This window comes from Mesorhizobium sp. WSM4807 (assembly GCF_055811615.1).
This window is the reverse complement of sequence record NZ_JBVVQY010000025.1, coordinates 1-92,269: the sequence shown is the minus strand read 5'-3', so window position 1 is coordinate 92,269 and position 92,269 is coordinate 1. Positions and strand designations below refer to the sequence as shown.

Annotated in this window: 87 protein-coding genes and 5 pseudogenes; 45 read left to right on the top strand and 47 right to left on the bottom strand. The window is 62.3% G+C overall.

What is annotated here, in order from left to right; genetic code table 11:
• Positions 1 to 237, bottom strand: a pseudogene (locus AC0L3N_RS26185) (DUF4105 domain-containing protein); the annotation flags it as partial.
• Between the two features lie 473 nt (positions 238 to 710).
• Here AC0L3N_RS26185 and AC0L3N_RS26180 point away from each other — a divergent pair.
• Positions 711 to 1,853, top strand: a complete 1,143-nt coding sequence (locus AC0L3N_RS26180) for an MFS transporter (RefSeq protein ID WP_473550346.1) — start codon at positions 711 to 713, stop codon at positions 1,851 to 1,853.
• 145 nt (positions 1,854 to 1,998) lie between these two features.
• Positions 1,999 to 2,205 (top strand): hypothetical protein, encoded by a 207-nt coding sequence (locus tag AC0L3N_RS26175; protein WP_473550336.1) that lies wholly within the window; start codon positions 1,999 to 2,001, stop codon positions 2,203 to 2,205.
• Between the two features lie 24 nt (positions 2,206 to 2,229).
• Here the strand turns inward: AC0L3N_RS26175 and AC0L3N_RS26170 are convergent, their stop codons facing one another.
• The 3 genes from AC0L3N_RS26170 to AC0L3N_RS26160 all read right to left on the bottom strand — a co-directional run bounded on the left by AC0L3N_RS26170 (position 2,230) and on the right by AC0L3N_RS26160 (position 3,343).
• Positions 2,230 to 2,358: a hypothetical protein gene (locus tag AC0L3N_RS26170; protein WP_023799128.1), complete on the bottom strand. Its 129-nt coding sequence runs from the start codon at positions 2,356 to 2,358 to the stop codon at positions 2,230 to 2,232.
• A gap of 49 nt (positions 2,359 to 2,407) precedes the next feature.
• Positions 2,408 to 2,800, bottom strand: a complete 393-nt coding sequence (locus tag AC0L3N_RS26165) for a VOC family protein (RefSeq protein WP_473550335.1) — start codon at positions 2,798 to 2,800, stop codon at positions 2,408 to 2,410.
• A gap of 87 nt (positions 2,801 to 2,887) precedes the next feature.
• Complete coding sequence (locus tag AC0L3N_RS26160; protein WP_473550333.1) at positions 2,888 to 3,343, bottom strand: histidine phosphatase family protein; 456 nt, start codon at positions 3,341 to 3,343, stop codon at positions 2,888 to 2,890.
• Positions 3,344 to 3,764: 421 nt separating this feature from the next.
• On the opposite strand from AC0L3N_RS26160, the gene AC0L3N_RS26155 reads away from it, so the two are divergent.
• The 4 genes from AC0L3N_RS26155 (at position 3,765) to AC0L3N_RS26140 (ending at position 6,193) form a co-directional block, all read left to right on the top strand.
• Positions 3,765 to 4,400, top strand: a complete 636-nt coding sequence (locus tag AC0L3N_RS26155; RefSeq protein ID WP_473550332.1) for an ankyrin repeat domain-containing protein — start codon at positions 3,765 to 3,767, stop codon at positions 4,398 to 4,400.
• Positions 4,401 to 4,547: 147 nt separating this feature from the next.
• Complete coding sequence (locus AC0L3N_RS26150; protein ID WP_473550330.1) at positions 4,548 to 4,955, top strand: ArsR/SmtB family transcription factor; 408 nt, start codon at positions 4,548 to 4,550, stop codon at positions 4,953 to 4,955.
• Complete coding sequence (locus AC0L3N_RS26145) at positions 4,955 to 5,488, top strand: SRPBCC family protein (RefSeq protein WP_123148156.1); 534 nt, start codon at positions 4,955 to 4,957, stop codon at positions 5,486 to 5,488. The genes AC0L3N_RS26150 and AC0L3N_RS26145 overlap by 1 nt, the downstream gene beginning before the upstream one ends.
• A gap of 129 nt (positions 5,489 to 5,617) precedes the next feature.
• Complete coding sequence (locus AC0L3N_RS26140; protein WP_123148173.1) at positions 5,618 to 6,193, top strand: dihydrofolate reductase family protein; 576 nt, start codon at positions 5,618 to 5,620, stop codon at positions 6,191 to 6,193.
• Positions 6,194 to 6,366: 173 nt separating this feature from the next.
• Here the strand turns inward: AC0L3N_RS26140 and AC0L3N_RS26135 are convergent, their stop codons facing one another.
• Positions 6,367 to 7,116, bottom strand: coding sequence for a glucose 1-dehydrogenase (locus AC0L3N_RS26135; protein WP_123150935.1), 750 nt, complete (start codon positions 7,114 to 7,116; stop codon positions 6,367 to 6,369).
• 586 nt (positions 7,117 to 7,702) lie between these two features.
• Here AC0L3N_RS26135 and AC0L3N_RS26130 point away from each other — a divergent pair.
• The 8 genes from AC0L3N_RS26130 to AC0L3N_RS26095 all read left to right on the top strand — a co-directional run bounded on the left by AC0L3N_RS26130 (position 7,703) and on the right by AC0L3N_RS26095 (position 15,220).
• The gene (locus AC0L3N_RS26130) at positions 7,703 to 9,169 is read left to right on the top strand and encodes an FAD-binding oxidoreductase (protein ID WP_473550328.1); all 1,467 of its coding nucleotides are present in this window, start codon (positions 7,703 to 7,705) and stop codon (positions 9,167 to 9,169) included.
• Between the two features lie 11 nt (positions 9,170 to 9,180).
• Positions 9,181 to 9,912, top strand: a complete 732-nt coding sequence (locus AC0L3N_RS26125) for a FadR/GntR family transcriptional regulator (RefSeq protein WP_292192908.1) — start codon at positions 9,181 to 9,183, stop codon at positions 9,910 to 9,912.
• 2 nt (positions 9,913 to 9,914) lie between these two features.
• Positions 9,915 to 10,352 (top strand): VOC family protein, encoded by a 438-nt coding sequence (locus AC0L3N_RS26120; RefSeq protein WP_287097901.1) that lies wholly within the window; start codon positions 9,915 to 9,917, stop codon positions 10,350 to 10,352.
• Between the two features lie 67 nt (positions 10,353 to 10,419).
• Positions 10,420 to 11,466 (top strand): ABC transporter substrate-binding protein, encoded by a 1,047-nt coding sequence (locus AC0L3N_RS26115; protein ID WP_473550327.1) that lies wholly within the window; start codon positions 10,420 to 10,422, stop codon positions 11,464 to 11,466.
• Positions 11,466 to 12,242: an ABC transporter ATP-binding protein gene (locus AC0L3N_RS26110; protein ID WP_473550325.1), complete on the top strand. Its 777-nt coding sequence runs from the start codon at positions 11,466 to 11,468 to the stop codon at positions 12,240 to 12,242. The genes AC0L3N_RS26115 and AC0L3N_RS26110 overlap by 1 nt, the downstream gene beginning before the upstream one ends.
• Positions 12,239 to 12,997 carry an ABC transporter permease gene (locus tag AC0L3N_RS26105; protein ID WP_473550324.1) on the top strand — a complete coding sequence of 253 codons (759 nt, stop codon included), beginning with the start codon at positions 12,239 to 12,241 and terminating at the stop codon, positions 12,995 to 12,997. Before AC0L3N_RS26110 ends, AC0L3N_RS26105 begins: the two co-directional genes overlap by 4 nt.
• 131 nt (positions 12,998 to 13,128) lie before the next feature.
• Entirely contained in the window at positions 13,129 to 14,685 is a 1,557-nt protein-coding gene (locus AC0L3N_RS26100) for a serine hydrolase (protein WP_473550323.1), read from the top strand.
• Positions 14,686 to 14,800: 115 nt separating this feature from the next.
• On the top strand, positions 14,801 to 15,220 hold the full coding sequence (locus tag AC0L3N_RS26095) for a DOPA 4,5-dioxygenase family protein (RefSeq protein ID WP_123150955.1): 420 nt from the start codon (positions 14,801 to 14,803) through the stop codon (positions 15,218 to 15,220).
• Between the two features lie 254 nt (positions 15,221 to 15,474).
• Here the strand turns inward: AC0L3N_RS26095 and AC0L3N_RS26090 are convergent, their stop codons facing one another.
• From AC0L3N_RS26090 to AC0L3N_RS26075, 4 genes are read right to left on the bottom strand one after another with little or no spacing between them, the layout of a single operon-like run.
• On the bottom strand, positions 15,475 to 16,725 hold the full coding sequence (locus AC0L3N_RS26090; protein WP_473550321.1) for an adenylate/guanylate cyclase domain-containing protein: 1,251 nt from the start codon (positions 16,723 to 16,725) through the stop codon (positions 15,475 to 15,477).
• Positions 16,722 to 17,114 carry a response regulator gene (locus tag AC0L3N_RS26085; RefSeq protein WP_473550320.1) on the bottom strand — a complete coding sequence of 131 codons (393 nt, stop codon included), beginning with the start codon at positions 17,112 to 17,114 and terminating at the stop codon, positions 16,722 to 16,724. The genes AC0L3N_RS26090 and AC0L3N_RS26085 overlap by 4 nt, the downstream gene beginning before the upstream one ends.
• Positions 17,111 to 20,989 carry a GAF domain-containing protein gene (locus AC0L3N_RS26080; protein WP_473550318.1) on the bottom strand — a complete coding sequence of 1,293 codons (3,879 nt, stop codon included), beginning with the start codon at positions 20,987 to 20,989 and terminating at the stop codon, positions 17,111 to 17,113. The genes AC0L3N_RS26085 and AC0L3N_RS26080 overlap by 4 nt, the downstream gene beginning before the upstream one ends.
• Positions 20,886 to 21,959: a DUF2817 domain-containing protein gene (locus AC0L3N_RS26075; protein WP_473550317.1), complete on the bottom strand. Its 1,074-nt coding sequence runs from the start codon at positions 21,957 to 21,959 to the stop codon at positions 20,886 to 20,888. The genes AC0L3N_RS26080 and AC0L3N_RS26075 overlap by 104 nt, the downstream gene beginning before the upstream one ends.
• A gap of 279 nt (positions 21,960 to 22,238) precedes the next feature.
• On the opposite strand from AC0L3N_RS26075, the gene AC0L3N_RS26070 reads away from it, so the two are divergent.
• Positions 22,239 to 23,054 carry a class I SAM-dependent methyltransferase gene (locus AC0L3N_RS26070; protein WP_123150947.1) on the top strand — a complete coding sequence of 272 codons (816 nt, stop codon included), beginning with the start codon at positions 22,239 to 22,241 and terminating at the stop codon, positions 23,052 to 23,054.
• 147 nt (positions 23,055 to 23,201) lie between these two features.
• Here the strand turns inward: AC0L3N_RS26070 and AC0L3N_RS26065 are convergent, their stop codons facing one another.
• From AC0L3N_RS26065 to AC0L3N_RS26045, 5 genes are all read right to left on the bottom strand, one after another.
• A complete protein-coding gene (locus tag AC0L3N_RS26065) occupies positions 23,202 to 23,447 on the bottom strand; it encodes a MoaD/ThiS family protein (RefSeq protein WP_473550315.1) in 246 nt (81 codons plus the stop codon).
• Positions 23,447 to 25,711 (bottom strand): xanthine dehydrogenase family protein molybdopterin-binding subunit, encoded by a 2,265-nt coding sequence (locus AC0L3N_RS26060; protein WP_473550314.1) that lies wholly within the window; start codon positions 25,709 to 25,711, stop codon positions 23,447 to 23,449. The genes AC0L3N_RS26065 and AC0L3N_RS26060 overlap by 1 nt, the downstream gene beginning before the upstream one ends.
• A gap of 2 nt (positions 25,712 to 25,713) precedes the next feature.
• Positions 25,714 to 26,190, bottom strand: a complete 477-nt coding sequence (locus AC0L3N_RS26055; protein ID WP_473487593.1) for a (2Fe-2S)-binding protein — start codon at positions 26,188 to 26,190, stop codon at positions 25,714 to 25,716.
• A complete protein-coding gene (locus AC0L3N_RS26050) occupies positions 26,190 to 27,050 on the bottom strand; it encodes an FAD binding domain-containing protein (RefSeq protein ID WP_473550312.1) in 861 nt (286 codons plus the stop codon). Before AC0L3N_RS26050 ends, AC0L3N_RS26055 begins: the two co-directional genes overlap by 1 nt.
• A gap of 306 nt (positions 27,051 to 27,356) precedes the next feature.
• Positions 27,357 to 28,298: a hypothetical protein gene (locus AC0L3N_RS26045; protein ID WP_473550311.1), complete on the bottom strand. Its 942-nt coding sequence runs from the start codon at positions 28,296 to 28,298 to the stop codon at positions 27,357 to 27,359.
• Between the two features lie 518 nt (positions 28,299 to 28,816).
• Here AC0L3N_RS26045 and AC0L3N_RS26040 point away from each other — a divergent pair.
• Positions 28,817 to 30,538, top strand: coding sequence for an adenylate/guanylate cyclase domain-containing protein (locus tag AC0L3N_RS26040; protein WP_258124176.1), 1,722 nt, complete (start codon positions 28,817 to 28,819; stop codon positions 30,536 to 30,538).
• A gap of 126 nt (positions 30,539 to 30,664) precedes the next feature.
• Here the strand turns inward: AC0L3N_RS26040 and AC0L3N_RS26035 are convergent.
• Together AC0L3N_RS26035 and AC0L3N_RS26030 are read right to left on the bottom strand one after the other, a co-directional pair.
• A pseudogene (locus tag AC0L3N_RS26035) lies at positions 30,665 to 30,874 on the bottom strand (SbtR family transcriptional regulator); the annotation flags it as partial.
• Between the two features lie 59 nt (positions 30,875 to 30,933).
• On the bottom strand, positions 30,934 to 31,365 hold the full coding sequence (locus AC0L3N_RS26030; RefSeq protein ID WP_473550309.1) for a dihydrofolate reductase: 432 nt from the start codon (positions 31,363 to 31,365) through the stop codon (positions 30,934 to 30,936).
• 270 nt (positions 31,366 to 31,635) lie between these two features.
• Between AC0L3N_RS26030 and AC0L3N_RS26025 the strand changes: the two genes are divergently transcribed.
• Together AC0L3N_RS26025 and AC0L3N_RS26020 are read left to right on the top strand one after the other, a co-directional pair.
• Positions 31,636 to 32,079 (top strand): hypothetical protein, encoded by a 444-nt coding sequence (locus AC0L3N_RS26025; protein ID WP_473550308.1) that lies wholly within the window; start codon positions 31,636 to 31,638, stop codon positions 32,077 to 32,079.
• Positions 32,080 to 32,312: 233 nt separating this feature from the next.
• Positions 32,313 to 33,218 carry an alpha/beta hydrolase gene (locus AC0L3N_RS26020; protein ID WP_123147974.1) on the top strand — a complete coding sequence of 302 codons (906 nt, stop codon included), beginning with the start codon at positions 32,313 to 32,315 and terminating at the stop codon, positions 33,216 to 33,218.
• A 70-nt stretch (positions 33,219 to 33,288) separates the two neighbouring features.
• Here AC0L3N_RS26020 and AC0L3N_RS26015 read toward each other — a convergent pair whose 3' ends face one another.
• A complete protein-coding gene (locus AC0L3N_RS26015) occupies positions 33,289 to 33,918 on the bottom strand; it encodes a TetR/AcrR family transcriptional regulator (protein ID WP_473550306.1) in 630 nt (209 codons plus the stop codon).
• Positions 33,919 to 34,301: 383 nt separating this feature from the next.
• Between AC0L3N_RS26015 and AC0L3N_RS26010 the strand changes: the two genes are divergently transcribed.
• From AC0L3N_RS26010 to AC0L3N_RS26000, 3 genes are read left to right on the top strand one after another with little or no spacing between them, the layout of a single operon-like run.
• Positions 34,302 to 34,805, top strand: coding sequence for a (2Fe-2S)-binding protein (locus AC0L3N_RS26010; protein ID WP_123147975.1), 504 nt, complete (start codon positions 34,302 to 34,304; stop codon positions 34,803 to 34,805).
• Positions 34,802 to 35,785 (top strand): FAD binding domain-containing protein, encoded by a 984-nt coding sequence (locus AC0L3N_RS26005; RefSeq protein WP_473550305.1) that lies wholly within the window; start codon positions 34,802 to 34,804, stop codon positions 35,783 to 35,785. Before AC0L3N_RS26010 ends, AC0L3N_RS26005 begins: the two co-directional genes overlap by 4 nt.
• Positions 35,782 to 38,103: a xanthine dehydrogenase family protein molybdopterin-binding subunit gene (locus tag AC0L3N_RS26000; RefSeq protein WP_473550303.1), complete on the top strand. Its 2,322-nt coding sequence runs from the start codon at positions 35,782 to 35,784 to the stop codon at positions 38,101 to 38,103. Before AC0L3N_RS26005 ends, AC0L3N_RS26000 begins: the two co-directional genes overlap by 4 nt.
• 201 nt (positions 38,104 to 38,304) lie before the next feature.
• Here AC0L3N_RS26000 and AC0L3N_RS25995 read toward each other — a convergent pair whose 3' ends face one another.
• Positions 38,305 to 39,066 carry a slipin family protein gene (locus tag AC0L3N_RS25995; RefSeq protein WP_473550302.1) on the bottom strand — a complete coding sequence of 254 codons (762 nt, stop codon included), beginning with the start codon at positions 39,064 to 39,066 and terminating at the stop codon, positions 38,305 to 38,307.
• On the bottom strand, positions 39,063 to 40,457 hold the full coding sequence (locus AC0L3N_RS25990; RefSeq protein ID WP_473550300.1) for an NfeD family protein: 1,395 nt from the start codon (positions 40,455 to 40,457) through the stop codon (positions 39,063 to 39,065). The genes AC0L3N_RS25995 and AC0L3N_RS25990 overlap by 4 nt, the downstream gene beginning before the upstream one ends.
• A gap of 187 nt (positions 40,458 to 40,644) precedes the next feature.
• Here AC0L3N_RS25990 and AC0L3N_RS25985 point away from each other — a divergent pair, with 187 nt between their 5' ends.
• Positions 40,645 to 41,385, top strand: a complete 741-nt coding sequence (locus tag AC0L3N_RS25985) for a 2OG-Fe(II) oxygenase (RefSeq protein WP_473550299.1) — start codon at positions 40,645 to 40,647, stop codon at positions 41,383 to 41,385.
• 16 nt (positions 41,386 to 41,401) lie between these two features.
• Here the strand turns inward: AC0L3N_RS25985 and AC0L3N_RS25980 are convergent, their stop codons facing one another.
• Both AC0L3N_RS25980 and AC0L3N_RS25975 read right to left on the bottom strand, forming a co-directional pair.
• A complete protein-coding gene (locus AC0L3N_RS25980) occupies positions 41,402 to 42,172 on the bottom strand; it encodes a pseudouridine synthase (RefSeq protein WP_473550344.1) in 771 nt (256 codons plus the stop codon).
• A 26-nt stretch (positions 42,173 to 42,198) separates the two neighbouring features.
• A complete protein-coding gene (locus tag AC0L3N_RS25975; protein ID WP_473550297.1) occupies positions 42,199 to 42,873 on the bottom strand; it encodes a GntR family transcriptional regulator in 675 nt (224 codons plus the stop codon).
• 190 nt (positions 42,874 to 43,063) lie between these two features.
• On the opposite strand from AC0L3N_RS25975, the gene AC0L3N_RS25970 reads away from it, so the two are divergent.
• Positions 43,064 to 43,690, top strand: a complete 627-nt coding sequence (locus AC0L3N_RS25970) for an NAD(P)H-dependent oxidoreductase (protein WP_473550296.1) — start codon at positions 43,064 to 43,066, stop codon at positions 43,688 to 43,690.
• A 21-nt stretch (positions 43,691 to 43,711) separates the two neighbouring features.
• Here the strand turns inward: AC0L3N_RS25970 and AC0L3N_RS25965 are convergent, their stop codons facing one another.
• The gene (locus tag AC0L3N_RS25965) at positions 43,712 to 43,927 is read right to left on the bottom strand and encodes a hypothetical protein (RefSeq protein ID WP_473550294.1); all 216 of its coding nucleotides are present in this window, start codon (positions 43,925 to 43,927) and stop codon (positions 43,712 to 43,714) included.
• Between the two features lie 304 nt (positions 43,928 to 44,231).
• Between AC0L3N_RS25965 and AC0L3N_RS25960 the strand changes: the two genes are divergently transcribed.
• The 3 genes from AC0L3N_RS25960 to AC0L3N_RS25950 are packed head-to-tail and all read left to right on the top strand — an operon-like array spanning position 44,232 to position 46,294.
• Positions 44,232 to 44,495 (top strand): metal-sensing transcriptional repressor, encoded by a 264-nt coding sequence (locus AC0L3N_RS25960; protein ID WP_095491135.1) that lies wholly within the window; start codon positions 44,232 to 44,234, stop codon positions 44,493 to 44,495.
• A gap of 8 nt (positions 44,496 to 44,503) precedes the next feature.
• A complete protein-coding gene (locus AC0L3N_RS25955) occupies positions 44,504 to 45,544 on the top strand; it encodes a cation diffusion facilitator family transporter (protein ID WP_473550292.1) in 1,041 nt (346 codons plus the stop codon).
• Between the two features lie 39 nt (positions 45,545 to 45,583).
• Positions 45,584 to 46,294 carry a HoxN/HupN/NixA family nickel/cobalt transporter gene (locus AC0L3N_RS25950; RefSeq protein ID WP_473550290.1) on the top strand — a complete coding sequence of 237 codons (711 nt, stop codon included), beginning with the start codon at positions 45,584 to 45,586 and terminating at the stop codon, positions 46,292 to 46,294.
• Between the two features lie 268 nt (positions 46,295 to 46,562).
• Here AC0L3N_RS25950 and AC0L3N_RS25945 read toward each other — a convergent pair whose 3' ends face one another.
• Positions 46,563 to 47,000, bottom strand: coding sequence for a YybH family protein (locus AC0L3N_RS25945; RefSeq protein ID WP_473550289.1), 438 nt, complete (start codon positions 46,998 to 47,000; stop codon positions 46,563 to 46,565).
• A gap of 419 nt (positions 47,001 to 47,419) precedes the next feature.
• On the opposite strand from AC0L3N_RS25945, the gene bfr reads away from it, so the two are divergent.
• Positions 47,420 to 47,905, top strand: coding sequence for a bacterioferritin (gene bfr, locus AC0L3N_RS25940; protein WP_473550287.1), 486 nt, complete (start codon positions 47,420 to 47,422; stop codon positions 47,903 to 47,905).
• A gap of 546 nt (positions 47,906 to 48,451) precedes the next feature.
• Here the strand turns inward: bfr and AC0L3N_RS25935 are convergent.
• Together AC0L3N_RS25935 and AC0L3N_RS25930 are read right to left on the bottom strand one after the other, a co-directional pair.
• A complete protein-coding gene (locus AC0L3N_RS25935) occupies positions 48,452 to 49,723 on the bottom strand; it encodes a flavin-containing monooxygenase (protein ID WP_473550285.1) in 1,272 nt (423 codons plus the stop codon).
• 218 nt (positions 49,724 to 49,941) lie between these two features.
• Positions 49,942 to 50,055: pseudogene (locus AC0L3N_RS25930) on the bottom strand (sulfite exporter TauE/SafE family protein); the annotation flags it as partial.
• Positions 50,056 to 50,245: 190 nt separating this feature from the next.
• On the opposite strand from AC0L3N_RS25930, the gene AC0L3N_RS25925 reads away from it, so the two are divergent.
• The gene (locus AC0L3N_RS25925; protein WP_473550284.1) at positions 50,246 to 53,083 is read left to right on the top strand and encodes an AMP-binding protein; all 2,838 of its coding nucleotides are present in this window, start codon (positions 50,246 to 50,248) and stop codon (positions 53,081 to 53,083) included.
• A gap of 441 nt (positions 53,084 to 53,524) precedes the next feature.
• Here the strand turns inward: AC0L3N_RS25925 and AC0L3N_RS25920 are convergent.
• Positions 53,525 to 53,783 (bottom strand): annotated as a pseudogene (locus tag AC0L3N_RS25920) (N-methylproline demethylase); the annotation flags it as partial.
• 179 nt (positions 53,784 to 53,962) lie between these two features.
• On the opposite strand from AC0L3N_RS25920, the gene AC0L3N_RS25915 reads away from it, so the two are divergent.
• Complete coding sequence (locus tag AC0L3N_RS25915; RefSeq protein ID WP_473550283.1) at positions 53,963 to 54,199, top strand: pyrroline-5-carboxylate reductase dimerization domain-containing protein; 237 nt, start codon at positions 53,963 to 53,965, stop codon at positions 54,197 to 54,199.
• Positions 54,200 to 54,285: 86 nt separating this feature from the next.
• Here the strand turns inward: AC0L3N_RS25915 and AC0L3N_RS25910 are convergent, their stop codons facing one another.
• The 4 genes from AC0L3N_RS25910 to AC0L3N_RS25895 all read right to left on the bottom strand — a co-directional run bounded on the left by AC0L3N_RS25910 (position 54,286) and on the right by AC0L3N_RS25895 (position 58,347).
• Positions 54,286 to 55,230, bottom strand: a complete 945-nt coding sequence (locus AC0L3N_RS25910) for a GlxA family transcriptional regulator (RefSeq protein ID WP_473550281.1) — start codon at positions 55,228 to 55,230, stop codon at positions 54,286 to 54,288.
• A gap of 62 nt (positions 55,231 to 55,292) precedes the next feature.
• Positions 55,293 to 56,279 carry a glycine betaine/L-proline ABC transporter substrate-binding protein ProX gene (gene proX, locus AC0L3N_RS25905; protein WP_473550279.1) on the bottom strand — a complete coding sequence of 329 codons (987 nt, stop codon included), beginning with the start codon at positions 56,277 to 56,279 and terminating at the stop codon, positions 55,293 to 55,295.
• Positions 56,276 to 57,259, bottom strand: coding sequence for an ABC transporter permease (locus AC0L3N_RS25900; protein WP_473550277.1), 984 nt, complete (start codon positions 57,257 to 57,259; stop codon positions 56,276 to 56,278). The genes proX and AC0L3N_RS25900 overlap by 4 nt, the downstream gene beginning before the upstream one ends.
• A complete protein-coding gene (locus tag AC0L3N_RS25895; RefSeq protein ID WP_473550276.1) occupies positions 57,259 to 58,347 on the bottom strand; it encodes a quaternary amine ABC transporter ATP-binding protein in 1,089 nt (362 codons plus the stop codon). Before AC0L3N_RS25895 ends, AC0L3N_RS25900 begins: the two co-directional genes overlap by 1 nt.
• A 187-nt stretch (positions 58,348 to 58,534) precedes the next feature.
• Here AC0L3N_RS25895 and AC0L3N_RS25890 point away from each other — a divergent pair, with 187 nt between their 5' ends.
• The 4 genes from AC0L3N_RS25890 to AC0L3N_RS25875 are packed head-to-tail and all read left to right on the top strand — an operon-like array spanning position 58,535 to position 63,022.
• Positions 58,535 to 59,257 carry a GntR family transcriptional regulator gene (locus tag AC0L3N_RS25890; RefSeq protein WP_473550275.1) on the top strand — a complete coding sequence of 241 codons (723 nt, stop codon included), beginning with the start codon at positions 58,535 to 58,537 and terminating at the stop codon, positions 59,255 to 59,257.
• Complete coding sequence (locus tag AC0L3N_RS25885) at positions 59,254 to 60,183, top strand: dihydrodipicolinate synthase family protein (protein WP_473550274.1); 930 nt, start codon at positions 59,254 to 59,256, stop codon at positions 60,181 to 60,183. The genes AC0L3N_RS25890 and AC0L3N_RS25885 overlap by 4 nt, the downstream gene beginning before the upstream one ends.
• Positions 60,180 to 61,679, top strand: coding sequence for an aldehyde dehydrogenase (locus AC0L3N_RS25880; RefSeq protein ID WP_473550272.1), 1,500 nt, complete (start codon positions 60,180 to 60,182; stop codon positions 61,677 to 61,679). The genes AC0L3N_RS25885 and AC0L3N_RS25880 overlap by 4 nt, the downstream gene beginning before the upstream one ends.
• Positions 61,676 to 63,022 carry an NAD(P)/FAD-dependent oxidoreductase gene (locus AC0L3N_RS25875; RefSeq protein WP_473550271.1) on the top strand — a complete coding sequence of 449 codons (1,347 nt, stop codon included), beginning with the start codon at positions 61,676 to 61,678 and terminating at the stop codon, positions 63,020 to 63,022. Before AC0L3N_RS25880 ends, AC0L3N_RS25875 begins: the two co-directional genes overlap by 4 nt.
• A gap of 9 nt (positions 63,023 to 63,031) precedes the next feature.
• Here AC0L3N_RS25875 and AC0L3N_RS25870 read toward each other — a convergent pair whose 3' ends face one another.
• The 8 genes from AC0L3N_RS25870 to AC0L3N_RS25835 form a co-directional block, all read right to left on the bottom strand.
• On the bottom strand, positions 63,032 to 63,766 hold the full coding sequence (locus AC0L3N_RS25870) for an SDR family NAD(P)-dependent oxidoreductase (protein WP_473550270.1): 735 nt from the start codon (positions 63,764 to 63,766) through the stop codon (positions 63,032 to 63,034).
• A complete protein-coding gene (locus AC0L3N_RS25865) occupies positions 63,763 to 64,497 on the bottom strand; it encodes an SDR family NAD(P)-dependent oxidoreductase (RefSeq protein ID WP_473550268.1) in 735 nt (244 codons plus the stop codon). The genes AC0L3N_RS25870 and AC0L3N_RS25865 overlap by 4 nt, the downstream gene beginning before the upstream one ends.
• An 11-nt stretch (positions 64,498 to 64,508) precedes the next feature.
• A complete protein-coding gene (locus tag AC0L3N_RS25860; RefSeq protein ID WP_473550267.1) occupies positions 64,509 to 65,612 on the bottom strand; it encodes a mandelate racemase/muconate lactonizing enzyme family protein in 1,104 nt (367 codons plus the stop codon).
• Positions 65,613 to 66,737 (bottom strand): mandelate racemase/muconate lactonizing enzyme family protein, encoded by a 1,125-nt coding sequence (locus tag AC0L3N_RS25855; RefSeq protein ID WP_473550265.1) that lies wholly within the window; start codon positions 66,735 to 66,737, stop codon positions 65,613 to 65,615. It lies immediately after the preceding gene.
• Entirely contained in the window at positions 66,734 to 67,816 is a 1,083-nt protein-coding gene (locus tag AC0L3N_RS25850) for an alcohol dehydrogenase family protein (protein ID WP_473550343.1), read from the bottom strand. The genes AC0L3N_RS25855 and AC0L3N_RS25850 overlap by 4 nt, the downstream gene beginning before the upstream one ends.
• Positions 67,817 to 67,940: 124 nt before the next feature.
• Positions 67,941 to 69,497, bottom strand: a complete 1,557-nt coding sequence (locus AC0L3N_RS25845) for a trimethylamine methyltransferase family protein (RefSeq protein ID WP_473550264.1) — start codon at positions 69,495 to 69,497, stop codon at positions 67,941 to 67,943.
• 132 nt (positions 69,498 to 69,629) lie between these two features.
• Positions 69,630 to 70,697: an FAD-binding oxidoreductase gene (locus tag AC0L3N_RS25840; RefSeq protein ID WP_473550262.1), complete on the bottom strand. Its 1,068-nt coding sequence runs from the start codon at positions 70,695 to 70,697 to the stop codon at positions 69,630 to 69,632.
• 4 nt (positions 70,698 to 70,701) lie between these two features.
• A complete protein-coding gene (locus AC0L3N_RS25835; RefSeq protein WP_473550342.1) occupies positions 70,702 to 71,928 on the bottom strand; it encodes an aromatic ring-hydroxylating oxygenase subunit alpha in 1,227 nt (408 codons plus the stop codon).
• A gap of 155 nt (positions 71,929 to 72,083) precedes the next feature.
• Between AC0L3N_RS25835 and AC0L3N_RS25830 the strand changes: the two genes are divergently transcribed.
• From AC0L3N_RS25830 to AC0L3N_RS25800, 7 genes and pseudogenes are all read left to right on the top strand, one after another.
• A complete protein-coding gene (locus AC0L3N_RS25830) occupies positions 72,084 to 72,962 on the top strand; it encodes a LysR substrate-binding domain-containing protein (protein ID WP_473550261.1) in 879 nt (292 codons plus the stop codon).
• Positions 72,963 to 73,837: 875 nt separating this feature from the next.
• Entirely contained in the window at positions 73,838 to 74,248 is a 411-nt protein-coding gene (locus tag AC0L3N_RS25825) for a DoxX family protein (RefSeq protein WP_123148058.1), read from the top strand.
• 398 nt (positions 74,249 to 74,646) lie between these two features.
• Positions 74,647 to 75,009 (top strand): annotated as a pseudogene (locus AC0L3N_RS25820) (tyrosine-type recombinase/integrase); the annotation flags it as partial.
• 492 nt (positions 75,010 to 75,501) lie between these two features.
• A complete protein-coding gene (locus AC0L3N_RS25815; protein ID WP_473550260.1) occupies positions 75,502 to 75,942 on the top strand; it encodes a thiosulfate oxidation carrier protein SoxY in 441 nt (146 codons plus the stop codon).
• Positions 75,943 to 75,957: 15 nt separating this feature from the next.
• A complete protein-coding gene (soxZ, locus tag AC0L3N_RS25810) occupies positions 75,958 to 76,284 on the top strand; it encodes a thiosulfate oxidation carrier complex protein SoxZ (protein ID WP_208867669.1) in 327 nt (108 codons plus the stop codon).
• Between the two features lie 54 nt (positions 76,285 to 76,338).
• On the top strand, positions 76,339 to 76,689 hold the full coding sequence (locus AC0L3N_RS25805) for a c-type cytochrome (RefSeq protein WP_244602777.1): 351 nt from the start codon (positions 76,339 to 76,341) through the stop codon (positions 76,687 to 76,689).
• A complete protein-coding gene (locus AC0L3N_RS25800) occupies positions 76,686 to 77,954 on the top strand; it encodes an FCSD flavin-binding domain-containing protein (RefSeq protein ID WP_473550258.1) in 1,269 nt (422 codons plus the stop codon). The genes AC0L3N_RS25805 and AC0L3N_RS25800 overlap by 4 nt, the downstream gene beginning before the upstream one ends.
• 8 nt (positions 77,955 to 77,962) lie before the next feature.
• On the opposite strand, the gene AC0L3N_RS25795 is transcribed toward AC0L3N_RS25800, so the two are convergent.
• The 9 genes from AC0L3N_RS25795 to AC0L3N_RS25755 all read right to left on the bottom strand — a co-directional run bounded on the left by AC0L3N_RS25795 (position 77,963) and on the right by AC0L3N_RS25755 (position 87,200).
• Positions 77,963 to 80,149 (bottom strand): heavy metal translocating P-type ATPase, encoded by a 2,187-nt coding sequence (locus AC0L3N_RS25795; RefSeq protein WP_473550257.1) that lies wholly within the window; start codon positions 80,147 to 80,149, stop codon positions 77,963 to 77,965.
• On the bottom strand, positions 80,146 to 80,874 hold the full coding sequence (locus AC0L3N_RS25790) for a sulfite exporter TauE/SafE family protein (RefSeq protein WP_473550255.1): 729 nt from the start codon (positions 80,872 to 80,874) through the stop codon (positions 80,146 to 80,148). Before AC0L3N_RS25790 ends, AC0L3N_RS25795 begins: the two co-directional genes overlap by 4 nt.
• 30 nt (positions 80,875 to 80,904) lie before the next feature.
• Positions 80,905 to 81,027, bottom strand: a complete 123-nt coding sequence (locus tag AC0L3N_RS25785) for a hypothetical protein (RefSeq protein WP_023798301.1) — start codon at positions 81,025 to 81,027, stop codon at positions 80,905 to 80,907.
• Between the two features lie 153 nt (positions 81,028 to 81,180).
• Positions 81,181 to 81,405 (bottom strand): hypothetical protein, encoded by a 225-nt coding sequence (locus AC0L3N_RS25780; protein WP_023718671.1) that lies wholly within the window; start codon positions 81,403 to 81,405, stop codon positions 81,181 to 81,183.
• 151 nt (positions 81,406 to 81,556) lie between these two features.
• On the bottom strand, positions 81,557 to 83,221 hold the full coding sequence (locus AC0L3N_RS25775; RefSeq protein ID WP_473550254.1) for a cbb3-type cytochrome c oxidase subunit II: 1,665 nt from the start codon (positions 83,219 to 83,221) through the stop codon (positions 81,557 to 81,559).
• Positions 83,218 to 84,660 carry a cbb3-type cytochrome c oxidase subunit I gene (locus AC0L3N_RS25770; RefSeq protein WP_473550340.1) on the bottom strand — a complete coding sequence of 481 codons (1,443 nt, stop codon included), beginning with the start codon at positions 84,658 to 84,660 and terminating at the stop codon, positions 83,218 to 83,220. The genes AC0L3N_RS25775 and AC0L3N_RS25770 overlap by 4 nt, the downstream gene beginning before the upstream one ends.
• Before the next feature lie 133 nt (positions 84,661 to 84,793).
• On the bottom strand, positions 84,794 to 85,255 hold the full coding sequence (locus AC0L3N_RS25765) for a c-type cytochrome (protein ID WP_236370590.1): 462 nt from the start codon (positions 85,253 to 85,255) through the stop codon (positions 84,794 to 84,796).
• Positions 85,256 to 85,267: 12 nt separating this feature from the next.
• Positions 85,268 to 86,413 carry a metallophosphoesterase family protein gene (locus AC0L3N_RS25760; RefSeq protein WP_473550253.1) on the bottom strand — a complete coding sequence of 382 codons (1,146 nt, stop codon included), beginning with the start codon at positions 86,411 to 86,413 and terminating at the stop codon, positions 85,268 to 85,270.
• Between the two features lie 88 nt (positions 86,414 to 86,501).
• Entirely contained in the window at positions 86,502 to 87,200 is a 699-nt protein-coding gene (locus AC0L3N_RS25755) for a carboxypeptidase regulatory-like domain-containing protein (RefSeq protein ID WP_473550339.1), read from the bottom strand.
• Between the two features lie 193 nt (positions 87,201 to 87,393).
• On the opposite strand from AC0L3N_RS25755, the gene AC0L3N_RS25750 reads away from it, so the two are divergent.
• The 5 genes from AC0L3N_RS25750 to AC0L3N_RS25730 all read left to right on the top strand — a co-directional run bounded on the left by AC0L3N_RS25750 (position 87,394) and on the right by AC0L3N_RS25730 (position 92,114).
• Entirely contained in the window at positions 87,394 to 87,996 is a 603-nt protein-coding gene (locus AC0L3N_RS25750; RefSeq protein ID WP_473550251.1) for an SCO family protein, read from the top strand.
• An 80-nt stretch (positions 87,997 to 88,076) separates the two neighbouring features.
• Positions 88,077 to 88,319, top strand: a complete 243-nt coding sequence (locus tag AC0L3N_RS25745) for a hypothetical protein (protein ID WP_192363790.1) — start codon at positions 88,077 to 88,079, stop codon at positions 88,317 to 88,319.
• Between the two features lie 173 nt (positions 88,320 to 88,492).
• Positions 88,493 to 89,749: a 5-aminolevulinate synthase gene (hemA, locus tag AC0L3N_RS25740; protein WP_473550338.1), complete on the top strand. Its 1,257-nt coding sequence runs from the start codon at positions 88,493 to 88,495 to the stop codon at positions 89,747 to 89,749.
• A 55-nt stretch (positions 89,750 to 89,804) separates the two neighbouring features.
• Entirely contained in the window at positions 89,805 to 91,448 is a 1,644-nt protein-coding gene (gene groL, locus AC0L3N_RS25735; RefSeq protein WP_123148008.1) for a chaperonin GroEL, read from the top strand.
• A gap of 273 nt (positions 91,449 to 91,721) precedes the next feature.
• Entirely contained in the window at positions 91,722 to 92,114 is a 393-nt protein-coding gene (locus AC0L3N_RS25730; RefSeq protein ID WP_473550249.1) for a GFA family protein, read from the top strand.
• Positions 92,115 to 92,269 lie beyond the last annotated feature (155 nt).

Here is a 92,269-nt window from a genome sequence, read left to right as displayed (position 1 = left end):
CCAAACCAGAATCACGGCAAACGCAGCTGCAAACAGGACAAGCGCCCTGATGCGAAACCGGCTGAAGAGCGCGATGACGGTGGCGAGGCCGAGCAAGATGAAAAGGACGCAGGCCACAGCCCGTCCAAGCTCAGCCACGGGCAGGCGATACCACATCGCAAGTCCGGCCCAGGCAGTCAAGATTGCGACGGCTAGCGAAAGGATGATGGCAAGCGAGGTCCGAGCGATGCGACGCATTTATTCCCCCTCTGGCGGTCTGTCATTGCCTGGATGCCATTTCTCACGGAACGCTCAAAGACAACAACTCTACATGTCCATATTGGAGCACCAATCGGTCCGATACCATTTTCGCCGCAGATTTCGCAGGCGTGGAGCGAGCGAGAAGGTGCCCACGCGAAACGGACGCGCTCGGCATCGGCCGTTCGATGAAGTGACCGCGCGAGCTCACGGGCCCTAACAAGTTCCTTCATCCATCCATCCGTACCTCAAACACCCGTCCATCTACCCGGAACAGGTTCTCTCTGTTCCAGTCCAACAAAACCGATACTCGCCTCGCTGGAATATCTAACGCGACTCCGTCATGATCTTTCCGCCTTGCCGAGCGTCGCTGCCGAGCGCGGTGACGCCGACGCAGGTCATGAGAGTAGGCTAGGCCAGTGCAGCGGATCCACCCGACGACCTTTCTTTTTGCGGCCCGAGCCCTGCGCGATATGGGCGATGGCTTCGTGGCCGTTCTGTTGCCGGTCTACCTGCTCGCATTGGGCTTCACGCCTCTGCAGGTCGGCATCATCGCGACCGCATCGCTGCTCGGTTCAGCGCTCTTGACCATCGCCGTCGGAGTCCTTGGTGCCCGGCACGATCACCGCCGTCTCCTGCTTGCCGCCACCAGTCTGATGGTCGCCACGGGTGTGGCCTTTGCCCTGGTTCATGACTACGCGCTGCTTTTGGTGATCGCGTTCGCAGGCACCATCAACCCGTCGGCCGGCAGCGTCAGCGTGTTCGTGCCATTAGAGCATGCCGTGCTCACACGCGAAGTCACTGATGCCGCCCGGACCAAGATGTTCGCGCGTTACAGCTTGGTGGGCGCGCTTGCAGGCGCCGTTGGCGCACTCGCTTCGGCGACCCCTGATCTTGTTGCTCCATCCGGCCTCGACCAACTCACCGGCATCAAGGCCATGTTCGTGCTCTACGCGTTGCTCGGCCTGCTCGGCGGCCTCTTCTACGCGCGGATCCCGCAGCGCCGTCCCGCGTCGGACACAGGTACCGCGTCCGCGCTCGGCCCCTCGCGCAATATCGTTCTCAAGCTTGCGGCCCTTTTTAGCCTTGATGCTTTCGCCGGCGGCTTTGTCGTCCAGTCGCTGCTTGCCCTATGGCTTTTCGAAAAATTCGACCTGTCGCTTTCGGAAGCGGGATTTTTCTTCTTCTGGTCCGGCGTGCTTTCGGCGTTCTCATTCCCCGTTGCAGCTTGGCTGTCCCGGCACATCGGACTCATCAACACGATGGTGTTCACACACATTCCGTCCAGCATCGCCCTGATGCTGGCGGCGCTTGCGCCGACGCTACCTCTGACACTGGCCCTGCTGCTGGTCCGCGCTGCGCTTTCGCAGATGGACGTCCCGACGCGCTCATCTTACGTCATGGCCGTTGTCACGGAAGCGGAGCGGGCGGCGGCCGCGAGCTTCACATCTGTCCCGCGCAGTCTGGCCGCGGCAGCCAGTCCGGCGCTGGCGGGCGCTCTGCTTGCTGCCTCTTTCCGAGCTTGGCCCCTCCTCATCTGCGGTGCATTGAAGATCATTTATGACCTGCTGCTGCTGCTGCAGTTCCGGCACTTGAAGCCCCCAGAGGAGCGGTGATGCCGCCTTGTCGGTTCGTGGCGTTTAGCCAGGAGGGATCGATCGCGGCGGCAAAGCGGCGGACGATACCATGTCGAAGGGGGCCATCATCGGGGTAACAAAAGCCAGGTTGGACGATAAGGCGGTGTAGACATGCACCGTCGCCGTGACCGATGTCGATCACGAGACTTTCCTGAAGAGCTTTTTCACCCGGTCCGATGCTGAGAAGATCGACGAAAAACGAGATGGGTTGGAGATATCCAGGCTCTACATACTGATCGCCGGGGGGCGCGAGCAATTCGTCAATTTGAAGTTCCCGGCTTCGCCGACAGCGGGCGGATTGATGGTGGCTAGTTCCATCGCTGACGACTGAGCAAGCCAGGACGACACCGTTACTTCACAGGATTTCGTGGAGCGCAACGGCGACAAGGACCGCGCCGGCGACCGCTTCGACCGAGCGGGTCACGACCGCGACGAGTTTCGGACGCGATTTCAGCAGACTGATCAGCTGGCTGCGGAAGAACACCGTGACAAGGCTCGCAGCGCGTCCGCCACCTGGCTACGTCACCGAGCGATCACGGGTTCCATCCGCCGCTGCCGTATTGACGGGTGATGATCTCGAGAAGATGACCGTTCGGGTCCTTGAAATAAACGCCGCGGCCGCCGTCGTGGTGGTTGATCTCGCCCAACTGCGTCCGGCTGGGGTCAGCCCAGTACGGGAGGTTCCGTTCACGAATCCTACCGAAGATCTCGTCGAACTCGGCTTCGCTGACCAGGAAGGCGTAATGCTGCGGCGTGATTTCGCCGTCGGTATCCATATAGTCGAGATTGGCACCGTTTTCGGTCGTAACCATCTGGAAAGGTCCCCAGCGCCTCGGGGCTGGAAGGCCAAGCATTTCCGCCAGGAATTTTGCCGACGCCTCGCTGTTGCGGGCCGGCAGGATTGTGTGGTTGAAATCGATAGCCATGCGATCACTCCCTTTGATCTCTCCTCGCACGTCGTTGTTCCACGACTGAAGCGCTGCTGCACGAAATGGGGTCGAAGGCCTAGTTGCTCAAGCCGGCGTGGCAACACGCCCGATGACCTGCACGGGGTCAGCCTCATGAATACGGGCGATGGTCATTTCGCCGCTATCCGGCACCTCGCCGGTCAAGCCGGTGATGTTGACCTGATGCGTGACAAGGATGGCAGGTCCGCCGAAACGCTGCCCGCGGAGCCAGGCCAGAAGGGCAGCGGTGCGCTCCTCGCCCGCCGAACTGTCGCCAAAGAACGAATTGAGCAGCTCAAGAGGCACAACTTCGCCGATCCCGAGCAGGCGAGCGGTATCGATGCAACGACACCACTGGCTCGAATAGACGGCTGCCGACGAGATGCCATTCGCACGGAACAGGTCGCCGATCGCGCGGGACTGTGCACGACCTTCTTCCAACAGATTCCGCTGGGTGCTGCACTCACCGAGCCTGAAGCCAGGCGGATCGCCGGAGCCTGGGGCTGCGGCATGGCGCAGCAAGGCAATGGCTTCTCCGGATCGCAGGGCTGCCCAGAATGGCTCTGAGGCGTGTGCCTTGCCGAGGGCAGCCGCTCCGAGCGACAGGACCAGAAATTGCCGACGTCCAATTCGCATCTCGCTTCTCACCTTTCCGATAGCGGCCTTGGCGAGTACCGGCAAGCTACCGCAGGTCGTGAGCCTCGTCGAGCAAAGCCGACCCCGTGCCCGACGGCTTTGCCGTCCACGATCCGCCAACGAGCCGGTCCGACTTAGGCCTCCTCGCAGTCGGGCGCCGTTGAGCTCCTAGGTCCAATCACTCACAGGCATCATGCCGGACACCGTCGAATGAGTAAGGCTTTTCGATGGAAGCCGGTCATCCGGTGGATGTCGGCCGAACCGGAACAATGGTATCCTGTAGGGAGTATTCGGGGAGGCGACTGCATTGACCGAGAGCTTGGAAGCCGAAGAGGCGAGAGGTTGGTCGAATCTGCTGCTCGCGGCAGAAAGCGGCGATGCGGAGGCCGTTCAAGCGGAATTGGCGGCCGGCGCCAATATCAACGAGGCGGACGGCGGCGGCTGGTCAGCCCTTCATCTCGCAGCCCTCAATGCCCGCACCGCGGTGGTCGAGGCGTTGATCGAACACCCAGCAATCGATGTGAATTCCAGAAACAAATGGAAGAGCACGCCTTTGAGCCTTGCTTCGGCCAAGGGCCACTACGCCTCTATTTTAGCCCTGGTGAAACATCCGGAAATAGAGATCGATACAAGAGCCGACTACTACGGCAGAACGGCCCTTATTGAAGCAGCAAAGAACGGGCATCTGGATGTCGTTAAGTTGCTTGTCGAGAATGGCGCCGACGTGAATCTTACTGACAAGACCGGAAGAAACAACGCGCTTATCGAGGCTATCAAGGGACGGCACTACGAGGTCGCGGGATACCTGCTTGATTCTCGGAAAATGAACTTTCTCAACAAGGATATGAGGCTGAACGCCCTGATCTGGGCTGGAAGCTGCCATAACCCTCAACTCATCGAAAAGCTGGAAGTCTCGATTCATACTTTCTTCGAAGGCAAGTGAAGGTCCCGCTTCCGCCGCGGTGACCATGTCCGAGGTCTTGCCCTGGCCGAATGTCCTCGATCGCCGCGGGCCGCCTGTGGAGTTCCCTTCCAAGATCATTCAACCAATCGGTTGACAATTCGAAAGCGTGTCTCTATATTCAACTACATGGTTGAATTAGAGACACTCCAGATCGACGCGGTTTTTCACGCGCTTGGCGACGCCACCCGCCGGCGGATGCTTCGCGACCTCGCCGGCGGCGAGCGAACGGTAAGCCAGCTGGCGGAACCCTTCGCCATGTCGCTGGCGGCGGCCTCCAAGCACATCAAGGCGCTGGAGAATGCCGGGCTTATTCGTCGAGAGGTGAGGGGCCGCACGCATCTTTGCCGCCTCGAACCCGGACCGCTGGCCAGCGCCCACCAATGGCTGAGCTTCTACGAGCGCTTCTGGACCAACCGTCTCGACGTTCTCGAACGTCTCCTTCGCGAGGAGGACGCACGAAAAGCCCAGGATGATGCGCGAAAAGCCCAGGATGATTCCAGGAAATCGTCCAACTCAAAAGAAGGAGACGACTAATGAACCAGATGAAATCCATCGAAGCCTATGGCGAGCTGACCGAGCCCGCCACGTTCACCATCCAGCGGCTTTTGCCCGGCCCCATCGAGCGGGTCTGGGCCTATCTCACCGAGAGCGACCTGCGCCGGCAGTGGATGGCCGCGGGCCAGATGGAAATGAAGGCCGGCACCTCGTTCGAGTTGGTCTGGCGTAACGACGAGCTGACCGATCCGCCCGGCCAGCGCCCCGCGGGCTTTCCCGAAGAGCATCGGATGGAGGGCCGCATCACCGAGCTCGATCCGCCTTACAATCTCGCCATCACCTGGGGAAACACCGGCGGCGTTTCCTTCTTGCTGGAGCCGAAGGGCAACGATGTGCTGCTCACCGTCGTCCATCGCCGGCTGCCGGAACGCGCAATCCAGCTCAACGTCACCGCCGGCTGGCACATGCACCTCGACATGCTGGCTGCCCGCCTAGCGGGCAAGACGCCGACCTCCTTCTGGGATGGCTGGAGCCGCCTGCGGGAAGAGTACGACCGCCGCCTGCCGGCCTGACACGATCGCTTCGGCCACCCCTGAAGTCACCGCCCAGCCTCCACCGGCATCGGCCCTTGGAGGCTCGCACACCAGCAACGAACCGACGATGAAACGTGCTTGCATTTCGCAAGCCCGATGGAGGAAGTCATGCGCAAATTGATCACCGGAATGAAGGTTTCCGTCGATGGCAAGATGGAGGGACCCGAGGGTTACGCCGATTGGGTTGACGCGTGGTCGGAGGAGTATGGGCTGACGCCGCAGATCGATGCCTGTCTGCTCGGGAGCGTCATGTACGCCGGCTACGAGCGCTATTGGAGCGCGATCCAGAACGAGCCGGACAAGCCGCTGCCGATGACCGGCAAATTGCCGACGCCGGCGGAGCTCGAATGGGCCCGCTTTGCCGAACAGACCCCGCATTATGTGCTGTCGAACACAATGATTTCGGCGGCCTGGCCAAAGACGCGCTTCATGCGGAGCCTAGAAGACGTCGCTGCCCTCAAGCAGCAGCCGGGCAAGGATATCTATCTCATGGGCGGTGCGCGAATGACCGCGAGCCTTATCGATGTCGGGCTGGTGGAAGAACTGCGGCTGATCGTCTATCCGCTGCTCGTCGGCGAAGGGAAGGCGCTGTTTGGAGCAACGCAAAATCGTCGCGGGCTCGAACTGCGGAAGGTTCAGCAGCTCACGGATGGGCGCGTGAGCCTGGTCTATGGAATTGGCTAAAGCGCGTCGCGTCTGAGAGGATTCATGCGACGCGCTTTAGGTTTTTGTTTTTATGCATGTCGTTATCCCAAAACCGCTGCGCACTTTTGGGCGACATGCATTAACTCAGCCGGTCTTCGGAGATTTCGCAGCGCTGCCGGCTGAAATTTATTCCTGAAAGGCCACGTCGCCGGTCAGAGGGAAACCGATAGCCCACCGTCAACGGCCAGTACATGTCCGTTGACGTAGGCGGCAGCGTCGGAGGCGAGAAACACCACGGCTCCGCCGAGCTCCTCAGGCTGGGCCCAGCGGCCCGCCGGGGTTCGTGTCTCGACCCATTTGGTGAAGGCCTCGTCGCTCATAAGTGCGGTGTTGAGCTCGGTGGCGAAGTAGCCGGGGGCAATCGCGTTAACGGTGATGCCGTGACGGCCCAGCTCAGCGGCAGTGGAGCGTGTCAGCCCGTGCAGGCCCGCCTTTGCAGCCACATAGGCGTGAATGGTGGGACGGCCAAGTATCGCTGCAACCGATCCGGTGTTTATTATGCGCCCGAACTTGTTTGGCAGCATCAGGCGCACCGCGTCGCGCATCATGCGGAAGCAAGCCGACAGATTGACAGCAATCACTTGGTTGAAATCCTCGTCCTGCCATTCGACCAACGGACTTCGATGCTGGATGCCGGCGTTGTTGACCAGAATATCGAGGCGGCCGTGGCGTTCGACGATTCCTTCGAGCGACGCCCTTGAGATCGCCGCGTCGGTGACATCGAACGGCAGGGCTTCGGCCCCGATCCTTTCGGCCGCCGCAGCGAGGGCGGCCGGATCGCGGGCATTGACGATCACTGTCGCGCCGTTTTCCGCAAGTGCCTTGGCCATGGCGAAGCCGAGACCACGCGAAGCACCCGTGACCAACGCGACACGGCCGTTGAGCGAGAACAATTCCGACATTGATATCCCCTACAAAAGGGCGGGAGTTTTCTCCCGTCCAATAGCGCTATTTGGCGATGCAGGTATCCGCTGTCTCCGGAGTGCAAATGTCAAGGCCGGTGTGGATCGGGTCGCCCGGCGGAGCCTTGCCGTCCTTCATGTCCTTCAGCATCGTCTCTAGCCCATTTCGAACGGCCGCTGGCCGGCCTGGCCAAGCAAGAAACCTTCCTTCACAATCTTTTATTCGAAGGAGACCGGCATCCATTGTTGGAGGGGGGCAGGTGACCCCTGAGCAGATCGTCACTGCGCCGGCTTCGATTGGAACGAGCTTCGGTTCCGACTATCCAGGGCCAAAGCAGAGATGTCCCGCGGGTGTTGACCGACCGGCCTTTGAGGCGGCGAAGGATCTGAAACATGTTCAGGCCTATATAGAACAGTTCCAGGCAACCACGTTAAGCATTGGCCCCGGCCGGCTGTAAAAAATAGCATTTTTCGAGGGCGAACAGTTCAGGCGCGGGCGTGGATTGCGGGGTGGGCCGCGGAGTTCGGCGCCGAAGTGATGACGGCAACCGAAAGAATGGGACTTGCCATGTTGTAGGATGACCGTATGATCGGACCCATGACTACGGTTCATCCATCTCTTCAACGCGAAGCTTCCGGCGCAATTGTTGAGCTGCCCGCGCAGTTGGCGGGTGATGCGCGGATAGACGGACGGTCGCCACTGGCAGAGCGCTACCTCCTCGATTGGGGTCGCGACAGGCGCGGAAGTGCCCGCTTCATCGTGCGTCCAGGATCCGTGGCAGACGTCCAGGCGTTTGTGAGATGGTGCTCGCAGAGCGGTGTGGCTATTGTCGTGCAGGGTGGCAATACCGGACTTGCAGGTGGCGCCATTTCCGACAGTTCGGACTACGCAGTGCTGTCGCTTGAGCGTCTCAATCGGATACGCTGCGTCGATCCGCTCGACTTCACGCTGCAAGCGGATGCCGGTGCCGTGCTGCAGGACGTCAAGGACGCCGCTGAAGCATCCGACATGATCTTCCCTCTCGCGCTTGGCGCGCAGGGATCGTGCACGATCGGCGGCAATGTCGCGACCAATGCGGGCGGCATCAACGTGCTGCGCTACGGCATGACGCGTGATCTGGTGCTCGGGCTTGAGACGGTCCTGCCGGACGGGACACTGTGGAGCGGCATGAACGGGCTCCGCAAGGACAATCGCGGCTACAGCCTGAAGCAATTGATGATCGGTTCGGAAGGAACGCTCGGGGTCGTCACGGGCGTCGAGGTAAGGCTGTCACCCCGGCCGACGCAGGTCGAGACCGCCTATGTCGGATTGGGCAGCTTCCGCCAGGCATGCGAACTGTTCCGGATGGCGAGGCATCTCTGCTCCGACCTTCTCAGCGCGTTTGAGGTCATCGGCGAGGAGTGCCTGCCGCTGGCCCATCTCATCGATCCGAAGCTGCGCTCGCCGTTGACGCAAGAATGTCCGGTTCATGCGATCGTCGAACTCGCCTGCGGGCCAGGGATAGATGCCGGCGGACTTCTTGAAACGATGCTGGCGCGCGCCCTTGAGACCGACCTGATCAAGGACGGCGTCGTCGCGCAAAGCCGCTCCCAGGCCGCCGCATTCTGGGCAATCCGGGAGGGCCTAGTCGAAGGGCAGGCGCGGCGCGGCTTTCACGTGCGCACCGACCTTTCGGTTCGCCTCAGCCAGGTGCCGAAGCTGATCGAGCAAGCACGCGCGTGCATCGTGCGCGAGTGGCCAGGCTGGACATCCCTGACCTATGGCCACGCGGGTGACGGGAACATCCATTTCAACGTGCTGCCTCCCATAGATTGCGAGCCCGGCGAAGCGAGGACCGTAGGGCAGGCGGTTTTGACCCGACTCTATGAACTGGTCGGCGCGCTCGGCGGCTCGTTCAGCGCCGAGCATGGCGTCGGTCGCAGCCGCAGTCACGTGTTCTGGGCCGGCCTGTCGCAACGCGAACGGCAGCTTCATACCGCGATCAAGGCAGCCTTCGATCCGGCAGGCCTGTTCAATCCCGCGTGTCTCATGCCTGGTCCGGGCGATTTGTAGGGGAAAGCCGCATGAAGCAGCGTTCGTCCATCATCGGCAGCGTGGAGGCGCTTCCGCATCGCGTCGCCTCGCATCTGAGCCGCGAGATCGAGGGCGGCGACATCATCCCAGGAGCCCGGCTTCCCACCGAAAGCCAGCTCGCCGACAAGTTCGGCGTCAGCCGCAATGTTGTCAGGGAAGCGATTGCGCAGCTTCGCGCCGATGGCATGATCGAGGCGCGTCAGGGGGTGGGCGCATTCGTCATGGCGCCGGAACAGCGGACAGCCATCCGGATCGACCGTGAAGCACTGAAAGACCAGCGCAACATGGAGCAGCTCTTCGAGCTGCGCAGCATCCTGGAGACCGAATCCGCCACGCTGGCCGCGGCGCGCTGTACATCCGATGATCTTGACGCGATCAAGGCTGCGCTGGACCGCATGGGCGGCGAGGAGCGCTGGGAGGATGGCAGCATAGAGGCCGATCTGCTTTTCCATCGGGCGATCGCCCGGGCCACCGGCAATAGCTACATCTACACCTTCATTTCGTTCGTCTGCGAGCAGATCCGCCAGTCGATCCACTATGCCCGCCTCACCAACCCGCTGCACGACCTGGTCGAGGTCAACGTCGCCGAGCACGTGCGGATCTACGACGCGCTCGCCGCGCATGATCCGCAGGCTGCCGGCGAGGCGATGCGCCGGCACATCGATGGCGCGGCATCGCGGGTAGGCGTCGAACTCACCGCGAAGATCAATCGAGGCAAGTGACCATGTCGCTCGGGCAGACCAAGGCAATCACCGATATCTGCCTGCTTGTCGAGGATATCGACCGCACCATCGACTTCTACACCCAAAAACTCGGCTACCGGATCAGACGGCGCGCCGAGGGCTTTGTCGATTTTCATTCCGAGCGTGTGACGCTCGCCGCATGGGAACTGGATCACATCAATCGCCACTGCGGCGTCTCGAATGTCCGTTCTCCGAAGCAGGCGCACAAGGCGTGCGTTGCCATGGAACTCGAAAGCGCCGGCGAGGTCGACCGGCTCTATACCGAGCTGTCGGACAAGGGAGTGCCGTTCGTCGGGCCGCCCGGCGACTATGTCTGGAACGCGCGCTGCGCCTACTTTCACGACCCGGACGGGACGCTGTGGGAGCTCTACGCCTGGACCGGCGCCGGACCGGGCGACTATCACGACACGCAAGAATGATTGGATCGCGACGGCCTCGCGAGAAGGGCCGCGCCGCATGCAAACAGTCCAACAAAGGAGCAAGAAGATGAGTGGGAACACATCGCAGTGGAATCGCAGATCGATCCTGAAGGCCGGCGCCGCCGGCCTGGCGGCTTTCGGGCCGGGACTTCAGCTGTTTGGCGCCAGCGCCTCGGCTGCCGCCAAGCTCGTCGTCCAGTATGACTGGCTGATGTCGAACGGTCAGATCGGAGACGTCGCAGCCGTCGCCAATGGCTATTTTAGCCAAGCCGGGCTCGAAGTCGAGTTCAGCCCCGGCGGACCGAACGCCGCCACCGTGCCGCCGGTGGTGTCCGGTGCCGCCCAGCTCGGCCAATTCTCCGAATCGCCTCAGCTCTATGCCGCGCGGGCAAGCGGCGTCCCGGTGAAGATCATCGCCTGTGGCTATCGCACCGGGCCCTATGCGCTGACCTCGAAACCGGCGAAGCCGATCCGGTCGGCGGCGGATCTGAAGGGCATGCGGATCGGCACGCAGCCGACCGCGCGCTTCGCCATCGACGCGATGCTCGCGAAGAACAAGATCGACCCTTCCGAAGTCACCATCGTCAATGTCGGGTTCGACAAGGCGCCGCTGGTTCGTGGCGACGTGGATGCGATCGGCGGCTGGATCACCAACACGCAGGCGCTCAGCGTCGTCGGCGATGATCGCATCGATCTTCTGTTGTCGGAGCTGGGCTTGGCGTCCTATGCCGACGTTTACTTCGCGACCGACAGCGCCATCGAATCCGATTCCGAGACCCTGGCAAAATTCATCGGTGCGGTCGCCAGGGGGTGGGGGTGGGTCCACGCCAATCCCGAGCAGGCGGTCGACAAGCTCGTCGCGGCCTATCCCGAGATCGACGCAGGCTGGGAAAAGAAGACGATCCCCCTGGTGCTGAAACTGTCGTTCGACGAAAACACGAAAAAGGATGGATGGGGCACGTTCGATCCTGCCTCGATCGAGAGCCAGATCGCGCTGCTTGACCAGATTGGCCAGTATCCAAACGGCAGGCCGAAGGCCGAGGACGTCTATACGACTGAGATTCTCGAACTCAGTGCGGCTGAACGGCCGAAGCTCGGCGCACCTGCCTCTTGATGGCCGCGCCGGCCATCGAGACCTCCGGGCTCGACGTCGGCTATCCCGGCCGGCGCTCGCCAGTGACGGTGATCTCCGGTCTCGAACTGACAGTCGAGGCCGGGACGTTCCTGTCGATCCTAGGGCCTTCGGGGTGCGGAAAGTCAACGTTTCTGCGGGTTGTCGCCGATCTTTTGGCGCCACTTGCGGGCACGATACGCGTGATGAGCGAAACGCCGTCGGCGGTGCGCTCCGGCCGCGGCGTGGGTTTTGTCTTCCAGGACTCGACCCTTTTGCCGTGGCGCACGGCGCGCGAGAATGTACGACTGCCGATCCAGGTGGGCCGCCGCAGCCTGTCACGCATGATAGACGACCGGGCCGACGAGCTGCTCGAACTCGTCGGCCTGTCGGCGCTCAGTGAGCGCCTGCCGCATCAGCTTTCCGGCGGACAGCGCCAAAGGCTGGCGATCGCCCGGGCGCTGCTTGGCGAGCCACGCCTGCTTCTGATGGACGAACCGTTTGGCGCGCTTGACGAGATCACCCGCGATCGCCTCAACGACGAACTGCTGAACCTTTGGCGGCGGACCGGAACGACCGTGCTGTTCGTCACGCATTCCATTGCCGAAGCGGTCTATCTCGGGCAGCGCGTGATCGTGCTTGCAGCGCATCCGGGACGGATCGTCGCCGACCACGATCTGCGTCCGCTGAAGGGGCCGGACAACAGATGCTCGCGCGAGGATCCGGCGATCGTCGCGGCAATGGCCAGGATGCGCTCCGCCCTTGGAGCGGCCTCGTGAACCGAGGCCCGCTTTCGCCGTTCGCACAAACCGTGCTGCCGATCGTCGGCGCCGGCTCGCTCGTTCTCGCATGGCAATTCCTGCTGCCGCTCGCCGGCGTGCCGGCATACATCGTTCCGACGCCGACCGCGATAGCGGGCGTGTTTGCCAGGAACGGATCGCTTCTCCTGTCGAACCTCTGGCCGACGGCCATCGAGGCGCTCTCCGGCTTCGTGCTCGGCAACCTCGCCGCAGTGCTGCTGGCGGTCGTCTTCGTGCACAGCCGTACGCTTCAGGCTGCCTATTTTCCGGTCGTGTTGTTCTTCAATACGATCCCGGTTCTTGCGCTGGCCCCGGTCGTGATCCTTATCTTCGGCCTCGGCATGCTGCCCAAGATTGTGATCGCGGCAGTGATCTGTTTCTTCCCGACGCTCATCAACATGATCCGGGGGCTGGAATCGGCGAGCCCCAGCGAGCACGAGCTGTTTCGCGTGCTGTCGGCGACGCGTTGGGAAATATTCTGGCGCCTGCGCCTGCCGCGTGCGCTGCCAATGCTTTTCGCTTCGCTGCGGATCGCCTCGGCGACCGCGGTGATCGGCGCGATCGTTGGCGAATGGATCGGCTCCGACAAAGGTCTCGGTGCGCTGATCATCCAGGCAACCTTCAACTATCAGTCCGACCGACTCTACGCCGCTATCGTGCTCTCATCGCTGTTGTCGATCGGGTTCTTCACGACGGTCGTCGCCGCTGAGCGATGGTCCGTTCGCTACCGTTGACTGGCTGGTTCCCGGGGATCGCCGCTTGGCGTCGCACAGGGGACTTTGCTCTACCGCCCAGGCGAGGGTTGGCCTTTCCTGTGTCGGCCTGTACTATGACCAGTGCTTGCAGGGGATAGGGGAGCTCGAGCGTGGGGCTGGGTCGGAATTTCCGCCGTTGGGGGATGTGGGCCTTCATCGCCGTCTTGGCGCTTTCGCCGCATGCGGCGTCGGCCGACACAATTACGCCCGAGCGGATCACTGCCGCCCTGTCGAAGCTCGAACTGCTCGCCGAAGGCGTGATCAAGGACGGTGGCGTGCCCGGTCTCGCCATCGGCGTCGTGCATGGCGACGAGGTGGTCTTCCTCAAGGGTTTCGGACATCGCGAGGCCGGCAAACCGGAGGCCGTCGATCCCGACACGGTGTTCCAGATCGCCTCCCTCTCCAAGCCAGTCTCCGCCACGATAGTGGCGGCGCTGGTCAGCGACGAGATTGTTTCCTGGGATGCGAAAATCGTCGATCTCGATCCGGCGTTCCGGCTGTCCGAGCCCTATCCGACCAGTGAACTCACGGTCCGCGACCTGTTCTCGCACCGCAGCGGACTTCCCGGCACGGCCGGCGACGACCTCGAGGACATTGGCTATGACCGTGCGGAGATCCTGCGTCGCCTGCGGTTCGTGTCGCCGTCGTCGAGCTTTCGTGCCGGCTACTCCTACAGCAATTTCGGACTGACCGAGGGCGCCGTCGCGGCCGCGAAGCCGACGGGCAAGCCTTGGGAGGAGATCGCCGAGGAGAAGCTCTACCGTCCGCTTGGAATGGATTCGACCAGCTCCCGTCATTCGGACTTCATCAAGCACGCCAATCGCGCTGCGCTCCACGTCAAGATCGACGGCGTCTGGGCCGCGAAGGTAAAGCGCGATCCGGATGCGCAGGCGCCTGCGGGCGGCGTCAGCTCTACAGTACGCGATCTCTCGCAATGGGTGCGCCTCGTACTCGGCAATGGTGTCTATGCCGGCGAGACACTCATTAAAGCCGACGCGCTGGACCAGACGCATGTTCCTCTGATGGCTCGCGGCAGGAACCCCGTCTCAGGCGGCCAGTCCTTCTACGGTCTCGGCTGGAATGTCGAATTCGGCCGGCACGGCCTGAGCTGGGGTCATGCCGGCGCCTTCAGTGTTGGCGCACGCACCCTGGTGACACTTTTTCCGGAGGAGAAGCTTGGCATCGTCATTGTCGCCAACGCCTTTTCGACAGGCGTGCCGGAGGGGCTGTCCGACAGCTTCGCCGATCTTGTCTTCGACGGAACGGTCGAGAAGGACTGGGTCAAGGCATGGGATGATACCTATGCGAGCCTGTTCGGCCCGGCGGTCGCGGCGGCCAAGGCCACCTTTGGCGCGCCAGCGTCTCCGGCAAGGTCGGCCGGGCCGGCCAATGCCTATGCGGGCCGTTACTCCAACGACTTCATTGGCGATGCGATCGTGTCGAGTGCGGGAGACGCCCTTGTGCTCAAGGTCGGGCCGGCCGGCGCCCGGTCCTATTCATTGAAACATTTCGACGGCGACCTCTTCCTGACGTTCCCGGACGCCGAGACGCCGGACAGGCCATCGGGCGTAGGCTTTGACATCGGCCCCGACGGCAAGGCCTCGGCCATGACCATAGAGTTTCTCGACGATAACAATCTCGGCACGCTGCGGCGCGTGGGTGACTAGTGTCAAAATCACCAGTTATCCCCCGGCAAGAGGCGGCATCAACACTGCCTGACAAGGTCGACCTTCCATGCTTCGGGTCTGCCGGACGCCATAATCATCGAAGGGGAGCATCAAGGTGAACGAAGACGCCGCCACTCCAAGGCCTCTCGCGGAGATCGCCAGCTATCACGCCCATATCTACTATGACGGGCCGGCCGAGCGGCAGCATGCCGAATGGCTGCGCCTTCGCATCGGCGAACGTTTCCGCGTGCGCCTGGGCAACTGGCGCGACGAGCCGGTTGGCCCGCATGAGCAGGCCATGTACCAGGTCTCGTTCGCCACCGGAGCTTTCGCTACCCTGGTTCCGTGGCTGATGCTGAATCACGGCGGCCTGAGCATCCTCGTCCACCCGAACACCACTAACCCCAAGCGCGACCATCTGGTCGACCCGATCTGGATAGGCCGCCCGCTGGGGGTGCACGGCGAGGTTCTCGGCGAGGAGGATGAGGCGGAAGAGGCGCTGGAGGTGAATACGGAGCCGACGCTGGGGGCATAGGGGAGGACGAATTATTGCTGGTGGCGGCCTTGGCCAAAGACAACTGTCCGCCTTGGGGCCGAAAGCAGCGCTTGTGGTGCAGGGAAGGACGATAGCGGACCTTCAACCTTCAAGGTCAAATGTCGTGACTTGACCCATTGGCGACTTTGGATTCCGAGCAATCGACCGTCGCTTCGCGTAGGGACCGTGCTGCGTGGAACCGCGGAAGGAAGAAATAGGCAGCGAAGGAAGCGGACATTTGAACGTTGCCTAGATCAGTCCATGTCGATCCGCGCACCTGTCGCCCCGTTCAGCAATCGCTTCAGGTGGAAGCTCGCAAGCTGGTCCTCCGGACGCCTGCCTACTTCAGCAGCAAACGCGGCGAGCGCACCGGGATCGCCGGCCTCCAACTTGGCAAATGCCGCGAGGTAATCCTTCGTCGCGAGGTCGTCGCATTGCTCAGGCCGCAATGGCTCGAAAGCGCGCAGCGACTCCGTTCGTCCTCTCAACACGAGGTCGCCCACCGGCCGTCCCCAGAAATTCCCAACTTGCCTCGCGACGCGCTCGCTCACGCAGATACGCGTGCCTAGTTGCTTGTTGGCGGCTTCCAGCCGCGCCGCGATGTTGATTGTGTCCCCATAGGCTGTGTAGTCGAAGAAGCGCGTGCCGCCAAAATTGCCGACGATCGCCGGCCCGGCATGGACGCCGATGCGGGTCGCTCCCAAGGCGGCTCCATTGTCGTGCCAGCGCTTGCGACAGTTCTCGGCGAAGGCGTCGAGGTCGAGCGCGCAGGCGACCGCCCGCGCCGCGTGGTCCGCCTGCTCGCCCGGCGCGCCGAACAGCACATGCAGCGCGTCGCCGATGATCTTCGTCACCGTACCTTCATGCGCGAACACGATGTCGGTCATGCCGGCGACGTATTCGTTGAGCAGGGCGCCCAGAGCCACCGGCTCGATCGCCTCCGCCAGCGAGGTGAAGCCGGCGATGTCGGTGAACACCGACGCGACCTCGCGCCGGCATCCGGCCAGGTCGATCCCTTGCTGGTCGCTTGCCAGACGCTCGGCGAGGTTGGGCGAGAAATAGCGCGACAGGGACGCATGCGCGCGCTCGGCAGAGAACTGGCGCCGCCGGGCCTCACGCAGTACTTCGAGATGTCGCAGCGTCTTGGCGATCGTCGCCTCGAGGTCGGCGAAATCGATCGGCTTGGTCAGGAAGTCGAAGGCGCCGCGGTTCATCGCCGTGCGGATATTGGCCATGTCGCCATAGGCCGAGACGATGATGGTCGAAAGCTCTCCCTCCGCTTCCTGCAGCTTTTGCAGTAGCGACAGCCCATCCATGCGCGGCATGTTGATGTCGGTCACCACCATGTCGAGGTCCGGGTTCTGTCCGACGAGACCGAGCGCCTCGATACCGTCGCGCGCGAATAGGAAGCTCACCTGCCCGTCGCGGATCTGTCGGCGAAATTTCTGCAGCACCAGCGACTCGAGGTCCGGCTCGTCGTCGACGACCAGGATGCGCGACGTCACGCCGCCCATCCGAGCTTGGCCTCGATCACGCCGCGCAGCACCAAAAAGTCGATCGGCTTGTCGAGCAGCGCCTCGGCGCCGTTTTCGAGCGCCTTGCGTTTCGTCTCGGCGTCGCCGTAGGCGGTGATCATGATGACCGGCACATCAGGCAGCGCGGCCCTTGCCCTTGGCAGCAGCTCCAGCCCGCTCATGCCGGGGGCCATGTTGATGTCAGACAGGATCAGGATCAGCGAGGCGGCCTCGGCCCGTTCGATCAGCTGCAGCGCCGCTTCCCCAGACAGCGCGAACTCCATGACGAAGTGGCCGGCGCGCAGATCGCGCCGGAACTGCTGCCTGAACAGCGGCTCGATGTCGGGTTCGTCGTCGACTACGAGAATCAGCACGCTCATGCTCGCTCCTCCGCCTCCGCCTCCGCCTCCGGCTCAGGCTTCGCCGTCGCCACGCCGCTGCGCGGCAGGACGATACGGAACTCGGTGAACGATCCCGGCACCGTCTCGACCTCGATCGTGCCGGAATGCTGCTTGACGATGATATCGTAGCTGAGCGACAGGCCAAGCCCGGTGCCTTCGCCGGCGGGTTTGGTGGTGAAGAAAGGATTGAACATCTTCTCCTTCACTTCCGGCGGGATGCCCGTGCCATTGTCGCGGATGCGGATTTCCACCGCGTCGCCGAGGTTTTTCGTCGAGGCGGAAAGCATCGGCTCGTAAGCTGCGCCGTTGCCTTCGGCGCCGCGCTTTGCAGTCGCGTAGAAGCCGTTCGCGATCAGGTTGAGCAGCACGCGGGTGATCTCTTGCGGGTAGAGATCGACCGAGCCGGCCCGCGGATCGTAGTTCTTTTCTAGCGTGACGCTGAAATCCTTCTTTTCCGCGCGCGCGCCGTGATAGGCAAGACCGAGGCTTTCGTCGACCAGCGAGTTGATGTCGACGACGCGATGCTCTCCGGAGCCCTCTCGCGAATGCATGAGCATGTTGCGGACGATGGAATCGGCGCGCTTGGCGTGCTGCACCACCTTGTCGAGATTGGCCTTCAGCGTATCGCCAAGCTCCTCGACCTCGGCTCTTGTGCCGCCGTCGATTCCCGCCCCTTCCAGCACCGTGCGGATGTCGTCGACCAGCTCGTTTGACAGCAGCGAGAAGTTGCTGACGAAGTTGAGCGGGTTCTTGATCTCGTGGGCGATGCCTGCGGTGAGTTGGCCGAGCGAGGCGAGCTTTTCCGTCTGCAGCAGCCGTCCCTGTGCGGCCTGCAGATCCTGGAGGGATGCCGCCAGTTCCTGCGTGCGCGCCTGCACCTGATCGAACAGCCTGACGTTCTCGATCGCGATCACGGCTTGGTCGGCGAACGTCTGCACAAGTTCGCCTTGGCGCGAAGTGAATGAATTCGGTTCCATCTTCCCGAGGAAGAACACGCCCTCGACCTTGCCTTCCCTGAGCATCGGAACACCCATCAGCGCCCTTGTGTCGGTGATTGCCCGGAATTCCTGCAGATTGAAATCCGGATCCTCCTCTACGTCGGGTATATACTCGATACTACCCGAGAGGGCTACGCGTCCCGAAAGCCACCGGCGGTCGATTGCGATCGGATGATCCATCGTCCAATCGGTTTTTCTCTCGGAGATAGTGGCGCGGCCACGCAGCATGTCGCCGTAACGAAGGAAGATCCCACCATAGCTTGCTCCGCACAACTTGGCGGCCGATTCGACCAGAGCGTTCAACACGGTCGGCAGGTCGAAAGCCGCGCGGCTGATCACCTTGAGCACATCCGCCGTCGCCGTCTGCTGCCTCAGCGCCTCGCTGACATCTGCGGTACGTGCCTGCACCTCGTCGAACAGGCGCACGTTCTGGATGGCGATCACCGCTTGGTCGGCGAAGGTCTTGAGGAGGTCGATCTGATTGGCGCTGAAGGCCCGAGCCTCAGTGCGCCGGATCATAAGCGCTCCGATCGCTTTTTCTTCCTGTAATAGCGGAGTGGCGAGAATCGCTCGGAAGCCAAGTTGGCGGGCCATCATTCGGCCAGTTGCAAACTCCTCTCCGGCGACCGTCAAGTCATGAACGTGGACCGGCACTCGATCCAATACGGCGCGGCCGGTGACTATGTCCCGTGATAACGGCAAGCCACTGTCGTCAATCGGAATCGGCCCGTGGTGCGCCCCCACGGCCAGCCTGTCGGAGCGCAGCAGATAGATCGTCGCATCATAGGCGTCGCAAAGCCGGGCGGCACTTTCAGCGACTGCGTCCAGAACAGGCTGAATATCCGTCGGAGACCCGGCGATCACTTGCAGTATCGCGCCGGTCGCTGTCTGCTGCTCCAGCGCTTCCGTCACTTCGCGTGTACGCGCCTGCACCTCGTCGAACAGGCGCACATTCTCGATCGCGATCACCGCCTGGTCGGCGAAGGTTTTGACCAGTTCGATTTCCCTCTCGTTAAAGGGCCGCACCTCGGTGCGGATCATGGCAAAGGTGCCAAGGAGTTCGCCTTCACGAAGCAGCGGCACTGCAAGGACGGTGCGCATGCCGCCGACCGCGGCAATCGCCGAATGTGTATATTCGGGGTCCACGGTGACATCTTCGACCTGGATGACGCGCAGTTCTTCGGCAGCGCGCCCAACAGCCGATCCGCGGCCGGGTTCCGTCTGGTGCGTTTCGCCATACTCCCTGAAGCCCGGGGGAAATCCGGTGATGGCCGCATATTCGAACCTGCCATCGATAATTCGTTCGAGGCAACCCTTGTCCGCGCGACACAGCCGGACTGCCGATTCCACGAGAGTGTCCAGCACCGTCTGCAGGTCGAAGGCGGATGCGCTGATGACTTTCAGCACATCTGCGGTCGCCGTCTGCTGTTGCAGCGCCTCGCCGAGTTCGGCCGTGCGCGCCTGCACCTCGTCGAACAGGCGCACGTTCTGGATGGCGATGACAGCCTGATCCGCGAAAGTCTCAGCAAGCTCGATTTGCTTCGGCGAAAACGGCCCGGGTACCTTACGCAGCAGGAGCAGCAAGCCGATGAGCGTATCTCCGCTCATGAGGGGAACGCCTAGTATGCCGCGAACGCCACGCTTCCGCGCTACGTCCACGAAAGTGAACTCGGCGTCGGCCTCGAAATCGGGAATATGAACTGTTTTGTGATCCAGCAGCACGCGGCCGGATGCAGATCCGCGTCCGGCCTGACGTTTGATCATCGTATGATTTCGTTCGGCTTCCGTCTCGTCGCTGAAACTAGCCGCCCATTGGAAGCCGTCCTCGACCAGGTGGTAGAAATCTACAATATTCGCGCCACATAGCCGAGCTGCGGACTCTGCCAGCGTATCGAGCACCGATTGGAGATCAAATTTTGAACGGCTGATAACCTTGAGCACGTCGGCAGTCGCCGTTTGTTGCTTCAGCGCTTCGGTCACTTCGCGGTTGCGCGTTTGAATCTCCTCGACGAGCCGTACGTTCTGGATGGCGATGACGGCCTGATCGGCAAACGTCTTGAGGAGTTCTATCTGCTTCGCGCTGAAGGGTCGGACCTCTCTATGGCGGATCATGAGGGCCCCGATCGCTTCGCCTTCCCGCAATAATGGAGTGGCAAGAACCGTGTGGAAGCCGAGCTTCTCAGCCATTTTTCGTCCGGTAGCAAACTCGTCTCCGGACGCGAGCAGATCGTGAACATGGACGGGCGCTCGATCCAGCACGGCGCGGCCGGTGACAATGTCGCGCACGACCGGCAAGCCATCTGCGCTAACTGGGATCGGCCCGTGATGCGCCCCGACGGCTAGCTTCTTACCGCGCAGCAGATAGATTGTCGCGTCAAACGCATTGCAAAGTCGTGCAGCGCTTTCGGCGACGGCGTTCAGCACGGGTTGAATGTCCGTCGGCGATGCGGCAATCACTCCAAGGATAGCGCCAGCCGCCGCCTGCTGTTCGCGCGCTTCACTCAGTTCCTTGGCGAGGACCTCAATCCTAGCTTGGAGTGCGCTGTATGATTCCCGCATGTGCAGATCCTGGCCTTCGGTCCACAACGCTGCCCACAAGGTCGAGTCAAAAACCATAGGCAGAATGGAACCGAAAAATCTAGGCCACCCGCAATCATCCGCGGTATCAAAAGCTGCTCGAACTCGCCGGATAACCCAGCGCGGTTGAACGCAAACGCAGCAGTGCGGCTTTGCTGGCGGCAAGGCCGTCAGCTTACCAGTCTGTAACACCTGCCAGGAGTTGGTCCAACAGGGCCGGTCCGCTGGTCTCCACCAGCCTGCGCCAAGAGATGTCGCGCGGGCAGCATACATCGACATGAACGGCGCGCAGCGCTTTAGCGTCGGGATGGTCGCGTCCCTCGAAGCGTAGCCAGCGGTCGATGAGGTCGCCGCGGAAGAGCTGATAGTCATCGGCCGTACCAAACTCGATCACAGCGCCGGCGATCCGCGCGTCGGGCCGCTCAAGGCGGATCGCCTGACACAGAAGCCCGCGGTACTTCGGCTTGACGCCCGTCTTGAACGCGCTGTCCTCATTGGTTGCGAGCGCCCACCAGCCGCACGCCGCGCGGTGCTCTTCGCTTCCAGGCACGTCGAAGATCAAGTGCACGATTTCGCCGAACTGGCCGATCCCCGTGTGCCAGTCGAGGAAGCCAATCGTGCTCGCGCCAGAAAGATGCTCCCGAACTATGCGGCGGAACGTAACATTCGACCAGGTCGGCGACTGCCCGCCATACATGAGCCCATCCGGCCGGTGCCACTGCCCCTGCCAAACTTGTCCCTCGAGCGCCCAGCCATGCGCCTCGAAATAGGTCTTGTAGGTGCGGTGCAGTTCCAGTACGCGCGCCGCGTCCGACGGATCGGAATGCAATAGGTCGACGACTGCGTCGTAGGCCGGATTTGCGACTGCAGCACCGTTGTCAAAGTCCAGGAAGTTTTGGTTGATATCAATATTGTTCTCGTCCGTGCGCGTGCGATGCGAGAATGCCCAAGGATTGATCGCGTGCACGAGTACCAGCCGGATGCCCGATGGACCGCCAATGCGAGATGACAGCCAGCGGGTCAGGATTGCCGAGCCAGAAAAGGCTTCCGAGCCGTGCGTGCCGCAGATCACGATCGCGGCACGCTGCGCAGTCTCGGGGCCAAGGCAAGCGACGTCGGTCGCGAGCGCTTCGCCAGCCTCGCCCAGCAGCCCTGCTCGCGGATAGCTCGTCAACCGCGCCCCGGCTCCCGCGCAGGCGACCAGGAACTTGCCGCGCGCTTCAGCATAGCTTTCGGAGAAGCTGTCCATCGGTCCCTCGGCGACAAGCGACCTATTGTGACCACGCGGATGGCGAAGTGCAATATCGGTGCAATATCCGCTTTTGGTGCAAAGCTGCCTGTTGCCTCTGCTCTAACGATGTCCGGTTTTTGGGAATGGACCCGACGGTTGCAATGACCGCCATTAGGCGCAAAGCGGTAATTGATGTGCCGGGCGCAGGGGTCGCCACGGTTCAATTCACAGCCGCTGATCTTGACGTCGTCCGACCTTATGCGAAGCTGATATGGTCATTCGATCTGGGGGCAGTGAATGTCGTCATCGCATTATACGCATGGATCAAGTGAAGCCGAGCAGCAACGGCTGACGGCTTTAAACAAGCGTCTTAATCAACGATGTCTCGACGCTGCACAGCTGGTTGTTGGCGAGCGGGTCGTCGATTTCGGTGCTGGGTTAGGGCAGTTTTCGAGAATGATGGCGCGGGCCACCGGTGTTCCGGTCTTGGCTTTGGAGCGAAGCCCGGAGCAGATAGCGGAGGCGCTACGACAGGCTGACGCCGATGGGGATTTGGCATTTCTGGAGATGAGGCAGGGTGACGTGCTTGCTCCACTTCTTACCGATAACGAGCTTGGACAGTTCGACGTTGCTCATGCGCGGTTCGTTCTCGAGCACCTACCTGACCCGTTGCTGCTTGTTCGCAACATGGCCGGCGCAGTGCGACCGGGCGGACGGGTGATATTGTCAGATGACGACTATGATGGGCTGCGGCTCTGGCCCGAGCCACCGGGATTTGCCTCACTGTGGCATGCCTATCAGCGAACCTACGACCGACACGGCAATGATCCAATCATCGGACGTCGCCTTGTTCAATTGTTGCATCAGGCCGACTTGCGTCCACGACGTATCACATTTGTCTTTTTTGGCGGATGCGCCGGCGAGCCTGACTTTGAGGCAGTTGTCCGGAACATTGCGAGCATCATCGATGAAGCGATGGACGATATCGTCGCTATCGGATTGCCTCGCCAATCCGTCACTGCGACGCTCGACGCCCTGATTGATTGGAGCAAGGAGCCGGACTCGGCCGTCTGGTTTGGAATGTCTTGGGCTGAAGCCGTTCGACCGGTCTAGTCGATGGGCTCTTGTGGTTCGTTTTGCCGTAACCAAGAGGTAGATTTCTGAACAGCGCGTCCGCTTTCGGTTGCCTCTGCCCTCGGGCGGAACGACCGAGATGCTGCGCAAAGCTGCCATTCTATATACCGCGCGTCCTCGCCCCACTCACCCCCCAGCCAACCGCGGCAGCAAAAAAATCTCCGCCCCCGGCGGCAATTCCTTCCCCCACGTATCGCGATAAATCACCCCATCGATCGCCACAGCAATCCCGCGATCGATCAAGGGCTCGAGGCCGGGATACTGCTCGGCCAGCTTTCTGAACAGCTCCCGAATATCCTTGGCCTCGATTTCGACCTTGCTCTTGCCTCCGGCGAGCGCGCCAAGCGATCCCCAGAGCGTTACCTCGACCATCAGCCTTCCCGTTCAGCCTCGATCGCCGCGAGAATCCGTGGCGGCGACATCGGGATATGCGTCATCCGCACGCCAGCGGCGTTCGACACCGCATTGGCGATCGCCGCCAGCGGCGGCACGATCGAGGTCTCGCCGACGCCACGCACCCCATAAGGATGGTTGGGATTGGGGATCTCGAGGATCTGCGTGTCGATCATCGGCAGGTCCGAGCAGACCGGGATGCGGTAGTCGAGGAAGCCGGGGTTCTGCAGCCGCCCGTCCTTGCCGTAGATGTACTCTTCGTTGAGCGCCCAGCCGATGCCTTGCGCCGCACCCCCCTGGTACTGCCCCTCGACATAGGTCGGGTGCACCGCCTTGCCGGCATCTTGCACGACTGTGTAGCGCAGGACCCTCGTGGCGCCGGTCTCCGGATCGACCTCGATATCGCAGATATGGGTGGCGAAGGACACGCCGGCGCCGTCGGCGACGAGCTCGCTGTGGCCGGCGATCGGTCCGCCCGTCTTGCCGGACGCGGCCGCGATCTCCTTCAGCGACAGCGCTGCAAGGTTGCCGTACTTCTCGCCTTTGGCGATAGCGTGGCCCTTTTCCCAGACCACGTCGTCGACGGGAATGTCCCACATCTGCGCGGCGCGTTCCCGCAGGATCTTGACGGCGTTGCGGGCGGCCGAGATCGTCGCCATGGAGGAGGAGAAGGTGCCGCGGCTGCCGTCCGTCATGTCGTTGTAGCCGAGGCTGGAGGTGTCAGCCACCACCGCCTTGACCTGCTCATAGGCGATGCCGAGTTCCTCCGCCGCCACCAGCGACAGCGAGGCGCGGGAACCACCCACATCGACCGTGCCGACGGCAAGCGAGACCGAGCCGTCCATGCCGATGTTGAGGTCGGTGCAGGTCTGGCCGCCGAAGTTGAACCAGAAGCCGCAAGCCATGCCGCGGCCTTGGTTCTTGCCCAGCGGCGCCTTCATGTGCGGATGGTTCTTCACCGCTTCCAGCGTCGGGCCGATGCCGATCGGGCCATATACCGGGCCGTAGGACGATCTGGTGCCTTCCTGGGCGGCGTTCCTGATGCGGAACTCGACCGGATCCATGCCGATCTCCTTGGCCAGCTCGTCGACGGCACTTTCCACCGCAAACGCCGCCATCGGCGCCGATGGCGCGCGATAGGCCGCGGTCTTCGGCCGGTTGACCAGCACTTCGTAGCCAACCGTCTTGACGTTCTCGAGCCTGTAGCAGGCAAACGCGGTCATGGCGCCAATCTCGGCCCACATGCCGGCATAGGGGCCGCAGGAGTAGCGTAGCGTCGCCTCGGCCGCGGTGATCGTGCCGTCCTTGCGGGCGCCGATCCTGACGTCAATCGAGGTGGCGCTGGTCGGCCCCGAGGCGCGGAACACCTCGTCGCGCGTCATGACCAGCTTGACCGGCCGGCCGGCCTTGCGCGACAGCGCCAGCGCCACCGGCTCGGCCCAGACATGGGTCTTGCCGCCGAAACCGCCACCGATCTCCGAGGAGGTGACGCGAAGCTTGGAGGCCTCCATCCCAAGCAGTTGGGCGCAGTGCTGGCGGTAGACGAAATGGCCCTGCGTGCAGACCCAGAGGTCGGCGGTGCCGTCCGAGCTGACGTTGGCCACGCAGGCATGCGGCTCGATATAGCCCTGATGCGTCTGCTCGGTCTTGAAGGAGCGTTCGACGACGTAATCGGCCTGTCCAAAACCCTGATGAACGTCGCCATGGCCGTACTGAGTGCGCTTGGTGACATTGGACGGCTTGGCGGGCTTTTCCTCGAGGCCCTCGGTGAAGATGGCGTCGTTGAGCACGGGCGCCGAGTGCTTCATCGCCTCGTCGACATCGGTCACATGCGGCAGCACTTCGTAGTCGACCTCGATCAACTTCAGCGCCTGCCTGGCAGTGCGGGCGTCGACCGCGGCGACCGCAGCCACCGCATGACCGTCATAGAGCGCTTTCTTGCGCGCCATGCAGTTGTCGAGGATGTCGTACATGGCGGAATTGCCATCGGTGAGGTCGGGCAGGTCGGCGGCGGTGATCACTGCCTTCACGCCGGGGAGTTTCTCCGCCTTCGAGGTGTCGATCTTCCTGATCGTGGCGTGGGCGTGCGGGCTTCTCAGAACACGCCCGACCAGCTGGCCGGCCATGTTGAAGTCCGCGCCGTAGCGCGCGCGGCCCGTCACCTTGTCGACGCCGTCGGGACGGATGGGGCGGGTGCCGACCGAGGTGAAATTGCGCCCCGCGAAACGTGGATCGAAATTCATCGTCATGCTCCCTTCATCACGTTTGCCGCGTCCTGGACGGCGCGCACGATCTTGTCATAGCCGGTGCAGCGGCAGAGGTTCCCGGCGAGGCCGAAGCGGATTTCCTCCTCGGTCGGGTCGGGGTTCTTGGCCAAAAGGTCCTTCGCGGCGATCAGGAAGCCCGGCGTGCAGATGCCGCATTGCAGCGCTGCGTGCTCAAGGAACTTCTGCTGCAGCGGATGCAGCGTGTCGCCATGCGCCATGCCTTCGACGGTCTCGACGCGCCGGCCTTCAGCCTCCGCGCCAAGCACCAGGCACGAACACACCAGCCGGTCGTCGAGGATGATGCTGCAGGCGCCGCAGTCGCCGGTGCCGCAGCCTTCCTTGGCGCCGGTCAGCCCGAGGCGGTCGCGCAGCACATCGAGCAGCGTCTCGTCCGGTTGGCAAAGGTACTCGAAATTGTCGCCGTTGATTGTCGTTGAGACTGCTACACCGGCCATCATCTGCCTCCTGCACGTGCATAGGCGGTCATGGCGGCCCGCCTGGCCAGCACACCCGCAACTTTCCTTCTGAATTCGATGGTGCCGCGCTTGTCGTCGATGGGCCGGCAGGCCCCCGAGCAGACCTTGGCGAGCCGCTCAAGTGCTGCTTCGTCCAGCTTCCTGCCGATGAGGGCCTCGGCGGCCTCTTCCACCAGCAGCACCGTCGGCGCCACGGCGCCCAGTGCCACGCGGGCCGCTTTGACGACACCCGCCTCATCGAGCGTCAGGTTCACGCCAGCGCTGACAACGGCGATGTCCATCTCCGTGCGCGGGATGAACCGCAGATAGGCATCGCCGGAGCGCGGCGGGCGCTTGTCGAGCAGGATGGCCTCGATGATCTCTCCCTTGGCGAGCGACGTCTTGCCCGGCCCGGTCGGCACTGCCTCTACCGCGACGGCGCGCTTGCCTCCTGGCCCGGCAATCAATGCCCTGGCGCCTGCGGCTACCAGTGCCGGCACGCTGTCGGCCGCCGGCGAGGCGTTGCAAAGATTGCCGACGATGGTGCAGCGTCCCTGCACCTGCTTCGAGCCGATCAGCTTGGCCGCCTCGACGACGCCCGGCCATTCCCCCTTCAAGGCCGCGCTCTCCCCCATCAAGGCGCAGGAGACCGCCGCACCGATGCTGAAGCCCTCCGCCGTTTCCCTGATTTCGCTGAGCCCATCGATCGCCTTGATGTCGAGGATCAGGTCGGGCTCGATAAAGCCGCCTTTCATCCTCACCAGGAGGTCGCTGCCTCCGGCGAGAATGGCGGCCGTGCCAGACGAGCCGGCCAACTGGCCAACGGCATCTTCCATTGAATGCGGACGTATGTAGCGCATCGTCTCCCCTTGATCATCGCACCTCTGTCGGCCTGTTATAGAGCCTTGGATCGGAATGGTCATCCGGTTCTGCATCAGCAGCGATTAGGCCAGGCGCCGCAAAACCGAGTCCCAAATCTACCCGAACTGGCGTGCGCCCGTGTCGGGACACTCTTGCAGTTCCGTCCGGATCAACCACTTTCTCGTTCCCGATCGACGAGACGAATGGCAACATTCCGCCCATATCGACCATCGGCGGTAGCCAGCTGACGGAGTCTGGGTCCTAGAGCCGCAGGGCGGCGGGCCCTTTGCCGGCGCGTTCTCGACTCAGGGCGCCGGGCCGAACTGGAGCAATTTGAAACAATCGCCGCTTCCCGACTTCAACTGCGTCAGGAAGCGTTTCGACCGATCGATCCATTCCTGGTGCGACCTGGCATCGGCCTCGATCTCGTTGACCGGTCCAAGGTTGACGAAGCTGCGCCCCTTGCTGAAAAGCCAGCACGCACGGCCGAGAAGTCTCCTACTGCGCTGGCGCAAGAGGTCGGCATCATAAAAGATGTCGAGCACCTCCTGCTTGATCTTTGCCTCCTTTCCAGGATTTGCGATCGCAACCGCGATCGAGTCTCCGCCGATCGCATCCTGCAGGTCCTTGTAGTCGAGGGCGAGCTGAGTGGTGGCATATTTGATCTCGCTCTCATCCCGGACGATGTTGAACCACAGCGCGGGATCGAGTTCGTTGACGACGAACGATGCTTCGAAATCGCGCGATAGGTTCAGGATCTCGAACCCTTGAACCTCAACATCGCGCTCAACCAGAAGGATCTCGGCGACCTGCTTGCCGAGTTCCGCCCCGTGCGCGCTGATCGCGGCGTTCGTTCCACCGAGCTCCGGGCTGATGTAAGGCCCGCCATCATCCAGCAGCACATCGAATTCGCCAAGGAATTCGACGACGGCGGCGCCGCGAGCAATGCGCGCGGCCAGTTTGGCGAGAGCCAGCTGGAGGTCCGTTTCGCGTTTGCGCTGGTCCTGATAATTCTGCTGAAAAAAGAAGATGAACAGAGAAACGCCAATTCCGATCAGGATCACGCCGAGCTGGGAAAAGATGTTGCGATAATATTCCAGCAGCTTTTCACGATGGCGCATGTCGTGGCGCACGCTGTGTGCCACACGAAGATTGACGATCAGCGAAAGGATCAGGAGCCCGGCACCGACCAGGATGAGGCCGCCGATAAGGAAATAGCCTTGCCCTGAGAAGGTACTGAAATCCATGCGTTTGCCAGCTTGCTGAAGCCCGAGACCGCGCAGACTAATACCATTCCGCTTCAACACCTACATCTTCGTAGGAGGCGTCAACGACCGGAAATGACCCTAGTCGGACGTTCCCGTTGGACGAGCACACTGCAACGATCTCGTATCCCATTCCGGACGTTCCGCTGCTCTTGCGGTTCGACAACAGCCTTTTCGCCACAACGTGGCGCCACGCGGCAAATCGGATTCGGTCGTCGTGAACGGTCGGGCGCTTCGGAGCGGGCAAGGGGCAGTTCCGTGGCGGGCGTTGGAGCGGTCGCTCGGATGTTGGCTCCGGGCCGCTGATCAGAGGCCCTGGTGATCAGGGATAAGGGTCCGCGGCCCGTCGCTGCTCAACGCGAAGTCGTGACCCTGAAGTGGTCGTTTGGCGGACAGCGATTAGCCCGGAAGCTCCGGCTATGTTAGAGTTCTGGCGATCGCATCGTCAGAGTTGAGCGCATTTGGCGCGACACTCTTGGCCATGACGCCACAATGGTCCTATGGAACGCAAGCTTGCAGCCATTGTCGCCGCCGACGTTGTAGCTTACTCGGCCCTGATGGAGGCGGACGAGGGAGGGACCTTCGAACGGCTTAGGGCCAGCCGCAGGGAGCTGTTCGAGCCCGAGATCAACAAGCATCACGGGCGCATCTTCAAGCTGATGGGCGACGGTTTGCTGGCGGAATTCGGCAGTGCAGTCGATGCTGTCGAGTGTGCGGTGACACTTCAGCGCGGCATGGTGGAGCGCAACGCAAGCGTCCCCGAAAGCGAGCGCTTCGAGGTCCGCGTCGGGATCAATCTGGGAGAAGTGATAGTCGAAGGAGACGATCGCTACGGCGAGGGTGTCAATGTCGCCGCTCGCCTGCAGCAGCTCGCTGATCCCGGCGGCATCTGCGTTTCAGAGAAGGTGTCCAAGGAGGTCGAGAAGAAGTTGGCGTTTGAGTTCGAACCCATGGGCGGGCAGCGGGTGAAGAATATAGCCGAGCCGATATACTGCTATCGCGTGAACTTGCAGTCGGCGAGAGCCACTTCGGCCGGTCGACCGATATCGCTGGAACTGCCCGACAGGGCGGCCGTCGCCGTCTTACCGTTCGACAACATGAGCAGCGATCCGGAGCAGGAGTTCTTCGCCGAGGGATTGGCTGAAGACCTGATCACCGACCTGTCAAAGGTGCCCGGCCTTCTGGTGATCGCGCGCAACTCCTCGTTTGTCTACAAGGGAAGGTCGGTCGACGTCCGATCGATCGCGAAGGATCTTGGCGTCCGCTACGTTGTCGAAGGCAGTGTGCGGAAGGCGGCGGCGCGTGTCAGAATCAACGCGCAGCTTATCGACGCGCGCGAGAATGCGCATGTCTGGGCCGACCGCTTCGACGGCGACCTGGCCGATGTCTTCGCCTTGCAGGACGAGGTTGTAGGTAAGATCGTTAGTGCACTTTCCGGTTCGTTGCCTTCGGCGCGCTCGATGCCTCGGCAGAGGACGTCGAATTTCGAAGCGTACGAGCTTCTGGTGCGCGGACGGACCTTGGTGACGCAGTCGCCAGACGCGAACAAAACCGCGCGTCCGCTCCTCGAAAGAGCGATCCAGCTCGATCCGGGCTTTGCGGAGGCGCATGCTTGGCTCGCGATGTCACACGTCTGGGGTTGGATGCACTGGGGAGAGACTGAGGAGCACCGTTCACTTGGTCGAGCGGAGGCTGAGCGGGCTGTGTCACTTGATCCAGGGAACGCCGGGGCGCACTCGATCCTGGGTTATATTTTACAATTCGATTTTAAGGCGGATGAGGCAGCGGCGGAATTTGCGACAGCGCTGAGGATCGACCCCAATCACGCCGACTCTTGGATCTTTCTCGCTGAATCGAAGGCGCATCTCGGTAACGCGGTCGAGGCGATCGAATGCATTCAAAATGCCTTCCGGCTGGATCCCTACCCGCCCGGACGATACTATTGGATGCGCGGATACGTGGAATATGCCGCGCACCGATACGAGGAAGCGGTCGACACCCTTCGGCATGAAACAACCTACCGGACAGGGTCGCGGCGGATTTTGGCGGCCGCCCTTGCACAGCTTGGCCGGACGGACGAGGCCAAGGAGGAAGCACGAAAATTCCTCGCCGCCAACCCGCATTTTTCTATACGGCAATGGGCGAGCACACAGCCGTTCCGCCGCGACGCGGATCGCCAGCATTTCGTGGATGGCTACCTAATGGCGGGTCTACCGGAATGACCCTCCGGCGTGCGCGAATGACCGTTCCTGGCGCGCGAAGCAGCCGTTCATTCGCGGGCGAGCGAGCGACGGCTTCTGTCGCGAAGCCGACTTCGTTCTAGCGCCGCGCTTTCGGCGGCCCAGCCTTCACCCACTACCCTTGGTGCCCTTGCCAGCCCTAAACCTCAACCCGTCCATCAGCAGCGACACCAGCCGGCGGGAGCGGTCGCGCCAGTCCTCGGTGTCGGGCGCTGAATAGATGCCGCCCAGCGCGTGCAGTACGTCGGAGGCGTCGCTGCGGATCGAGCCATCGGCCACCGCCGCTTCGATCAGCTGCCGCAAAGTCGCAGAAAATGCGGAGTGGAACTTGGGTCGCGACTTCGTCTAAATGTCCCCGGATCGAAACGAGCCAGCCTTCATTGGTCGCGGTGATTTCTGGCAGCTTCGCCACCTCCCGTAAGCCATCTTGCATCGAACCAGCGGTCCGCCGGCCCATCATAGGGCAGCCGGGTGACATCCCAGTGGCTGACGAAGCGCGCGTAGGCGTCCCACACCGGTGGGCCGCCGCCGATGAAAACGACACGGCCGGCAAAGCGTTGGAGCGTGTCCTCGGGATCCATGCTGGAGCGAACGACGACAAGTTCCCGATCCGCGCGAGCAAAATCCGGAACGCTCGCGATCGTCTTGGGGCCGGCGAGCAAGACGTGTCCTCTCGTGACGTCGAAAAACCGTGCAACGTCGGCGACGAACTCCGGCGACCGGTTGCCTTCCCAGGGAAGGCGCCCATCGAGGCCAATCTGCCCCGCCTGGCCGATGGCACAGACAACCCTAACGACAGTCTTCTTCATGAGTACTCCACCGATAGCCGGTCTGATCCCATTAGCGACGTTTGCACGTCATGCGGCGCAACGTGTTTCAGTAAGGCGTTGCGTCTGGCAACCGCCTCAAACGCTAATATTTGCCTTCATCTCTCAATCGATCGCGCTGCTCGTTCGCCGTGCATCTTCACGTGATTTGAAGGGGCCAAGGGCGCCGGTCGCGACCCTCGACGTTCACTTTAATATACCAGCGGCCGTCCATCTCCTCGACGTCGATCGCTGTCTGCGGACGCTTCGGCAATGAGATGGCACCATTTTCTGTTAGCCCAACGTGAGAAAAGCATTTCGCGGCACTTCGGGCAAATGCGGCATAGCAAGGTTGCAGCGGTGTTCGGGTGCCGAACGATCTCCGAAGCGCCTAATACTTTAGTTGTAATCTCTCATGTGTTTGATATCGTGACGACGGGAGGAATTCAGATGGCAGTGGAGTGCACATCCGCGCCCCATATGGGCGTTTTTTCAACCATTGAACTGGATCTCTTGAGGGGTGTGGTTCGGGAAATTTTGCGGTCCGGCCAAGCGGAGCTTGACAACGAGGACGCCGAAATGATCGCGCGCGCGGTCATCGCAACCTATAAGGACGGCGCCTCGGGTCGCGAGGAATTGCTTGAAGCCGCCCGGATTGCCGCCAGGCGCTGCGCTCTCGACCATTTTTACGATCGAGCAGTCGGCTTGTTCGCATAGGATTTCGCACCGGACGCAATTCAGCGCGGAGTTGCTCGTTCTTGCTCCGCTGGCATGTGCGGGGGGCAGTGCTAAAAGATGACGAGCGGGTTTACGGGCGACCTGTCGTCCCGTGTATTCGCCGTGGCGCAATTGTAACGAAAAGTTCCCAGCGCTGGCATTGGCACTTATGAATGACGTGTGGCTGTTGCTGTCCGCCGGTTTTCTAAGCTTGATGAGGCTAGGGAAGCAAAATGAGCGATGCGGACGAACACCTCGATCTGACGGAGATCAACGCCGTCCGCAGGTTGTTGACCTCAAAGCCACGACCGGTGGACTGGGACGAACGCCGGGCGCGGCTCGACGAGGTTGGTTCGGTGTGGCCGATTGCGGACGACATCCGATGCGAGGATGCGGTTTTTGACGGCCTCGAGGGAGAGTGGTCGCTAGCGCCTGAGAGTGACAGGGATAAGGTTCTGCTCTTTTTCCACGGTGGTGGCTACTGCTCCGGCTCTCTCCAAAGTCATCGTCGAATGGTGACCGAGGCAGGTCGAGCAATGGGAATGCGCACCCTCGCGTTCGACTATCGACGCGCACCGGAACATCCTTTCCCTGCGCAACATGAAGACGCACTCACCGCATGGCGCTTTCTGAGCCGGCAAGGGATCGCGCCGGATCGCATCGTGATTGGCGGAGACAGTGCGGGCGGCAACCTCACCCTGTGCTTGGTCAGTATATTGTGCGCGGCAGGGGAGCGGTTGCCGCGATGTCTTTGGCTGGTCTCGCCCTGGACGGACCTTTCGATGTCCGGCGCGACACTATCAACTAAGGACATGATCGACCCTATCATCCACCGGGCGTATTTGGAGGAACTGGCCACCGCCTATGTTCCCCATGGCGTTGGTCGGCGCGATCCCCTGATCTCGCCGTTGTTCGCCGATCTGAGCGGATTTCCCCCAATGCTGATACAAGTCGGTTCGGCCGAGACGCTGTTGTCGGACGCAACTCGGCTCGCGGAAGCCGCTGGCGCGGCTGACGTCAAAGTACGTCTCGAAATTTGGCCGTATATGATTCACGCTTGGCCGGTTTGGAATGCAGGATTGAGTGCCGGTCGCCGCACTCTTCACAGCGCGGGCATGTTTGTCCGCGAATATTTATAACCCTGGGTGAGGCAGCTGCTGCCGCAAAGCGGACTTCGTCCCCAGCGCCGCGCTTTCGGCAGCCCAGCCTTCACCCGCCCTTCGCGGACTTGCCAGCCCCAAACCTCAGCCCGTCCATCAGCAGCGAGACCAGCCGGCGCGAGCGGTCGCGCCAGTCCTCGGTATCGGGCGCCGAATAGATGCCGCCCAGCGCGTGCAGAACGTCGGAGGCGTCGACGTCGCCGCGGATCGAGCCGTCGGCGACCGCCGCTTCGATCAGCTGCCGCAAGGCGAGTGTCACCCGGCCGGACATGTCCGAGAACAGGGCTGAATTGGTGTTGAGCAGGATACGCAGGCTCGTCGCCAGCCCGCGCTTGGTGGCGATGTAGTCGACGAAGCGCTGCATCCACTGTTCGAGCGCAACGTCGGGCGGGTGGTGAAGAGCGAGCTCGTCGGCGGCCGCGCACAGGCTTTCCACTTCGCGCCGGTAGACCACCTCGACCAGATGCTCGCGCGTCGGAAAATGCCGGTAGAGCGTGCCGATGCCGACGCCGGCCTGGCGCGCGATCTCCTCCAGCGAGGCATCGGCGCCATGCGTGGCAAAGGCCGCTGCTGCTGCCTCGACCAGCGCGTCGCGGTTGCGCTGCGCATCGGCACGCAGCGGTTTTGCCGCTGTCGCGTCGGGCTCGTCTTTGGCGGTTGCGGGCGGCTGCGAAGCCAAAATTTTTCTCCACTGCAAATACGGGGCTTGAACCGAACAGGTCCACCCCCCATGTAATAAACGGAGGCGCCTCCGTTTTAGTGGAGCACCTTTATCATATAACCAGGGGACCGGTATGTCACGTGTCGAGAGCTTGCAAGGCGGCGAGAGCGTGATCTCCCCCCTCGAGGGGGGAGATGTCGCCGAAGGCGACAGAGGGGGTCGGATCGACCGGGCACGACCTCCTGCGGCAGATGGAGGTTGACGCTCTACGCGAGGCGACCCCCTCTGGGCCTGCCGGCCATCTCCCCCCTCAAGGGGGGAGATTACGCTCTTCGCGCCCTTACCCTCCCTGACACCCAATTCATCCCCCTCCGCGTCAAGCAACTGGAGCCAGACGCCCCATGACAAGCAAAACCCGAATTCCCATCCAACTTCAAATCAACGGATATCTTCATGAACTGGAGGTCGAGCCGCGCGTCACGCTGCTCGACGCCTTGCGCGATCATCTCGGCCTGACCGGGACCAAGAAGGGCTGCGACCAGGGCCAATGCGGCGCCTGCACCGTGCATGTCGACGGCCAGCGTGTCCTGGCCTGCCTGACGCTCGCCGCCCAGGCCGAGGGCAGGGCGATCACATCAATCGAAGGGCTCGCCAACGGCGACGGCACGCTGCACGCGGTGCAGGCCGCTTTCCTCGAACAGGACGCCTTCCAGTGCGGTTACTGCACGCCGGGCCAGATCATGTCGGCTGTCGCCTGTATCCGCGAGGGCCATACCGGCTCGGATGACGAGATCCGCGAATATATGGCGGGCAATCTCTGCCGTTGTGGCGCCTATCCGCACATCGTCGCCGCCGTGCGCCAGGCGGCACTGGAGGTTGCGTCATCCATGGAGACCGCGTCATGAGGGATTTTTCGTATCTGCGCGCCAATTCCGTCGATGCGGCACGCCGGGCGGCGGCGCTGCCGGGTGCCATGCTGCTTGCCGGCGGCACGACGCTCATCGATCTCGCCAAATGCGGCGTCACCGAACCCGAAACCGTGGTCGACATCACCCATCTCAAGGGACTGGATGGGATCACGGTCGATGACCGGGGCGCCACGATCGGAGCGTTGGCAAGGATGAGCAACGTCGCCGACCATGCCGACATCAAGAGCCGGTTCCCCGCCGTGTCGGAAGCGCTGTGGCAGGCGGCCTCGGCGCAGCTCCGCAACATGGCGACCATCGGCGGCAATCTGATGCAGCGCACGCGCTGCCCGTATTTCCGCGATCCGGCGAATTTCCCCACCTGCAACAAGCGCACGCCCGGCAGCGGCTGCTCGGCGATCGGCGGCGTCACCCGCGGCCATGCCGTGCTCGGCACCAGCGAAGCCTGCATCGCCACCTATCCCGGCGATCTGGCGACAGCGCTCGTTGCCTTCGACGCGATCGTTCATCTCGGCGACCGCCAGGTCGCGGTCGACAACTTTTTCCTGGCGCCGGGTACTACGCCGGAGCGCGAACATGCGATCGCGCCAGGCGAGATGATCACCGCGATCAGTATTCCTGCTTCCGCCGCCGCCAAACGCTCGACTTATCTGAAGGTCCGCGACCGGCAGTCCTACGAATTCGCCGCCGCGAGCGCCGCCGTCGGCATCGAGTTCGAGGCTGACGGAAGGACGATCAGGGATTTGCGCGTGGCGCTCGGCGGTGCCGCCACCAAGCCGTGGCGCGCTCGCGCCGTGGAAGAGGCGCTGAAAGGCAAGCTGCTGGAGCCCGACACGGTCCGGCGCGCCAGCCAGCTCGCCATCGAGGGCGCCGTCGACCACGGCGCCAACCATTACAAGATCGAACTGGCGCCGCGCGTCGTCGCCCGCGCCATCCTCAAGATGGGAGAAACGGTATGACCGTTCACGACGTCAGATCAAGACATGGTGATTCGAAGAGGGGCGACGCTTCCGACGGCGCCATCCTCGCGGAGGCAGTGGGCGGGCGGCTGTCGCGCGTCGATGGCCCGGCCAAGATCACCGGCGCCGCAAAATACGCGGTCGAGCAGCAGCTCGATGGGCTCAGCCACGCGATCCTCGTCGAGAGCACGATTGCCGCTGGCAAGGTGCGTTCGATTGACACGGCAGCGGCTCAAGCCTCGCCGGGCGTGCTTCTGGTGCTGACGCCGGACAATGCGTTGCGCCTCAACACCGCGACGGACTGGCTGGGCACGCCGCCGCCGGATATTCCCTATTGCCCGCTGGCGCGCGACATCACCTTCAACGGCCAGCATGTCGCGGCGGTGGTGGCCGAGAGCTTCGAGCAGGCCGTTGCGGCCGCAGCACTGGTCAAGGTCGCCTATGACGAGACGCCGGCAATCGTCGATCTCGACGATCCAAACGCCGGCGACGGCATTCCGGTCGACACGATGACCAAGGAATGGGGCGATGCGCAAGCGGCTTTCGCCGCCGCCCCGGTGCGGATCTGCGCCGCCTACAACACGCCGCGCGAATACCAGGCGCCGATGGAGCCGCACGGCCTGATCGCGCATTGGCAGGGCGAGCGGCTGACGGTGTGGGAGCCCAGCCAATGGCTTGACGGCATGGCGCGGACCTATGCCGAATGGTTCGGCGTGCCGTTCGAGAATGTGCGCCTGGTCTCGCCCTATATCGGCGGCGGCTTCGGCTCCAAGGCGTTCGCTTACGGCTACGGCGCGGTGGCGGCGATGGCCGCGAGAATGCTGGGGCGGCCGGTGAAGCTGGCGGTCACCAGGCCGCAGACCTTCACCGCCTATGGCGGACGGGCGGCGACGCGCCAGACGGTGGCGCTCGGCGCCGACGCAGAGGGACGGATCCAGTCGATCGTGCATCGCGGCGTCAACGAGACCTCGGTCGACGGCATGTGGGTCGAGCCGCTCGGTTCGGTCACCTCGATCATGTATGCGACACCGAATTTCTCGTCGCGGCAGAATGTCGTGCGGGTGAATACGGTGGTGCCGGGGGCGTTGCGCGCGCCGGGCGAGAACCCGAGCGCCTTCGGCATCGAAAGCGCGATCGACGAACTGGCTTACGAGGTCGGCATCGATCCGCTGGAAATCCGGCTCAGGAACTATGCCGAACAGGATCCGGAGGCGAAAAAGCCGTGGTCGACACGGCAGCTGCGCGAGGCTTTCGCTACCGGTGCTGAGGCCTTCGGCTGGTCGAAACGTGCACCAGAGCCGCGCTCGATGCGCGACGGCGATCAGCTGATCGGCTGGGGTATAGCCGCCGGCACCTATCCGGTGCGGCGTGCCTATGGCGAGGCGATGGTGCGCATCCTCGCCGACGGCTCGGTCGAGGTCGAAAGCTCGAGCATCGACATGGGGCAGGGCACCTATACGATCCTGGCGCAGACCGCCGCCGAAGTGGTGGGCGTGCCGGCTGAGAACGTCGTAGTGAAGCTGGGAGACTCCCGCTATGCCCGCGCCGGCGTCACCGGCGGTTCGCGGCTGGCGGGGGTGATGACGGGCGCGGTGCACAAGGCGGCGACCGCCGCGCTCGACCAGCTGGTCGGGCTGGCGATCAGCGATCCAAATTCACCGTTCCATGCGCTGCAGGCCAACACCCTGGTCGTTGCCAATGGCCGCATCGCTTCACCGCGTGGCGACGGCCCTGAAGTCTCGATCGCCGAGCTGCTCGGTAGCGTCGGACGCAGCCAGATCGAGGCGATGGGCGACACCATGCCGGCCAATTCGACGGCTGACGATCGCTACAAGAACTACACGACCATCGCGACGGCGCTGTCGCACACCGAGGGCGACTATTCCCGCCACAGCTGGTGCGCGCATTTCATCGAGGTGCGCGTCGACGAGGATTTTGGCACGGTTCGCGTATCGCGCGTGGTGTCGGCGCTGGATTCAGGCCGGCTCTACAACCCCAAGCTCGCCGAAAGCCAGTGGAAGGGCGGCATCATCATGGGCATCGGCCAGGCGCTGCTGGAGGAAGGCATCGTCGACCGCCGCCACGGCCGCATCGTCAACAACAATTTGGCCGACTATCTCATCGCAACCAATGCCGACATTCCCGACATCGAGGTGATCTCGGTCGGCATCCCCGACCCGCATTCCTCGGCGCTCGGCGGCAAGGGTGTGGGCGAACTCGGCATCGTCGGCGTGGCGCCGGCGATCGCCAATGCGGTGTTCCACGCCACGGGCAAAAGGGTGCGGGATCTACCGATCACGCTGGAGAAGCTGATCTAGAGGGGAGGGTCGTGCAAAGCGCCCCCCTCTGCCCTGCCGGGCATCTCCCCCTCAAGGGGGGAGATTATTCGCTCAACCGCTTTCGCCAACCACAAACGATGGAAAGCTGACGGAGCGCCGAAGCTGCCAATCTCCCCCCTTGAGGGGGAGATGTCCGGCAGGACAGAGGGGGGTGCTGCCCCCCCAACTTGAGGAGCTAACTCACTTCTCCCCATCCTGCTTGATGAAATGACCGAGCAGGTCCATCGGCACCGGAAACACGACCGTCGACGAGCGCTCACCGGCGATGTCATGGAGCGCCTCGAAATAGCGCAGCTGCATGGCCTGCGGTGTCTCGGACAGCATCTTGCCGGCCTCGACGAGTTTTGCCGCCGCCTGCTGTTCGCCGTCGGCATTGATCACTTTCGCACGCCGCAGCCGTTCGGCCTCGGCTTGCTTGGCGATGGCGCGGACCATGTTCTCGTTGAGGTCGACATGCTTGATCTCGACATCGGAGACCTTGATGCCCCAGGCATCGGTCCGTTGATCGAGGATCTCCTGGATATCGCTGTTGAGCTTGTCACGTTCGGCCAGCATTTCATCGAGCTCATGCTTGCCGAGCACCGAGCGCAAGGTGGTCTGTGCCAGCTGGTTGGTGGCGGTCATGAAGTCCTCGACCTGGATCACCGCCCGCTCGGCGTCGACGATACGAAAATACAGCACCGCGTTCACCTTCACCGAGACGTTGTCGCGCGAGATCACGTCCTGCGGCGGCACGTCCTGGACCACCACGCGCAAGTCGACCTTCACCATCTGCTGCACGAAGGGGATGAGGATGATGAGGCCGGGGCCCTTGACGCCGGTGAAGCGGCCGAGCGTGAAGACCACGCCGCGCTGATATTCCCTCAGGATGCGAATGGCTGCGGACAGGAACATGACCACGAGGAGCGCTGCTACCAGATAGGCCACATAACCGAAGATCATTGCCTTGCTCCGTCGTTTCCCGCATTGCGGCGCCTTATCGTCAGCACGAGACCCCTGACCTCAGCCACCTCGACGCTGTCGCCCACTGCAACGGGTTCGTCGGCTTTCGCCCGCCAACGCTCGCCCCGGGCAAGCACGTGGCCCTCGCTGCCCTCCCAGTCGAGGACCGTGGCCGGCAGCCCTTGCATGGCCTGTGCGCCAACACGCGGAACGTTCTTGCTGGCCGCCCACAGATAGCTGCCGGTCAGCAGCGCCAGGCCGAGCGTCAGGACGGCGGCGGTGCCGATGACGGCCCACGACATCTCGAAGCCGGGTCCCTCGATCCTGAGCAGCATGGCAGCGCCCAGCAGAAACGCAGCCACGCCTCCCAGCCCAAGCACCACTGTGGGATTAAAGACCTCGACGACGAGGAAGATGATGCCAAGCAGCATCAAGGCGAGGCCGGCATAGCTGATCGGCAGGAGATTGAGCGCATAGAGCCCGAGCAGCAGGCAGATCGTGCCGATCACGCCTGGCGCGACCGCGCCTGGGCTGGTGAACTCGAAGACGAGGCCATAAACGCCGATCAGCATCAGGATGACGGCGATGTTCGGGTCGGTGATGACGGCGAGAAGCCGGATGAGCCAGCCAGGCTCCAGCGTTTCAACCGGCAGCCCTTTGCTCGCCAGCACCTTTTTCCTGCCGGCGATCTCGACCGTCCGGCCGTTGGCCAGCTGAAGCAGTTCGGTCGTGTCGCGGGCGACGAAGTCGACGACACGTTCCTGCAGTGCCGCGCTGGCCGACAGGCTGGCCGCCTCGCGCACGGCCTTTTCACCCCAATCGGCATTGCGCCCGCGCAGTTCAGCCAGGCTGCGGATCAGGGCAACCGCGTCGTTCGTCGCCTTGGCGATCATCGCATTGCCCGCCGGTGGATTCTTCGGGTCCTTGCCGGCTTCCGGGCCATTGTTCTTGTCGTCGCCGGGGAAGGATGGCAGCGGCCCGCCCATCTCGATCGGCGTTGCCGCGCCCAGATTGGTGCCGGGCGCCATCGCCGCCACATGGGTTGCGTAGAGGATGTAGGTTCCGGCGCTCGCCGCATGCCCGCCGGCGGGCGCGACATAGCCGATGACGGGAACCGGCGAGGCGAGGATGTCGGCGATGATCTCACGCATGCTGGTGACCAACCCGCCCGGCGTGTTCATCTGCAGGATGAAAACCTCGGCGTTCCGTTGTGCGGCCACCGCCAGCGCTTCCTCGAACTGCATGGCGCTCGCCGGACCGATGGCGCCGTCTATCTCAATGCGCAGCGCAGTCCTCTCCTGGCCGTTCGCCTCTCCGGTTGCGGAAGAGGAACAAACAGCCACAGCGGCTACAAGAGCCCCAGCAATCAGGGCTACACGCGCGAGTTTCACGCTCAAAGCTCCCTATCAAGGATATGGGCCGGATTTTGCCGAATTCCACGGGATCGCCCGATCATGCCGGCTTGGGCGCGGGTGAGGCTTCGCTCCGCGTAACCCCGTTGGCAGGAAACGGGTGGTTTGCGTGCGCTGTTTCACTCATCTGATTGGAGAAGCCCAAAGAGCCAGAAGAGGCAGAGCCATGACCATACACACGGTTCCAGAAGCAGCGGTCCGATCGGCGGAAGCGCGCGTCGCCGGATATGATTGGCAGGCATTGGCCGAGGAGATGAGCGGCTATGGCTGTGCAGTGATGGAAAAGCTGCTGACACCGGAAGAATGCCGGGAGATCGCCGGGCTCTATCCTGACGAAAGCCATTTCCGCAGCCATGTCCACATGGCGCGGCACGGCTTCGGCAAGGGCGAGTACCGCTATTTCCGCTATCCCTTGCCCGAGCTGATCGGCGGCTTGCGCACTGCGCTCTATCCGAGCCTGGCCGCGGTCGCCAACGACTGGAACGAGCGCATGGGCGTCGCCCAGCGCTACCCGGACGAACACGCCGCGTTCCTCAAGCAATGCCACGAGCAGGGCCAGACGCGGCCGACGCCGCTCCTGCTGCAATACGTTGCCGGCGACTTCAATTGCCTGCATCAGGATCTCTACGGCGATCTTGCCTTCCCGCTGCAGGTGGCGATCCTGCTGTCCGAACCCGGCGAGGACTTTACCGGCGGCGAGTTCGTGCTGACCGAACAGCGCCCGCGCATGCAGAGCCGGGCCGAGGTGGTGCCGCTGCGCCAAGGCGACGCCGTCGCCTTCGCGGTCCACAATCGCCCGGTCCAGGGCAGCAAAGGCAGCTACCGCGTCAATCTCAGGCACGGCGTCAGCCGGCTTCGCTCCGGCCTGCGCCACACCGTCGGCATCATCTTCCACGACGCGAAGTAAGGCGATGCGCCTTCGCTCAGCCCTGAAACAGCGCTAGCTCTTCGGCGGTGAGGTGGCGGGCCTTGCCCTTGGCGAGCTCACCGAGCTGCAACGGGCCGATCGCCACCCGCACCAGGCGAAGCACCTCGACATCGTGCGCGCCGAGCAGCCGGCGAATGTGGCGGTTGCGGCCATCGTCGAGGGTGATTTCCAGCCAGGCGGTGCTGGTGCCGCTGCGCAGGATTTCAATCGACCGCGCCGTCAAAAGCTCGCCATCGACGGTGGCGCCGGTGCGCAACCGCGCCAGCAGGGCCTCGTCGGCCAGGGCGCCGATCTGGACGTGATAGAGCTTGGCAAGGTGCGAGGCGGGGTCGAGCAGGCGCTGGGCGAAGCGCGTGTCGTTGGTCATCAAAAGCAGGCCTTCGCTGGCCTTGTCGAGGCGGCCGACCGGCGACACGAAGGGCAGGTCGAGTTCTGCCAGGCAATCATAGACGGTGCCGCGATCCTGCGGGTCGTCGCGGGTGGTGACAAGCCCGCGCGGCTTGTTGATCATCAGATAGACCTTGCGCTCGGCGACGACGCGGCTGCCGTCGACCTCAATGCGGTCGCGGCCGGGATCGACGCGCAGCGAGCCGTTGCGCACAATTTTTCCGGCGACCCGGACGCGCCCTTCCGCGACCAGAATCTCTGCCTGCTTGCGCGAGCACAGGCCGAGCTTCGACAGCGCACGGCAAAGGCTGACGCCTGGCGGATTCGCTCCGACGCTAGGCGAGGGGCGTTGCCGGCCGGTATTCGGTCGTGGCGCTATGGTTTTGCGAGAGCGCTCCGGCAAGGTCAGGACTTTCCCGCTAGCCCATTTCCAGCCCTTGCGAGCGTTTCCATGCCTTCGCTGAGGTGCCTTTTCAGGACGCGGACGGCTGCCTCGGCGTCACGGTGGCGGCAGGTCGTCAGCAGGTCGAGGTGCTCCGACTGCGAACGGCTGCGATAGTCGAGGTTGGACAGGAGAACGCGAACGTAGCGGTCGGCCGCAGTATGGTGGGCTTCGATCAGGCCGAGCAGCCTTGTGTTGCCGCAGGCACTGTAAAGGGCCAGATGAAAGGCACGGTTCAGCGATCCCCAGCGGCCGACATTCGGCTCGGCATCGAACTGGTTGAGCACATAGCCGGCCTCGTCCAGTTTTTCTTTGCTGAGGTTGGGGATCGAGAGCCTCAGCGCTTCGCCTTCGAGCAATGCGCGGACCGCAAAGATCTCCCTGATCTCGGCAGCGTCCATCCTGGCGACATGCGCGCCCTTGGTCGGATGGATCGACACGATGCCTTCGGCTTCGAGCTGGCGAAGCGCGTCGCGGACCGGCATCCGGCTGAAGCCGAACCGCTCGGCCAGGTCGTCCTGGCGCAGCGGCGTGCCGGCCGCCAGGCTGCCCTCGGCAATCGATTCGCGCAGCACATTCGCCACTTGCTCCGCCACCGTCAGCGGCTTCTGCATCAAGCCTTCGCCAAGTCCGCGCAATCGATTCTCCCGTCAGGTGAGCCTTGCTAACAGAAAGCCGCCCGTGTGGATATCTGTATCCTCGTATACGAGTATCCAGAAAAGGGGCGACGCAGAGCGCCTCGATTACAGTGCTGACGATGTCCCGCAGGCCATTGCATGCGCGTTTCAAGCCGGCGATGATGGCCAAGCCAGCCGGTTCGAGCCCAACATGAAAGTCCTAGTCGTCTATTGCCATCCCTGCACCGACAGCTTCAACGGGGCTGTGCGCGACACGGTGCTGGAGACGCTTGCCGAACGCGGCCATGAGGTTCATCTCCTCGACCTCTACGCGACCGGTTTCGACCCGGTCATGCGCGCCGACGAGTGGCGCGGCTATCATGACAAGGCGGCGAATCTCGCGCCGGTGCATGACCGGGCGCAGGAACTGCTTTGGGCGGAGGCCGTCATCTTCATCTACCCGACCTGGTGGTATGGCCTGCCGGCCATGCTCAAGGGCTGGCTGGAGCGCGTGCTGGTGCCGGGCTTCGCCTTCGAGATGCCGACGGCGCAGCGCGGCGCACGCCCCAGATTGCGGCACATACGCCGGGTGCTGGTGATGACCACATGCGGCGCGACGCCGCTGATGTCGTGGTTCATGGGCCAGCCCGGCCGGCGCACCCTGCTGCGCGGCTTCCGCTCCGTTTGCCATCCGCTGTGCTCGACAAAATTCCTGGCGCTCTACCGGATGGACACTGTCTCAGCGGTGGAGCGCCAGGCGCATTTGCAGCGTGTCAGGAAAGCGGTCGCCAGCCTCGGACGCGCCGCTTTCCTGGCTTCCGACGTGGTGCCTGGCTGATCGCCGGGGGCGCCACCATCGTCAGTTTGTCCTGGGCTCGTCCTCTACAACGAAAGACGCGGCAATCAGGTCGTCGGCATCGAGCCGCAGGGAGCCTTCACCTCCTCCCATGACGGCGGCGACCTTCTGAAAGGTTTTAATCTCGTGCTCGGTAATCCGGGCGCTCCGCATCCTGGCTTTGAGATCAGCGACGCGCAGCCCCAATGTGTGGGACGTTCGAATTTCACGGTTCGACATCACAATATGCTCCTCCCCAACCGATGCATTTGCCTCCCCGCCGGTATTCGCCCGTCACCTATGTTTGCCTAAATATGAGGCATGGCGAATACAGCGCCCCGAACGCGTGGTGCGAGGGAAGGTTCCCGCGCGACACGGTCACGAAATAATACGGCGCAACCGGCGGCCGGCAAAGCTATCCGTAGGAGGGTGGCAGGTCGCTGGGCGCGCCGAGGGTTTTCTTCGGACTGTGGGACACTCAGCGGCAAAGTAAAGTAAGTCGAAAAGATTGACTGTATCCCCGGGGGGAGGATACAAAAGAAGCATGTCCGTAAGCATCCATCGTTCGCATCCTGCTATCGTGAAGCGTCTGAAGCGCGCGCAAGGCCACCTCGCGGCGGTGCTGTCGATGTTCGAGGCGCATCGTCCTTGCGTTGATCTGGCGCAGCAACTCCACGCCGTGGAGAGCGCCATCAGCAGCGCAAAGCGCGAACTGATCCACGATCATATCGAGCATTGCCTGACGGACACCGCGGAAGCCGGCGGCAACTCGCTGGCGGAACTCAAGCAACTGGCGAAATACCTGTGAGCCGTCAAATGCCTGTGAGCCGTCTCGGCGCGCACATTCTCGACTGGTTCGGGTTCGGGTCGCGCGATCACGCCGCGCATGGTCATGGCCATCACGATCATGCGAGCGGGTCGCACGGTCACACCCACGGGGTCATCGATGCGACCATTGCGACGACCGACCGAGGCATCTGGGCGATAAAATGGTCGTTTGTCATCCTGGCAATCACCGCGGCGCTGCAGATGGTCGTGGTCGCGCTGTCGGGCAGCGTGGCGCTGCTGGCCGACACGATCCACAACATCGGTGACGCCACCACCGCCATTCCGCTGTGGATCGCCTTCATGCTGGCCCGGCGCAAGCCGTCGCCGACCTTCACCTACGGCCTTGGCCGGGTCGAGGACCTGGCCGGGATCATCATCGTCGGGATCATCCTGTTCAGCGCCATCGTCGCCGGCTACCAGGCCATAGACCGCTTGATCAATCCACGCGTGGTGACGCATCTTGGTTGGCTGGCGGCGGCGGGCCTTGTCGGCTTTCTCGGCAATGAGGCCGTCGCGGTGTTCCGCATCCGCGTCGGCCGGGAAATCAACAGCGCCGCATTGATTGCCGACGGCTATCACGCCCGCACCGACGGCCTGACCAGCCTTGCCGTGGTCATCGGGGCGCTCGGCGTCTGGCTCGGTTTTGCGCTGGCCGACCCGATCGTCGGCCTCCTCATCACTCTTGCCATCTTCGGCATCGTCTGGCAGTCGGCCCGCTCGGTGCTGACCCGCATGCTCGACGGCGTGGAGCCTGATGTCATCGGCGAAATCCACCATGCTGCCGCGCATGTGCCGGCAGCGCGCATTGTCGACGCCAAGGCGCGGTGGATCGGTCACAGGCTGCACGCCGACATTGCCATCGCCGTAGAAGAAAGCCTGCCGGTGTCCGAAGCGAAAAAGATCACGGCAGCGCTGGAGCACGAACTGTTCGAGCACATGCCGGCGCTTGCGGCGGCAAACATAAGATTGGCGAGCGCGGATGCGGATCATCCCCATGAACATGCTCACGGCGAACACGACAGCCACTAACGGTCGCTCGGAGCGGCCCGTTTCTGTTACCCTCAGCTGATGTTCCAAATTCTTGTCGAGTTCCAACGAACGATCTATCTGGCGGTCGGCGAGCAGATCAGACTGCTCTCGGTGGGAGGCGACTGGCTGGCGTTCATGGGCTTCCTGCCGATGGGCATCGTCTTCGGCGCTGCGCATGCGCTGACGCCCGGCCACAGCAAAGCTGTGCTAGCGACATATCTTGCGGGTTCGGATGCCAACGTTCCGCGCGGCCTTTTCGTATCGATTACGCTGTCCTTCACCCATGTGATGATTGCCGTTCTGATTGCGGTTCTCTCGCTGCCGCTGGTCTCCATCGCCTTGGGCAGCGTCGGCCGCGCTCCGCTTCTGGAGGATATCAGTCGCGGGCTGCTCGGCCTCATTGGCGTGTGGATGCTGTGGCGCGCTTTGAGTCACGGCCATCACCACAAGCATGAGGGCGAGGCGGTCGGCGCCATGGCAGGTCTGATCCCGTGCCCGCTGACGCTGTTCGTGATGACCTTCGCGATGTCCAGAGGCGTTCCCGGCGCCGGCATGCTCTTCGCAGTCACCATGATGGTCGGCGTGGCGCTGACGCTGTCCTGCATCGCGGTGTTGTCGATCCTGTTTCGGGAACGTCTGATGGATTTCTTCGCCGGCAAGCCACTCGAAACCATTTCCCGAACCATCGAAGGCGTTGCCGGGCTAGCGCTTGCGGGCGTTGCCGTCTGGCAGATCATGTTCGCTTCCTGAGCATGCTCAAGGGCGAGATCGAGTTGCACACCGATCGGCATGCGCCGGGCCGGCGATGCCGAGATGCCATCCTGCCAGATAGAATCAAGACATGGCTCTATCTGCTTGTTTAGTGAAACTTTATTCTGGATCATGTCACGTCGCCGCGACACTATGTCAGGCGCGCAGCCGCTCCGGCGGAGGATTGTCGCAACAGGGCGCGCTGGCCGCTTCACTCTGCGCTCTTCGCCCCGGCATCGGTGACCGAAGGTCCAAACCGCAACCGTGTCTATCGGCGGAGTACCGAATCGGCCAGCTGAGCCGTCGTTATCGGATCGGCATGACGATGCACAATCTTCCAGAGACCATCCTCTGGGCGAAAGACGCTCGTCACGCGTAACGCCAAAGGGGTGACATCGCTCCGACCGCCAACCTTGGACCTGAGCCGCTCTACTTCGACGAGGTATGCCAGTTCGGACGTCACACACTTCGCTACGTTCTCGAAGCCGGTAGCGTCGCCGTCCCTGTAATTCGATGCCGCTTTCTCCATCGTCTCAACGACCTGCTTCGATCCATGCGCGAAAGGGCCAAAGGGATTTCCCAGTGTTACATCGTCTCGTTGGGAAAAGAGCTTCTTCGCAGGCGCGGGATTCCCTTTCATGAACTCATCCAGAGCCAGGTGGTATTTTTCAACTGCTTGATCGAAGTCATTGGCGTCGAGGGACACGTCATCCTCCCTGTCGTTTTATTTCTGATCCGGACTGGCGACTCCGCAGGTCAACATTCTGTGTGCGCAGCGGTGAGGCATTTCCCCAACTGCTGCGCGGGTTGGCATGGTCAGTATAGCACGGCGCGAGACAAGTTTTCGCGACAGCGTTTTGAGACGGCTCGGTAATGGCCGCTCCCCCGCCCCGTTCCAGCCGTTCAAATTGCGCGTCAAGCTTCCAAGCGCCCGACCGTGGCAGATTAGCAACTGCTCACCAAGAACGCAGGGCGGCGGTAAGGATCTCATACGCTCTTTGCAACCTCCGGCCCCTCGAAATGACGGTTAGGTCGCCGCGTGCTATCCTGCGCTCGGAGGCGAACAATGGCGCATCGTTCCACATGATGCGTGCGGGGCGCGCGCCCAAAACGGGAGCAGAACCCATGAAAGGCGAAGATAGGGTCATTAAACGTCTTAACGAAGCGCTGTTTCTGGAACTCGGTGCCGTCAATCAATTTTGGCTGCATTATCGCCTGTTGGAGGACTGGGGCTATGTCAAACTGGCGAAGAAGGAGCGCGAGGAATCTATCGAGGAAATGCACCATGCGGACCGGATTATCGAACGGACCATCTTCCTCGAAGGGCACCCGAACCTGCAGGCGGTGGCGCCGCTTCGCATCGGGCAGAATGTGAAGGAAGTGCTGGAATCGGACCTCGCCGGCGAATACGACGCGCGCACCTCTTACAAGAAGTCACGCGAGATCTGCCAGGAACTGGGTGACTACGTGACCATGCACCTGTTCGAGGATCTGCTCAAAGACGAGGAGGGCCACATCAACTTTCTCGAGACCCAGCTCGATCTGCTCGCCTCGATCGGCGATGAGAGATACGGCCTCCTCAATGCCGCTTCCGGGGATGAGGCAGAGTAGTATTGGGAAAGCCACGCCGCGGAAATACTGCGCGACAGGTTTGAGGTTCCGCAGCCATGGCGCAGATCAGGTGAACGGCACCAAAGACTCGACGTGACGCCTCTAAGCTCTGTGCCGTTCGCCGGTATCCTGCGGCAAAGCACTTGCCACGTTCGATTATGGATCATGAATGGCCCGATAGCGGCCATCAGGACTTGCCGCGCAGCCGTTCAAACGGGCGCGTCAAAATTCAGATGCCCACTCCCCGGCTGCACCTGCTCAGCGCGAGATCGCGCGCGGCATCTCCGATCACGTTCTGAGCCGGATCGATGCGCCAACCGCCCCCGTCGCTGACCAGAGCCAAAACGCGCGCCAGGTCGACTCAAACCCGACGGCTGGGTGAGCGCTCCTCGTCAACGAGCGCCGCAACTTTTACGCCCGTCAATGGCAGCTTTGTCCGTTTCCGGCAGCCAAAGGGAAGTTCCAGCGCTGGCGGCTAGCGACACTAGACAAACGAGCAACCGTCGCCATTGTGATCGGTGCTCCAGAGGTGGCGATGGAAAGTCATTACATGACCTCGCGATCCACTCCAGGCGTTCTCGACCGTGAGTCCACTCGTCTTTTGACGATGTGCGCCACCAGATTGTGCGCCTCCTCGGCAACGGCCGGTATGGTGCCTGATTTCCGCGTTAGCGCAAAATCGAGGCCGGCGAAGTAGAGCCCGGGAATGGTGCCGACACCATCCTCGTGCATGGGTTGGCCAGCCTCATCCAGGGCACCGGGAACCTTCACCCATGAGAAGTCGCCCGAGAAACCGGTGCACCAGATTATCGAGGAGATGCCACTCGCGGCCAGGTCGATCGAGCGGATCGGCGGATCAGCCAGAATCGGCGCAACCGTTTCGGCAGGATCATCGTCGGCCGGCGGCGCATCGAGGCCGGCGCGCTCGATATACTCGTCGATTACACGCTTCGCGTCCGCCGAGGCCTCGTCTGCGAAGCGCATGTGCTCGCCGATCTCGTCGCCGAAGATGAGGCTGCCGTTCTCCACGCCCCGGAAGCGGCCGAGCAGCACCACCCCTTGCGCGCTCAGCGATTGCAGGCTGATCGTGTGGATCGCCCCGAGCAGCGGGCGCGGCGGCAGCCTGCCGTTTGGCATGATCATCTCCCGGCGCGGGACGTCGGCAAAGCCGGATACAGTGAGCCAGTTGAACGAGTCGCCGCCGCGATAGCGGCGTACCAGGCGGCCAGTGCGGCTCGTCGCCAGAAACACCCGACATCCGGCATGCACCAAGTCCTCGGCTATCTGGCCGCCCGACTGGCCACTCCCGACCACCAGCACGGCGCCGTCAGCGAACTCGTCCGGCTTGCGATAGGCAGAGGAATCGACCTGGCGAACTGCCGTCGGCAAGTCGGACGACCAGGGCGGCCGGACCTGACGGCTCTGGTTGCCGGTTGCAATCACGATCGTGCGAGCCAGAAGCGTCTCGCGATCAGTCGTGACTCGGTAGGCTCCGTCCTCTCGATTCAGCCGCTCAACGGGCACTCCAGTGCGGACCGGCAAGCGGTGCCGGTCAACATAGCCTTCCAGATAGCCGACGAATTCATGGTGGGTTATCGCACCCCAAGGGTCCGGCCCGTCGTAGGAATCGCCGGGCAGCGTGGTGCGTATGTTCGTCGAGTTCAGCCGGAAGGAATCCCAGCGCTGCGTCCGCCACGTCTCTCCGATACGGCCTCGCTCGAGAACATGGTGCGCGCAGCCGCGTTGTTGCAGGAAATAGCTGACGCCAAGCCCGGCCGAGCCCGCGCCTATGACGACCGCATCAACAATCCCTCTCATGCGTTCCCCCGCCAAGATAGTGATGCTACAAATCCGGCAGCATACTGCAAAGAGCTAGTTCCGGGAATTCCAAGGGACGGAAGCCACGCCGGAGGGCAAGTGCCTCCGAAACCTCTGTCGACAGTATCGACCGCCAATTTCTAGTGACTGGTTCGTCAGCCCAACGGCTGAAACCGGTCACTAACGAGCGCGGTGCAAATGGCTGATCTTGGCGCTACGCCTGCGGCATCCAGGAATCCGGCTGTCACGCCCAGCGGCGCCACAATCGCCAGTTTCGCGGGGTTGGTGGGAATACGATGAAACGACCGATATAGCAGCCAGCTTCCAATAACGCCGCTCGCGTCCAGGCCGTTGCTGAGCCGCCAGAACGCTATAGTTAAGACAACAATGGCCTCGCCGCTCGCCACGGCTTTGATCCGCATCAACGCCAACCGCAGGGGAGGCTCGATTGCTCTGACAGCACGCGCGTCAACGTCCAATTGCCTGAAGCGTTAACATTTGGCGTGGGAAACGGGCACGAAGATGGTTCCTACGACCGATGACAGGAGATCGCGCGAGGGCGACCTGATCGCCGTTGTGCGCGAGTTCGTGCACGAGCTTCAGCCGCAACGTGCAAATGCGATCGATATCTCGCCGTCAAGCCGGATCGAAAGGGATCTCGGCATCGACAGCCTTGGTCGGACGGAGCTGATTCTGCGGATTGAGCGCGCGTTCCGGGTGCGGCTGCCTACTCAAATAGTTGGCGAGGCGGACACAATCGGCGATCTGATCAATGCTCTCGAACACGCCGGCGCCCGACCAGGCTCGGCCCGCACGGTGCAGCCGACCATTGCCCTTCCTCCCGTTCCGGCTGCCACCGAGGCCGGGACGCTCGTCGAGGTCCTCGACTGGCACGTCGCGCAGCATCCTGATCGCCTGCACCTGACGGTCCTGCAGGACGACACAACCGCGCTGGGGGCAATGACCTATGCAGAACTGGCGGAATCAGCTCGTACCGTCGCGGCCGGATTGATCCGCCGCAATGTCGAGCCGGGCGATCGTGTCGCTTTGATGCTGCCCACGAGTCTCGATTTCTTCTCCGCATTCTTCGGCATTCTCTACGCCGGAGCCGTGCCGGTGCCGATCTATCCGCCGATGCGGCTGTCGCAGATCGAGGACCATCTGCGTCGCCAGGCCGGCATCTTGAGCAATGCCGGCGCCCGCATACTCGTCACGATGCAGGAAGGAATTGGTCCTGCAGCGCTGCTGCGCGGCCAGGTCGAATCCCTGGACAGCGTCGAGAACGTCGCAAGTCTCAGCACCGAGCCCGCTGCCACACAGCTGCCGCCGGTCACGGACGATCACTCGACCGCGCTGATACAATACACGTCAGGCAGCACCGGAGATCCGAAAGGCGTCGTGCTGAGCCACGCCAACCTGCTTGCCAATGTTCGGGCCATGGGCGCGGTGATGGAGGCGAGCTCGGCTGACATCTTTGTCAGCTGGCTGCCGCTCTATCACGACATGGGCCTGATCGGCGCTTGGTTGGGATGCCTTCATTTTGGCGCGCCGCTCTATGCGATGTCGCCATTGAGCTTTCTCGTGCGCCCGGAGAGCTGGCTCTGGGCCATGCACCGTTTTCGCGCCACCTTGTCCGCTTCCCCGAACTTCGGATTTGAGTTCTGTCTGAACAAGACAGACGACGCCGATCTCGAAGGACTTGATCTAAGCTCGCTCCGCATGGTCGCAAACGGGGCGGAGCCGGTCAGTGTTCAGACGCTGCGTCGGTTCATTGAAAGATTTGAGCATCATGGCTTCAAGCCGGGAGCCATGGCGCCGGTCTACGGCCTGGCTGAGAACACGGTGGGGCTGGCCTTTCCCCCGCCGGGCCGCTCGCCGATCATCGATCGCGTGGATCGTACTGCGCTGACCGGCCGTGGCGCGGCCGTGCCCGCCGGCCCCGACAATCCGAAGCCGCTTGAAATCGTCGCCTGCGGACATCCTCTGCCAGGTCATGAAGTCCGCATCGTCGATGGCGCCGGCTACGAGCTTGGTGAACGCCAGGAAGGCCGGCTCGAATTCCGCGGCCCGTCGGCGACCTCCGGCTATTTCGAGAACGACGCCAAGACACGCGAGCTGTTCCGCGATGGCTGGCTCGACAGCGGAGACAGGGCATACGTGGCGAGCGGTGATGTCTACATTACCGGCCGGGTAAAGGACATCATCATCCGCGCTGGGCGTCACATCTATCCGCAAGAGATCGAAGAGGCCGTCGCGGGCATCCCCGGCGTGCGCAAGGGAGGCGTCGTCGTGTTCGGCGCCACCGATCAATCCACGGGAACGGAGCGTGTAGTCGTCGTGGCGGAAACGCGCGAGACCGACGAACCCGCCCGCGCGGAGTTGCAAAAGCGCGCTCATGAGGTCGCAATGGATATCGCCGGGACACCTCCCGACGATATGGTCCTCGCGCCGCCGCGAGCCGTGCCGAAGACATCCAGCGGGAAGATTCGCCGCAGCGCGGCCAAGGAGCTTTACGAGAGCGGGACAATTGGAGCGCCGCAACGCTCTCTCTGGTGGCAAGTCTTGCGGCTGTCGTTTGCGGGAGCAGGCCCGCAACTGAAGCGGCTGCGCCGGCTTCTCGCCGACGTTCTCTACGCCGGATGGTGGTGGATCGTCGTGGCCTGCAGCTTCTTCTTGGCATGGCTGGCGGTGATGCTTCTGCCGCGACTCGGCTGGCGCTGGGCCGCGGCGAGGACGATCGCCCGTGCCGCGCTCGCCCTTGCCGGCGTGACCATCACGGCGAGCGGCATCGAGCACATTCCCCGCCGCAACGCGATACTCGCATTCAACCATTCGAGCTATATGGACGCCTTGGTGTTGGCTGCGGTTCTGCCAGGAGAACCAGCTTTCGTGGCCAAGAAGGAGCTGGCGGGGCAGGTCTTTGCCGGCCCCTTCCTGCGCCGGTTAGGCACACTGTTCGTCGAGCGCTATGACGTCACAGGCAGCCTTTCCGACGCCGAATCCCTGACCAAGATCGCCCGGCAAGACCGCATTCTCGTGTTCTTTCCCGAAGGCACGTTCACGCGCAGACCAGGTCTCTCTGCCTTCTATCTTGGAGCTTTCAAGGTCGCGGTGGATGCCAACCTGCCGGTACTGCCCGGCATTATCCGTGGAACGCGATCCATGCTGCGCGGTGACCAATGGTTTCCACGATGGACGCCGGTCACAATCGAGATCGGCGCTCCCATTGTGCCGTCTGGAACTGATTTTGCATCGGTATTGCGCCTCCGCGACGCAGTACGCGAAGCGATCTTGGCGCGCTGTGGCGAGCCGGACCTCGGCGAGATGGTAAAGCCGACACGGCCCAAGGCCGGGGCCTGACGGCATCACGGTCGCAAAGGTATCCTCAACAGGCGCTGGCTAGACGCTGCGCGTGATGTGGTCGGCGAGAAGCAGCAGGACGCCAAAACGGAACTCATCGCGGCGCGCACCATTGTCGCGCTCCGATCGAGAGGACTACGAGCGGTTAAGCTGTGGATGCCGGTCGATTTTCGCGGCCGTCGAGGTCTTGGAAAGATTGCGGCTGCTTCCAGCCGCCAGCGACAAAATTGCAAACGGTAAAGTTCGACCCCTTCTCTGCCCTTCCTTCTGAGCAGCCATACGGCAATCCGTGACCCTGAACTGACCTTCGTCGATCTATTTCGCTGCCCGATAGTCGACATTCACCGCAACCAGCGCTCGTGACCCGTTGCCGCGCTGCGACCACAGACTTAGGCGATGAACGGCTCAATTTGAGACCAACTGGCCATTCCGGCGCAGATTTCAAATATCCTTGACCAGCCGCAACGTGTCATAAATCGCCGCATGGGTATTGCGCGCTGTGATCGGCTGCGGGCTCCAGGCAATCAGCTGGTCGTACGACGCCTCGCCGAGATTCCGCGAGGTGGGCTTCAGTTCGAAATACAGATCATCGAGGGGATCGTGCCATGATGACGACGATCTGGTCCACAACCCTCTGCGTTCGAACACCGCCATAGTCGCTGCCGACAATGGCGAGCAGATGGTTGCCGCTCTTCTCGACCTCATGGCCGGTATTCGGCTCGAGCAGCTTGCGCACAGCTCAGCACGAATCGGGTCGTCCGCCCCTGCCGAACGCGGCGGCGGAAGTTAGTAAGTCCTATACGCCGGGGATTGCCTCGACAGGCCTGACCAATCCGGATCGGATGCTCGTTAGCGCATATGCGACCTGCGGCGACAGTGATGAAAGTCCGAAGCGAGGCCGAAATCGACTATCTGACGGGTTTGTCTGGATCGGGCCCGGCATTCCCGGCACTGCTGGCGGCTATGATGCGCGCCGCCATTTTGCACGGCATTCTCCCAGTCATTGCGGGCCGCGCCGTCACCTCCGTCCTGGTCGGAACTGGCTTCATTTTCGAGCGCAGGGGAGAAGACCGTCCGAAACGGTTGAGACCTTCCATCGACCGAGCCCGCCGGTGAGCACTGATGTCCCGCCGGCGCCAGTGCCACAAAGGCGACTAGCGTCTATCCGTGCCTTAAATCCTCCAGCAAATGCCTGCCTCAGGTTAAGCGTCCGCGTTGCATGATCGGGGTACGCCGTGGGCGGCACGGTAGACACGGGAGAAATGTCCCAAATTCGCAAAGCCGCAAGCAAGCGCCACCTGAGCAATCGCGCATTCGGTCTGCAGGAGCAGATGACGCGCCCGTTCCAGGCGCATCTCCATCAAATATTTCTTGGGCGAGGTGTTGAGGTAGCTACCGAACAGGCGCTCTATCTGGCGGGTTGATATGCCGAGTTCCTCCGCTACTGCCGATGGCGAAATCGGGTCTTCGATCCTATTGCGCATGATCTCGATCGCCTTTGCGAGATGCTTGTTGCGTACGCCGTTGCGGGACTGAATAGAGACGCGCTGAGCCGCGGTGGCGTTGCGCACAGCGTTATAGACCATCTGATCAGCGACTGCGACCGACAGGTCATAGCCGTGGTCAAGCTCGATCAGGTGCAACATAAGATCGGCAGTAGCGGTGCCGCCGGACGCAGTGATGAATTTTTCATCCGCTACGAAAACGTTGCGCACCAGGTTCACATCGGGGAACTCCTCCATGAAACCGTCGTGGTACTCCCAATGAATGGCTGCCTGCAGGCCATCGAGAAACCCCGCCTTTGCCAGGATATAAGCGCCGGAACACAGTGCTCCGATCCTGATCCCGTGAGCCCGTTCGCGGCGCAGTGCGGCCAGCAGGCTGCGTGTGTCCTGGCGTTGCATGTTGATACCGGACAGGACGAACAGCCGATCGCTGGGAGGCAGTTTATCGAAGCGACAGTGGACCAAGGTGACAGCGCCGTTCGAACTGGTGGCCGTCTCACCGTTGACCGAAGCGAAGGACCAGCGGTAAAGCTCCTTGCCGCTGATCAGGTTTGCGATACGCAGCGGTTCTACGGCGCAGGAAAACGCCAGGTGGGTGAATTCCTCGACCAGAGCAAAGACAAAATGTTGCGAGCCCGTCATTTTGCAGGCCTCTCCGAGATGATGCGCTGCGCGGCATATCTCCGCGCAGCGCCTTGGTCGCGCTATTTCGCCGCAGCGCGGGCGGCTTCCAACCAACCGTCGTATTCGGCACGGTGGGCTTCGATCCAGCTATCGACATGCCGGTCGATATCCGCCGATTTGTCTTCACCATCGGCGATCTGCTTGTTCTCGGCCGAAACGTCCTTGATGTCGACCTTGGCGACCTCGAACAGCTTCGCGGCAGCGGGGTTCGCCTTGAGGAAATCGTTGCGGGCGACGATCCGCAGGTTGTCCACGGCAAAGCCCAGGTTCTTACCGCCGAACTCAGTGTTCCCCTTGCCGCCATCCGGAAGGGTGGTGTAGGGCACGCTCAACCATTCGACGTCCTTGCCGGGAACCAGAGCGCCAGATACCAAGTAGGGCGTCCAGGTATAGTAGAGAACCGGATTGCCGTTCTTTTGGCGGGCGATCGTGTCGGCGATGATCGCGTTGTATTCACCCTGGTTGTGAGTGATGGTTTCGCGCAAGCCAAACTCGGTCAGTTGGTGCTCGATCACGCGTTCGCACCCCCAGCCCGGAACGCATCCAGCGAGATCGGCCTTTCCGTCGCCATTTTCGTCGAATTTCGCGGCAACAGTAGGATCCTTCAGATCGCCAAGGTTCTTGATGCCGGAATCGTAGCTTGTCTTGTCGATGAGGTAGCCCTGGAGGGCGCCTTCAACGAGGGTGCCGACCTTGGTCATCACCTCTGTACCGCCGGATTCCTGGAAGAACGTATCGTGAAGCTGATCCCAGCTGTTGGTGAAGAAATCTGCATCGCCAGTGCCGACGGCCAGATGTGCAGTCTGCGCTATAACCTCCTGAGGCGGGGCTACGGTATAGCCGAGGTCTTCGAGCGCCCGGAAAACGATCCGCGCCTGGAACATTTCCTCGATAGTTGGCTGTATCACGGGGCGGGCAGTGACCCCATCGCCCGGCTTTTCCTGTGCCAGAAGCGGGGACGTAGCGAGCGACAACGCGAGCGCTGCCGTAGTTGCGAAAAGTCTCATGTTGCTTCTCCGTGTTGAACTTGCGAGCGGTTGGTTTCTTGGCGGGTCCGTTGAAGCAGGCGCAGGACGAGCCCGACCGGTCCCGACTGCCACCAATGGCGGTGTCCGCGTTCCCGCCCCGAGCGGCCAAGCCCTTGAGTGATGCGGTCGAGAACGATGGCGAGTATGACAATGCCGAGTCCGCCGACGATGGCCTTGCCCGCGTCGAGCCGTCCCATGGCGCGCAGCACCTCGTTTCCGAGCCCCTGAACCGCGATCATGGACGCTATGACCACCATGGACAGCGACAGCATGATCGTCTGGTTGAGCCCGGCGAAGATCGTCGGTGTCGCCAGCGGCAGTTCGACCTTGAACATGATCTGGCCAGGCGACGCACCGAAAGCGCGCGCGGCCTCGACAACACTGGGGTTCACCCCGCGGATGCCAAGCGAGGTAAGGCGCACAAGCGGTGCCAGGGCGAAAATGATTGTCACGATCACGCCTGAGACATTTCCAATGCCGACAAGCATCACGACCGGAACGAGGTAGACGAAGGCGGGGATCGTTTGCATTGTGTCAAGGATAGGTCTGATCGCAGCTTCAAAGCGATCGCTCTTGCCTGCGAGGATCCCCAGGGGCAGGCCTATAATCACGCAGAGGATGACTGCCGAGATCACAATGGCGAGTGTTGTCATCGCAAGGGACCAGGCCGTCGGATCGAGCAAGCCCAGCGCTGTGAGACATGCGGCAACCAGGATCGCCACCCGTCCTCCGGCAAGCTGCCACGCGATCAACGCCAAAAGCACAAGCATGATCGTCGGCGGCACAGCATGCAACGCAGCGTCGATCTGGCCGATCATCTGGCCAAAGAAGTTCTTGATCGGCTGGATTGCTTCGCGGTACGCGATCGCCCATTGCTTGATGCCGTCGGAACGGGCGTCGATGTTGAGGTCTATCGAAGCGAAAGGATTGAGCCAGTCGAAAGTTTCGTTGTCCGCCATCACTGCGCCCCCATTGTCGCGGGCGCTACGTCCTCACGCCCTTGAATGCCGCGCAGAAGCGCCTTCTTGGTCACGACCCCGACGCTTGCGCCCTCGGCCTTCACAAGGATCGGATGGTCAGTGCCGATGGCGAGATCAACCAGCGTGTTGAGCTTGTCTTCCGGCTTCGCCACCGGCCATTGGCCAGGATCAGTCTGCCCGTTGGCCTGGCAGTACTGAGCGAAAGGCTGCATGATGCGTGCAGCCGTGACGAGATCCAGTTTGGAGATGCCGGCCACGAAATCCGCAACATAGTCGTCGGCAGGCTGGGTCACGATCTCTTCCGGCGTGCCAATCTGCACCAGAACGCCGTCCTTCATGATCGCGATGCGGTCGCCGATGCGAATGGCTTCGTCGAGATCATGGGTGATAAAGACGGTGGTCTTGTGAAGCTCGGCCGAAAGCTCCATGAAAGTCGTCTGCAACTGTCGCCGGATCAGCGGATCGAGCGCGGAAAACGGCTCATCCATGAGCAGGATCGTCGGATCGGCGGCGATAGCGCGCGCGAGGCCCACACGCTGCTGCATGCCGCCGGAGAGCTCATCCGGGTATTTCTGCTCCCAGCCGGTGAGGTCCACCGCGGCGATGGCGCGGTTGGCAACCTTCACCCGCTGTGCTTCGCGAACCCCGCGCACTTCAAGTGAGAATACGACATTGTCGCGCACCGTCCGATGCGGCATTAGCGCCATACTCTGGAAGACCATGCCGATCTTTTCGGCCCGCAACGCGCGCAGTTCCTTCTGCGACATCGCGTTGACGTTCTGGTCCTCGATGAACACCGAGCCGGCCGTCGGCTCGATCAGGCGGTTGATATGCCGGATCAGGGTCGATTTGCCCGAGCCCGATAGCCCCATGATGCAAAAGATTTCACCGCGAGCGACGCTGAAAGACGCGTCGCGCACGCCCACGATGCAGTTGTAGCGATCGCGGATTTCGTCTTTCGACAAACCCCGGCTGCGCACCGCGTCCATCGCCTGCTGCGACTGCGCGCCAAAGATCTTCCAGATGCCGTCGCAGCGGATCACGACTTCTCGGCTATTCCCGGTCAAATGGCTGCCTCCCTTTTCCGGTTGAGGCTTTTCCCCTGAGCGATCAAAATCACAAAACTGCGCTGTAGACAACATGTATTTTTTCGGACTACAACATGCCTGCAGCGGACTCTCTGTAAAATCGCAGAGAAACCGGATATCGCGTGATCCGTTTCGGACGAGACAGGGGCGCGGGAGGAGACTTGCAGTGAGCGACGATACCAGGAGCAAAAAAGCGATCTGCCTGGAGGACCTGCAGCGGCGGATCCTCACCCAGGAACTCGATCCTGGCAGTTACCTCGACGAGTCCAAGATCTCCGAAGCCTACCAGATCTCCCGTCCCCCCCTGCGCGAGGTTCTGCGCCAGCTCGCGGGCGACGGCTATGTCGTGCTTCACGAGAACCGCGGTGCGCAGGTCGCGCCGATGACGCACAAGACGCTCAGGAATTTCTTTGTCGCCGCCCCGATGATCTATTCGGCCGTGACGCGATTGGCGGCCGAACACGCGAAGCCTAGCCAGATCATGCGGCTCAAGGATACGCAGCTTCTCTTCCGCGCCGCGATCCGCGAGGGCGATACGGCCCAGCGCGCTCTGATGAACGAGCGCTTCCACGCTATCATCGGGGACATGGCGGACAACGAGTATCTGACGCCAAGCCTGCGCCGCCTGCTGATCGACCACACCCGGATCGGCATGACCTTTTACAATTCGCGCAAAGTGGCGCTGGCTGAGCAGCGCGCGGTCGCCGCCGACCAGCATGACCAGTTCATCGCTCTGATCGAGGCGGGCGACGCCGACGCGGCCGCCGAGCTGGCCGTCGCGCATTGGGAACTGTCGCGCGCCGAGATCGAGAGTTTTGTCACGCCCACAAGTATCCATGTTCCGCTTGGCCGCGCGCCGGGCGCCCAGGACAAGAGAGGAGCCTCATGAAGTTCGAAGGCATCTACACGCCCGTCATCACGCCGCATCGTGAGGACGGCACCATCGACCGCGACGCCTTCGCCGTGATGATCGAGTACCTGATCGCTTCCGGTGTTCACGGCATCATCAACGGTGGCTCCACCGGCGAATATTACGCCCAGTCAATGGACGAGCGGATGGAAATGGCGAAGCTCGCAAAGGAGGTGATTGCGGGGCGCGTGCCGCTGATCGTCGGCACCGTCGCGATCCGCCTGGCGGATTCGATCACGATGGCCGAGACCGCGGCCAAGATCGGGGCCGATGCCATTTTGGTGGGCTCGCCGCCCTATTCGGTCCCGACAGAGCGCGAGAACGCCCTCAATGCGCTCGCGATAGACCGGGCTGCAGACCTGCCAATCATGCTCTACAACTATCCCGGCAGGATGGGCATCAACATGGGCGAGGAGTTTCTCGACCGCATCGGCCGCAGCCGCAATTTCTGCGCCATCAAGGAAAGCTCGGGCGACATTAGCCGCGTCCACCTGCTGGCGCGTGACTATCCCCACATCCAGATGTCCTGCGGCATGGACGATCAGGCGCTGGAATTCTTCGCCTGGGGCGCGCGGAGCTGGGTCTGCGGCGGCTCGAATTTCCTGCCGGCCGAACACATCGCATTGTGGAAGGCCTGCGCGGTCGAAGGCAACTTCGCAAAGGGGCGCCGAATCATGTCGGGGCTGATGCCGCTCATGCGCGTCCTCGAACAGGGCGGAAAGTTCATCCAGTGCATCAAGCACGGTTGCGAGATGGATGGTTTGCGCGCCGGGCCGCCGCGTCCGCCGCTGAAGGCTCTGAACAAGGACGACAAGCGGCAGCTGGAACAGGTTGTGCGTGTCCTGAAACGAGCTGTCGCCGCCATTGATGCCGAAACCACGTTAAAACTGAGGGCTGCCGAATGACCGATCTTCTGACGACCGAAGAGTACAAGGCCGTTGCCGCCGGGCTGAACTTGCCGACGCAGGCCTTTATCGACGGCAGCTTCCGCCCGGCAAGGTCGGGCAAAACCTTCAACACGATCAACCCGGCGACCGGCGAGGTGCTCGCCAAAGTGGCGGCCTGCGACGCCGCGGACGTGGACTATGCCGTCGCGAAGGCGCGTGACGCATTCGAGGACGGCCGCTGGTCTCGCTTGCACCCGCGCGAGCGCAAGGAGGTGCTGATCCGACTTGCCAAGCTTATCAAGCGCAATGCGCGCGAACTGGCGGTCATGGAAAGCCTCGATAGCGGCAAGACGATCTATGATTGCGAGACGGTCGACGTGCCGGAGACGATCAACTGCCTGACCTGGCATGCCGAGTTGATCGACAAGATCTACGATCAGGTGTCCCCGACTTCGGACAACCACATCGCCATGATCTTGCGGGAACCCGTTGGTGTCGTCGGCCTCGTCCTGCCGTGGAACTTTCCACTCCTGATGCTTGCCTGGAAGATCGGACCGGCCCTTGCCTCCGGCTGCTCGGTCATCGTGAAGCCGGCCGAGGAGACCTCGCTCACCGCGTTGCGCGTCGGCGAACTGGCGATGGAGGCCGGCGTGCCGGCGGGCATATTCAACGTCCTACCTGGCAGCGGGCCGGATGTCGGTGAGCCCCTCGGACGTCACATGGACGTGGACATGATTTCCTTCACCGGTTCCACCGAGACGGGCCGGCTTTTCCTGCGCTACGCTTCGGAATCGAACTTGAAGGAAGTTACGCTCGAGATGGGAGGCAAGAATCCGGCAGTGGTTCTCGATGACGCGGAAAATCTGGACCGCGTGGCGGCGCACATCGTCAATGGCGCCTTCTGGAACATGGGTGAAAACTGCTCGGCATCGTCGCGGCTGATCGTGCAGAAGGGCATCAAGGATGACCTTCTGAAACGTATCGTCGCCCATACCCGCGAATGGCCGGTCGGCGATCCGCTCGACCCCGTGAACCGCATCGGAGCCCTGGTCTCGAAGACCCATTTCGACAAGGTCTGCTTCTATCTCGGTAAAGTGCCGAAGGTGCTTCTTGGCGGCAAGGCGGAAAATGGGTTCGTGGAGCCCACAATCCTCGATATTTCCGACCGCGATGCCCCGCAGGTCCGTGAAGAGATCTTCGGCCCGGTTCTGTCGGTCCTGACGGTGGACAATTTCGACGAGGCGATCGCGCTCGCGAACGACACGCAATACGGGCTCGCCGCCTCGATTTTCACCTCGAATGCAAAGCGGGCGATTCGTGGCGCGCGGGCGATCCGGGCCGGCACGGTCACCGTCAACAGCTTCGGAGAGGGCGATATCTCAACCCCCTTCGGCGGCTTCAAGGCCAGCGGCTTTGGCGGCCGCGACAACGGCATCCAGGCGCACGATCAATACACGCAAATCAAGACGATCTGGGTCGACCTTTCCGACGACGCCGACGAGGCCGTTGCTTGACCACCAGAACCGCGCGCCGGTTGCCGGTCCACAGAGGGCCGGCCGCATGGAGCGCCATCCTGCCGGGGCAGGAGGCGCCTGACGTGCTTGGCACGACGCTGACCGCCGATTTCGCGGTGGTCGGTGCAGGGTTCGCAGGGCTGTCCGCAGCCCGACGGCTGAAGCAGCTCCATCCGGGTGCCCGGGTCGTCGTGCTGGAGGCCGGGAGGCTCGCCGAGGGCGCGTCCGGCCGCAACTCCGGGTTCATGATCGACCTGCCGCACGATATTTCGTCGGACGATTATGCCGGGCAGGCAGTGGAGAGTGACCGAGCGATGATCGCGCTCAACCGCGCCGCGATCGACTTCGCGCGTCAGGCTGTCGAAGACTACCGGATCGATCCAGCCTTCTTCGATCCCTGCGGCAAGGTGAATGGCGCGGCGAGCGCGGCGGCCGACGCCAACAACCGGACCTATGCCGACCATCTCACACAGATCGGCGAACCGAGCGAAGCGCTCGACGCCGATGCCATGCACGAACTCACTGGCAGCCGTCACTATTTATCGGGCCTCTACACGCCGGGAACCGTGATGATCCAGCCCGCCGGCTACATCCGCGGGCTCGGCGCGGGACTTCGTCGCGACCGCGTCGAAGTGTACGAGAACTCACCTGTAACCCAGATCGCACGGACCGGCTCCGAATGGGTGTTGGCGACCCATGGTGGGCGCGTAACGGCGGGAACGGCTATCCTCGCCAACAATGGTCACCTGGAAAGCTTCGGCTTCGCGAAGCGCAGGCTGATGCACATCTTCCTCTACGCCTCAATGACGGTCGATCTCGATGACGATGCGCTGGCGAAGCTCGGCGGGCGGCCGCGGTGGGGCGTCACGCCCTCGGACCCGATGGGTACCACAGTGCGGCGGATCGATGCCGCCCAGGGTGGCAACCGGATTATCACGAGAACCTGTGCGAGCTTCCGCCCTGATATGGAGGTGAGCGCAGCGGACGTTGAACGCGCCGCAGCCGTGCATCGCCGGAAGTTCGACGATCGTTTCCCGGCGCTAAAGGACGTGCGTATGGAATACAGTTGGGCAGGCCACCTCTGTCTGAGCCGTAACGGCGTCTCGGTCATGCGCGAGTTGGAGCCCGGCCTCATCGCCGCCTGTGTCGACAACGGGCTAGGCACCACGAGGAGCACACTGGCGGGTATCGCGGCGGCGGAACTCGCAAGCGGAGAATCCAGCGCGATCTCCCGCCATTTCTGCGCGGAAGAGGCCCCCCTGAAACTCCCGCCTCCGCCAATCGCGGAGATCGGCGCGAACGCCTATCTGCGCTTCAGGGAATGGCAAGCATCCAGGGAATGAGGATGTGGATCAGGGCAGGCTGAGCTTGGCCATACGCCCGCCGTCGATGGTCCAGACCTGTCCGGTGACAAATCCGGCTTCCTCTGCGGCAAGCCAAGCCACCAATGCCGCAACCTCTTCCGCCTTGCCGGTGCGGCCGACAGGATGAATGCGCCCGATGTCGCGGCGGAAAGCCATGGGATCGGGCATGCTCTCGATGAAATCTTCGTTGAGATCCGTGTCGATCCAGCCCGGGGCGACAGCGTTGCAGCGGATACCCTCCGGCCCGTGGTCCACCGCCACGGCGCGCGTCAGTCCATGTAAGCCTGCTTTCGACGCGCAATAGGCGGCATGTCCGGGATTCGCGCCCAGCCCCTCGATCGAGCCGATATTGACGATAGCGCCGCGTGTTTTCCGCAAATGAGGCAGAGCAAATTTGATCAAAAGGAACGGAACGGTGAGGTTCACCGTCAAGGTTTGCGCCCAGTCCTCAGCAGTCATGTCCTCGATCCGCGCTTCGCGCATCATGCCGCAATTGTTGATCAGCACGTCGAGTTGCCCCGCACGATCGATGACCTCGCTCATCACGCGTGCGGGACTGGACGGATCGGTGAAGTCGGCGGCGATTGCGTCGAATTCGTCATCCTTGCCGCGTTGGGCTGTGAAGAGCCGGGCGCCTTCGCTCCTCAGGCGTCTTGCAATCGCCTGCCCGATCCCGCTGCGACCGCCGGTCACAAGTGCAACCTTGCCCTCGAAGCGACTCATGACACCGCTTTCCCGCCATTGACCTCGATCAGGGCGCCGCATATGTAGCGCGCCGCGTCCGAAGCGAGGAATAGGATCACGTCGGCTATGTCTTCCGGCTCCGCTATCCGGCCCAGCGGCACCGTCTTGCCCAGTTCCGCCACCGCGCTGTCGGGGTCGAAGCCGCGCCTGGCGAAGCCGGAGCGCAGCATCGGCGTGTTCACCTCGTTCGGGCAGACCGCATTGATGCGGATGCCCTGGTGAGCGTGATCCCGCCCCATGCACTGCGTCAGCGATGCAATGGCGGCCTTGGCCATGCAGTAGACCGCGTGGTTCGGGCCGGGACGCAAGCCCCAGCAGGATGCAATGTTGACGATGGCGCCACCACCCGCTTCGGCCATTATGGGAATGGCGGCGCGGCAGATCCGGAAAGGAGCCTCGACATTCACCCCCACTGACAACGACCAATCCGCGTCGGAGGTATCGGTCACCTGTCCGCGGGTGATGACGCCTGCGTTGTTGACCACGATATCGAGTCCGCCAAGAGCCCCGGCCGCAACGAGCGGCAGGGTATCGGCATAACCCGCATCCAAAAGATCGCCGGGCAGGTGCGCCTCGGCCTCAATGCCGGTCACATCGCGATCGGCCACCGCCACCCTCGCTCCAGCCGCGCGCAATCGCGTAACGATAGACGCGCCGATGCCGCCGGCCGCTCCGGTGACCAGCGCCTTCTGCCCCGAGAAATCCATCATCGCCCCACTGTTCAGAATGAGCCGATGGGGCTGCCGAACAGGCTCTCGTCTGGGCTGATGCCAAGACCCGGTCCCTGCGGTCGCCTGATATGGCCGCCTTCGATGCGGATTCCGTTCTCGGAATCGAAATGACGTTCGATATAGGGGGCGGCCAGCCAGACGCCTTCGAGCAGATGCGGGGCGACAGTCGCACCGATATGGGTGCAGGCCGCGGCGATGATATCACCGCCCCATGCATCGTCGCAGGTATGCGGCAGATTCCGCGCAGCACACATGTCGCGGAAAGCCCGCATCGGGTGCAGACCACCGATCCGGGTGACTTTCATTCCGAAGCCGTCGATCAATCCGGTGCCGGCGGCAGTGATCGCCGTGTTCAGGCTGGTGCCGTTCTCATCCATGTAGATGGCGTGATTGATCTGTGGGCGGATCTTCTGCAGATCCTCGATCGTGTTGCAGGGCTGCTCCATGATGAAGGGAACTTCGGGACATTCCCGGCTGACCCGCAGGGCGTCACGGGTGGTCCAGCCTCGGTTGCCGTCAACCGCGAGACGCACGCCCGACCCACGAATCACCTCCCAGACCTTGCGGATAGTCTCGATGTCTATCTCGACCGGGCGCCCGCCGACCTTGACCTGCAGACGGGGATATCCCTCCCGGTTTTTTTCCGCCGCGATCCGGGCGATCTCATTCGGAGAGCCGACACCGGTGGCGTAGTAAGACGGCACACGGTCTGTCAGCGCTCCGCCCAGAAGATCGGAGACGCTCACACCTAGCTTCTTGCCCAGCAGGTCATGGGCGGCGATGTCGAAGGCAGCCTTGGCGTAGTTGTGGCCGTTGAGCAGGCTGTCCATGCGTCGGTGCAATGGCACCGGCAGGATCTCGGCGCCGATGAGGCCTGGCGCCATCGCGGCGAGCGCCGCCGAGGCTCCGGCGACGTGAGATTCCGCATAGGTCGGGCCAACCGGGCAGGTCTCTCCCCAGCCAAAAAGGCCGTCGTCGGTCACCAGCTTGACCAGGGTCGTGGTCAACGACCAGACTTCGGCATTGGCCATCGTATAGGGACCGTTCTTGACGGGCAGGTCGTGGCGGTGGATGTGGATTTCGGAAATCTTCATTCAGAGACTCCAGGCTTGTACGGGAGCGCCGAGCGCCTCGCGGTTGACGTCAATACCCAACCCCGGCGCATCTGGCGGCAGAACACGACCGTCGCGCGTGACAGGATCGAACCGTGCTGTTTCCAGCGTGACCATGTCACGGGAATTGAGGATGCAGCGCAGCAGGCGCGGTGGCACCGTCGCTCCCAGATGAACGATCGCGGCATAGGCGATATCCGATCCGACGGTGTCCTGGACGCTCATCGTAAGGCCGGCAGCACGACAGAGGTCACGCTGCCGGCGCGAAGGCGTGAGACCGCCTGCCTTGGTTATCTTGAGTCCGATGCCATCGGCCGCATCAAGCGCAATCAATCGCGCGAGATTCTCGTCCTCCATGACAAGCTCATCCAGAATGATCGGCACGGTGCAGTGACGCCGCAGTGACAGAGTTTCGCGCCATGTCGCGCAGGGCGCCTCAAGCACGAAGTCGAGCCCGTCGGGAAGAAGCCTGAGCATACGCATCGCAGTTTCCGGCACCATCCCGCCATTGGCATCGGCGATAAAGTATTCGCCGGGCTGCCTGTCGGCGAGACAGGCTCGGATCCGGTCAGCATCAAGGATGGGGCCGCCTTCGTGGTCGAGCGCCCCGATCTTGATAGAGTGGCCGAGATAGCCGCGCGACCGATGCTCCGCGACCCGCTCCCGCATCGCTTCCGGCGTGCCGGCATAGATCGACGAGATCATGGCCATCGGAACGCCGGTCGAGCCGCCCAGAAGCTCGCAGACCGGGCGGTTCATCGATTTTCCGAACAGATCCCAGCATGCAACATCAATCGCGGCTTTGGCGTGGTTGTGGCCGACAAGCACCTCATCCATCGCGTCATAGATCCGGTCGGTCTGACGCGGATCGCGCCCGAGAAGCTGCGGAGCGATTTCCTCGACGCCGGCGCGCGCGCCGCGTGCATGGGCTGCGATGTAGGTGCTGCCGAACGGCGTGCTTTCGCCCCAGCCCTCGGTTCCGTCGTCCGCCTCAACCCGGACGATTACGGCATCGAAGCCGCGGTATTCGCGCCCCCCGGACAGCTGATAGACGCCGCCAGAGTAGGGCAGGGTGACTTCGTATAGCTCAATCGTCGCGATCTTCATCCAAAAGTCTCCTGAGACGGAAGTAAGACCAGCTTCCCGACATGGGTCTTGGCAAGAAAATCCTTTTGAGCCGCGACGATATCCTTCAGGGGAAATGTTTTCGCCACGACGGGCCGGATGACGCCGGCCTCGATGTAAGAAACAAGGTTCTCGAACACGGCATCGTCCTGGAAGGTGCATCCGAACAGCGTCAGATCCTTCAGGTAGAGTGTCCTCAGGTCGATCTCGGCGATGGGGCCAGCGATTGCTCCCGCGACCGCATAGCGGCCTCCGCGGCGAAGAATGTCCATGAGAGGTGGCCAGCCCGGACCACCAACAATATCGAGAACGACATCGACAGCGCCGTGGCCGAGCTCCTGCAGAAGATCGACATTCCGGTCGATCACCCGCTCCGCTCCTAAGGCGAGGATCTCCTGAGCCTTGGCTGCCGAGGCGATCGCGATGACTTTGGCGCCCCTCCGACGGGCGAGCTGGACCGCTGCCGATCCGACGCCTCCCGATGCTCCCGTGATGACCACGGTCTCTTCGCCGACCCCGGCACGGTGCAGCATGTTCTCGGCGGTCGAGTACGCGCAAGGAATTGAGGCGAGCTCGGCATCCGACCAGTCGCACCGGACCGCGTAGGTCTCACGCGAAGGTGCGACCGCGAACTGCGCGAATCCGCCGTCGCATTCGGAGCCGAACGTCCAGCACTCGTAGGGCCGGTAATCGACGTAGGAGCGCAGCATGTTGCGCACGAGCACGCGCTCGCCGATCCGCAAGTCGTCTACGTCGTCGCCGACCGCAACGATGCGGCCGCACACGTCCGCTCCCTGTATCCGCGGGAAGACCAGGGGCGTTCCAGACCAGCTTGCATCGCCGCCTTCGGCGGTGGCAAACCCCTCCGCACCTCCCGTATTCGTTCCGGCTGCCACGCTCTTGGAATACCAGGCTGTGCGGGTGTTGATGTCGGTGTTGTTGACGCCGGCCGCCGCGACCCGGATCAGGACCTCGCCGCGGTGCGGTGCCGGGACGGGCACGTCAGTGCGATATTCGAGCTTCTCGAACCCGCCATGACCGGTAAGAAGTACCGCCTCCATCTCCATCCTCTTCTCCTCGCCTCATATCAAGTGCGACGTCCGCTGGACCGCCGCCGCTTGCCGTGTCTCGACTGTCGCTTGTGAAAGACATGCCGTCTTTGCCGGCGGCCGGGTGAGGCGCGCGTCAGTAGCTCTGATTGAGTTCGTCCGCCGCCGGAATTTCCCGCTCACGCCGTGCGATGTAGTCGCGTAGGGCCTCGTCTTTGGCCTCGTCGAGCTTCGGTTCCTGGTATTCAGACAGCAGCCTGCGGGCATGCTTCAAAGCGCGCTTCGTGGTATCGAGGCCGCCCTCGGCCTGCCACTGTTCGACCGAGTTGTTGTCGAACAGCTCGGGCATGAAGTACGCGGTCTGGAAATTCTCCTGCGTATGCGGATGGCCCAGATAGTGTCCGCCCGGGCCGACATCCGGTATCGCAGAAAGTGCCTGATCGAAGTCGTCCCATTTGGGACCCTCGGCCATTCGGTAGGCCATGGCGCATTGCTCGGCATCGACAACGAATTTTGCGACCGAGCAGTGCATTCCGGCCTCATTCCAGCCCGCCGAATGCCAGATGTAGTTCGCCCCCGCGTGAAGAACGGCCGAGAGGGTCGTCGCACTCTCATAGCCTGCCTGCGCATCGAAGGTCTTGGCCCCGCCGAGCAGGCTCGACGTGCGCCAGGGCACGTCATAATGCCGCGCCATTTGCCCGATCATGAAGTTCATCAGGGAAATCTCGGGCGTACCCGCCATTGGCGCACCGGATTTCATGCTGACTGTCGACAGGTAATGGCCATAGATGGCCGGCGTGCCCTTGCGGATAACCTGGGTGTAGGCCAACGCCGAAAGCGCCTCGGCATTCAGCTGTGCGACGGTCGCAGGAACGGAGGCCGGAGTGTTGGCTCCGCCGAGCACGAAGGGCGAGCACAAGACAGGCTGATTGCGCCGGCAGAAGGCCCGCATCGCGCCCAGCATCACCTCATCCCAGACCAGCGGCGAATTGCCGTTGCAGTTGCCGGTGGTGACGGGATGCTCCTCCATGAAGTCCTCGCCGAAGAGGATCGCACACATCTCCATCACGTCTTCGGCGTTCTTGGGACTGGTCGTCATTCCCATGAACATCTTGTCGGAATGTTTCATCGACGAATAGGTGATGCGCAGGTGCCGCTGGCTGATCGGATGGTCGTAAGGCTCCACGATGTGATGCGCTGACGAGTGCAGCGCGGGCATCATGTGGCTCAGCTTGTGGAACATCGCGAGGTCTTCGAGCATCGGATTGCGCCGGACATCGTCCAGGTCACGCAGATAGGGAGCGCCCGTCATAGGGACGAATACCGAATGCCGCCCGCCGAGGCGTACGTTGTTGGCGGGGTTGCGCGCGTGATAGGTGAAATCCGACGGGATGGTCGAAATGAGTTCGCGCACCAATCCGCGGTCCAGATACACCATCTCCCCCTCGACCTTGGCGCCGGCACGTTTCCAGTCGTCCACCGCGATCGGATCGCGGAAAAGCACGCCGACGTTTTCGAGGATGTCCATGGAGGCGGCGTCGATCCGCTCGACCTGGGAACCACTCATAACCTCACACACGGGGATGCCGCGGGTCAGACCAGGCAGCATCTGAAAGTCGGGTGTCGTGCGCAAGGTCCTTCGGGCCGCCCGTCCACCGGCTCGCGATCTGGGTGTTGCTGCAACTTCGCTCATTCCGGCACCTCCTGGCTCACCCCAGTGTCGCGCTGTTCCGATCGTGCCGCTTGCCGGAATCCGAAATCCGACTGCAGGAAACGACAGTCTACCATGTGCCTGCCCGGCCAGCGTTCGAATGCCGGCCGCATTCTATGCGTCCACCGCAATATGGCCGATCGGATTGGTGCAGCAGGCTAGGATGTATCCTTCCGCAATGTCTTCGTCGGTGATGCCACCGTTGTGCAGCATGTGCACCTGGCCCTCCGCCTTGAAGACCTTGCAGGTTCCGCAAATCCCCATCGTGCAACCCGACGGAATCACCAAACCGGCGGCACGCGCAACGCTGAGCACAGTATCGGTCTCGGTGCATTTGGCGATGATGCCGGACAGGGCGAAGTGAACCTCGGCTGTGTTGTCCCCGTGCGGCACCACATCGGCGGGGACATTCTCGGCCTCCGCCGGCGGGGCATGGAAGCTCTCCTGATGGTAGCGCTCCATATCGTAGCCGAGACCGGCCAGCGCTTCACGGACAGCCCTCATGAAGGGTTCAGGCCCGCAGCAAAACACCTCCCGCTCGAGATAATCCTGCGCCATCAGGCCCAGCATCAGCTGGTTGAACATGCCCCGGTAGCCGGTCCACGGCCGGTATGGATCGGTGCCTTCGACCACCCAATGCAGATCGATGCCGGTGACGCGCGTCGACATCTGCTCCAACCGTTCGCGGAAGACGATCTCGGAGGGACGACGGGCACAATTGACAAAGACGATATCCATCGAGCGCCCGGAATCGTAAAGATGAGTCGTCATCGACATCATCGGCGTTATGCCCGAACCGGCCGAGATGAAGAGATACTTCTCCGCCGGGTGGTGCACGAAGGAGAAGCCGCCTGCCGGACCGATGGCCCGCAACCGCACGCCCGGCCGCAGATAGTCGAACATCCACCGTGTTCCGATGGAATCGGCCTGCGCCTTGACCGTAATCGTCAGGGAGGTCGGGCGCGAGGGGGAAGAGGAGATCGTGTAGGTGCGGTAGAGCGGCCCGTCGGGAAGCGGCAGCTCGAAGGTAAGGAACTGCCCCGGATCGAAGTTGAACAGCGCTCTGGACGGGCTCTGGAAGCAGAAGGTCATGACGTTCGGCGCTTCCGGAAGGAAGGAGACGCATTCAAGGTCTTCGGCGTCTGTCCAGAACTGGAGCCTGGGCTTCCCGGCCGCGCTCATACCCTCACTCCGCCGCGATCTGCATGGGGGTGATGGAACGCTCGAGCCAGCTTGCATACCAGTCCACGAACTGGGTCACGCCGCTTTCCCAATCCGGCGAATAGGGGCCAGGAACATAGGCGGGTGAGAGAATCCCGAGCTGGTTCGTCTCGACGATCTCGCGATCCTCGTCATTCGTCGCGGTCCAGACCTCGGTCAGACGCTTGAGATCATAATCCACGCCCTCCACGGCATCGTTGTGCACCAGCCATGTGGTCGTGACCTCGGTTTCCGTCGGGCTGACCGGCGTGACGCGGAACGTCAGCGAATGGTCGGGCAGGAGATGGTTCCACGCGCTGGGATAGTGGAAGGCGAGCAGGGATCCGGCATCAGGCACCCGCACGCGACCGAGTTGCTTGCGGACCGCGGCCTTGCCATCCATCGTGTAGCTGACAGCCGTTCCCTGAAGCGGCATTCGCGCCAGGCGGAACTGCCCCTCGCCAGCCAGCATGAACTGGGCGGGCGCACCAGCCGCTGCGCAACGGTCGAAATGTGACTGGAGCTTGGCAGAGATCGACCCGTCGGCCGACACGCCCGCGACCTCCGGGTCCAACGGGAAAGACCGGCACAGCGCAGGGTGATTGGCGCTGCAATGGTAGCACTCACGATTGTTTTCCCAGACCAACTTCCAGTTGCCCTTCTCGACGATCGTCGAGCTGTAGGCCACCTTGGCATCCTGGAGATCGTGAACTTCGAGATAGGGCGTCGCCAGCCGCGCGAAGGTTTCGAAGTCTGGCGGGTTGTCGGCCAGGCAGATGTAGATGAGGCCGTTCAGATTGCGCAGACGAACGGGCTTTAGACCATGACTGGCCGGATCGAAATCCGGGCCCATATTGTTCGCCCACACTAGCTTTCCATCCAGATCGTACGTCCACTGGTGGTAGGGACAGACGAGCTTCGCCACATGGCCCTCGCGGGCCTTGCAGATCATCGACCCGCGATGGCGGCAGGAATTGTGGAACGCTCGGATCTCACCATCACGGCCCTTCACGAGGACAATCTGGTAGGCACCGATGCGCATGGTCGCGTAGCTGCCGGCCTTGGAAAGCTGGCAGGCTGGGATCGCGTAGAGCCATTCCTTGTAGAAAATCTCTTCGAGATCGAATTGATAGATCTCCGGCGACACATAGAATGGCTGCTCGAGGGCATGCCCCGGAACACGACGTGAGAGCAGTTCTTGAACGCTTGTCATGGGTGGCAACCCGAGCTTCCGAGTCAAGGATTCAACTGAGCTAATACAATCAGCTCCGGGAATCCCTTTGACAACGGCAGAAAATTTCACCTTGACTTAGATGAAGTAACCTCCGACTCGGCGGGGAGACGACGCCTGCCATCGAAGGGACCCTGATGCCAAGGCCATATGACCTCTCATCGATGACCGCTCTCATCTGCTTCGAGGCTGCCGCCCGCAGTTCGAGCTTCAAGAAAGCTGCACAGGAAATGAACGTGACGCCTGCGGCAGTCAGCCATCAGATCAAGGCGCTCGAGACCGATCTCGGATGCAGTCTGTTCCTGCGTCGGCACCGCGGTGTCGAGTTGACGGAGAAAGGGGCATTTCTGTTCCTTGCGATCCAGCGCGGGTTCGAGACGATTTCCGAAGCTGTCACCCAGCTACGCGACCAACCAGAAGCGGTTGACGTGACCATCGGGACAACCACGGCGATCAGTTCGCTGTGGCTCACGCCGAAGATTTCCGCTTTCTGGAAGCTCCATCCCGCCATCACCGTCTCGCAGATCGTCAGCGACGTGCCCGTAAGGACCAGCCGCTGCGATCTAAGCATCCACTACGGCAATCCTCAGGAGGAAGGCGTCGAGTACCGGAAACTCTTTCAGGATCACATCGTCGCCCTGGGAACGCCGGGCTTCATTGCCGAGCACCGCATTGCGGGGTTGGACGATCTGCTGAAGGCCCCCCTGATTCATTCGAGTGGCGAGGAAACCGACTGGACGACCTGGTCCGACTGGTTTGCGGCGCTTGCACGGCCCGTTCCGAAAGGCCGCGGCTTCCATGTAAACAACTACATGATCGCGCTTCAGGCCGCCCAGGACGATGTCGGTGCCGTATTGGGTTGGGATGGCCTCGTTGGAAGCTTGATGCGGGAGGAGAGGCTTGTGAAGCTTGTGCCTGAAAGCGTTCCTTCACCCAAGGCGTTTTATCTCAAAACTCATCCGCGTGCCTCTTCGAAAGCTCGACTTTTTGCGGACTGGCTCGTCCAAAGCTCTTAAGCGGTTGGGTGGGAAGCTGTCGTCATGTCTAGCGATCTTGGCGCGCTGTGGCGAGCCGGACCTCGGCGAGCTGGTAAAGCCGACACGGCCCGCGGCCGGGGCCTGACGGCATCACGGTCGCAAAGTATCCTCAACAGGCGCTGGCTAGACGCTACGCGTGATGTGGCCGGCGATCATGAGAAGCAGCAGGACGCCAAACCGGAACTCATCGCGGCGCGCGCCATTGTCGCGCTCCGATCGAGAGGACTACGAGCGGTTAAGCTGTGGGTGCCGGTCGATTTTCGCGGCCGTCGAGGTCTGGGAAAGATCGCGGCTGCTTCCAGCCGCCAGGGACAAAATTGCAAACGGTAAAGTTCGACCCCTTCTCTGCCCTCCCTTCTGAGCAGCCATACGGCAATCCGTGACCCAAACCAGCCTCTGCCACGCCGATTTGGCCGCTCGTAAGCGGACCTTCGCCGGAACCGGCATCTCTGACCCTGAGCCGCCCTCCATCAACCCGTTTCTCTATCCGATAGCCGACGTTCGCAGGAACCGGTGCTGTTGACGGAAAGCGGACATTGCAGGGCCACTCGAGCGCGGTCCTGACGAAGGGCATTCGCTTTGGCGGCTTTGCTTGTGGAGTGGCGCGACCTGCTAGTCCCACGCGCCTCGTCGGCGCTAGTCACTGGCGGAGCGAGCGCAATCGGCAAGGTCTAGGCTCCCGCGGCTCGGCACTCCATCAATAGTACGACCGGATGTCACGCGGCTGTGAACTGGGAGTATTGGTTTACGCCTCGCGCTGTGCATCATACCCTCTTCGCAAAATCGGTGCGAAGAGCAGACCCGCTGATAATTCAGCCTGCTGGCCGGAATCACCGGGTCATGATGGAGGCCAACTGATGAATTTCGACAAGATTTCGGCCTGGGCTCCGGAGTGGTTAAGCGTCGTGAGGATCATGTCGGCGCTGCTGTTTCTGGAGCACGGAACTCAAAAGTTCTTCAATTTTCCGCCCGCTCCCGAGCCGATGCAACTGTCGGGGCTTTTTGTGATTCAGGGATTGATCGAGGTGATCGGAGGCGTGCTGCTTGCCCTCGGACTCTTCACCCGGCCCGTCGCGTTCATTCTGTCCGGCAACATGGCGGTCGCCTATTTCATGGCGCACGCGCCGCAAAACTTCTTTCCGGTTGTCAACCAGGGCGACGCGGCGATCCTCTACTGCTTCATTTTCCTGTACTTCTTTTTCGCGGGAGGCGGCGCGTGGAGCGTCGATGCGGCCCGTCGCGGAACCGGCCTCGCGACGCCCTGAATAGGATCGCGAGAGAACCTCCTGGGCGGCTTCCAGCGGAGCACGTCCTGCAAGGGTGTCGAAGAGCATATGCTGTTGCCCTAGGTGGAAATGATAAGAAGTTTCGGCTCCGCTGATCGTCGCTTTCGGGGCGCCAGACGGTCTCAAGAATGGCCGCGTTGGGCGGATCGAGACCTTCGTCGTGGTCTGCGCAAATGTTCGGAAGTGGCGCGACCGCGCCCATTGCCATGGTCCACTTCATCGGGCAGTGCAATTCGGTAACGCCTGAACCAAATCCTTCGGGGCGGCTTCGGGTTAGGCGTTACAATTCATGAGCTCACATCGGGCGCTGCGGCTGTGGAGGGCGGCATGAGAGAAAGACCATGCCTAGTTGGAACAGAGGCCACATAGTCGGCCAAGGGCGGCCGGTACAGTTCGAGATCACAGAGCAGACCCGAGCCGCCGTCGGTGCATGGATAAGCTGCCGCCACCTCGCCGAAAGGGATTTCCTATTCCCGCGTCGGGTTCGGGCAAAGCCGCACATATCAACAAGGCAGTATGGGCGGATCGTAGACAAATGGGTGGCCAGCATCGGCCTCGACCCGAAACGGTACGGCACGCACTCGATGAGGCGGACCAAGGCGTCGCAGATCTACAAGGAGATCAGCAATATCCGAGCCGTGCAACTGCTTCTTGGTCATACAAAGCTGGAGAGCACCGTGCGCTACCTGGGCATTGAAGTCGACGACGCATTGGCGATCTCTGAGCAGGTTGAACTCTGACACACAAGGGAGCGGCGCTTTCGCAAAGCGTCGTTCCTGACCCTAACCCGTCCTTTTCAGCCTTATCATGAATGTCGCGCATGCTTGTAAATCAGACATTGCGCTGGCGCGGTTCGAGCGCTCCAGTTAATTCGAGCATCTGATAGCCGGCCAAGAGTGTGATCAGAGATCCGACAACCCGCAATGGCGTCCTTTCCGCAATGCCTTGACCATCTATCCCGACAGCGGTGCCGCAATAACGCCTCCAGCGATCAGGCCGGCGACCGAAGTTGGGTTGTCGCAGAATCCGCCGGCGTGCTTTCAACGGCCGGTAAAACAGAATGCATTGGTTTAAAGGGCGGCCATGGGCACTTCCGCGAGATTGCTCCCAGCGGTTGTCGGTGCTAAATTTGGTAGAAGCTGCCGCACTGATGTTGTCCGAGTGCGCCGCCTGCCGCCGCCGATGTGTTCTTGGAGTGGCCTAAAGAGTGGCAGGGTTTGGAGACCGGGACGATGAGCTTGACGCGCCGCGATGTGCTGATCGCCGGGAGTGTGGGGGTTGCCGCGTTCTTCTCGCCGCGGAGCGCGCGTGCGAACGATGAAGCGCTGGATCTCGTCAAGCAGTTCACCGGACGGACGGCCACGGTGTCGGATCGCCTTCACCTGATAATGCCGGCGGACTTCCCGACCGGCTACACCGTGCCCATGAGTCTTTACATCGATAGCCCCATGACCGAGGCCGACCATGTGAGGCAGATGCGCGTGTTCGCGCCGCGGAACCCGCTCATCGAAGTGGCCAGTTTCCACTTCGTCCCGCAACGCAGTCTGCCCCGCGTGTCGACACGCATCCGGCTTGCCAAACCGCAACACGTCGTCGCTGTCGCTGAAATGAATGACGGCATCTTGCTGATGACCACGACGTGGGTCCGTGTCGCTACGGATGGCTGTGCCTGAGATCGGAGAGAGACAGTGACCACCCCGACACCACGCGTGATCGTGCCAAATGCTGCGGCGAAGGGGGAGATTTTTCAGGTCAAGACCATCATCAGCCATGAGATGGAAACGGGGCTACGCCATGATGATCAAGGCAATGTAATCCCGCGCAAGATCATCAACAAGTTTGTCTGCCGCTACAACGAAACCGTGGTGTTCAGTGTCGATCTTCACGAGGCGATTTCGGCCAACCCGTTCTTCGAATTTTCTTTGCGCGCGACGGAGAGCGGCCGGCTCGATTTTGTCTGGGAAGAAGACGGCGGTGCCGTCCATATGTTGTCGCACCAGTTCACGGTGGGTTGAGGTGGCGACGCAATCGAGCTGCGCGAATTATAGCGTGACAAGTTGAGTGGGAGCGTGACCGGAAAACTGCGAAACAGACGGGTATTCAGCATGCGCCCCGTCGCGAGATCTGCGATTGCCACGGGCCTCGTGCTGCTCTTCAGCCAATCCGGCGCGGCGGCGGGGCCCGATCAAGGCGCTCAACTCGCCGCAACCTGTGCGTCCTGCCATCGTCTCGATGGCGGCGGCACAGGCATTCCCAGCATCATCGGGCTTGGTGAGGAGAGGCTCACCAACGCCCTGCTTGCCTACCGGGCGAGCGAGAGTCCAAATCACATCATGCACGTTATCGCGCTGTCGCTCAGCGACGAGGAGATCGCGAGCGTCGCGCGCTATGTCGCAGCGCAGGGGAGTAACCCGCGATGAAATCCTGGACTCGTCGCGAGTTCGGACGCCTCACCGGAGCAGCGTTGCTAACGGCGCTCAACCAGCCGAAGGCGCGGGGCCAGGCCAAGGCGCGTGTCGTCGTGATCGGCGGCGGCATCGGCGGCGCAACGGTCGCCAGATATCTCGCCGCCAGCGCCACGGCTATCGAGGTGACCCTGGTTGAACCGCGGCAGAGCTACGCGACCTGTTTCTTCAGCAATCTCTATCTCGCCGGGCTGCGCCCGTTCGAATTGCTCAGTCATGGTTATGAAGCGCTGGCAAAACAATATGGTGTCATCGTCATTCATGAGTCCGCCGCGGCGATTCACCCGGCGGCGAGAACCGTTGCGCTCAACAACGGTTCAAAGCTCAGCTACGACCGTCTCGTTGTTGCGCCAGGCATCGCATTCAGGGATCGGGCGCTTGAGGGCTATGACGAAGCGGCGATGGAGATCATGCCGCACGCCTGGAATGCAGGGCAGCAAACCAGGCTGTTGCGCCAGCAACTGGAAAGCATGGAGGACGGCGGGCTGTTCGTGCTGGTTGCTCCGCCGAATCCGTTTCGCTGCCCGCCCGCCCCCTACGAGCGCGCTTCGCTCGTCGCATCCTATTTCCAACGCCGCAAGCCCAGGGCCAAAATTCTGATCCTCGATGCGAAAGACAGCTTCAACGCGCAGGACCTGTTCCAGGACGCCTGGAACCGCCACTATCCGGGAATGATCGAATGGCTACCGGCCCAGTTCACTGGCGGGGTCACGGCAATCGACGCGAAGACCCGGTCGGTGATCACCGCGGGAGCAACATTCAAGACCGCGGTGGCCAATGTTATCCCGGCGCAAATGGCCGGGCGCTTGGCGCAGCAGGCGGGGCTCGCCAATCGGTCGGGCTGGTGTCCGGTCGATCCGGTCACCTTCGAATCGGCGCTGCAGCCCGGCGTCCATCTGGTCGGTGACGCGATTATCGGCGGGGATATGCCGAAATCCGCCTTCTGCGCCAACAGCCAGGCCAAAGCCTGCGCCTTTGCCATCGCGGCCGATCTCACCGGATCAGCGCGTTTCCCGGCGCATTTGTTCAACACCTGCTACACCTATCTCGCCCCCGACGATGCGTTCAGCAACGCCATCAGCTTCAAGCCCGTCGACGGGAAGCTCAAGAGCGTCATCAGCTTCGTCAGCAAGGTCGAGGAAAGCTCCGAGGTCCGCCGGCAGGCTGCGCGCGCGGCGGAAGGCTGGTATGACGCCTTCACGCACGACGTGTTTGGCTGAAACGAAACTCAACTCCGCTCGACGGCCGGGCCGGCCATTGCCGAAATGCCGGCGCCATCGTGGGCACGCTCCACCTCGGCGCCGGATCGTTGCTCCGGGATCAGCGCTGGAACAGGATCAGGCAGCCGCTCCAGCCGCAGCGAATTCACCACCACGAGGATGCTCGAGCCGGCCATGACCGCCGCCGCAAGGATTGGCTGCAGAAGTCCGAATGCTGCGAAAGTCAGCGCGACGAGATTGTAGCCGAACGCCCACATAAGGTTGGTCAAGATGGTCCTGCGAACCGCACGGGCCACGTCTACGACCCAGGGCAGCATCCACAATCCGTCCGCAGGCAACACGAGAGCCGCGGTCTCGCGGGCAAGATCGGTGGCGGAGCCGACGGCGATACCGACATCCGCTGTCGCCAGGACCGGACCGTCGTTGAGGCCATCGCCGACCATCGCCACCACATCATAGTCGTGGCGGAGCCGATCGAGGGCCAGCCGTTTGGCCTCCGGCGAAAGGCCCGCTTGGACGTCCTTGATCCCGACCAGGGCCGCGACCCGCTCCGCCGCCGGCGCCAGGTCGCCGGTCAACAGCGTGGCGTCGAGCCCGCGCTCACGCAGTGCTGCGATCGCCGCCTGCGCCTCGGGAAGCGGCGAATCATCGAGCGACAGCACCGCGTGAACCCGCTCGCCCCAACCGACATAGACCACCGAATGACCGCTCGCCTCCCGCGACCGCGCACGTTCGGCCAGTGCAGGGGGAAGCGGCCAGTCCAGATCATTCATCAATCGGCCGTTCCCCGCCGCCATGGGCACGCCATTTGCGCTGCCACGGATGCCACGACCGGGAACCGCCCGGACATCGCGGATGACGAGCGGCGTGATGCCGCGCTGAGCGGCTGCCGCCGCGATGGCTCGTGCCAGATCATGTTCGGAATGGCGCTCCAGACCGGCGGCGCGCGCCAGCACTTCGTCGATGCCGACCTCGTCGCGGTCGATGCCGACGAGACGGGCCTTTCCCGCCGTCAGAGTGCCGGTCTTGTCGAAAGCTAGCAACCGTACACGCGCGAGGGTCTCGATCACGCCGGGGTCGCGGACGAGGCAACCGTGTCGCGCCAGCCGGCCAATGCCGAGCGATGTCGCCATCGGAGCGGCCAGGCCTACGGCACAAGGACAGGCAACCACCAGTACCGAAAGGCCAATCAGCAACGCCCGATCGAACGGCAATGACTGCGCCCAGTAGACGATCGTCAGCCCGGCGAGGGCGAGGACGAGCGGCACGGCCACGCCAACGACGCGATCGGCAAGGCGTTGGGTTGGACTGCGACGGCCCAGCGCTTCGCGCACCGACCGGCAAATCTGTGCCCAGCGGGTTGCGGTTCCGTCACCGCTGCTTTGGATCAGGAGCGGGCCGTCGATATTGATACTGCCGGCAATCACCTTGGAGCCGGCGCCCTTTGTCACTTGCCGGCTTTCTCCGGTGATCACGGCTTCATCGGTGTTCGATTCCCCCTCGACAACCACGCCGTCGACTGGAATGCGCTCGCCTGGCCGGACCCGAACCAGCATGCCGGCCGTCACCTCCCGCACTGGGCGGCGGATCTCTGCCGCGCCATCGACAACTGTTGCGCTCTCGCTTTCGGCGGCGAGGAGCGGTTCGAGGTCGCGCGCCGCCCTGGCGCGGCCAACGGCCTCGAGATAGCGGCCAACGGTGAACAGCATCAGCACCATCACGGCGGTGTCGAAATAGACGTGCGTGCTGCCCTCGAACACGGCAAATGCCGAATAAAGATAGGCGGCAGCGACGCCAAGCACGATGAGTGCTGATGATGTCACGCGTCCCTGAATACCATCGAGCCACATTTCACGAAAATAGGGGCTGCCGAGAATCAGCACCGCCGGCGTCGCGAAGATCCAGAGCACAAGATGAATCCACGGGAGCACGCCCGCATCGACGCCGGTGAAAGCGTCCGAATAGAGGAGGAGGCTGAACATCATGATATTCATGGAGAGAAAGCCGCCCACGCCGAGCTGGATCAGCAGCCAGGCGGCCTCCCACTCTTCGTGTCTGCCGCTCTTCACCTGAAAGGCGATGCAACAGCCGTAGCAGCAGAACGCGCAAGCTTCCCCGTTGAGCCTGCGCTCCATCGGGCGCGGGCCGATGGGCAGCGAGCAATGGCTACACAGGATATCGCCATGCGCAGTCATGCGGGATGTCCGCCCAGCCAGGCAAGGCCGATATGCGCGTCGGAAGGCAGCAGACCACGGCCGAGCGTGATGACGCCGAGCAAAAGAATAAAGCCGCCGGCCAGCCTAACGCCGCGCAGCCGCCAGGCTGGCCCGAGAACCTGGCCAACGCCGCCCATCATCAACATCGCGGGAAAGGTTCCCAATCCAAACGACGCCATGACGAGAAAGCCGGGAAGCGCTCCGGCGGTGCTCGCCGCCTGGGCGGCGAAGGCATAGACGAGAGGACATGGCAGGAAGCCGTTGAACAGGCCAAAGGCGAGCGGCGCGGCGCTGCTCCGGGCCGTCAGCAGACTGCGCAGGGACATTGCAAATGTGCTGCCGCCAAATCCGATGGCAAGGCGATGAAAAACCTGCAGCAAGCCGAAGAACTGCAACGCCATGGCAATCATGAGCAGGCCGGCGACAATCGCGAGAATTCGCTGGGCGATGTCGAGGGAGTCGTTCAAGAGCGGCGGCGCCATTGAACCTTGCGTGGTGCAGATGACCTGACCGAGCGCGCCCGCCAGCCCGCCCAGAAAGCAATAGGTTGTCAATCGGCCGGTATTATAGAGCAGGTGGCGAAGGACAGTTGCGCCACCACCTCGCTGATCGCGGCCCAGCGCGCAGGCAAAGCCGCCGCACATGCCGATGCAGTGAAAGCTGCCCGCGAACCCAGCGGCGAAGATCACGAGGTAATAGGTCATAGGCGTTTTCGCAGCGCCGCGTCCGCGTCGCTATTGCCGCACAAGATAGACAAGAAAGATGATAAAGCCGACGGTGCAGCCGCCATAGATGAGGAAGCCGAGCATCTGTGGCAAGCCGGCGTCAGCGAGCTTGAAAACCGTGTCCTGTAGCATCCGCTGCTCCTATGTCAGCCGAAATAAAGACGAAGCACGTTTACCGCCACCTCGAAAGCCAGGAAAAGGAGGTTCAATGCGGCGACCCCAAGGAGAATTTTGGCTACCAACATCTCCATCACTCCTGCCTTACCAGCTCTTGCGACAGTCTTCTTAGAACAGACGGCCGGGGCCGAGCCCGCCCCAATAAACATACATGTAATACAGCCCCCAGGCGAACAGCAGCACGTACACGACGAGAAGCCATAGCGGAATGAAGCCCACACGCGCCTGTATCAGGCCGCCGGCATAGTCCTCCAGTTCAGGGTGCGAGCTTTGACGCACGTCCAGTTCCGGGTGCGTCGGGCTCTCCGGATCGCTGCTCTGCAGATCGCTCATTCTCCATCTCCCTTTCAAAAAAGCCGTTGGCGGCTTTGTCGGTGCCGCTCAACGCGCCGGATAGGACGCCCCAGATGAACAAGAACAGGGCCGCCAGGCTCATCATCATGGCGCCCGCATATGGTCCAGTGACTTCAAAACCGAGCATGCGCTAACCTCCGGCCGGTGCCTGTTTCTCGCCAGGCGGCGCTGGCGGGCCGGACGCCGGCACCGACGGATCGGGCACATAGGCTCGCTCAGGCTTGTCAGCGACCAGTTCCAGATCGTTCAGCGCCGCGCGGGCCTCCTGCTTGATCGACAGCGGCTGCAGCGAGAGCGGGTCTTTATAGGCGGAAAGCGCCACCACGAAATAGGAAAGTGCCCACCGGTCCTCGTCCGGAAAGGAATCCCGATAGGACGGCATCGGCGTGCCGCTGAGGCCGGTAGTTATCGTCCGGAAGATGTCTTCGACGGCCGGGCCAGACTTGAATTGGCCGCTGGTGAGGTCGGCCGGCGGGGTGGCGAACCCGATATCATCCTTGAGGCCGGCAGCCTTCTCGCCGTCGCCCTTGCCGCCTTGGCCGTGGCACTCCCAGCACTTCGCCACCTGCCAAACCTCCTTACCACGGTCCAGCATCGTCTGGGACGGGGTCGGCGGGCGCCCGATATACAACGGTGGGCCAGGCGGCTCCTCGACGAAGAAAGCGTAAGGACTGGCGGGGTCGGAACGGTCAACCGCCAGCTCATACTTGATGTACTGGATCACCGCCAGCCGATCGTTGAGCGGCAGTTCGTACCAAGGGGGCATTGCCGTGCCGCGGATGCCGCGAGTAATGGTGCGCAGCATGTCGCCGTCCGTGGGCAGGGGCTCCTTTGTCAACCTGAACTTGAAGACTGCGGACGTGAAGTCCCTGGGCCGCTGGTTAAACAAAAAGGTGGCGGCCGGCCCGTTGCCGTCGCCTTTGGCACCGTGGCAACCGATGCAGCGGCGCTCATAGACTTCCTTGCCATAAGCAATCCATTCCTCGGAGCGCGGCATCGTCGCATCCATGACCTCCAGGCTTTGCGGCTCGAAAAGATCGCGCCATTTACCCCGGTTCGTGCCGAGCTTCTGGACGTAGGAAACGAGCGCCGCCAGCGTTTCCGTCTCCGCCGCGATGCTGACGGTTTCTCCTGTGTATTCTTCGTTCGGCGTCAGGATGATCGGCTTTCTTTTGCGCGCCTTCAGCGGCACGAACAGCAACCCGTACGCATTCGGCGTCAGCTGGATCGCTTGCTGGCTGTCGAAGTCGAAAAGGCCTTCGGTGACCTCTGTCCTTTCCAGGGTCCGACCGCCAGCGCCGTCGTCAACGATACGGACGGCTGCATCGGGCTCGTGGAAGAGACCGCGATACGGCGCCATTATCGAGTCCGGCACCAGCATCCGCGGATTGTAGAAGTGCGCCAGGTGCCATTCGTCGCTGTATTTCAGGCCGACGCGCGTCAGGTCCGGCCCGATCCGGCGTGTGCCTAACAGGTGCGGCACGTCATAGGCGTATTCGCCCGCCTCGCTGACCGGTCCCCAGCGGCGGATCTCGCCGGTCACCGGCCGCACGAATTGCGAATGGCAGTACCAGCAGCCTTCGCGCAGGTAAATGTTGCGGCCGCGACGCTGCTGCTCGGTGTAGTCCGTCGCCTCTGAAACCGTCCATTTCAGCTGGCCGAAATCCGTGCGCACCACCGAGGTCACGCGCGTAGTTCGCGAGGACGGCTCCACGAAGGGCAGCACGCCCTGCGTGACCACCGCAAGGGTGATGCAAAAGACGCCGGCGAACAGCGCGAAGAAGCGAACGTTCACTGCGCGGGCCCTCCCGCCGGGGCCGGGATAGGCGCCTCGACCGACCCGCGGGCGCGTCGCGCCTCAGCCGCCGGGCTGGTCAGTGCGGTCAGCATCAGATTCACCACCAGCAGCGACATACCGATATCCATGCTGATGCCTGCCAGGGTCCGCGCCAGCCAGTAGGGCTTCACCCAGACGAGCGAGTCGAGCCATTCGACCCCATTCATCCATTGATAACCCTGCTGCAGCCCGCCCGCTGTGAGAACCAGGCCCATGGTCGTGATGCCGACGGTGATCAGCCAGAACGACCAGTTGCCGAGCTTGAAGGACCAGAGTTCGCGCCCGAACAGCCGCGGCCAAGTATAGACGAGGCCCCCCATCGCCCAGACGACGAAGGTGCCGAACACGGTGAGATGCGAATGCGAGATGACGAAATCGGTGAAATGGGTCGGCTGCTGCAGCTGCCGCAGCGCCTCGGTCGAGCCCTGGAAGCAGCCGACGAGATACATGAGCGAGCCCATGATCAGGAACTTCGCCGGCAAGTTCCTGCCGAACTCATGCCACTTGCCCATCATGGTGCCAAAGAAATTCACCAGCACCGTCCACACCGGAATGATCAGCAGCATCGATGTGACGACGGCCAAGGTCTCGGCCCAGTCCGCGATCGGGCTGTAGAGGTAATGGTGGATGCCGACGAACGGGTAAAACAATGCCAGGGACCAGAAGCCTACCAGCGAGAGCTTATGGGCATAGAGCGGATTTCGCGCGCTGATCGGCAGGAAATAGTAGATGATCACGTAGCCCGCGGGCGTTAGCCACAGCCCGACGATGTAGTGGAGATAGAGGCCATGGAAGGCGGCGCTGTTGATGCCCGAGATCGTGTACGGCAGGATGAAGCTTCCAAGCACGAAGTTCATCGTCGTCCACACGAAAGTGGCGATCAAGTACCATAGCGCGACATAGATCGCCGGCTCGAGCCTTCGACTGATCGTGATCAGGAATTGCGCGGTAGCAACAGCCACTACGATGAAGAATGCGACCTTCGCATAGAGCGGAAACTCTCCGGCTTCCAAACCGTCACTGTCGCCGAACAGCAAGCCGACCAAACCGGCAAGCGTTGCGATGTTCCAGACCCATGCGAGAAGAACCGACCAATCCGACCATATCACCCGCACCCCCGACAGACGCGGCACGAGATAATAGCAAAGGCCGATGAAAAGCGTCGAGAAGGCGCCGAAGATGACACCGTTGACGTGGACCGGGCGCAGCCGGCCGAAGGTGAGCTCGAGGTTCCCCGATCCGAGATAGTCGGGGTAGTTGAAGGTGCTCGAAATCAAGACGCCGACGGATGGCGTCACCATCAGCCAGAACATTCCGAAATAAAGCCAGGTCCGCACGACCCGGTTGTCGACCAGCGCATCCAGGTCCACATTCGCGAACTTGCCGCGCAACTCCATCCCAGTCTCTGCCAACGCATAGACCTCCCCGCGCGGTTCCCGGGCCGCACCATTGCTTCAACCCCACCGATCGAGGTGTCACGCCGATGGCGGACGCGCTCCCGTGAAGCCGATATCCCGGTTATCGACGAGACTAGTACTTGCCTGGCACCAACACCGAGCCGGTGTTCGACCAGGTGATGTACGCCTCGAGCGCCTTCATCGCCTCCGATTCGGGATCGATCTTCTCGCCCTGGTTCGGTTTCTCGATGCACCAGTTGATCATGTCGCGCAGTGTCGCGAACTTGGCCATCGACGCCTGGAACTTCGGGAACGCCTGCGGATGGGTATCGGAGGCCATCGGATGGCACATGGCGCAAGCCCACCCGGTGGTCGACAGCTTGACGCCCAACTGCTCCGCCATCGCCGCATCACCGTGGAACAGGAGGTCTCCCTTCCTGACCTCCTCCATGAACGCTTCTTGATAGAGTTTCAGCTGCTTTGGCGTCACCGGATCCTTGTTGGCACTGGCCGGCCCGACGACGGCAGCTGCGACGACTGCTCCTGCGACGGTGGAACGCCTCAGAATGCAGAGGAATGTCGATGTGTTTATCATAGCCACCACCCTTTATGGATTTTCCCACGGGTACTGATTGTCGGCGATGCGTGGCCGTATGACCTCCCCAATGCTCTTGTCGTGGTCCTCCGGCGACTGGACGAACACCTCCTTGCGGCCCCACATGATGTACTCGACATCGACTTTGTCGTCGGCGTTCACATTCACGGTTTCCCAACCGACCCCATCGAAGTGATCGCCGGGGTCGGCCCGGATCATCGGCTTGGTCAGCTTGGGCACGCCTTCCGGCGCATACGGCCACGGCCAGGAGGTCGCCAGCATGCCAATCGAGCGCATGCTGCCGATCTCGTTGTAGAGCACCTGGTGCACGTGACCGTGGATGTTGGTGACCTTGGTATAAGGCTTCAGCACGTCATTCACTTCGCGCCAGTCGCGCACCCAGAAATTCCAGGGCGGGTAGTACTCGTACAGCGGATTATGGCTGAAGATGACGATCGGCTTGGACTTATCCCAATCGGCGAGTGTCTTCTGCATCCAGTCGAGTTGCTCGCGGCCGACGCCGGCCCACGCGCCGGCAACCGTGCCGTCGAGGGTAGCCATGTGGCCCATGCGCTCCTCTGGCGTCATCTTCTTCGCTGTCCAGTAGTCCGGTCCCCGGCTGACCGTATCGAGCCCGATGAAGCGCACGCCTTTGTGATCGAAGGTCCAGTTGGGTTGGCCGAACAACTCGCCCCACTTCTTGCCCATATCCAGATACCAGTCATGCTCGCCCGGGATGTAGTACTTCTTGATCTTCAGATCCTTGAGGAGCTCAACGCCAAGCTCAAGTTCCTCGATCTTTCCGAGCTGGGCCAGGTCGCCGCCGAAGATCAGGAAGTCGGCTGGCGGATCCATGGCCTGGACCTCTTGCACGGCGCGCACCACCTTGTCGACGAAGCGCGTGTTGAGGGATCTCTCGTAGAGATGGGTGTCCGAAATCCAGGCAAACTTGAAGGGCGCTTCGGCGGCGTGAGCGACGTCGATGGTGTTGAGCAGCGGCCACCACGCGAAGGTCTGGCCGACGGAAGCAGCGCCGAACAGCAGCGATCTGTGAATGAAGGTGCGGCGGGTGATTTGGAGCGAGTCGTCGGGCCGTACTCCAGGCGGCTGCAGCACCGCATGCATTTCGCGCCGAATGCGGTCAAGCTCGTCAGACATCAGTTCCTCCTCAGTGCAGACCGTTTCTTAAAGCGTCGGTCTTCTCACAGGAACGCGACCCCATTGAATCAGTGGGTCGCCCATTTTCTTATTTTTTCAGTTCAATCGTCAGACTGGTGGCCTTATTCTCCTGTACCGTTACGGGCTGCTCGATGGGCCCGGTGAAGGGGTGGATCGCCACGAGCTTGTAGTTCCCAGGCGGAACATCGGTTATGCTGAACTTGCCATCGGCGCCGGTGACCGCATAGTAGGGATTGTCCACCACATAGACCCAGCCTTCCATCCAGCCATGCGCGTCGCAGTCGATGCGGACAGTGCCGGCCCGCTTCAGTTCGACGGGTATCCGCTGGCCCTTATTGGGCAGCGCCAGGTTGAAGGCGGTGCGCTTGCCATAATACCCGTGGGTGTTGTGGAGCATTGGGTCGCTGTTGACCACCTCCAGCGAACCAGCCGGTATCATCTGAACCGCGGGCTCAAAGCGACATTTGAGGTTGTTAAGCTCAGGCGGCTTTCCGGGCTCTGGCCAGGCCTTTCCCTGTGCCACGTCGACCAGCTGCACCGCCGCGTTCAGCACGGCCTGATCGCTGCCGACTTCGATCAGCGGCTCCTCGCGGGGGTCGCCGCACACCTCGATATCCTTGGTGGGGATGATCTTTGTTGTCGGCACGTCGCCGCGGTAGACGATCGTACCCTCAATCGTTCCGCCTGCCGTGACCGGACCCACTTCGTAGGCTTGCGCAGTCGCGGACATCATCGCAACGACAGCGATCGTCGCAAGCCCGCTCATCAATTCGCGAATGGTCATAGACGCCACCTCCTTCATTAGGATGAGGGGCAACTTTTAAAAATAGGGCCATACCAGCACCATGTCTAGCCATTCAGCAAAAAAATATGATAAGGTTCGGCAGTTTAGGCGAGTTTGCTAGTTGCAAACATCGCGGGGTTTTGGAGCGTCTTTCTCGAGGTACCGGAGGTACTTGATGAGCCGACGGCATGAACTCCTCGCTCCGGGCCTACGGTCCCCCATATCCCGCTTCTGCATCATATTCGCAGCGGCCCTGTCGATCTGCCAACCGCTGGCGCGGAGTGACACGCCCGTGACGGTCGGCGGCTCATTCACGCTTACGGCGCCGGACGGAACGACGGTCACCGATGAGACTTATCGCGGCAAATGGCTGCTGGTTTTCTTCGGCTATACTTCTTGTCCCGACATCTGTCCGACGACGCTGTCATCAATCGCCGCGGCGATTGAGGAACTCGGCCCCGACGCCGCAAAACTGCAACCGCTCTTCATCACTGTCGATCCCGGACGCGACACGCCTGAGGTGATGGGAAGCTTTACCGCGGCGTTCGATCCGCGCATCGTGGGACTGACGGGCAGCCCGCAGCAGATCGCTGCGGTTTCGGAGGCATATGGCGCCTATGGTGTGGCGCGCCAGGGCGAGGCGGGCGGTGACGACTATCTAATGGATCACGGCACCCACATCTACATCATGAACCCACAGGGGCAATTCGTGGAGGGGCTAGACTCTGACACACCAAGCAGCGGCATTGCCGCTACGTTGGGTGAACTGGTGCGATGATACGAGCCCTGGGATGACGGAGATCACGATTATGCAGTTGATCGATCCATAGAAAGTTGTCATCCGGAAGGAGAGCGGCCATGCAAAGACATACAAAGGAAGCTTCGGAGCTTAAGGCATTGATCCTCGCGGATCTTCATAAGGAGCCGGGATGCGGGCACGTCACCGATTTTGTGATTCAGCGGCTCGAATCCAAGGAGAACGGGGCAAACTGGACTGTCAAATATCTGGATCCTAATCAAGATAAGGTCTGCGAGACGATTCTGATAAACATCGCGCGAATGTTGCAGCTCAATTTCGACCTTCCTGAACGCGGGTCGTGAGGAACGATGCGAGCGGGATCGGCGCGCATCGCGCTTCGACATAATTCGTATGCAAGCAGGGGAATCGGGCGATGGCGGAACCCACAGCGTTGCACACCGGCAAACCTGGCGGCGTAAAGAACGTCATTGCGCCGCGGCGATTTGGACCTCCGATGACCGGAGATGCGGGCGATATGGCCGATGGGCAAGGCCGTATCTTGGAGCCAGGCAATACGAGTTATGACGGTTTCTTTGCAGATGCGATCGCGCGTCTGCAGGAGGAACGGCGCTACCGTGTGTTCGCGGACCTTGAGCGCATCGCCGGACGCTTTCCCAATGCCGTGTGGCATTCCCCGCATGGACCGAAGGACGTCGTGATCTGGTGCTCCAACGACTATCTGGGGATGGGACAACACCCAAAAGTGGTCGCCGCCATGGTGGAGACTGCTACCCGCCTGGGAACGGGGGCCGGCGGGACGCGCAATATCTCCGGCACCAGCCATCCGCTCGTAGAGCTCGAGGGCGAGCTTGCCGATCTCCACGGCAAGGAGGCAGCACTGGTCTTCACGTCCGGCTATGTTTCGAACCAGACTGGCATCTCGACCATCGCCAAGCTGATCCCCGGCTGTCTGATCCTGTCCGATGCGCTCAACCACAATTCGATGATCGAGGGCATCCGCCAGTCCGGTACGGAGAAGACCATCTTCCGCCACAACGACGTCGATCATCTCGAGGAATTGTTGAAGATGGCGGGTCCGGATCGGCCAAAACTCATCGTCTTCGAAAGTCTCTATTCGATGGGCGGCGACGTCGCGCCAATCAATCGCATTTGCGATATCGCCGATCGTTACGGCGCAATGACCTATCTCGACGAGGTCCATGCTGTGGGCATGTACGGCCCTCGCGGCGCCGGCATCGCCGCGCGCGACGGCGCCATGAACCGGATCGATGTGATCGAAGGCACGCTCGCCAAGGCCTTCGGCTGCCTCGGCGGCTATATCACGGGAAGTGCTGTGCTGATCGATGCGGTTCGTTCCTATGCTCCGGGTTTCATCTTCACCACTGCGTTGCCGCCGGCGATCTGCGCCGCGGCCACAGCGGCGATCCGGCATCTGAAAACCTCGCAGTGGGAGCGCAAGCGCCAGCAGGACCGCGTCCGGCGGGTCAAGGCGGCGCTGGGTGCCGCTGCGCTGCCGGTCATCCTGAGCGACACCCATATCGTTCCGGTGGCAGTCGGCGATCCGGCGCATTGCAAAGCGGCGAGCGACCTGCTGCTGAGCGATCACGACATCTATATCCAGCCGATCAATTATCCGACCGTGGCGAAGGGAACTGAGCGGCTGCGCATCACGCCGACACCCTGTCATGAGGACATCATGATTGATCGGCTCGCGGCAGCTTTGTTCGATGTCTGGAATCGGCTCGGGCTGCCACGGGACAATCTCGCCTGAGCGGCCGAATGAAGCTTCGCCGTTCCCCGAAGATTAGGTCTTAAGGATCAAGGAAATGGCTGCCAAGGAGATCATGTTTTCGTTCGAGGCTCGCGACAGTATGCTGCGCGGCATTGACACCCTGGCGAATGCGGTGAGCGTCACGCTTGGCCCGCGGGGGCGCAACGTCGCGATCGGCAGGGAGCACGGCGCGCCGCGGGTCACGAAGGACGGCGTGACCGTCGCCAGGGAAATCGAACTCGACAACAAGTTCGAGAACATGGGCGCCCAGATGGTGCGCGAGATAGCAACAAAAACCTCCTATCAGGCCGGCGACGGCACGACCACCGCCGTGGTGCTCGCGCATGCGATCGCCCGGGAGGGCGCCAAGGCGGTGGCCGCCGGCATGAATCCCATGGACCTGAAGCGCGGCATCGATCTCGCGGTCGAAGCCGTCGTCGCGGAACTCAAAAACAACGCCACGAAGGTCACCTCGAACGTCGAGATTGCGCAGATCGGCACCATCTCGGCCAACGGCGACAGGGAGATCGGCCGCTGCCTCGCCGACGCCATGAAAAGGGTCGGCAATGACGGCGTGATCACTGTCGAGGACGGGACGTCGCTCGAAACCGAACTCGAATTCGTCGAGGGCATGCAGTTCGACCGCGGCTATATCTCGCCCCATTTCATCACCAATCGCGCAAAGATGCGGGTCGAGATGCAGGATGCCTATGTCCTCATCAGCGAGAAGAAACTGTCCAGTCTGAACGAAACACTGCCGCTGCTGGAGAACGTGGTGCAGGCCGGCAAGCCCCTGCTCATCATCGCCGAGGATGTCGAGAGTGAGGTGATTGCGGCGCTGGTGGTCAACAAGTTGCGCGGCGCTCTCAAGGTTGCAGCCGTGAAGGCGCCGGCCTACGGAAACCGCCGCAAGGCGATGCTGCAGGATCTCGCGCTGATGACCGGCGGAACGGTGATCTCCGAGGATTTGGGCATCAAGCTCGAACATGCTTCCCTCGATATGCTCGGGCGCACCAAGAAGGTGATGATCGACAAGGCAAACACCACGATCGTCGGCGGCGCCGGCGAGCGGGAAAGAATCGAGGCCCGCATCGCCGAGATCAAGCTCGAGCTTGCGGAAACCACCTCCGATTTCGACCGCGAGAACCTCCAGGAGCGGCTGGCCAGGCTCGCCGGTGGCGTCGCCGTTATCCGGGTCGGCGGTGCAACCGAAGTCGAGGTCAGGGAGAAGAAGGATCGCATCGATGACGCGATGAACGCGACAAGAGCCGCGGTTGCAGAGGGCATTCTCCCCGGCGGTGGGGTCGCCTTGCTGCGCGCCGGCAGGGCGCTCAAGAAGCTCAAGGGCAGCAACGAGGACCAGCAGGTCGGCATCGCGATCGTGAGGAAGGCGATCACGTGGCCGGCTCGGCAAATCGCGATCAATGCCGGCCTGGAAGGCTCGGTCGTCATCGCCCGGATCCTCGAAAACGACGACAACGCCTATGGCTATGATGCCCAATCGGGCGTGTACGGGGATCTGGTGTCAAAGGGCATCATCGACCCGGTCAAGGTGGTGCGAACGGCGCTGCAGGGCGCAGCCTCGGTGGCAGGCCTCCTCATCATGACGGAGGCCATGGTGGCCGAAGTGCCTGGCCCGCCGCCGCCGGAGCTTCCCGGTCACGAGCATCATCATCACGATATGGATTTGGATTTCTGACCGCTTCGCGGTCGTAATCCGGGCTCGCGGCCGTCAACAATGATCTCGCCCGCTATCGAGGTGAGACAAGTCGTCGAGGATCACGGTATCCAAGGTCGGCTCATGGCGCTACTTCGTGTTCGAGAACCGGAAGGATTGACCCGCTCGCGACCTTCGCCATACCCAGCACGAACGTCATGTGTTGGGCCAATTTCAGTCGTCAACTAGCCTGCCAATCTGCCAATTGGGAGTACCGCCGAACTAGCGAGCCGATCTCGGATGTGGAGAGGTGCCATGTTGAGGGGTGCGTGCCTGTGCGGCAGTGTCAGCGTCGAGGTCACAGGTCCAATTGAACATCAGCCTGAAGCTTGCCATTGCAGGATGTGTCGGAGGCAGTCTGGCCATGTCCTCGCTGCTGTGAATGTCCGGCGCGACGCGCTCTCAGTCGTGGGTGAACAGCACGTCCGTTGGTACCGATCATCCGACAAAGTCGAACGTGGGTTCTGTTCTGAGTGCGGCTCGACGTTGTTCTGGAAGCCCACGATTGAAGGCTACCAGCTCACAGCGGTCGCGATGGGTCTATTCGATGGCCCGACCGGCTTGCATCTCTCCAAACACACATTTGTCGGGGACAAGGGCGACTACTATGAGATCACAGACGGTCTACCGCAGAGCGACAGCTACTGACCGCTCGCTTTTCTAATGAGTGAACGGCCGAAGTCGGACCGCCCCGGTCGTTCAATGCCTGCGATGGAACGACCGTTCATGGCGTGCGCCGTGACAAGGCGGCGCTTTCCAGTGGGTGCAAGTCCCACCCGGCAAGATGCTCCAGCCGGAAGCAA

Excerpts from the sequence above, each read along its gene's own strand:
- AC0L3N_RS26060 (WP_473550314.1), bottom strand. The coding sequence starts at position 25,711 with ATGAATTTCGATCCACGTTTCGCGGGGCGCAATTTCACCTCGGTCGGC.
- AC0L3N_RS25785 (WP_023798301.1), bottom strand. The coding sequence starts at position 81,027 with ATGCTACAGGACACGGTTTTCAAGCTCGCTGACGCCGGCTTGCCACAG.
- AC0L3N_RS25770 (WP_473550340.1), bottom strand. The coding sequence starts at position 84,660 with ATGGAGTTGCGCGGCAAGTTCGCGAATGTGGACCTGGATGCGCTGGTC.
- AC0L3N_RS25995 (WP_473550302.1), bottom strand. The coding sequence starts at position 39,066 with ATGATCTTCGGTTATGTGGCCTATCTGGTAGCAGCGCTCCTCGTGGTC.
- AC0L3N_RS25960 (WP_095491135.1), top strand. The coding sequence starts at position 44,232 with ATGTCCGTAAGCATCCATCGTTCGCATCCTGCTATCGTGAAGCGTCTG.
- AC0L3N_RS25765 (WP_236370590.1), bottom strand. The coding sequence starts at position 85,255 with ATGATAAACACATCGACATTCCTCTGCATTCTGAGGCGTTCCACCGTC.
- AC0L3N_RS26145 (WP_123148156.1), top strand. The coding sequence starts at position 4,955 with ATGAACCAGATGAAATCCATCGAAGCCTATGGCGAGCTGACCGAGCCC.
- AC0L3N_RS26180 (WP_473550346.1), top strand. The coding sequence starts at position 711 with ATGGGCGATGGCTTCGTGGCCGTTCTGTTGCCGGTCTACCTGCTCGCA.
- AC0L3N_RS25835 (WP_473550342.1), bottom strand. The coding sequence starts at position 71,928 with ATGACAAGCGTTCAAGAACTGCTCTCACGTCGTGTTCCGGGGCATGCC.
- AC0L3N_RS25865 (WP_473550268.1), bottom strand. The coding sequence starts at position 64,497 with ATGATGGATTTCTCGGGGCAGAAGGCGCTGGTCACCGGAGCGGCCGGC.
- AC0L3N_RS25860 (WP_473550267.1), bottom strand. The coding sequence starts at position 65,612 with ATGAAGATTTCCGAAATCCACATCCACCGCCACGACCTGCCCGTCAAG.
- AC0L3N_RS26010 (WP_123147975.1), top strand. The coding sequence starts at position 34,302 with ATGACAAGCAAAACCCGAATTCCCATCCAACTTCAAATCAACGGATAT.
- AC0L3N_RS25950 (WP_473550290.1), top strand. The coding sequence starts at position 45,584 with ATGTTCCAAATTCTTGTCGAGTTCCAACGAACGATCTATCTGGCGGTC.
- AC0L3N_RS25885 (WP_473550274.1), top strand. The coding sequence starts at position 59,254 with ATGAAGTTCGAAGGCATCTACACGCCCGTCATCACGCCGCATCGTGAG.
- AC0L3N_RS25855 (WP_473550265.1), bottom strand. The coding sequence starts at position 66,737 with ATGAAGATCGCGACGATTGAGCTATACGAAGTCACCCTGCCCTACTCT.
- AC0L3N_RS25850 (WP_473550343.1), bottom strand. The coding sequence starts at position 67,816 with ATGGAGGCGGTACTTCTTACCGGTCATGGCGGGTTCGAGAAGCTCGAA.
- AC0L3N_RS25745 (WP_192363790.1), top strand. The coding sequence starts at position 88,077 with ATGCAAAGACATACAAAGGAAGCTTCGGAGCTTAAGGCATTGATCCTC.
- AC0L3N_RS25755 (WP_473550339.1), bottom strand. The coding sequence starts at position 87,200 with ATGAGCGGGCTTGCGACGATCGCTGTCGTTGCGATGATGTCCGCGACT.
- AC0L3N_RS26165 (WP_473550335.1), bottom strand. The coding sequence starts at position 2,800 with ATGGCTATCGATTTCAACCACACAATCCTGCCGGCCCGCAACAGCGAG.
- AC0L3N_RS25800 (WP_473550258.1), top strand. The coding sequence starts at position 76,686 with ATGAAATCCTGGACTCGTCGCGAGTTCGGACGCCTCACCGGAGCAGCG.
- AC0L3N_RS26115 (WP_473550327.1), top strand. The coding sequence starts at position 10,420 with ATGAGTGGGAACACATCGCAGTGGAATCGCAGATCGATCCTGAAGGCC.
- AC0L3N_RS25985 (WP_473550299.1), top strand. The coding sequence starts at position 40,645 with ATGACCATACACACGGTTCCAGAAGCAGCGGTCCGATCGGCGGAAGCG.
- AC0L3N_RS25870 (WP_473550270.1), bottom strand. The coding sequence starts at position 63,766 with ATGAGTCGCTTCGAGGGCAAGGTTGCACTTGTGACCGGCGGTCGCAGC.
- AC0L3N_RS26080 (WP_473550318.1), bottom strand. The coding sequence starts at position 20,989 with ATGTCGATGTATGCTGCCCGCGCGACATCTCTTGGCGCAGGCTGGTGG.
- AC0L3N_RS25955 (WP_473550292.1), top strand. The coding sequence starts at position 44,504 with ATGCCTGTGAGCCGTCTCGGCGCGCACATTCTCGACTGGTTCGGGTTC.
- AC0L3N_RS25730 (WP_473550249.1), top strand. The coding sequence starts at position 91,722 with ATGTTGAGGGGTGCGTGCCTGTGCGGCAGTGTCAGCGTCGAGGTCACA.
- AC0L3N_RS25845 (WP_473550264.1), bottom strand. The coding sequence starts at position 69,497 with ATGAGCGAAGTTGCAGCAACACCCAGATCGCGAGCCGGTGGACGGGCG.
- AC0L3N_RS26125 (WP_292192908.1), top strand. The coding sequence starts at position 9,181 with ATGAAGCAGCGTTCGTCCATCATCGGCAGCGTGGAGGCGCTTCCGCAT.
- AC0L3N_RS26110 (WP_473550325.1), top strand. The coding sequence starts at position 11,466 with ATGGCCGCGCCGGCCATCGAGACCTCCGGGCTCGACGTCGGCTATCCC.
- AC0L3N_RS25935 (WP_473550285.1), bottom strand. The coding sequence starts at position 49,723 with ATGAGAGGGATTGTTGATGCGGTCGTCATAGGCGCGGGCTCGGCCGGG.
- AC0L3N_RS25915 (WP_473550283.1), top strand. The coding sequence starts at position 53,963 with ATGAAAGTCCGAAGCGAGGCCGAAATCGACTATCTGACGGGTTTGTCT.
- AC0L3N_RS25790 (WP_473550255.1), bottom strand. The coding sequence starts at position 80,874 with ATGACCTATTACCTCGTGATCTTCGCCGCTGGGTTCGCGGGCAGCTTT.
- AC0L3N_RS25900 (WP_473550277.1), bottom strand. The coding sequence starts at position 57,259 with ATGGCGGACAACGAAACTTTCGACTGGCTCAATCCTTTCGCTTCGATA.
- AC0L3N_RS25925 (WP_473550284.1), top strand. The coding sequence starts at position 50,246 with ATGGTTCCTACGACCGATGACAGGAGATCGCGCGAGGGCGACCTGATC.
- AC0L3N_RS26025 (WP_473550308.1), top strand. The coding sequence starts at position 31,636 with ATGAGATGGCACCATTTTCTGTTAGCCCAACGTGAGAAAAGCATTTCG.
- AC0L3N_RS25795 (WP_473550257.1), bottom strand. The coding sequence starts at position 80,149 with ATGACTGCGCATGGCGATATCCTGTGTAGCCATTGCTCGCTGCCCATC.
- AC0L3N_RS26135 (WP_123150935.1), bottom strand. The coding sequence starts at position 7,116 with ATGTCGGAATTGTTCTCGCTCAACGGCCGTGTCGCGTTGGTCACGGGT.
- AC0L3N_RS26120 (WP_287097901.1), top strand. The coding sequence starts at position 9,915 with ATGTCGCTCGGGCAGACCAAGGCAATCACCGATATCTGCCTGCTTGTC.
- groL (WP_123148008.1), top strand. The coding sequence starts at position 89,805 with ATGGCTGCCAAGGAGATCATGTTTTCGTTCGAGGCTCGCGACAGTATG.
- AC0L3N_RS26075 (WP_473550317.1), bottom strand. The coding sequence starts at position 21,959 with ATGGACAGCTTCTCCGAAAGCTATGCTGAAGCGCGCGGCAAGTTCCTG.
- AC0L3N_RS25880 (WP_473550272.1), top strand. The coding sequence starts at position 60,180 with ATGACCGATCTTCTGACGACCGAAGAGTACAAGGCCGTTGCCGCCGGG.
- AC0L3N_RS25840 (WP_473550262.1), bottom strand. The coding sequence starts at position 70,697 with ATGAGCGCGGCCGGGAAGCCCAGGCTCCAGTTCTGGACAGACGCCGAA.
- AC0L3N_RS26065 (WP_473550315.1), bottom strand. The coding sequence starts at position 23,447 with ATGGTCGAGGTAACGCTCTGGGGATCGCTTGGCGCGCTCGCCGGAGGC.
- AC0L3N_RS26000 (WP_473550303.1), top strand. The coding sequence starts at position 35,782 with ATGACCGTTCACGACGTCAGATCAAGACATGGTGATTCGAAGAGGGGC.
- AC0L3N_RS25970 (WP_473550296.1), top strand. The coding sequence starts at position 43,064 with ATGAAAGTCCTAGTCGTCTATTGCCATCCCTGCACCGACAGCTTCAAC.
- AC0L3N_RS26150 (WP_473550330.1), top strand. The coding sequence starts at position 4,548 with ATGGTTGAATTAGAGACACTCCAGATCGACGCGGTTTTTCACGCGCTT.
- AC0L3N_RS26140 (WP_123148173.1), top strand. The coding sequence starts at position 5,618 with ATGCGCAAATTGATCACCGGAATGAAGGTTTCCGTCGATGGCAAGATG.
- AC0L3N_RS25910 (WP_473550281.1), bottom strand. The coding sequence starts at position 55,230 with ATGACGGGCTCGCAACATTTTGTCTTTGCTCTGGTCGAGGAATTCACC.
- AC0L3N_RS26055 (WP_473487593.1), bottom strand. The coding sequence starts at position 26,190 with ATGGCCGGTGTAGCAGTCTCAACGACAATCAACGGCGACAATTTCGAG.
- AC0L3N_RS26005 (WP_473550305.1), top strand. The coding sequence starts at position 34,802 with ATGAGGGATTTTTCGTATCTGCGCGCCAATTCCGTCGATGCGGCACGC.
- AC0L3N_RS26130 (WP_473550328.1), top strand. The coding sequence starts at position 7,703 with ATGATCGGACCCATGACTACGGTTCATCCATCTCTTCAACGCGAAGCT.
- AC0L3N_RS26050 (WP_473550312.1), bottom strand. The coding sequence starts at position 27,050 with ATGCGCTACATACGTCCGCATTCAATGGAAGATGCCGTTGGCCAGTTG.
- AC0L3N_RS25965 (WP_473550294.1), bottom strand. The coding sequence starts at position 43,927 with ATGTCGAACCGTGAAATTCGAACGTCCCACACATTGGGGCTGCGCGTC.
- proX (WP_473550279.1), bottom strand. The coding sequence starts at position 56,279 with ATGAGACTTTTCGCAACTACGGCAGCGCTCGCGTTGTCGCTCGCTACG.
- AC0L3N_RS25815 (WP_473550260.1), top strand. The coding sequence starts at position 75,502 with ATGAGCTTGACGCGCCGCGATGTGCTGATCGCCGGGAGTGTGGGGGTT.
- AC0L3N_RS26020 (WP_123147974.1), top strand. The coding sequence starts at position 32,313 with ATGAGCGATGCGGACGAACACCTCGATCTGACGGAGATCAACGCCGTC.
- AC0L3N_RS25760 (WP_473550253.1), bottom strand. The coding sequence starts at position 86,413 with ATGTCTGACGAGCTTGACCGCATTCGGCGCGAAATGCATGCGGTGCTG.
- AC0L3N_RS25780 (WP_023718671.1), bottom strand. The coding sequence starts at position 81,405 with ATGAGCGATCTGCAGAGCAGCGATCCGGAGAGCCCGACGCACCCGGAA.
- hemA (WP_473550338.1), top strand. The coding sequence starts at position 88,493 with ATGGCCGATGGGCAAGGCCGTATCTTGGAGCCAGGCAATACGAGTTAT.
- AC0L3N_RS26070 (WP_123150947.1), top strand. The coding sequence starts at position 22,239 with ATGTCGTCATCGCATTATACGCATGGATCAAGTGAAGCCGAGCAGCAA.
- bfr (WP_473550287.1), top strand. The coding sequence starts at position 47,420 with ATGAAAGGCGAAGATAGGGTCATTAAACGTCTTAACGAAGCGCTGTTT.
- AC0L3N_RS26045 (WP_473550311.1), bottom strand. The coding sequence starts at position 28,298 with ATGGATTTCAGTACCTTCTCAGGGCAAGGCTATTTCCTTATCGGCGGC.
- AC0L3N_RS26030 (WP_473550309.1), bottom strand. The coding sequence starts at position 31,365 with ATGAAGAAGACTGTCGTTAGGGTTGTCTGTGCCATCGGCCAGGCGGGG.
- AC0L3N_RS25750 (WP_473550251.1), top strand. The coding sequence starts at position 87,394 with ATGAGCCGACGGCATGAACTCCTCGCTCCGGGCCTACGGTCCCCCATA.
- AC0L3N_RS25830 (WP_473550261.1), top strand. The coding sequence starts at position 72,084 with ATGCCAAGGCCATATGACCTCTCATCGATGACCGCTCTCATCTGCTTC.
- AC0L3N_RS26040 (WP_258124176.1), top strand. The coding sequence starts at position 28,817 with ATGGAACGCAAGCTTGCAGCCATTGTCGCCGCCGACGTTGTAGCTTAC.
- AC0L3N_RS26085 (WP_473550320.1), bottom strand. The coding sequence starts at position 17,114 with ATGAGCGTGCTGATTCTCGTAGTCGACGACGAACCCGACATCGAGCCG.